The organism is Hymenobacter oligotrophus, assembly GCF_003574965.1.
Classification (GTDB): domain Bacteria; phylum Bacteroidota; class Bacteroidia; order Cytophagales; family Hymenobacteraceae; genus Solirubrum; species Solirubrum oligotrophum.
Genome location: NZ_CP032317.1, coordinates 3714604 through 3826527 on the forward strand (window position 1 = coordinate 3714604; position 111924 = coordinate 3826527).

The following is a 111924-nucleotide window of genomic DNA, read 5'->3' on the forward strand; positions in this document are numbered from 1 at the left end:
GCAGCTACGCCAGTTGGCTCGCCCGGCATGGCATTGCCACGTTGGTGTTTGATCGGCGCGATGCCCGCGCCCCCAAAAACCGGCCGCCGCAATTTGGGCTGAACGACCTGGCTGCCGACGCCGCGGCGGCCCTCCGCACGCTCAAGCAGAACCCGGAAATTGATTCGACGCGCGTAGGATTGTGGGGCATCAGCCAGGGAGCTACGGTGGCCGCCCTGGTAGCTGGGCAGCCAAGCAGGCCCGCTGCCTTTGTGGTGGGCGTGTCGGCGCCGGGTATGTCGTTGGCCGATGTGGTGCAGTACCAAAACGAAGAAGCCTTGGCGAAGCAAGGCGCTACCAAAGCCGAGCAAGCACAAGCCTGGCGCACCTTTGAGGCACTGGAGCGCTACGTGCGCCGGCCCACCAGCAAAACCGAAACTGCCAAGACCACTGAGTTGCTGAGCAGCGCGTTGCAACAGCCGTGGGCGCGTTTCACCACCTTGCCCCAGCAATTGCCCGATACAGCCGCCATCCGTACCAACTCGTACTGGCGCGAGCTGAATTACAACCCACGCGATGCTTGGCAAGCTGTGCGCGTGCCGGTGCTGCTGCAATACGGCACCCACGACGAGCGCCTCGATGCCCGCGCCAGCGCCGAAAGGCTGCGCTTGGCGGCGGGCCGGCGCGGTACCTCCCTGGTACGCGTGTACGCCGGCGCCAACCACGAGCTGATTTTGCCCGCCACCACAGTAGCCGAAGGCGAAGCAAGCCAGCAGTGGCAATGGCCGCGGCCCGTGCCCGGCTACCTCGAAGAGCAACTCGAGTGGTTGCTGGAGCGCGCCAGCAAGTAGCCGCCTAGGGCTTGGCGTTGCCATTGCCGCGGTGGCCTGCGGCTGAAGCAGAGGTATCAGCAAGCCAAGCCGCTATTCGATTAAGTGCTCAATTAAAAGTGCCGTAGTCTCTAGGGCGTCATGCTTATCTGGCGTCCGCAAAGTCGAAACATCTCTACCGCTTCGCCCGGGCATATTCAACGAAGCGGTAGAGATGCTTCGACAGGCTCAGCATGACGTGCTTTTGTGCGCGCCGAAATTTCTCACCGGTCATCCTGATGCAGGAAGGTTGACCAGCAAAACAGGCGGCTTCGGTTTGCTATGCCACGCGCTGGCACCTAGGGCAACGGGCACGCGGCTTAGGCGCTTACACCAGCAGCAAGCCCTTTTCGCGCAGCAGCAGCCATTGCGGCGAAATCAAGAAGGCCTCGAAGCTCATGCCTGCTTCGGCGGCGGGGTAGGTAGCGGCTACTTCCTTCAGCAGTTGCTTGGTATCGTAATCGGTGGCTAGCGCACCTAGGAGCTGGTGCAGCCAACGGCCAATTACGGGGGTAGTCTTCAACTCGAAGTCCTCGGCTTGTTCGTAGAAGGTCAGCACCGCCTGCTCAATCTGGCGGCCTTTCTTCTGGCGCGTTTCCAAGCGCAGCTCCGGGGCATTGCCGAGCCAGAACACGCGCATGTTTTGCTTGGCCGAGTCGGGCTTGCCGGTCTCGGCGAGGGCCGAGTCGATGAGGTTGCGCGGCACCGTGGTGCGCGGCACCCGAAAATCAAACCAAAACTGCAGCGGCTCGTCGAGGGCTACGCCGTGCATGTAGTTGTACAGGGCCTTGGCGAGGCCCGGGCCAAACTGTTCGTGGTCGGCGCCGGTGGGGTCGTCGTGCCACAGGTCGTTCCAGGCAAAGCCTTCGAACTCGGGGCCGATTTGCGCCACCTGGTACTTTGCGGGGTTTTTGCCCACGGGCGAATGGGCCGTCATGGCGAAGCGGTGCCAAAAGCCCGACTGCACCACGCCGGCCGCTAGCAGCTGGCGCACCACCTCCAACGAGTCGATGGTTTCTTGCACGGTTTCCGTTGGGAAGCCGTACATCAGGTAAGCGTGCACCATAATACCGGCTTGCGTGAAGCCGTCGGTTACGCGGGCTACCTGCGCAATGCTTACGCCCTTCTCCATCAGCGCCAGCAGGCGGTCGGAGGCTACCTCCAAGCCACCCGATACCGCAATACAGCCCGAAGCGGCCAGCAGGCGGCACAAGTCGGGCGAAAAGGTTTTCTCGAAGCGGATGTTGCCCCACCACGTAATGCTCACGCGGCGCTTCAGCAACTCAATGGCTAAGTCGCGCAACGCCAGGGGCGGGGCCGCTTCATCCACAAAGTGGAAGCCGGTTTGCCCGGTTTGCCGCACAATCTGTTCGATGCGGTCGACCAGGAGCGTAGCCGGCGCAGTTTCGTAGCGGCTGATGTAGTCGAGGGTAACGTCGCAGAAGGAGCAGCGCTTCCAGTAGCAGCCGTGCGCCACCGTGAGCTTGTTCCAGCGGCCGTCGCTCCAAAGGCGGTGCATCGGGTTCAGCACTTCAATCACCGAGAGGTACTCCGTCAGCGGCAGGCCGTCGTAGTCGGGGGTGCCTACCTCGGTGTGCGGGATGTTGGCATCCTGGCAGCCGTTGAGGTATTCTACCTGACCTAGGGCGTTGCGGTGGAAGGTGCGCTGCAGCTGGCCTAGGTCGCGCTGGCCCCGGAAGTAGTCGAGCAGCTTCAGCCACGGACCTTCGCCGTCGTCGAGGGTGAGGTAATCGATGTAATCGAAGAACCGGGGCTCCCGAATTTGGCGCAGCTCGGTGTTGGGGTAGCCGCCGCCCATCAGGGTTTTCACCTCGGGCCGCAGTTGCTTGAAGTGCTTGGCCAAGCGCAAAGCACCGTAGAGGTTGCCGGGAAAAGGCACCGAAAAGCCAATTACATCGGGCTGCTCGCGCTCGAGCACCGCCGTGCCCAACTCCAGCAGCATTTCATCAACCAAGTTGGGGGCCTGCTGCAAGGCCGTGTGCATGGGCTCGAAGGAGGTAGCCGTAAGCCCCAAGTGCTCGGCGTAGCGGCTGAGGCCAAACTGCGGCCCCACGGTTTCCTTGACGAGGTCGTTGAGGTCTTCGAGGTACAGCGTGGCCAGGTGGCGGGCCTGATCGGTAAGGCCCATGGTGCCGAAGGCCGTTTCGAGGTCGGCCACTTGATCGAAGCGGGCGGCCTCGGGCAGGTAGCGGCCGTGGCAAATGCGCGGGGCCAGCGTCAGGTCTTTGTTCTGCAGAAAGCGAATGACCGGTTCGATGGTCATTTCGTAGCGCCGCCGCAGGCGCAGCATCCGGCGGGCGTTGTCGCTCAGCTCAAAGGCGCCTTGCTCCACGGCATCGAACACGCGCCGCAGCCCCGTAGCTGAAAACAGCTTCAGCACCAGTTCAATCCCTAGGTCGGCCTGCGCCACTTGGAACCCCTGGCCGCGCAAGAAACCGGTGATGTAGGCCGTGGCAGGGTAGGGGGTATTAAGCTGCGTGAGCGGCGGCGTAATGAGCAGGATGCGGGGCGTAGAATTCGTTGGCACGGGGCAACAACCGCCAAACGGCGGCAAAGGTGCCGCAAAGGTATGGTAACCTGAGGCAGTGCTGCGTTACGCTATCTGATCGAGCGAAGTGCGCTCGGGGTTGGCTTTGTATTCGGTTACGGTTTGGCCAGTTACCTGCCTGAACTGCGTGCTGAGGTGTTGCGAACTGCTGTAGCGCAGCTCATCGGCTATTTCGGCAAGGGTTTTCTCGCCGTAGCTCAGCAGCTCCTTCACGCGCTCAATCTTGAGGCGAATAAGGTACTTTTCGAGGGTGATGCCCACCACCCGCGAAAACAGCTTGCTCAGGTGGGCGTACGAACCATCCAAGCGCTCGGCCAAAAAAGCCGACGTGGTTAGGGGCGCGCGGGCCGTGCGCAGGTGCACCAGGTAATCGGCCAGGGCAGTTTTTACTTGCTCCACCAACTGTTCGTCTTTGCTCTTGAGTAGCTCGAAGCCCTCGGCCTGCAGCAACGGCTGCAGCTGTGCAAGGTCGGCGGGGGTGCTGTCGTCGAGCAACGCATGACCTAGGGTTACTTCCAGCGGGCGCAGGCCGGCTTGTTCCAAAACGGATTTCACCGTGCTGATGCAGCGCGGGCAAACCATGTTTTTAATGTGCAGTTCGGTGCTCACGAGGTGGCGTCTTGCTCCGACATCCGCGACGATGCCGGACGGTTAGGCTTGGGCGCAGCCGGGCGGCTGCGGCGCTTGGGCTGCGGCGTGGGGGCCTCGGCCCAAGTGCGGCCAAACCAGTTGTCGGCCGCCCAGTTCACAAACGGTACCACCGCTAAAAAAGTCACGCTCAGCAACGTAAACCACACCAGCGTGGCGCCAACCAACCGGCCGAAGAAGCTACTGTCGAGCCCAAACAGGTAGGCCACCAGGGCAAACGATAGCACTGCGCTGATGCCCAGCAGCAGGCCGGCCCGGCGCAGCAACGGCTGGTACTGAAACGCGGGTTTAGACGAACGACGACGAGGAGCAGCCATGGCGCAAAGATATCAGCTGGCAACTGCGGGGCGGGCAATGCACCTAGGGTACGCGGGTTGGCAAGGTAGCAGTAGCCGCAAACCCTCGCAAAATCAGCTGCATAACCAATCCGCCGAAATGGCGTTTGTGCTAGCGTAGCGCTACCGCCGGGCTTGGCGGCTGCGTATATTGCCCCGACACTATTTACCTACTCCCTCACTGCCATGAACACCTCTCTCAACTTGCTGCGCCCCTTCCGGTACTTGGGTGCGGCCCTGCTGCTGGCCGTTGGCTTGGCCGCCTGCAGCACCGGTACCGAATCGGGCGACACGAACGTGGAACGCAGCGACGAAAAAATCTCCCTCGACCCCGGTGCCCGGCACCCGTCGGGAGGCGTCGACAGCGCCCGCATTCAGCGCGATACCACCACCAGCTTGCGCGAAAGGCAATACCAGCAAGCCCGCCAGTCGAAAGACCGCAACAACGACGGCCGCGCCGACTAACCTCCGCCAATGGTCCTTTACGCAACAAGGCCCCGCTTCCACCTAGGGAGCGGGGCCTTGTTGCGTAGGCCGATGGGCAGTGGCTGCCTAGCGGAACGAAATGTCGCCCGGAATCAGGCCGACGCCGAACGAGTCGATAGCCGTGCCAGCGCTGTTGTACCGAATGGCTTTGCCATCGGCGGTGTACGAACCTAGGGCGCCGTACAGCTCGCCGTCGGTCGGGTCGACGTTGATGACCATGAAGCTGCGGCGCACAAACGGGGCCGTGGGCAGAGCGGTGGCCGAGCTGGGCATGCGGTACACAGCGCCGCCGTAGCGGTAGTATAACTGCGCGCCGTTGGGCGACACGCTTAGGTCGGCCGCTCCGCTCGAGGCAAACGTGAGGGTTTGGCGCGTAGCCGGGGTGGCGGGCGCAAAGCGGTGCAGCGCAGCCGGCGTTTTCGAGAGAACCGGGTAGTTGGGCGCGCCGCCGTAACGGGTAATGCCGCCGCACAACACCCACAGGTTGCCGTCAACGTCCTTTACTAGGTTCTGCGGGCCGTCGGTAAAGGTGAGCGTGGCTTCGGCCGCGTCGGTGGCGGTGTTGATAACGGTTACGGAGTTCTCGTCGGAGTTGGGCACGTACAGCTTGCCGTTGGCCAGCAAGGGTTGCTCGGGGTTTCGGCCCACGTCGATGGTTTTGGTAACCTGGTAGGTGTTCAGATCGATAACCGACACACGCCCGGCAGTGTAGTTGGGGTAGCTGCCCTGCCACTCGGTTACATATGCCTTGTTGGCGGGGCCGGCCACTAGGTAGCGCGGCTGCGAGAGGTTGCCAATTTGGCCCACCGAACGGAAGTCGGCAGCGTTTACAATCTCCACTTTGCCGCTGTTGTTGGCCACGATGTACAGCTTATCGCCGATGGGCGTAACCGACTGCACCACGTCGCCGGCCGCGCGGCCGTTGGCGCGCCGGAAGGGGTCTTTGTCGGCTTGCTTGTTGGGCTTGTCGTAAGCCGTAACCGAGCCGCTGGGCGTGCCATAGTTGCCTTGGTTGGCCACGTACACCGCTTTGGTTACCTGCGGAGCCGGCTGCTCTTTGTTGTCGTCGGAGGGGTTGCAGGCGCCCAGCAGGAGGGCTGTTGCTACCAGCGCGGGTAGCCACGGGCGGCGCATCAAAAGTTGCATGTTTGCGGAAGTGAGTGTAGTGAAAGAGAATGATGTGGTTCAGCCGGAAGCCACTAGTGCCAACCTAGGCGCAGGCTCAGCAAAGCCGAGCGGCCAGGCATGGCACGGCCGGCGTAGTTCTGGTAACTTTTGTTGGTGAGGTTATAGCCCTGCACCAAGCCTGTGAGGGTGTAGCGCCCTAGGTGCATGGTGCGGCCGGCGCTAGCGTGCAGCAAAGCGTAGCCGGGCAGGTAGTCATCGGCCGAGGCGGTAGTGTAGCGGTAGCCCGTAAACACACCATTAAGGGTAAGCTGCCAATTGCGCCATGCGTGTTGCGTACCCACCGAAGCCGAGTGGAGCGGCACGTAGCGCAACTGATTGCCAATGGGGTCGAGGTCGGCGGCGTAGCCGCTTACCTTACGGGCTTGGGTATAGGCGTAAGCCGCCGTGGCGCTAAGCCAGTACCGGCCTAAGTGCAGTTGAGCTTGCGTACTGGCCTCGAGGCCACGGCTGCGCACGCGGCGCACGTTGCGCGGCGCCAGCGTAGGTGCTTCAATCCACTCTACCCAGTTATCAACCAGTAAGCTGTAGGCCGTCAGGTCGGCTTGCAGGGCTACGGGCAATTGCGTGCCCAGCAAAGCTTCGTAGTGCAGCCCGCCTTCGTAGCCGACGCCGGTTTCGGGCAGTAATTCCTGGCGTTCTACACCGCCCCAGTACCGCTCGTTCAGGGTAGGCGCACGGTAGCTCCGGGCCGCGTTGGCTTTCAGCCAGAGCTGCTGTTGCTGCCTGCGCCACAGCTGGTATTCGGCACCTAGGGTTGGCGCTACGGGGGCGCGCCGGCCGGGCAGCACGGCCTGGCGCGCGTTTAGCGTAAGGCGTAGGCGGGCCGTGGGGTCGTAGCGCAGCAGGGCAAAGCCGGCGTAGCGTTGCTCGGTAATGTGCCGCCGGTAGCCATCCACATCGGCCACGAAGTGTTGGGCCTCGGCGCCCAGGCGCAAGCTGGCATTGGGGCGCCACTGCAGGGTGTGCTCGGCTTGGGCCTGCCACACCACCGTAGCCGAGTTGCTGGGCTGTACATTGTCGTTGTAGTAGCGAATATTGTCGGCGAAGCGGGCGGCGCGCACGGTGGTTTCGCTGTGGGTTCCGCGCCGGCGGTAACCCAGTACCACCCGGCCGCTCTCATCCTGCTGGCGGGCGTGTGCATCAACCGAACCAACGGATGGCTGAATTTCGCGGTCGGAGCGGGTAAACCACGCCGCACCCGTTAGCTCGGCTTTAGGGCTGAGCTGCAAGCTGAGCTGCTGCGTAAAGCTGCTTTGCTGCAACGCTGCGCTGGCTTGGCGCCGCCGTACGGGGCCACCGAAGTCGAGAGCGGTGTACGGGAAGTTGTTTTCGGAGGAGCGCACCAGCAGGCTGGTTTGCACAGCCACGTGCTCGTCGCGGTGGATGCCGTCGAAGCTCACGGCGCCGTAGCCGAAACTGCCCGCCTCAAGAGTAGCGCTTACCTGCTGGCCCAGCCTAGGTGTGGCCGAGCCCAGCACCACGGCGCCACCCATGGCGCCGGTACCGTAAAGCGCAGCGGCAGGGCCGTGCTGCACGCTTATTTGTTTCACCGAGGTCACGGGCAGCAGCGCCATGTCGGCCTCGCCGAGGGTAGGAAAGTTAATGCTGAAGCCATTCCAGAGCACGGCCGTATGCCGCCCCGAGGTGCCCCTGATCGAGAGCGTAGCCAACTGCCCCGGGCCGTAAGTGCGCAGGTACAGCGGTGTGCGGGCCGATAATGCATCGGCCACCGAAGCCGATTTAAACGGCGCCAGCGCGGCCGAGTCGAGCACGGTAAAGCGGCTGCCGGCGGCATAGCGCGTGGGGCGCAAGCCCTGCACTTGTACTGATGGCAGCACTTGCCGAGCCGTATCGGGTGGGGTAGGGGAGCGTTGTGCTTGCGCCTGGGTACTAGCCGAGGTGCTGAGCAATAATGCTGCCGTAGCCCAGCCGCTGCCCAGCAGCCGGAAGGGGGGGAAAGTGTACATCCGAACCAAAATTTTCGGGGTCGAAAAATTCGGTTCAGAACCCTGCGCGCAACCCGTAAGGCCACTCGCAAAGCCGAGTCAGAATCAGGGAAAATAGCCCGTTGCGGCAACTTCGGGCCGAAATCGATTCATTCTCCGCCCGTCCTCCGCAGGCGCCGAACACTAGAGTTGCACGGGCAGGTCTCCTGACTTGCTTCGGCGCCGGGCGGCCTTCCCATTCCTCCAGCCTAGGTGGCTTTCGCAGGAACAGTGGCGAAGAGAGGCTCGGCGCAGGGTACGGTGAAGCTCACAGTTGCGGGGACAGTCGCCGAATCTCACGGCATTCCCTTTTCAGCCTCGCCCCACAATCGGGGTTTGGCCACCCATGCACCAGCAAAGATACGCAGCGTTTCGGATTTGCTTGATTACACGGATTTTTTGCACACGCGTGTTATCCTTGCGGCAAACATAACCGCACGCGGACCACAGCTACGTATAGCCGAGCATGAAGCTTACGCACGACTACTACCGCCAGCCCGATGTGGTGGCGCTGGCCCGCGACATGCTCGGCAAATACCTGTTTAGTTGCATCGATGGGGTGCTGACCGGTGGCCGCATTGTTGAGACGGAAGCCTATGCCCACATAGGCGACCAAGCCTGTCACTCGCACCTAGGGCGTTTCACCAAGCGCACCAGCGTGATGTACGAAGCCGGTGGGGTGGCCTATGTGTACCTCATCTACGGCCGCTACGCCCTGTTCAATATCATCACCAACGAAGCCGGCAAGGCCGACGCGGTGCTGATTCGGGGGATCGAGCCTACCGAGGGCGTAGCCGAAATGCAACTGCGCAGGGGCATCACCAGCGCCACGCCCAAGCTTACCGCCGGCCCGGGTTTACTCACGCAGGCCCTAGGTATCAGCACCAAGCACTACGGCACCGACCTCACCGGCAACCTCATCTGGCTCGAAGACCTAGGCGAGCAAGTGCCCGATGAGCAAGTAGTAGTCAGCCCCCGCGTAGGCATCGACTACGCCGGCGACGATGCCGCGCTGCCGTGGCGTTTCCGCATACGGGGCAGTAAATGGACGAGCCCAGCCAAGTAAGCAAGGCAATAAGCGAAAGCGCCCGAACCACCTGGTTCGGGCGCTTTCGCTTATTGCTGTTCGGAGCTTGTGCTTGGGTGATGGTTGAGCCGGTCGCAAACCAATACAATTAGGCGGCCGCGCAAATCGGTGGTGGCTAGCAAGTAGGTGGTACCGCCTTCCCGTATGCCCGTGCGGTACCGGAAATCGGCTACCGAGTCGGGGAAGTTGCGCACTGTTACGTGGGCTCTTTGGTCAGCATCGAGGTGGGCAAGTAGCTCCTTCTTGTCGTATTTGCACACCGCCCGGCACTGGAATATGCGGCCCGGGAAATCCTCGCGCAGCGTGTGCGAGGTGTACAGGTGGCTGTGCTGGTGCAGCTTCAAGAGGTTGTAACTAGCCCCAACGCTCTTAAACCCGCCGGCCTTTAGCACGGCCACGTTGGGCTCGTAGATGTAGGTCTGCGGTTCGGCGTAGCGCGGTGTAGCCTTGGCTTCGCGGGTGCGGTTGGTACGGAAGGATTGCTCGCGCCCGTCGCGCATTAAGTTGATGGTCAGGCGTTCCGGGTCTACGGCTGCTTCCTGCCCCAACTCATAAAGCACTTCTTTGCACTCGTTATCCACGGCTACTACCCACAACCGGCGTACGCGGCCAAGCTCCTGCAGCGCCTGCTCCACATCGAGCATGGGCGAGGTTTTCAGCAAAATGCGCTCGGCTTTGCGCAGCAGCAACGGCAGCAGGCGCAGCACGTCGGGCTCGCAGTCGGCCAACCGAAAGATCTTCTTATCGGCGGTGTCGCGGCGGGCCGGGTCGAGGTACAGCCAGTTAAAGTAGCCGTCGGGCTGCTCGCGCAACCACGCGGCTGCGTCGCCCACGTGCACCTGCACGTTGCCAATGCCCAATATACCGAGGTTGTGGCGCACCACCTCGGCCAGCTGCGCGTTACGCTCCACGTAGTGCACCTCGCCTACTTGCTGGGCAAAGTGGCTGGTATCTACCCCAAAGCCACCGGTAAGGTCGGCAACGCGGGCGCCTGCTACCAACTCGGCCTTAAACGCAGCCGTGCGAGCCGACGAAGCTTGCTCAACAGATAAGGAAGCCGGAAATACCAGATCGGGGTTGGCAGCCCAAGCAGGCAGCTTGGCTTTGGCCTTTTGGCGCGCCTGAATCTGCTGCACCAATTCGCGTACGGGCAGATCGGGGTAGCGCCGGGCTTGCAGCGCCAGCGTAGCAGGGTCATCGTGCAGATGCTCGGCTACGTACTGCCGAGCCGCTGCCGACAGCGAAACATCCATCACAGTCGAAATGCGCTTTTTAACAGCGCTAAGGTAAGCAGCCTAGGTTAGCGCAGCGTCCAGCCCACGAGCAGCTGCGGACGACCGGTGGGTGCCGTCACGCCCAGCACATCGGGCTTAACCTGCATAAATCCCATACGGCGCGCCGACGGCAAGGTGGCGTTGTGCGCCTCTACCGCCCGAATAAAATGCTCGTTGGTGCGGTGGGTAATCAGCGCGTTGCTGAGCAAGCTGCCAATGGCTACCCCAATAGCTACCTTTTGGGTATTGTTGAAGTATTGTTGCTCATCGCCGCTCAGTACCTGCTGAGCGTACACGCCCGCCGCACCCATAAATACGGCCCGCTCGCCCAGCAGCATCCACTTTTGGCGGCGGTAGCGGTTAAGGCTAGCCAACGCTTCGGCGTCGTGAGCTACACAGGGGCGCAGGCGCTGGCCAAAGAATCCGGCGTTCTGGTAATCTTCGGTGTTGCCCGTAGCAAACCAGAAATTTTTCTGGCGGCCGTTCAGCCCGCGGTCTTGGTCTTCGGGGCTTAGTTTAATGTACTGAACCGGCTTTTTGGGCGCTTGGGCATGCGCGACACCCGCCAGGCCCAGTGCCAGCGGCAACGACAAAGCAAAACGGCGGCTTCTAGGTGCAAAAGCCAGCGAGAAGGATAGGAGCATGATGCAAAGGTAGGTGGCAATCACCCAGAAATAATTATATCTCTGGATATAATCCGCTCAACACTAGGCTGCCCCGATACGTTCGGAAATTCTTGAGTTTACCACAGCCCGTTGCTGCCGTTGGGTTTGGCCATAAACCCAACCTAGGCCCGGGCGGCCAGCAAGCCAACGAGCTAATAACTTGTTTTATACCTCTTTTATTGTTGCCTGCGAACCACTTGCCTCTCCTAGGTGCCTGCCTGCCGTTTGCTGGCAAAGGCCAACAAATTGGCTACCTTTGTGGTTGGATTGCGAAAATTCCAATATTATGGTTGAGACGACCTACGTACCTTACAAGGTAAAAGACATTTCGCTGGCCGAGTGGGGCCGCAAGGAAATCCGCTTGGCCGAGGCTGAAATGCCGGGCCTGATGGCCTTGCGCGCGCAGTACGGCGCCAGCAAGCCCCTGCAAGGTGCCCGCATTGCCGGCTGCTTGCACATGACCATCCAAACGGCTGTACTCATCGAAACACTGAAGGAGCTGGGCGCCGACGTAACCTGGTCGTCGTGCAACATCTTCTCGACGCAAGACCACGCCGCCGCAGCTATTGCCGCCGCCGGCACGCCAGTGTACGCTTGGAAGGGCATGAACGAAGAAGAATTCAACTGGTGCATTGAGCAGACGTTGTTCTTCGGCGAGGAGCGCCAGCCCCTGAATATGATCCTTGACGACGGCGGCGACCTCACCAACATGGTGCTCGACCGCTACCCCGAACTGGTGTCTGGCATCCGCGGTATCTCGGAGGAAACGACTACCGGCGTGCTGCGCCTCGTGGAGCGCATGAAGGCTGGCAAACTGCCGCTGCCCGCTATCAACATCAACGACTCGGTTACCAAGTCGAAGTTTGATAACAAGTACGGCTGCAAAGAGTCGGCTGTGGACGCTATCCGCCGCGCTACCGACGTAATGATGGCCGGCAAAGTAGCCGTTGTAGCCGGCTACGGCGACGTAGGAAAAGGTACCGCCGCCTCGTTGCGTGGTGCTGGCGCCCGCGTTATCGTAACGGAAATCGATCCGATTTGCGCCCTGCAGGCTGCTATGGACGGCTACCCCGTGAAGAAGATGGCCAACGCCGTGAAAGAGGCTGACATTGTCATCACCGCCACCGGCAACTGCGACATCGTAACCGAGGAGCACTTCCGGGCCCTGAAGGACAAGGCTATCGTCTGCAACATCGGTCACTTCGACGATGAAATCGATATGGCTTGGCTGAACCAGAACTACGGCCACACCAAGGACACCGTGAAGCCGCAGGTTGACATTTACACTATCGAGGGCAAAGAGGTAATCATTCTGGCTGAAGGCCGCCTCGTGAACCTGGGCTGTGCTACCGGCCACCCCTCGTTCGTAATGTCGAACTCATTCACGAACCAAACGCTGGCGCAACTGGAGCTGTGGCAGAACCACGGCCAGTACGAGAACAAGGTGTACACCCTGCCCAAGCACCTCGACGAAATGGTTGCTCGCCTGCACCTTGAGAAAATCGGTGTAGAGCTCGAGGAGCTCAACGACAAGCAAGCCGGCTACATCGGCGTAGCTGTGGAAGGCCCGTTCAAATCGGACCTGTACCGCTACTAAGCGCTGCTTAGCCTAAGCAAAAAGCCCCGCCTGATGCGTCAGGCGGGGCTTTTTGCTTGTTTGTAGTATGAAGTTTTAGATGTCAGATCAACAATTAGGTTGTCGAAGCTACTTAATATGTATAGTATATATATGATCAAATTCAATGGGTTGAATGATAAAATTTTGAATAAGAGCGTTTTATTACAATGTCTTTTGCTTGGTACACAGATTCATTCCGATTGGCTGCACTTGAAAGGGCTATGAATCCCACCGAGAAGGGGTATGTAATTCGGCAAGGCGGCTGAATATAGTAACTGCTAAACCTTGCGAGTGGACGAGAAACAAGGAGGATTGGCACAGCACCAAGTGTTATTCAGCACATTAAATAGTGATTTACGTTGGTAGTAGGACAAAGGTTTTAAAGTAGTTATTACCTTTGCGGCGTAGTGTGTTCCTGCCCTCGCGAAGCGATTCAATATACTTTTCATACCTTTTGATGAAAGCACAATTACTGGCAACAGCTGTCTGCTTGGCTATGGTGCCGACAGCAGTATTTGCGCAAAGAGACCTGCCCAGGGAAACGGTAGTCGGACCGCAGCCCGCTGTTACGGCAACTCCACAAGCCGTGGCTCAACGCACGGCAGCCACCTGTACGGCTACCACTACGCTCGATTTTTCGCAACGCACTGTCAACGAGAGTTGGAAAAATTTAGCACCCTTTGTGGTAGGTGGCTCCCCTAATAATACCACTATTAGTACAGCTGGAACTTATGTTGAGCCTGGGACCGGTAATCAAACTTTTCTATTTATAGATGACCCCGCGGATACTTATTTTGGGGTCAAAAACCTGGTTTGGTACACTGACTATATATCACAGACTAATGCTACTACGCAAATAGTTTTTTCGTTCAACCGTCCGGTGAATGGGTATTCGTTTCGTATCCAAGACATCGACGATAATAACAGCAACTACACCGATGAGGTGACGCTGGATGCATATCAAAGCAACGGTACGCTACTCAGCTTCAACAACGCTGCCGATGCTACCGCTGCTATAAATAATTCAGCTTACGTCAGGCGCATAAACAATACCTTGGAAGGTCTTCAGCAAAACCCCGACTTGCAGCAAAACGGCTCGGCGACGGTTACCTTCAATAAGCCTATTACTCGGCTGGTTATTACCTACCGCAACATTATCAATGCTACACCTGGGGTGCAGTACATTGGCATTGATAACATGACGTGGTGCACCCAAGCTAACGTAGCCACCACCATTAACGGCCCGGCTCGCGCTATTGCAGGTTCGCAAGTGACGTACACAGTTGCTACTACGGCTTCGGGCGACTACGCGGCGCCTAACGTACAGCCACAGGTGCAACTTGTACCTGGTTTGAACTCCCAAAGCCCTGTGTTTCCGGCGGGTAGCAGCTACAACAACACTACCGGTTTGCTAACGCTGGCCACCATCCCCACGCTAGCTGTGGGTACCACCAATACCTCGGAAATTCGGTTTAACATGCCGAACTCGACAGTGACTGGGCAAGCTAGCAGCACTATTGGAAACGACGACGCCGATCCTGCTGACAATAACGGCTCGTTGGCCGCTGCTAACGTAACCACCACAACCAACACAGCGCCCACAGCGCAAACCCGTACGGCCACGGTTTCGCGCAATACGACTGTCTTCACGGCTATGCCGGCTTTGTCAGGCACCGATCCCGAAAACGATCCGCTGACCTATACAATTGTTGGCTCGTCGATAGCCAACATCAACTTCGGTACGGTTTACTTCACTCGCAACGGCGCTCGTACTGCAGTTAGCGGTAGCACCAACATAACCCTAACGGCAGCTGAAGCCGCTACACTTGAGTTCCAGGCCAACAACACGGCCACAGCTACCTCTTCGCGTTCGTTCAGCTACTTTACTGCCGATCCTTTCGGGGGTGTCAGCCCGTCGGTAAACTACACCATCTCAGTGGGCGACCGACCGGCAGTTTATTCCTCGCCGAATGTGCACTACTTCAGTAGCTTAGCAGATAACACTGTGTTGGCAACAGTGACGGACCCAGATGCTAGCATTGTTAGCACTTCGGCTGTGCAGACGTCGGGAACAACTACCAGAGGTATCCAATTCAATAGCAACGGTACAGCTGTATCAAGGCTAGTTACTAATGGACCTCAATCGGGACGGATCGATCTACCTCCTGCAGGAGTTTATGGTTATAGTGTAACAACTACCGATGCAAATGGTGGTGTAACTGTATCGAACGTTACCATCACGATTTTGGCCGGCGACAACGAAGCTGCTTACTCAACTAACAACCGTTTCAATCGCGATGCTCTTACCAGTGGCTCCCAATTGGCAACGGTGACTGACGTTGATGGTGGTGTTCAGTCTGCTACAATCGGCACCGGCACGCTAGCTACTGGCATGAGCTTTAACAATACAACCGGCGTTTTCAACGTCGGGGCCAGTGTGCCCTTTGCTGGTACTTACACCTACACCGTAAATACCACCGATGCAGTGGGGGGACTTCTGCTCCTGCAACCACCATTACCATCTTCAACGACACAGAAGCTGCTTACACAGCAGTACGTGCATCCGTCAATCGCGACGCACTCACTAATAACGCTCAATTGGCAACGGCAACCGATACCGATGGTAGCATTGTTTCGGCAACGGTATCGTCGGGCTCGTTGCCCTCGGGTACTGCTTTGAGTAGCGCAGGTTCGTTCCAAGTGAGCAACGTAAATCAACTCGTCAACGGCAACTACTCCTTTGCCGTAACAACGGTCGATGCGACCGGCGGACGTAGCATTTCGAGCATAGGCATTAATCTGTTCGAAACGGAGGCAGTTTACGCTGTAGCTCCCACGCCGAGCTTTAGCACAGCTTATGCCAATGGGCAGTCGTTGGCTACTGTGTCGGATACCGACGGTACCATTGCAAACGCTGCAGCCAACTCCCCACTTCCTTCGGGTGTAGCTTTGAATGCGACAACTGGTCAATTCACGGTTTCGGACCGCAACCTGCTGGTTGCTGGCTCTTACCCAGTAACCGTTACCACCAACGACAACACGGGCGGTATTACCCAACAAGTAGTAACCATCGTTATTCGTAACAACCCGGTTTTGCCGGTTACGCTCGTGAGCTTCACGGCCCAAGCTGTTGGCCAAGATGTGAAGCTGGCCTGGGTTACGGCGCAAGAGTCGAAGAATAGCCACTTCGTGGTGGAGCGCAGCTTCGACGGGAAAACCTACCAGGCCGTTGGGCAAGTAAAGGGCCAGGGCACCAAAACCACTGCAACTACCTACGCTTTTGTAGACGCCAAAGCCGCAGCGAAAGCAGCAAGCAGTGTGGCCTACTACCGCTTGCGCCAAGTTGACACCGACGGGACCGAAGCCTTTAGCGGCGTACAAATTGTAACCCTGCCGTTTGCGACTGCAACCATTGCGGTGTACCCCAATCCTGCTACCAGCAGCCAAGACGCGCAGCTTGATCTGACAGCTGCCGCCGCTGGCTCCTATCAGGTAATGATTACCGACCTAGCCGGCCACGTTGTACGTGCTTACCAATTACAGAGCGGCAATAAGCATGCGCTTGGCCTCACTTCGTTGCCCAGCGGCACTTACTTGGTGCAAGTGAAGGGTAACAGCAGTGCTCTTACCACGCGTGTGGTAAAGCAATAAGCAACATCGACCTTTCTATAAAAAAGCCCCCGCCGAAACCGGCGGGGGCTTTTTTTTATGGGGGCAGCTGATTTTGTTTCCGGCTATTGCGATTGGCAAAGCATAGCATCTTGGACAGCTAAGCCGAAAATAGCAGTTCGCTAAACGTCTCATACTCGGCTCACCGGCAATTCCGGATATTTGCCACCGCTATGCCTGCCGTTCCACTTTCCGTCGTCATCATCACGTTCAATGAAGAAGCAAACATCGGCCGCTGCTTGGCGGCCCTAGGTGATGTGGCCGACGACGTGGTGGTGGTCGATTCGGGTTCTGCGGACCGCACCGTGGCCATTTGCCAGGAGCACAGCGCCCGCGTGGTGCACCACCCGTTCGAGGGCTACGTGCAGCAAAAGAACTTTGCCACGGCCCAAGCCCGCCACGACTACGTGCTGCAGCTCGATGCCGACGAGGTACTGACGGATGAGCTACGCGCCGAAATCCGGCAAATTAAAGCCGATTGGCGGGCGGCGGGCTACACGTTGCCGCGCCTCACCAACTATTGTGGCCATTGGGTGCGCCACGGCGGCTGGTACCCCGACCGCAAGCTGCGCCTGTACGACCGCCGCCTAGGTAGCTGGCAAGGCCACTTGCTGCACGAGCGGTACGAGCTAACGCCCGGCCAGTTAGTGCAACCGATGCGGCACGATTTGCTGCATTATTCCTACCATTCCATCGAGCAGCACGTGGCGCAGTTCAACCGCTTCAGCAGCATTGGGGCCGAGGAACTGGCTGCCCGCGGTAAGCGCGCGGCTACGTGGCAACTGTGGCTGAAACCAGTCTGGAAATTTGTGCATATGTACTTTCTGCGCCTAGGTATGCTCGATGGTTTTGCGGGCCTGAGCATTGCGTACCTCTCGGCTTGCAGCGTGTTCGTGAAGTACGCCAAGCTGCGCGTTATCAACCAGCAAGACGCGGCCCGCTCATGAAAACGTTTATCATTAGCCGCACCGATGCCATTGGTGATGTGGTGCTTACACTGCCTTTGTGCGGCTGGCTGAAACAGCAATATCCGGGTTGCCGCGTGGTACTGCTCGGCCGCAGCTACACGCAGGCAGTGGCGGCGGCCTGCCCCGCAGTGGATGATTTTTTGAACGACGACGAGTTGCGCCAGCTGCCCGAAACCGAGCAAGTGGCTGCCTTGCGCCGCGTGCAGGCCGATGCCATAGTGCATATTTTCCCGAGCCGACGCTTGGCCACTTTGGCCCGTAAGGCCGGCATCAGCCAGCGCATCGGCACGCGTAGCCGGTGGTTTCATTGGCTTACGTGCAACCGATTAGTGGCGCTTAGCCGCCGGCATTCGCCCCTGCACGAGGCGCAGCTCAATTGCCAATTGCTGCGGCCGCTTGGGTTGAAACACCTGCCCACGCTGGCCGATCTGCAGCCCCTAGGTCGGATAGCCCCCACCGAGCCCGTGCCCGCCGAAGTAGTTGTGCTGCTCGAGCGCGGCAGCGCCCGGCAACTGAACATAGTGCTGCACCCCGGCTCACGCGGCAGCGGCCGCGACTGGCCTCTTGAGCACTACGGCCAGCTTGCCCGCCTGCTGCACGCACAAGGCCACCGAGTGTTGGTTACGGGCACCGCTACCGAAGGCGAACAGCTGAAGCCCTGGCTGCAAGAGCACGCCGCGGTGTGTCACAACCTCACTGGTCGGCTTTCCCTAGGCCAGTTTATCGGCTTTATTGCCCTGGTCGACGGACTGGTAGCGGCTAGCACAGGCCCCGTGCACTTGGCAGCTGCGCTGGGCCGGCATGCCCTAGGTTTGTTTGTGCCAATGCACCCCATGCACCCCGGCCGCTGGGCACCGCTGGGACCCAAGGCCGAGTACCTAGTGCTGAATAAACCCGACTGCAACGATTGCCGGCAGGATGCATCGCAGTGCCGTTGCATTAGGGGTATAGTGCCCGCGGAGGTGGCTGCACGCATCGGTGCTTGGCAGCCGCTCGCTGCGCAGTAGCTTTGAGCTGATGTTGTTTTCGGAGCTGCGTTCATTGCCCACTACCGCTTTGGCTGCCCGCTGGTACCGCAACGGCCAACTTTCGCAGTGGCTGCTGCTGCTGGCTTGTTTAGGCGGCGTGGTGGGGCTGCTGTTTACAGCGCGGGCTATGGTGGCGCTGGCTCCGGTGGCGGCTGTAGTAGCCGCGGGCCTCAACCCCAACATCCACCGCGAGGTGCCCCAGTGGCTGCGCAACCGCGGGGCACAGCGTTTGGCCGCCTTGTATGTGCTCATGCCGCTCTCGTGGTGGTACACGCAAGATTGGCCAGTGTGGCGCCACGAGGTGTACCGCCAACTGCCGCTTATTGGGGTGCCGCTGGCTTTTTGCTTGGCCGTGCCACTTAGCCGGCGGCAGCGTTTGGGCATCGGGGTGTTTTTTGTGGGCACCACAGCGCTGTTGGGCGCAGCTACTGTGGGGCGTTACCTACTCGATCCGCAAGCTGCACAGGGCCTGATCAGGGTGGGGCAGAACGTGCCTTCCGTGTCGGGTATATTTCACATTCACTTCGGCATATTGCTGGCGCTGGCTGCTTTTTTCGCGGTTCCTCTGAGCCGCTTGCCCCAACTCAGCAAAGGCCCTAGGTGGTTGTTGCTGATTGCCGGAGCAGTAGCCGTGGTCAGTTTGCACATACTGGCTTACCGCACCGGCTTGCTGGCTTTTTACAGTGCTTTGGTGTCCGTTGTGCTGTTGCTGTTGCGGCGCAGGCCGCTGCTGGCGCTTGGCGTGGTGGCCCTAGGTGTGATGCTGGCATTCGGCGCCTACCACAGCTTGGCATCGGTGCAGGAGCGCGTGTCTAGCACCTTCTACGATCTGGAGCAGTACCAGCTGGGCCACGACATCAACCATTTTTCGCTCTCGCGGCGCTTGGCAGCTTGGCACAACGCTCTCGAAATTGTGGGGCGCCACCCGTGGATGGGCGTGGCCCCGGCCGACGTTCGGCAGGAGCTAATGGCGCAATTTGCGGTGCGTACCTACGGCCTCGCCCCCGAAAACCGCGTGATGGTGCACAACCAGTATTTGCACTACTTGGTGGGCGGCGGCGTGGTTGGCTTGGCCGTGTGGCTGTGGGTGCTTATTCAGCCGTTGGTGCAACCCTCTTTGCGGCGCAATCCGTACGTGAGGTATTTCCTGCTGACTTTCGGCGCGGCGGCCCTGGCCGACTCGCTGCTGGAGCTGCAAATTGGGTTCAACTTATTCGTCTTCCTCTACGGCTTTTTGGTAGTGGCTGCCGAGCGACGGGCCCAACAACCCGGCGCAACCCTCTGAGCCCTTCCTTTCGTTACATTTACCCGCGGCACTACCGCCGCGCGCCTGCCCGAATACTCCCTTTTATGAGCGACACTCCCGAACGGGTACCCAAACTGAGCAAGGAGGAAAAAGACCGCCGATTTCAGGCCGAGCTGCTGCCCGTGCTGGATTCGCTGTACAACTTTGCCTACCGCCTCACCCTTGACGAGGACGATGCCAACGACCTCGTACAGGAGACTTATCTGAAGGCCTACCGTTTCTTCGAGTACTTTGAGCCGGGAACCAACGCCAAAGCGTGGCTGTTTCGCATCCTGAAAAATTCGTTCATCAACGACTTTCGCAAGAAAAGCAAGCAGCCCGCCAAAGTTGACTACAGCGAGATAGAGGGCTACTACAACACCGAAGAAGTTGATGCCGAGGGCGACACAGGCTCCACATCGCCCGACTTACGCCAGCAGGCCACACGGGATCTGATCGGCGACGAAGTGGCCAGCGCGTTGAACTCGCTGCCGGTGGATTTTCGCACCGTTATTATCCTCTGCGACCTGGAAGGGTTTACCTACGAGGAAATGGCCAAGGTGCTCGACATTCCTATCGGTACGGTTCGCTCGCGTTTGCACCGCGCCCGTAATTTCCTCAAAGACAAGCTCGAGCGCTACGCAAAAAAAATGGGCTACGGCAACGATTCCGGCGAAGGCGATGTTGCCGAAGCGTACGACGAAGATGAAGACTAAGTACATTTAACTCTCTCCTCCACCACATTACTCCTCCGTTATGGCCACGAAGTCTACACCCAACCAACAAGGCGCTGCCGCTACCGCCACCGGCGCCGACTGTGAGCGTGTGAATACCATTCTCGATCAAATCATCGTGGGCCAAGAGCCCAACGTGGAAGATGAGGAATACTTCGTTAACCATGCCGAAGACTGCTCGCCCTGCTTCGATAGCATTGATAAGCAGCGCGTTTTCGTCGACTTTCTAAACCAGTATGTAGGCCGTAAAGGTGTACCCTCGGGTCTTTCGGCAAACATTCTAGCGCGAGTGCAGTCCGAAAAGGTCTAATTTTGCCCCATGCAGGGGAAGATTATCGCCTTTTCGGCGCCTTCAGGCGCTGGTAAAACCACCATCGTCCATCGGCTCATGGAGCGTATTCCGGAGCTGAGCTTTTCCATATCGGCGTGCACGCGCGACCGGCGCGGCCGCACCGAGCAGAACGGCAAGGACTACTACTTCATTACGGTTCAGGAATTTCAGGAGAAAATCCGCCACGATGAATTCGTGGAGTGGGAGGAGGTCTACGAAGGCTCTTATTACGGAACCCTTAAGTCCGAAATCGAGCGCATATGGGGCGGCGGCAAGCATGCCATCCTCGATATCGACGTGAAAGGCGGCTTAAGCGTAAAGGAGTTCTACAAAGACCGGGCCTTGTGCATCTTCGTAAAACCGCCGTCGTTGGAGGTGCTGGAGCAGCGCCTGAAAGCCCGCGCCACCGATTCGGCCTCGAGCATTTCGGCCCGCCTGTACAAAGCCAACTTTGAGCTGACGTTTGAAGATCGGTTCGACGCCGTCATCGTGAACGATGACCTGGATCAAGCCACTGCCCAAGCCGAGAAGCTGGTACGCGACTTTATTACGGCCGAGTTGGCCATTGTGTAATGGCCTGCCCGCAGCGCGTGGGCCTGCTCTTTGGCTCGTTCAACCCCATCCACACCGGGCACCTGATTCTGGCCAATTACATGGCCACCCAAACCGACCTCGATGCGGTGTGGTTGGTGGTGTCGCCGCAGAGCCCGTTTAAAGTGGGGGAGGAGCTGCTGCCTGAGCAGGAGCGCTTGGCTTTGGTAAACCTTGCCATTGCCAGCAACCCGCAGCTGCAGGCCTCCGATGTGGAGTTCGGCATGCAGCGCCCAAGCTATACCATCGATACCCTCGACGAACTGCGTGCCCGGCATCCGGACACGCAGTTCGTGCTTTTGATGGGTGGCGATAACTTGCCCGGCCTCCCTAGGTGGAAAGCCGCCGAGCGCCTGTTGGCAGAGGTCGACATTTACGTGTATCCTAGGCCAGGAGCTGATTTGCCCACCGAGTTGCCCGCCAACGTGCGGGTGGTCCAAGCCCCGTTGCTCGATATTTCAGCCACGTTCATTCGCAGCACGGTGCGCGCCGGCAAGTCTATCCGATACCTGGTGCCCGACGCCGTGCTGCAACGCATAGCCGAGGCCGGCTATTGGGCCAATACACAATCCATTTTCTAAGCAAAACGGCCCGGCTGCAATGTGCAGCCGGGCCGTTTTGCTTATGGAGCTACCTAGGGCTTAGATCGTCATGATCTCAGCTTCCTTCTTGCTCATCAGCTCGTCGATTTTCACGATGTAGCTGTCGGTGTATTTCTGCACCTTGGCTTCGGCATCTTTCACGGAGTCCTCGGCAGCACCGTCTTTCAGCAGCTTGCGCAACGATTCGTTTACATCTTTGCGGATTCCGCGGATTCGGATTTTGCCGTTTTCAGCTTCGTTTTTCACCTGCTTTACTAGGTCGCGGCGACGTTCCTCTGTCATGGGAGGCAAGTTCAAGCGCACCGAGTCAGCGTCCATCACCGGGTTAAGGCCAAGGTCGCTGTTCTTGATAGCCTTCGAGATTTCGCCCAGCATGTTTTTTTCCCACGGCCGGATCACCAGCGAGCGAGCATCGGGAGCCGATACGTTGGCCACCTGCGCCACGGGGGTAGGGGTGCCGTAGTAATCCACGCGCAACGAATCGAGCATGGTGGGGGTAGCCTTGCCAGCCCGAATGCGCGACAGCTCCGTGTTGGTGTGCTGAAGGGCTTTGCCCATCGACTCCTCGGCGTCACTCAGGTACAGCTGAATTTCTTCGTCCACTTCTGAAGGGTTAAATGTTAAAAGTTGAAAGCTGCGTGCGGCAGCTGTTTAAGGCCTTGGGATAGGCAGTACCTAGGCTTGCTCGGCTTGCGTTGGGGCCGATTTTAAGGTGGGCGCCAAAGGGCCCGCGTTGGCATCGGCCGCTGAGGCGACGTTGCCGTTCATGGTTACCAACGTGCCAATAGTTTCGCCTTGTGCCAGCTTAAGCAAGTTGCCCGCTTTGTTCATGTCGAACACAATAATGGGCAAATTATTCTCCTTGCAAAGCGTGAAGGCCGTCATGTCCATCACGTTCAGGTTTTTCTCCATCACCTCATCGAAGGTGATTTGCGGGTAACGCGTTGCCGACGGGTCCTTCTCGGGGTCGGCCGTGTAAATGCCGTCAACGCGGGTGCCTTTCAGCACTACGTCGGCTTCCACTTCAATGGCCCGCAACGAAGCGGCCGAGTCGGTAGTGAAGTAAGGCGAGCCGATGCCGGCGCCAAAAATTACTACGCGGCCTTTTTCGAGGTGACGCAGTGCCCGCCGCCGAATGTACGGCTCGCACACGCGCTGGATGGTAACGCCCGAAAGCAGGCGCGTTGGAATGCCCAGTTTTTCGAGGGCGCTTTGCAAAGCCATAGAGTTGATAACCGTAGCCAGCATGCCCATGTAATCGCCTTGCACGCGGTCGAGCCCAAAGGCTTCGGCTTGCACGCCCCGGAAGATGTTGCCGCCGCCAATCACCACAGCCACTTGCACGCCCAATTGCGCCACGGCCCTGATTTCCTCGGCGTACTGCATCAAGCGCTCGGCATCGATGCCGTATTGTTGGCGCCCCATGAGGGCCTCGCCGCTCAGCTTCAGCAGAATTCGGTTGTACTTCAACGTTTTCAGATTAGGTTGTTTGACTTTGGCTAAGCGACACGGACCTAGGCAGTAATTGGCGCTGGCCCGTTAGGCAAACTGCACCAGTACCTGCCCTTTGGTTACGTTGTCGCGCAAGTTCACTTTTACGGCGCTTACCACTCCGTCGCCGGGGGATTTGAGGATGTTCTCCATCTTCATCGCCTCGAGTACCAGCAGTGCGTCGCCTTTTTGCACGGTTTGGCCCGGTGCCACCCGAATGTCTACAATTAGGCCAGGCATCGGCGCCTTCACCTCGTTGATTTTGTTGTTGGCTGCCTCGCTCATGCCGAGTTTCTCCAGCAGCAAATCGAAACGGTCTTTGGCGTGCAGTTCGAAAAGGTGCCCGTTCAGCTTCAGGCGCACCTGCTTGGTGGCCGCATCCAGCTCCAAAAGTTCGGCCGAGTAGGAGCGCCCCTCCCACAGCAAGTGGTAGCGCCCCTCACCTAGGCTTACTAGGTCCCAGCCCAGTGGCTCCCCATCAACGCTAATTTCGTTTGGCTTGAAATCGATATTCCAAGACTGTTGGGAGCCGGTACGGACCTGTAGCATGCGAATGAAAATGTGGGGTGGAAAGCAGCGGAAAAGGGCTTAAAGATAGGCGTAATCTGAAATTATTTCGGAACTTCAACCCCCAGATTACCCCAAATTCCGCGCAATGAAATACCCGGCACTCGGTGCTCTTGTTTTGGCTATTGCGTTGCCCTTCAGTACGCTGGGGCAAACCAACAAGTCCGGAACGGCCAAGAAGAACGCCGCGAACAAGCCCGCGACTACCGACACACCCGGTCAGCCGCAAATCTCGTCGCAGTCCATCCTGATCGTGCCCAACTGGCTGCCGCCGGTTAACCCCATTCAGCCGGCTGCCACCCTCTTGCACGACCTCGTCGATACCAAACTTGATGTTCGTTTCGATTGGGCCAAGCAATGGCTGCTCGGCGTGGCTACGGTAACCGTGCGTCCGCACTTTTACCCCCAAACCCAGCTCGTGCTCGACGCTAAAGGCTTCGAAGTCAAGAGCGTCAAACTAGTGTCGGGCGGGAAGGAGAAGAACCTCAACTACCAGTACGACAAAAAACGGCTGGCCATTACGCTCGACAAAGCCTATGCTCGTACGGAGCCTTATCAGGTTCGCATTCAGTACACGGCCAAGCCCAACGACCTAGCCGCCGGGGGCAGCGCGGCTATTTCTTCCGACAAAGGATTGTACTTCATCAACCCCCTAGGTGCGGAGAAAAATAAGCCGAAACAAATTTGGACGCAGGGCGAGACGGAGGCCAGTTCTTGCTGGTTTCCGACCATCGACCGCCCCAACCAGCGCATGACGCAGGAAATCAGCCTCACGGTTGAGCAGCAATTCAAAACGCTCTCCAACGGCTTGCTGGTTGCCTCCAAGAAAAACAACGACGGTACCCGCACCGATACCTGGAAGCAGACCATTCCGCACGCGCCCTACCTGGCCATGATGGCCGTAGGCGATTACGCCGTAGTAAGCGACACGTGGCGCGGCAAAGCCGTTGATTACTATGTGGAGCCACAATACGCTGCGCACGCCAAAGCCATTTTTGGGCGCACTCCCGAAATGCTCGAGTTCTTCTCTAAGAAACTGGGCGTCGATTTCCCTTGGGAGAAGTACGCTCAGGTAGTTGTGCGCGACTATGTATCGGGCGCCATGGAAAACACCACGGCTACGGTGCACGGCGACTTTGTGCAGAAAACCCGCCGCCAGCTTATCGACGGAAACGACGAGGAGGTGATAGCGCACGAGCTGTTTCACCAGTGGTTCGGCGACTATGTGACCACCGAATCCTGGTCGAACTTGCCCCTTAACGAGTCGTTTGCCGACTACTCCGAGTACCTCTGGACGGAGCACAAGTACGGCAAAGAGGCTGCCGACATGCTAGGGCATCGGCAAATGAACCTGTACCTAGAGGAATCCCAGTCGAAGCGGGAGCCGCTAATCCGTTACCGCTACGCCGATAAAGAGGACATGTTCGACCGGCACTCCTACGAAAAAGGGGGGCGGGTGCTGCACATGCTGCGCAATTACATCGGCGACGACGCCTTCTTTGCAGCGCTGAACAAGTACCTGACCAGCAACAAGCTCTCCGCCGTTGAAGTGGCTGAGCTACGGATGGCTTTCGAAGACGTGACGGGCGAAGACCTGATGTGGTTTTTCGATCAATGGTTTATGCAGCGCGGGCATCCCACCCTCAACGTGTCGCATTCCTACGCCGATGGCAAGGTAACGCTCCACGTGGTGCAGAAGCAGGATACTACCTACCAGCCTGTTTACCGCTTGCCCGTAACGGTTACCACCTGGGTTAATAATCAGCCGACAGATCATAAGCTCACCGTGACAAAAGCGCGTCAGAGCTTTCAGTTGCCGGTGAATCAGCGCCCCAGTCTGGTGCATTTCGATTCGGACAAGATTTTGCTGGCGGAGCTAACCGAAGAGAAAAGCCAGGAGGAATTGCTGTACCAGTATTACCATGCCCGCAACTTCCTTTCTAAAAAGCAGGCCATCGAAGAGCTTCGGCCCAAAGTTGGCGACTTGGCTGTAAGTGGTATGATGCGCCATGCTTTGGCTGATCCTTTCTGGGGTGTTAGGGCTACGGCCGCGGAGGCATTGCGGCGCTACCGCGGCCCCGAGGGGGGCGCTATTCGGAAAGAGCTCGAACGCATTGCCACCAACGACAAAGACAGTCGGGTGCGCGCTACGGGCATAGGAGCACTGGCTTCCTTCCAAAATGAGGATTTCGGTGCCCTGTACACTCGCTCCTTGAAGGATAGTTCATACGCAGTGCTCGGAGCGGCCATCAGTGCTTTAGCCAAATCACCGACGGTAAGCGCTCAGTCGTCCATTGAAGCATTACGTAACGACAAAAATCCGGTAGTAGTGTCCGCCCTGTCAAACTACTTCTCCCTCAACGGCACCCTCGATCATTACCAGTGGTACCTGGCCCAGATGGAAGACGCCGATGCTGCCACGCTGTACCAAATGTTGCAAGACCTAGGGAGCTTCATGCTACGCATCCCAGCTGTAGAGCGCGACAAAGCCGTACGGAAGATGGAAATAATGGCCCGCACAAATCCTAGGTACGAGGTGCGCTTGGGAGCCTACAAGGGCCTCAGTACGCTTGCCAGTAACATGCCCGCGCTGCGAACTACCCTTGCCGACATTCGCAGCAAAGAAAAAGATGAGCGATTGATAGGGATATATAACCTGCTGCAATAGCGGGGTTTACCTCGGTCGAAAGTCAAGTACCAAAAAAAATGATCGGCTTTTTTTGGGTCACTGCTTGACTTGCATCCGAAAGCATCTAATTTTGCGTCTCCATTCAGCAATCGAGCTGCACAAGCGAATTAAACGAATGGGAGATAGCGCGGGCAAACGGCCAGCGCTTAAGCAAACGGGGGGATTCCAGAGCGGCCAAATGGGACGGACTGTAAATCCGTTGTCTTACGACTTCGAAGGTTCGAATCCTTCTCCCCCCACACCCTTTTATGTCATTGCCCATAACGCGGGAGTAGCTCAGTTGGTAGAGCGGCAGCCTTCCAAGCTGCAGGTCGCGGGTTCGAACCTCGTCTCCCGCTCATCTGCTCACAGCGTGGCAATGTCATAAAACAAGCCGTTGTAGCTCAGGGGTAGAGCACTTCCTTGGTAAGGAAGAGGTCCGGGGTTCAAATCCCCGCAACGGCTCAAGAGTGATACCAACGGGGCAGCGCGCCTGCCGCCGTATGGCCTGCAGCAAGCGACGTGCAGTTTTTTCCTAGGGAGAAGTCTGCGTTTCGCTTTCTTGCAGTATACACGCAGCGCGTTTCGCATCCTCTTTTTCCTCAAAATTTCTTCCCAATCTCCTTACAATGGCTAAAGAAAGTTTTGACCGGTCCAAGCCGCACGTAAACATCGGCACGATCGGTCACGTGGACCACGGCAAAACGACCCTGACCGCCGCCATCACCACCGTGCTGGCAAACAAAGGTCTGGCTGCTAAGCGTGACTTCTCCTCGATCGACAACGCTCCTGAGGAAAAAGAGCGCGGTATTACCATCAACACCGCTCACGTAGAGTACGCTACCGCCAACCGTCACTACGCTCACGTTGACTGCCCCGGTCACGCTGACTACGTGAAGAACATGGTAACCGGTGCTGCTCAGATGGACGGCGCTATCCTCGTGGTAGCTGCTACCGACGGCCCGATGCCCCAGACCCGCGAACACATCCTGCTGGCTCGCCAGGTAGGTGTACCGCAGCTGGTTGTGTTCATGAACAAAGTGGACATGGTTGACGACCCCGAGCTGCTCGAACTCGTTGAGATGGAAATCCGCGAGCTGCTCTCGTTCTACGACTTCGACGGTGACAACATCCCGGTTATTCAAGGTTCGGCCCTAGGTGGTCTGAACGGCGATGCCAAGTGGGTAGGCACCATCGAGGCTCTGATGGATGCTGTTGACAACTTCATTCCGATTCCTCCGCGTCTGACCGACCAGCCCTTCCTGATGCCGGTAGAAGACGTATTCTCGATCACGGGTCGTGGCACCGTTGCTACCGGTCGTATCGAGCGCGGCGTAATCAACTCGGGTGAGGCAGTTGAAATCCTCGGCATGGGTGCTGAGAACCTCAAGTCGGTAGTAACCGGTGTTGAGATGTTCCGCAAGATCCTTGACCGTGGCGAAGCTGGCGACAACGTAGGTCTGCTGCTCCGTGGTATTGAAAAAGAAGCCATCCGTCGTGGTATGGTTATCTGCAAACCCGGCTCGGTAACTCCCCACAAAAAGTTCAAGGCTGAAGTTTACGTACTGTCGAAGGAAGAAGGTGGCCGTCACACGCCGTTCTTCAACAACTACCGTCCGCAGTTCTACTTCCGTACCACCGACGTTACCGGTATCATCTCGCTGGCTGAAGGCGTTGAGATGGTAATGCCCGGCGACAACGTAACTATCACGGTTGAGCTGATCAACTCGGTAGCTATGGAAAAAGGTCTCCGTTTCGCTATCCGCGAAGGTGGCCGTACGGTAGGTGCCGGTCAGGTAACCGAAATCCTCGACTAATCGTCGAAAGATCAATGCAATCCGCCCGCGAAAATTTCGCGGGCGGATTTGTTTTGTCTGGAACCTTCACTACATTTGCACTCCCATTCAGAGCATCCGGCCCTGATCGGGTAAATACACGGGCGTAGTTCAAGGGTAGAATAGAGGTCTCCAAAACCTTTGATGGGAGTTCGAATCTCTCCGCCCGTGCTGATTAAAACCAGAAGCCGGCCGCTGCTGAAGCGGCCGGCTTTGCCTTACCGCCAACCGGCCACCCAACATGGATAAGTTGTCGAAATACTTCCGCGATACCGTCGAGGAGATGCGTTACAAAGTAACGTGGCCTTCTTTTGACGAGCTGCAGAAGAGCGCCGGTTTGGTGCTCATCGGCTCCATTGTGTTTGCCATCGTGGTTGGTCTGATGGATGTGACCTTCGAGTCGTTGCTGAAGGCGTTCTACAACTCGTTCCGCTAAGTCTCACTATTTTTCAACAGTTAAAATGGGAGAGTTGAAGTGGTACGTGGTTCGCTCGGTAAGCGGCCAAGAAAAGAAAGCCAAGCAATACCTCGAAACGGAAATTCACCGCCACGGCCTGGATGAGCTGGTGCCTCAGGTACTGATTCCGGCTGAAAAAGTTTACGAGATGCGCAATGGCAAGAAGCGGGTGCGTGAGCGTAGCTTCTTTCCGGGGTACATCCTGATTCATGCAGATCTTTCGCATGGTGAGGTAGACCATATTATCACCACGACTCCAGGTGTACTGGGTTTCCTGAGTGATAAGGAGGGTAAAACTGCCAATGCCAAGCCAGTACCGCTGCGCATGAGTGAGGTAAACCGCATCCTAGGTATCGTTGACGAAACGGAAGAGCAGCCCGCCGCGCTGGAAGTGCCTTTCGTTGTAAACGAAACAGTGAAGGTGATTGATGGTCCGTTCAACGGCTTTTCGGGTACTGTGAATGAAGTATTCGAGGAACGCAAGAAGCTGAACGTCATCGTGAAGATTTTCGGCCGTGCTCAGCCAGTAGAACTGAGCTACACCCAGGTCGAGAAGGAACAATAAGAACTGTTACAGTTGGGCCATTGGTCGTTCGCTCCGGACCGCTGGCCGCTTCCATATAGGAGCATTTTTCACAACGGCAGTGGGCGCCACCCGCTGTCGAAGTTCAACAAACCAAATGGCCAAGGAAATCAAAGGTTACCTGAAGCTTCAGGTAAAGGGAGGCGCGGCTAACCCCGCCCCGCCGATTGGACCTGCACTTGGTTCGAAGGGCTTGAACATCATGGAGTTTTGCAAGCAGTTTAATGCTCGCACCCAGGATAAAGCCGGTCAAGTGTTACCTGTTCTCATCACCATGTACACCGACAAGTCGTTTGACTTTGTGGTGAAGACGCCGCCTGCGCCGATCCTGCTCATGGAAGCAGCGAAGATTCAGAGCGGGTCGAAAGAGCCGAACCGTAACAAGGTTGGCTCGGTGACCTGGGATCAAGTCCGCCAAATCGCCGAAACGAAAATGCCCGACTTGAACGCCTTCAAGATCGAGTCGGCCATGAAGCTCGTAGCTGGCACCGCTCGCAGCATGGGCCTCACCATCACGGGTGAAAACCCCCTCACCAAGTAATTAGGAGAGACCATGGCAAAAGTGAGCAAAAAGCGCAAGGAAGCCCTTGCCAAATTCGACCTGACGGAAGTACGGTCGCTGCAGGACGCTGCCAAAGTGGTGAAGGAAATTACCTACACCAAGTTTGACGCTTCCGTAGACATCGACGTACGTCTAGGTGTTGATCCGCGCAAAGCTGACCAGATGGTTCGCGGCGTGGCTACGCTGCCCCACGGCACGGGTAAAACCGTTCGTGTGTTGGCTCTCGTTACGCCCGATAAAGAAGCGGAAGCTACGGCTGCTGGCGCTGACTTCGTAGGTCTGGACGATTATATCTCCAAGATCGAAAAAGGCTGGACCGACATCGACGTAATCATCACCATGCCGGCTGTTATGGCTAAGGTAGGCCGTCTGGGCCGTGTGTTGGGTCCGCGTGGCCTGATGCCGAACCCTAAGTCAGGCACCGTAACCACGGACGTAGCCAAGGCTGTGCAGGAAGTGAAAGCTGGTAAGATCGACTTCAAAGTTGACAAAACCGGTATCATTCACACTTCTGTTGGTAAGGTGTCGTTCGACGAGCAACAGCTTGCCGAAAACGCTTTCGAACTGATCCAGACCTTGCAACGTCTGAAGCCTTCGTCGGCAAAAGGGACTTACATCAAGAGCATCACGCTCTCGAGCACGATGAGCCCCGGCGTACCGGTAGACACCGCTGTTACTTCCGCCAAATAAGCAATACGCCTGATCATGACGAAGGAAGAAAAATACGCCCTCGTAGATGAGTTGGCCGCTAAGTTCGGCGAGTACAGCTTCTTCTACATCACGGATGCTTCGGGCATGACCGTGGCCAAGATCAACGAATTCCGTCGCCTGTGCTTCAACCGCGGCATGGAGTTCAAGGTCTACAAAAACACGCTGATCCGCAAGGCGCTGGACCGTCTGTCGGCCGATACTTCGGCAATGGACGCCGCGCTGAAAGGTCAGTCGGGCATCCTGTTCTCGAGAGAGTCGGGCTCGGCTCCTGGTAAGCTACTGAAAGACTTTTACAAGTCGCAGAACTACGGCCGTGGCGTTGAGCCCAAGCCTGTTCTGAAAGGTGCTTACATCGACAGCGACGTGTTCGTAGGTGCTAACCAGCTTGAGACGCTGAGCACCATCAAAGGCAAGCAGGAACTCATCGGTGAAATCATCGGCCTGCTGCAGTCGCCTGCCAAAAACGTTATCGGTGCTCTGCAGAGTGGCGGCAACAAACTGGCTGGCATTCTCAAAACCCTTTCGGAAAAAGAAGAGGCCGCAGGCTAACCGCTGCTCTCTTTCTCACTTTCATTCATCGTTTTCAACAACACCCCTCTAATTTTTTGCAAAATGGCAGATCTGAAAGCATTTGCAGAGCAGCTTGTTAGCCTGACCGTTAAAGAAGTTAACGAACTGGCCACGATTCTGAAGGACGAGTACGGCATTGAGCCGGCTGCTGCTGCTCCCGTAATGGTAGCTGGCGGTGGCGCTGGTGCAGCTGCTGACGCTCCCGAGGAGAAGACTTCGTTCGACGTAATCCTGAAGTCGGGTGGTGCTCAGAAGCTGGCTGTAGTTAAGCTGGTAAAAGACCTGACCGGCCTGGGCCTGAAAGAAGCCAAAGAACTGGTTGACGGCGCTCCTAAGCCCCTGAAAGAAGGTGTTGCCAAGGACGAGGCTGAAGGCCTGAAGAAGCAACTGGAAGAAGCTGGTGCTGAAGTAGAGGTTAAGTAATTAACCCCTCCCAATCACCTGCTTTAACCGGACTGACTAGATAGAAACAGGATACGGTCTATTCCAATTGCCGCACCTGTTTCTCAGTCCGACAAGCATGGATTAGACCTGGCAACTAAGTCAGGTCTTTTCCTGTTTGTAGCCTGCAAACTTTGCTAATGGCCGTTTCTACGCTCTGGGAGCGTTTTTCGGCGAAACAGTAGCGCGAACCCACCACAGCTAAATGTTATCGAAGAACGTTTTTCTTGCCCCTGGGGTTGTTCTTCGATGCGTGAGTGGTTGGCTCGCGCTACTGGCATGGTTTGAAGATTCCATCCTCCCAGTGTCATTTTAATTCTTAACACGTTGGCTACACCCAAAGCAAAGGCTACGGCCGAGGAGCGGATCAATTTCGCCAAGATTAAGAAGGTAATCGAATACCCGGATTTCCTGGACGTGCAATTGCAGTCGTTCCGGGATTTCTTCCAGCTGGAGACAGCTGCGGAGAACCGTTCGAACGAGGGCCTGTTCAAAGTGTTTGCTGAGAACTTTCCCATTTCGGACTCGCGGGAAAACTTCGTCCTGGAGTTCATCGATTACCACGTTGATCCGCCGAAGTACTCCGTAGACGAATGCATTGACCGCGGCCTGACCTACTCGGTTCCGCTGAAGGCCAAGCTGCGTTTGCTCTGCAACGACGAAGACAACGAGGATTTCGAGACCATCGAGCAGGAAGTGTTCCTCGGGAACATTCCCTACATGACGGAGAAGGGCTCTTTCGTTATCAACGGTGCTGAGCGCGTAATCGTGTCGCAGCTGCACCGCTCGCCGGGCGTATTCTTCGCCCAGAGCAAGCACACCAACGGTACGAAGCTGTACTCGGCCCGTATTATTCCGTTCAAGGGTTCGTGGATTGAATTTGCCACGGACGTAAACAACGTGATGTATGCGTACATCGACCGGAAGAAGAAATTCCCGGTTACAACGCTGCTTCGCGCTATCGGCTACGGCACCGACAAAGACATTCTCGATTTGTTCGGCTTGTCGGAGGAGGTAAAGGCTGACAAAAAGACCCTGAAGAAAGTTGTTGGCCGCAAGCTGGCCGCCCGCGTGCTGCGCACCTGGACGGAAGACTTCGTGGACGAAGATACCGGTGAGGTAGTTTCGATTGACCGCAACGAGGTGCTGCTGGAGCGTGACTCGACCGTAGAGGACGAGGACATCGACACCATCGTGGACTCGGGCGTAAAGTCCATTATTCTGCACCGCGAAAACGTCAACATCGCCGACTTCGCTATTATCTACAACACTCTCCAGAAGGACAACTCCAACTCGGAGAAGGAAGCTGTAGAACAGATTTACCGCCAGCTCCGCAATACGGAAGCGCCTGACGAAGAAACTGCCCGTGACATTATTCAGAAGCTGTTCTTCTCGGATAAGCGCTACGACCTAGGTGATGTAGGCCGTTACCGCATCAACAAGAAGCTGGGCATCGACACGAACTGGGAAGCTCGCGTACTCACGAACGAGGACATCGTCCTCATCGTGAAGTATCTGATCGGCCTGATCAACTCGAAGGCTATCGTCGACGACATCGACCACTTGTCGAACCGTCGCGTGCGCACCGTAGGGGAACAGTTGTACGCCCAATTTGGCGTAGGTCTGGCCCGTATGGCCCGCACCATCAAGGAGCGCATGAACGTGCGCGACAACGAGGACTTCAAGCCCGTTGACCTGATCAACGCCCGTACGCTGTCGTCGGTTATCAATTCGTTCTTCGGCACGAACCAGCTTTCGCAGTTCATGGACCAGACGAACCCGCTGGCCGAGGTGACGCACAAGCGTCGCGTATCGGCCCTAGGTCCGGGAGGTCTGTCGCGCGAGCGGGCAGGTTTCGAAGTACGTGACGTTCACTACACCCACTACGGCCGTCTGTGCACCATCGAAACGCCGGAAGGACCGAACATCGGTCTGATTTCGTCGCTTTGCGTGCACGCTCGTGTAAACTCGATGGGCTTCATCGAGACGCCCTACCGCACCGTTGAGAACGGCAAGGTAGACGTAAGCGAGACGGTGAAATACCTAACCGCCGAGGAAGAAGACACCCACCACATCGCACAGGCCAACGCCCGCATCGACGACGAAGGCAACTTCTTGTCGGAGCGCGTGAAAGGCCGCTTTGAGGGCGACTTCCCGGTAGTTGAGCCGGCTGAGTACACGTACATGGACGTTGCGCCGAACCAAATCGTGTCGGTGGCTGCTTCGATGATTCCGTTCTTGGAGCACGATGACGCCAACCGCGCACTGATGGGCTCGAACATGCAACGCCAGGCTGTGCCGCTGCTAAAGCCGCAGGCGCCGATCGTTGGTACCGGCCTCGAAGGCCGCGTAGCAATCGACTCGCGTGCGCTGGTGGTAGCCGAAGGCGATGGTGTTATCGACTACGTTGACGCTAACAAGATCATCGTTAAGTACGATCTTACCCAAGAGGACATTCTGGTGAGCTTCGATGCTGAGCGTGTGACCTACGAGCTGATCAAGTTCCGTCGTACGAACCAGGACACTTGCTTGAACCTGACCCCGATCGTGAAGAAAGGGGAGCGGGTAGTGAAAGGCCAGCCGCTGTGCGAAGGCTACGCTACCGAAGCCGGTGAACTGGCCCTAGGTCGTAACATGCAAGTGGCGTTCATGCCGTGGCAGGGTTACAACTTCGAGGACGCCATCGTTATTTCGGAGAAGGTAGTTCGCGACGACATCTTCACCTCGATTCACATCGAAGAGTTTGAGCTGGAAGTACGCGAGACCAAGCGCGGCGAAGAAGAGCTAACGTCGGAAATTCCGAACGTGAGCGAAGAAGCCGTGCGCAACCTCGACGAAAACGGTATCATTCGCATTGGCGCCGAAGTGCGCGAAGGCGACATCCTGATCGGTAAGATTACGCCGAAGGGCGAAACCGACCCGACCCCGGAAGAGAAGCTGCTGCGTGCCATCTTCGGTGACAAAGCCGGCGACGTGAAGGATGCCTCGCTTAAGGCGCCGCCCTCACTGAACGGTGTGGTTATCGAGACGAAGCTGTTCTCGCGTCCGAAGAAGGACAAGAACCTACGTGCCAAGTCGAAGCGCGAAGTAGAGGAGCTGAAGGACCGCTACGCTGCTGAGTTGCGCGGTGTAAAGGCAGTTATGGTTGACAAACTGGTGCAGCTGCTCGAGGGCAAAACCTCGCAAGGCATTAAGCACAAGTTTGGCGATGAGCTGCTGGCCAAAGGGGCCAAATTCGGCAAGAAGAACATCACAGATGCTCTCTTCCCCGAGAAGAACCCCTACAAGGACGAAAGCAACTACGCTGTGCCGGAAGAGGTGAACCTGTTCAAGGACCTTATTCTGGAGAACTGGACTGCCGACGAGAAGACCAACGCGATGGTAGCTGAGCTGGTGAAGAATTACACCAAGCGCCGCAACATCGTAACGGCCCGCTTCAAGCGCGACCGGTTTACCCTGGAGGTAGGCGACGAGCTTCCGGCTGGTATCGTGCAGCTGGCTAAAGTGTACATCGCCAAGAAGCGCAAGCTGAAGGTGGGTGACAAGATGGCCGGTCGTCACGGTAACAAAGGTGTAGTAGCCCGCATCGTGCGCGATGAGGACATGCCTTTCTTGCCCGACGGCACCCCGATGGACATCGTGCTCAACCCCCTAGGTGTACCGAGCCGTATGAACATTGGTCAGATCTACGAGACGGTACTGGGCTGGGCCGGCCTGAAGCTGGGCCGCAAGTACTCGACGCCGATCTTCGACGGTGCTACGGAAGACGAGGTAGCACATGAGCTGACGGAAGCCGGCTTGCCGGACTGGGGCCGTGCTTACCTGCACGATGGTCTGACGGGTGACCGTTTCGACCAGCCCGTAACGGTAGGCGTAATTTACATGCTGAAGCTCGGTCACCTTGTCGACGACAAGATGCACGCCCGTTCGATCGGTCCGTACTCGCTCATTACGCAGCAGCCGCTGGGTGGCAAGGCGCAGTTCGGTGGTCAGCGCTTCGGTGAGATGGAAGTGTGGGCTCTGGAGGCCTTCGGCGCTTCGAACATCCTGCAGGAAATCCTGACGGTGAAGTCGGACGACGTGATTGGCCGTGCCAAAGCCTACGAAGCCATTGTAAAAGGCGACGTACTGCCCAAGCCGAATATTCCGGAATCATTCAACGTACTCATTCACGAGCTGCGTGGTCTGGCCCTGGAAATCACGCTGGACTAATTTAAAAAGCTGCTAACAAAATGGTTGTCGGTGCCTCGGTGCCGGCAACCATTTTGCGCATCCTGCCCTAGGTCGACTCGGCAGTTGATAAAGGCAGGAGCCTAGCCAGCGAAGACGGAGTACGAGCGGTTTCGCGATATGCTTTTCGGCGGTTGTTCCGAGATATGGTCAGGACAACATCAACAGGCCGAAAAGTCATCAACAAGCTGGTCGAGTGGAGCCGACGAGGCTCCGACCCAAACCCGATAAAATCTACTGCGCGGCGTACCTATCCGACCCGCAGAGCACTTTTACGTGAGTCGAGCTGTTGTGAGATTCTGTGGTGAAGTCGTTGGACTAAGCCCGGAGCCTCAGGGCAGTAAACAGCAACAAGCTAAAGCTTAAACACAAGCAACATGGCGTTTGCAAAAACGAAAAAGCTGGTTCAAGACTTCTCGAAAGTTACCATCTCGCTCGCCTCTCCCGAAGCTATTCTGGAGCGCTCGAACGGGGAAGTGGTGAAACCCGAGACGATCAACTACCGCACGTACAAGCCCGAAATGGGCGGCTTGTTCTGCGAGCGGATCTTCGGACCGGTAAAAGACTGGGAGTGCCACTGCGGCAAATACAAGCGCATTCGCTACAAGGGCATTATCTGCGACCGTTGCGGCGTGGAGGTGACCGAGAAGAAAGTGCGCCGCGAGCGGATGGGCCACATCGAACTGGTGGTACCCGTTGCGCACATCTGGTACTTCAAGTCGCTGCCCAACAAAATTGGTTATCTGCTGGGCCTGCCCACCAAGAAGCTCGACCAGATCATCTACTACGAGCGTTACGTGGTAGTGCAGCCGGGCTTGCTGGAAACGGAAGGCGTACAGCAACTCGACTTCCTGACGGAGGACGAATACCTGGACATCATCGACAAGCTCCCGCGCGAGAACCAGATGCTGCCCAACGAGGATCCGCAGAAGTTCATCGCCAAGATGGGCGCCGACGCGCTGTACATGCTGCTCGAGCGTCTGAACCTGGACGAGCTGAGCTACTCACTGCGTGACTCCGCCGCTCACGAGACTTCACAGCAGCGTAAGGCTGAGGCCTTGAAGCGTCTGCGTGTAGTAGAAGCGTTCCGCGAAGCCAACGGCCGCATCGAAAACCGCCCCGAGTGGATGGTAATTCGTATGGTGCCGGTGATTCCGCCGGAGCTGCGCCCGCTCGTGCCCCTGGACGGTGGCCGTTTTGCTACCTCCGACTTGAACGACCTGTACCGTCGCGTTATCATCCGCAACAACCGCCTTAAGCGCCTGATCGAGATCAAGGCTCCGGAGGTGATTCTGCGTAACGAGAAGCGCATGCTGCAAGAGGCTGTCGACTCGCTGTTCGACAACTCGCGTAAGGTAAATGCCGTGCGCGCCGAAGGCAACCGCGCCCTGAAGTCGCTGTCCGATATGCTGAAAGGCAAGCAGGGCCGCTTCCGTCAGAACCTGCTCGGTAAGCGCGTCGACTACTCGGGCCGTTCTGTTATCGTGGTAGGCCCCGAGCTGAAGCTGCACGAGTGCGGTCTGCCGAAGAACATGGCAGCCGAGCTGTTCAAGCCGTTCATCATTCGCAAGCTCATCGAGCGCGGCATCGTGAAGACGGTGAAGTCGGCTAAGAAGATCGTAGACCGCAAGGACGCTGTGGTATGGGACATCCTCGAGAACGTTCTCAAGGGCCACCCGGTGCTGCTGAACCGTGCTCCTACGCTTCACCGCCTAGGTATCCAGGCGTTCCAGCCGCGTCTCATCGAGGGCAAGGCTATTCAGCTGCACCCGCTGGTGTGTACCGCCTTCAACGCCGACTTTGACGGTGACCAGATGGCTGTGCACGTACCCCTAGGTCCGGCCGCTGTACTGGAAGCCTCGATGCTGATGCTGGCGTCGCATAACATCCTGAACCCGGCCAACGGCGCGCCCATCGCGGTACCGTCGCAGGACATGGTTCTGGGTTTGTACTACGTTACCAAAGGCAAGCGCACCACCGAAGAGGAAGTAGTTGTGGGCGAAGGCCGCACGTTCTACTCGGCTGAGGAGGTGGTAATTGCCATCAACGAAGGCCAGCTTTCGAAGCACGCCTACATTAAGGTGCGTACGAAGGTGCGCGACGAAGAAGACAATCTCGTGACGAAAGTTATCGAGACGGTTGCTGGTCGTGTGCTGTTCAACCTGCACGTACCCGAGGAAGTAGGCTTCGTAGATGAGCTGCTGACCAAGAAGAAGCTGCAGCAGATCATCTCGATGGTGTTCAAGCGTACGGGCATGGCCCGCACGGCGCAGTTCCTCGACGACATCAAGACGCTGGGCTTCCAGTCGGCTTACAAAGGTGGTCTGTCGATGGGCCTAGGTGATATCCAGATTCCGGTAGAGAAGGACCAACTGATTGCCCAGGCGCAGGCCGACGTGCAGGCAGTTACCCAGAACTACCAGATGGGTCTGATCACCGACAACGAGCGTTACAACCAGGTTATCGACATCTGGACGCGCATCAACAACCAGATCACCGAGACGCTGATGTCGCGCCTCGAGAAGGAGAAGCAAGGCTTCAACTCGATCTACATGATGATGCACTCGGGTGCTCGTGGTTCGCGCGAACAGATCCGTCAGCTCGGCGGTATGCGTGGTCTGATGGCCAAGCCCCAGAAGTCGCTGCAAGGTTCGGTTGGCGAGATTATCGAAAACCCGATTCTGTCTAACTTCAAAGAAGGCCTGGACGTAATCGAGTACTTTATCTCGACGCACGGTGCCCGTAAGGGTCTGGCTGACACCGCTCTGAAGACGGCTGACGCCGGCTACCTGACTCGTCGTCTGGTTGACGTATCGCAAGACGTTATCGTGAACGACGTTGACTGCGGCACGCTGCGTGGTATCGAAACCTTTGCTCTGAAGGACAACGAGGATATCGTGGAGCCGCTGGCCGAGCGTATCCTAGGTCGCGTAGCCGTTCACGACATCGTGGACCCGCTGACCGACGAGGTTATCCTGACTGCTGGCGACGAAATCACCGAAGAGGTTACCCGTCGTATCGACCAGACCAGCATCGAATCGGTGGAAATCCGTTCCGTACTGACCTGCGAAGCCAAGCGTGGTATTTGCGCCCGTTGCTACGGCCGTAACCTCTCGACTGGCCGCATGGTGCAGAAGGGCGAGGCCGTAGGTGTAATTGCTGCTCAGTCGATCGGTGAGCCTGGCACCCAGCTGACGCTGCGTACCTTCCACGTGGGTGGTACCGCCTCGAACATTGCGGTAGAAGCCAGCATCCGGGCCAAATTTGCCGGTGTAATTGAGTTCGAAGACGTGCGCACCGTTGATTCGGTGAATGCAGAAGGCGAACCGGTGAAAGTGGTGATGGGTCGCTCGGGCGAAGTACGTATCGTGGAGAAAGGCACCGGCAAGGTGTTTATCTCGAACCACGTACCGTACGGCTCGTTCCTGCTTGTCGAAGAAGGTCAGGAGGTTGAAAAGGGCCAAGAACTCAACAACTGGGACCCCTACAACGCTGTAATTCTGGCCGAATTCGATGGTGCCGTCAACTACGAGGGTATCAAAGAAGGCGTAACCTACCGTGAGGAGTCGGACGAACAGACCGGCTACCGTGAGAAAGTGGTTATCGAGTCGAAAGACAAGACCCTAGCTCCGGCGCTGGTTATCAAGGCCGGTAAGAAAGGCGGCGACGAGTCGCAGAAGGCTTACAACATCCCCGTAGGCTCGCACATCAACGTGGAGAACGGCGAGAAGATCAAGGCTGGTCACATTCTGGCTAAGATCCCGCGCGCCGTTGGCAAGACCCGCGACATTACCGGTGGTCTGCCCCGCGTTACCGAACTCTTCGAAGCCCGTAACCCGTCGAACCCGGCGGTGGTATCGGAAATCGACGGTGTGGTAACCTACGGTACGGTGAAGCGTGGTAACCGCGAAATCTTCGTCGAGTCGAAAGACGGCGTACGCAAGAAGTACATGGTGCCGCTGTCGAAGCACATTCTGGTGCAAGACAACGACTTCATCCGTGCCGGTGCGCCGCTGTCGGATGGTGCCATCACGCCGACGGATATCTTGAACATTCAGGGTCCCGGCGCCGTGCAAGAGTACCTCGTGAACGAGATTCAGGAAGTATACCGCTTGCAGGGTGTGAAAATCAACGACAAGCACATCGAGGTGGTAGTACGCCAGATGATGCAGAAGGTGGTTATCATGGATCCGGGCGACACGTCGTTCCTCGAGCACCAGACCGTGGACAAGATCACGTTCATGGAAGAAAACGATGCCATCATCGACATGAAGGTGGTAACGGACGAGGGTGACTCGACGATTCTGAAGCGCGGTCAGATCGTGACGGCTCGTAAGCTGCGCGACGAGAACTCCTCGCTGCGCCGCCGCGACCTGAAGCTGGTAGAAGTGCGCGACGCTTCGCCGGCCGTATCGCGCCCCACGCTGCAAGGCATCACGCAGGCCTCGCTGGGCACACAGTCGTTTATTTCGGCTGCTTCGTTCCAGGAAACGACCAAGGTGCTGTCGGAAGCTGCCATCCGTGGCAAGGCAGACGAACTTCTAGGTCTGAAGGAGAACGTAATCGTTGGTCACCTCATTCCGGCCGGTACCGGTTTGCGCGAGTACACGCGCATTCAGGTTGGCTCGACGGAGGATCCGGAGCCGGTTGCTGCCGCTCCGGCCGCCAGCGAAGCAAAGCCTCGCGCAAGCCGTAGCAAGCGCGAAGTATCGGCCGAGTAATTGGCTGAGTGAATAAGGAAGCCCGCCGGAAGCAATTTCGGCGGGCTTTTCTTTTGTAGCTTGCTTTTGCTAAACACGGCCTGTTGGCCGGCATAACGAAGCCGAAGCACAAATCGCAGCGGCAGTACGAGCACCTCATCCGTAAAAGCCTGGCCGTAATGCACGCGTATTTTTGCAGTTGCGGGCGCCGTTGCTCATATGCCCTAGGTGCTTAGGCCGATGCTAAGCATTAGCACCCATTAAAACTTCCTCATCCTGACCTTAACATGGCCCAACAACCACCCTCTGCGCCCGCATCTGAAGAACAACAAATCAACATTGAGCTGTCGGAGGAAATAGCCGAAGGCGAGTACGCCAATTTGGCCATGATAGCGCACTCGAGCAGCGAGTTCGTTATCGATTTCATCCGGCTGATGCCTGGCTTGCCTAAAGCCAAGGTGAAAGCCCGCATCGTTATTACGCCGGAGCACGCCAAACGCCTGCTATCGGCTTTGTCCGACAACATCGAACGGTACGAGCGAAGCTTTGGTACCATCAAAACCCAGGACGAAGCACCAGGCTTTCCGATGAACTTCGGCGGCACGATGGGCGAGGCGTAGCCCCTTGCTACTTTGCAAGCATTGCGCACCTAGGAGCCGCGGCATTGCCCGCGGCTCTTTCTATTTTCAGCCCATGGCTCCGCTCGACCGTTTCTCCGACCATGCTGCGCAGTATGCGCAGTTTCGCATTACTTATCCCGCCGAGCTTTATAGTTACCTGCTAGATAAAACCCTAGGTAGGAGCGCGGCTTGGGACTGCGGCACCGGCAATGGGCAAGTAGCAGCCGATTTAGCTGCCCATTTTGACCAGGTAGATGCGACCGATATCAGCCCGAAGCAGTTACAACAGGCCGCGCCGCGCGCCAACGTACACTACCGCATTAGTCCCGCCGAGCAAACACCGTTCGCCGACAACACCTTCGACCTAATTACCACGGCGCAAGCGCTGCACTGGTTTGATGCGGCTGCTTTTCACCGCGAAGCCCAACGGGTAGCCAAGCCGGGCGCCACCATTGCCGAGTGGGGATATGGCCTGGTGAAAACTGACGAACCGCTAGATGCGCTGATAAACCGTTTCTACACTGATATTGTAGGACCTTATTGGGACAAAAACCGGCGCCATATTGACGATGGTTTTGCACGTATCCCTTTCCCGTTTGCTGCAGTAGAGCACCGGCACTTCGAAGCGCGCCAGCTATGGTCCGCCGAACGCTTTCTGCAGTACCTACAAACCTGGAGCAGTGTGCACCTGTACCAAAAGCAGACAGGGGAGAACCCCGTTTATCAGATTGCACATTCCTTACGCCAATTATGGGGTGAAGACAAGAGAGAAGTATGCTTTCCAATTTTCTTGCGGGCAGGTGGAATCACCAAGTAGTAAACATGGTTACAAACCTTGAAACTCAATAAACCTGTTTACTAACCAAGCGGATGTGTCTAGTAGAAATGGGTTTTGAGTATCGAATCCTTTGCAAGTTGACCACCAAGCAGGCCAACAGCATCCTCTCCAAAGCCCCCAACCTCGACCATTGCGACGAGTTAGGTCTGCACGAATACCGAGGCACCGGCAGCCTGGCCAGCATACCCGACGCTGTGCTGCAGCGCGTCGAATACGGCCTTTACTTCTGCGACTACAGCCGCAGCCGCACTAGTCTTGAGGTGCTGGGCTACGTGCTCAGCCGTTGCGCTGATTTAGGGCCAGTGACACTGCAGGCTGCCGACTAGCTAAGCATTAGACCCGAACAATCACGGAAAAGCCCGCATGACCTCGTGCGGGCTTTCGTCATTCTTAAGCATAGGCAATTTTACCTGCAGCAAAGCCACTGATTATGAGCCGATGAATCATACCGTGTTAAGTTATAATCCTCGTTTGCTATTGTAAATCAGACTTTCTACCTTTGCCAGCCTAATTTTTTGGGAGAAGACCCTCCCGGACATAACGCTCAATAGATGCCAACCATCAACCAACTAGTGCGCAAAGGCCGCGAGAAGTTGACGACGAAATCCAAGTCGCCGGCTCTCGATTCCTGCCCGCAGCGCCGTGGTGTGTGCACGCGCGTGTACACCACCACGCCCAAGAAGCCGAACTCGGCCATGCGTAAAGTAGCTCGCGTGCGCCTGACCAACGGCAAAGAAGTTAACGCCTACATCCCGGGCGAAGGCCACAACCTGCAAGAGCACAGCATCGTGCTGATTCGCGGCGGTCGTGTGAAGGACCTTCCCGGTGTGCGTTACCACATCATTCGCGGTGCACTGGATACTGCCGGTGTAAACGGCCGTCTGCAGCGCCGCTCGAAGTACGGTGCCAAGCGTCCGAAGCCCGGTCAACCGGCTGCAGCAGCTGGCAAAGGCGGTAAGAAAAAGTAATCAGGTAGTAAAGGGCTGAAGCGCGGCCACGGGTCTGAGTAATACGTCAGCAGGCGTGTGAAGCTAGGCCGTAGACATGTCAGCCCCCGAAACTCCTCATATACCATGAGAAAAGCAAAACCGAAAAAGCGTATCCTCCTGCCGGACCCCAAGTTCGGTGAGACGCTGGTAACCCGTTTCGTAAATTACCTGATGTACGATGGCAAAAAGAGCCTGGCGTACAACATCTTTTACGATGCCCTGGAGCAAGTAGAAGCTCGCACCAAGGAGAACGGCCTCGAGCAGTGGCGCAAAGCCCTGAACAACGTGATGCCGACCGTGGAAGTTAAGAGCCGCCGCGTAGGTGGTGCTACTTTCCAGGTTCCTACGGAGGTTCGCCCCGACCGTCGCATCGCCGTTGGCTCGAAGTGGCTGATTCAATTCTCGCGTCGTCGAGGCGAGAAAACGATGAAAGACAAGCTGGCTGGCGAAATCATCGCTGCTGCTAAAGGTGAAGGTGCTGCCGTTAAGAAAAAAGACGACACCCACCGGATGGCTGAAGCCAACAAGGCCTTCTCGCACTTCCGATTCTAATTAGGAATTTAGGTGCTTGGGGACTTTCGGGCTGGAGTTGTTGTTGAGTAGCAATTCTAAGTCCTAGAGTCCCCAAGTTCCTAAGACCCCATACTGACATGGCCGTCAACGAAAACCTGAAGTATCTCCGTAACATCGGGATTATGGCGCACATCGACGCCGGTAAGACCACGACGTCGGAGCGCATTCTCTACTACACGGGTAAAACCCACAAAATCGGGGAAGTGCACGAAGGTGCCGCCACGATGGACTGGATGGAGCAGGAGCAGGAGCGTGGTATCACCATCACCTCGGCTGCCACTACTACCTTCTGGAATTACCCGACGGTGCAAGGCGAATCGACGCCTGAAACCAAGCAGTACAAAATCAACCTGATTGACACACCCGGCCACGTTGACTTCACCGTAGAGGTTGAACGTTCGCTGCGCGTGCTCGACGGTGCCGTTGCTCTGTTCTGCGCCGTATCGGGCGTAGAGCCGCAGTCGGAAACCGTATGGCGTCAGGCTGACAAATACAAGGTCCCGCGCATCTGCTTCGTCAACAAGATGGACCGCGCCGGTGCTGACTTTTTCAAGGCTGTATCGGAAATCAAGGAAAAGCTAGGCGCCAACCCCGTGCCGCTGCAGATTCCGATCGGTGCTGAAGACACCTTCAAGGGCGTAGTTGACCTGCTAACTGGCAAAGCCATCGTGTGGGACGACGCTACCCAAGGCAAAACTTACAAGGAAGTTCCGGTTCCAGAGGACCTCGTTGATACCGTACAGGAGTGGCGTGAGAAACTCGTAGAAAGCGTTGCTGAATACGACGACACCCTGATGGAGAAGTTCTTCGAGGATCCGGACAGCATCACCCGCGAGGAAATGATGGAGGTAATCCGCAAGGCGGTTATCGACATGAAGTTCTCGCCGGTAATGTGCGGCTCGGCCTTTAAAAACAAAGGTGTTCAAGCTATGCTTGACGCCGTTATGGCTTACTTGCCCTCGCCGCTCGACATGCCTGCTATCATCGGCACCAACCCCGATACGGGCGAGGAAGTTGAGCGTCACCCCGACAACGACGAGCCCTTTACGGCTCTGGCGTTCAAAATTGCTACCGACCCCTTCGTTGGTCGTCTGTGCTTCTTCCGCTGCTACTCTGGCCAGTTGGAGTCGGGTTCGTACGTGTTCAACAACCGTACGGGCAAGAAAGAGCGCATCTCGCGTCTGATGCAGATGCACTCCAACAAGCAGAACCCGATCGACAAAATTCAAGCTGGTGACATTGCCGCCGGTGTTGGTTTTAAAGACATCAAGACCGGTGATACGCTGACGGAAGAGAAAGACCGCCTCGTTCTAGAGTCGATGTCGTTCCCGGAGCCTGTAATCGGCTACGCTATCGAGCCTAAGACCCAGGCCGACGTAGACAAGATGGGTATGGCTATTGCCAAGCTCGTTGAAGAAGACCCCACGCTGACGGTATTCACCGACCCCGAAACGGGCCAGACGGTACTGCGCGGTATGGGTGAGCTTCACTTGGAAATCATCATCGACCGTATGCGTCGCGAGTTCAAGGTTGAAATCAACCAAGGTGCTCCGCAGGTAGCTTACAAAGAGATGATTACCAAGAAAATCGAGCACCGCGAAGTCTACAAGAAGCAGACGGGTGGTCGTGGTAAATTCGCTCACATCGAGTTTGAACTCGGTCCGAAAGAAACCGAGCCGGAGAAACCCGGTCTGGAATTCGTCAACGGTATCACCGGTGGTGTTATTCCGAAAGAATTCATCGCTCCGATCCAGAAGGGCTTCGAAGAAGCAATGAAGAGCGGCGTACTTGCCGGTTTCCCCCTGGATTCGATGCGTGTGAAGATCTACCATGGTTCGTACCACGATGTGGACTCGGACGCTTTGTCGTTCGAAATGGCTGCTCGCCTTGGCTACAAGGAAGCTGCTCCGCGTTGCGCTCCGAAACTGCTCGAGCCAATTATGGCTGTTGAGGTGGTATCGCCTGACGAGTACACGGGCCCGGTAACGGGTGACCTGAACCGTCGTCGCGGCATCATGAAAGGCATGGACACCAAAGCTGGTGCTCAGGTTATCAAGGCTGATGTTCCGCTGTCGGAACTGTTCGGCTACGTAACCGACTTGCGCACCATCTCGTCGGGCCGTGCTTCGGCTTCGCTGACCTTCTCGCACTACGAGCAGGTACCGCAGAACCTCGCCGAGGGCATCATCGCCAAAGTAAAAGGCGGTAAGTAATACTTGCTTTCACAAGCTGACATCATGAACCAGAAAATTCGCATCAAACTGAAGTCTTACGATCATAACCTCGTCGACAAGTCGTCGGAGAAGATCGTAAAGGCGGTGAAAGCAACGGGTGCCATCGTAAGCGGCCCGATTCCTTTGCCGACGGAAAAAGAGAAGTTCACCGTTCTCCGTTCGCCCCACGTGAACAAGAAGTCGCGTGAGCAATTTCAGCTCTGCACCTACAAGCGCCTCGTGGATATCTACTCGACTTCGTCGAAGACGGTAGATGCCCTAATGAAGCTCGAACTGCCGAGCGGCGTTGACGTAGAAATCAAAGTCTGAGTTATCCAGCTTAGCCAAAAAGCCCCACTAGCAGATGCTAGTGGGGCTTTTTGTTTTGGTCGCACTGAGCCTTAGCATTGGCTAACGGATCAAGGTGCGTCGCCTTGGGGTGAAGTGAAATAGGTATCTTGCGTATGTTCTGGCGTGCAGCCAGAGGCTTGCTTTCAACGTCTGTGAATATTTCTGCCGCTTCGCATACATCCGTCTGGGTATCTAAAGACCGTATTCAACTGGCCGCTGCTTTGAGCTGTGGCATGGTTATAACGGGTCTGTACACGATTCCCTTCTTTCGTGTACTAGCTAGCATTGGGCAGGCTTGTTTGGCCGTGTCAGCTATCCTGTATTTGCTTTCGCACAAGCAGGTTGGCCAACGCCAAAAGTGGAAACTGTACCTAGGCTTTGTGGTCATTTTCCTGATGCACTTTGGTGCTGGCCTCGTCACCAACCCGAACAACAGCAAGGAATACTGGCGAGATATTGTGCTGCAACTGCCTTTTCTTGTTCTGCCGCTAGCATTCTGGGTTCTCCCTCCACTGCCTGTGAGATACCTGAGTCGGCTGTACAAATTACTGCTAGGCTTGACTACATTCTCAGCGTTGGGGAGCACGGCGTACTACCTAGTGCATAGTGAGGTGATAAACGAGTTATACACCCGCTCCAAAGTAATGCCCACGGTGCCTGACCATATCCGGTTCAGCCTGCTCGTTGCTTTGTCAATTGCAGTAGGGGTTGTGCTACTCAATCGCGAAGCATTAAGGGGTTGGCGTAGGGGAGTGGTACTAGTAATAACTGTATTCTTAGCTGGCTACCTGCATTTGCTGGCGGTGCGGAGTGGCTTGTTGGCCCTCTACGTGCTAGGTGTAATTGCGATAGGGTATCAGTTGCGCCGAGGAGCGTGGAGCAAGGCGTTGGTGTTGGCAACGGCACTTGTAATACTACCCTTTGCAAGCTATTTCGCGTTGCCTACCTTTTACAACAAGTATCACAACACACGGGATGATGCAAGCAGAGTAGAGCAAACTCAATCCGCTAATAGTTATTCGTTAGTGGGTAGAGTGTACTCCTACCAAACAGCCTTACGTGTGTGGCGCGACAACCCAGTGATAGGCGTCGGAAAAGCAGATCTGCAAGATGAGATGTCGACTTATTACCGGCGGCACTTTCCTCAAATTGACGATGAGCACCATATTCAGCCGCACAACCAGTTTCTATTTTATCTGGTCTCGTTCGGCGGATTGGGGATGTTGTTATTCCTACTAGCTTTCTATTATCCCCTCTGGTGGTCGCGTAGCAGGCACGCTCCTTTGCTTATTTCACAGTACATTATCGTTACCCTGTCTTTTCTAGTCGAGCCTACCCTCGAAACTCAGACTGGTCTCACGTTTGCACTCTTTTTCTTGTTACTCCCACTTAGCAGTGCAGTTATCTGTGACCAAGAAGAAATCATAAAAAAAGGCCTCGAATGGAGGCCTGCCTAGGTGCAGGGTAGCTCTTGGGGCTTAGGCAGCGCCTCCTAGCAAATTACTGACCACTTTATAGGTCAGGTAGATGGAAGGACGATAACAGCAACAGCAAGGACAAGCAAAGTGGCTGACTTATAGTGCTAAGCAAATAGGCACTGGGTTTAAATTATTTCAAACCCAGTTGCAAATTTGTCTGCGCAATATTGTAGCTTTGCACTCCCTTTCCGAAAACGCTATTCGGGCGTTTTCACTGTGTCTTTTCATAAACCCCATTCGAATGCCTGGCATTATCGGTAAGAAAATCGGTATGACAAGCCTCTTCACTCCGGACGGTCGGAACGTGCCTTGCACGCTAATCCAAGCTGGCCCGTGCGTAGTGACGCAGGTGAAAACGCTCGAGGTTGACGGCTACACTGCTGTTCAGCTCGGCTACGGCGAGAAGAAGGCCAAGAACACCAACAAACCGTTGGCTGGCCATTTCGCTAAGGCGGGAGTTACCCCCCGCAAAAAACTCGTGGAGTTCCGTACTGACGACGTGGCTTCGTTCACGCTCGGCTCGGAGGTTAAAGCTGACTACTTCGCCGAAGGTGACTTCGTGGACGTAGTTGGCACCTCTAAAGGTAAGGGCTTCCAAGGTGTTGTAAAGCGCCACAACTTCGCCGGTGTTGGCGGCCAAACTCACGGCCAGCACAACCGCGGCCGTCACCCTGGTTCAATTGGTGCTTGCTCCTGGCCTTCGCGCGTGTTCAAAGGCATGCGTATGGCTGGCCGCATGGGCGGTGATCGGGTAAAAGTGCAAAACCTGAAGGTATTGCGCGTGATGAACGAGCAAAACCTCATTTTGGTGAGCGGCTCGGTACCCGGTGCTAAAAACGGTTACGTGATTCTGGAGAAATAGGCGCGATGGAACTCTCTGTATTGACGATCAAAGGCGAAGACACCGGCCGCAAGGTGACGCTGTCTGACGCTATTTTCGGCGTGGAGCCCAACGAGCACGCCATGTACCTCGACGTTAAGCTATACCTAGCCAATCAGCGCCAGGGCACGCACAAGTCGAAGGAGCGCGCTGAAATTGCCCGCACCACCAAAAAACTGAAGAAGCAGAAGGGTACCGGTGGTGCTCGTGCTGGTTCGATGAAGTCGCCGGTGTTCATTGGTGGTGGCCGCGTATTCGGTCCCAAGCCCCGTGACTACGGTTTCAAAGTGAACAAGAAAACCAAGCAGCTCGCTCGTTTGTCGGCGCTGTCGGTATTGGCTCGCGAAAACCGTTTGGCTCTGGTGGAGAATTTCTCCTTGGAAGGTCCCAAGACGAAAGACTTCGTGAACATCCTGACTGGTCTGAACTTGAACACGGGTAAGAAGACCCTACTTGTAACCGGTTCGGTTGATAAGAATGTGGTATTGTCAGCCCGTAACCTGCAGAAGGTAAAGGTTGCTGTTCCCACAGCCCTCAACACCCACGACTTGCTGAACACGGACACGCTGTTGCTGTCGGAAGCAGGTTTGGAGACGCTCACCCAACTTTATACGGCCGCTGAGTAATGAGCATCCTTAAGAAGCCCATCGTGACCGAGAAGGCAACGTCGCTAAATGAAAAAGGCCAATATGCCTTTGAAGTTGAGCGCACGGCCAACAAGGTTGAAATCAAAAAAGAAATCGAGAAGCTCTACGGTGTTACGGTAATAGGCATCAGCACTATCCGGACCCAGGGCAAACTCAAGTCGCGCTTCACCAAGACAGGTGCTGTTACCGGCCGTCGACCCAATGGCAAGAAGGCCATCGTAACGGTTAAGGAAGGCGACGTAATCGACTTCTACAGCGGCATCTAAGCCGGCTGGATTCCAGAAAGAGGCCCCTCGCTAGAGCATTTTCGCTATAAAATGGCACTCAAAAAACTAAGACCAACATCACCGGGTCAGCGCTTCCGCATCGCACCGGCTTTCGACGAGATTACGACGTCGACGCCGGAGAAGTCGCTGTTGGCACCCAAGAAAAAATCCGGTGGCCGGAATGATTCCGGAAAAATGACCAACCGTTACATCGGTGGTGGTCACAAACAGCAGTATCGTATCATCGATTTCAAGCGGAGCAAGCACAATGTGCCAGCTACCGTAAAAGAAATCGAATACGATCCGAACCGTACTGCTCGCATCGCTTTGATCAGCTACGCTGATGGCGAAAAGGCATACATCATCGCTCCGGCTGGCTTGCAGGTGGGCGCTACTGTAGTAGCTGGCCCTGGTGTATTGCCCGAACTGGGCAATGCTCTTCCGCTGCGCGACATGCCCCTAGGTACGATCGTTCACAACATCGAACTGATGCCCGGTGGCGGTGCTGTTCTGGCTCGTTCCGCTGGCACTTACGCTCAGCTTGTAGCCCGCGAAGACAAGTACGCCACCCTGAAGCTGCCCTCGGGTGAGATGCGCATGGTTCTCGTAACCTGCATGGCTACCGTAGGCACTGTGTCGAACGCCGACCACATGAATGTACGTCTCGGCAAAGCTGGCCGTCACCGTTGGTTGGGTTACCGTCCGCGTGTACGTGGTGTTGCAATGAACCCCGTTGACCACCCCATGGGTGGTGGCGAAGGTCGCTCGAGCGGTGGTCATCCGCGCAGCCGCAAAGGTCTGCTGGCTAAGGGTGCCAAGACTCGCAACAAGAACAAGTACTCTGAGAACCTCATCGTTTCGCGTAAAGGCAAGAAGTAATGGCACGTTCGCTTAAAAAAGGCCCGTACATCGACTTCCGCCTTGAGCGGAAGGTGCAGGTGATGGAGGAAAGCGGAAAGAAATCGGTGGTCAAGACCTGGTCGCGCCGCTCGATGATTTCGCCTGACTTCGTGGGGCACACCTTCGCCGTACACAACGGCAATAAGTTCATCCCGGTGTACGTGACCGAAAACATGGTAGGTCATAAGCTCGGTGAGTTTGCGCCCACGCGCAACTTCCGTGGCCACATCGCCAAGAAAGATAAAGGCAAGCGCTAAGACATGGAAGCAGTAGCCAAACTCCGTAACGTACCGACCTCGCCGCGCAAAATGCGCCTCGTGGCCGGGCTAGTACGCGGCAAAAGCGTTACCCGTGCCTTGGGCTTGTTGAAGTTCGAGGCAAACTCGGGCGCCGAGAAAATCGAGAAACTGCTTCTGTCGGCTCTGGCCAACTGGCAGCAGAAGAACGAAGACGAGCGCATCGAAGACGCAAACCTCTACATCAAAGAGATTTTTGTTGACGAAGGTCGCCAGCTGAAGCGCCTGCGCCCCGCTCCTCAGGGTCGTGGTCACCGCATTCGTAAGCGCAGCAACCACGTCACGATCATCATCGACTCGAAGGTGGAAGCCATTGGCAGCCGCCAGGGTCTGAAGGATGCTGCTTCTAAGCTGGAAACCACTCCAGACACCGCTGCACCGGCTGCCGAAGAAGCACCGAAGAAGACGCGTCGTTCGACCAAGAAAGCTGACACCCAAAACGCGGCTGACGCCACCGAATAATTACCATGGGACAGAAAGTTAATCCGGTTGGCCTCCGCCTGGGTATCGTTAAAGGCTGGGACTCGAACTGGTACGGCGGCAAAGATTTCGCCGACAAGCTGGTAGAGGACGAAAAGATCCGCAAATACATCTTGGCGCGCATCCCTAAGGGCGGCATCTCGAAGATTATCATCGAGCGCACCCTTAAGCGTATCACCATCACTATCAACACTGCTCGTCCGGGCGTCGTTATTGGTAAGGGTGGCCAAGAGGTCGATAAAATTAAGGATGAGCTGAAGCGTCTGACTAGCAAAGACGTTCAGATTAACATCTTCGAAATCAAGCGTCCGGAACTCGACGCCAAGCTGGTAGGCGAAAGCATCGCTCAGCAGCTGCAGGCTCGTATCTCGTTCCGCCGTGCGATGAAGCAAGCCATTCAGGGTGCACTACGTGTAGGCGCTGAAGGTATCAAGGTGCAGTGCGGTGGCCGCCTCGGCGGTGCTGAAATTGCCCGTTCAGAACAGTATAAGGAAGGCCGCACTCCGCTGCACACGCTCCGCGCTGATATCGACTATGCTCTGTCTGAAGCTCAGACTGTGTATGGCAAGATCGGCATCAAGGTGTGGATCATGCGCGGTGAGGTATTTGGTAAGCCCGATTTGTCGCCGAACCAGTTGCTAAGCCAGCAGCAGGGTGCTGCTGGCAACGACCGCAACGACCGTGGCCCGCGTGGTGAACGCGGCGAGCGTGGTGATCGTGGCGGCCGTGGTGGCGACCGTGGTGGCCGTGGAGGTGACCGTGGTCCGCGCAGCGGTGGTGATAACCGTGGTGGTTTTGGTGCCGGTAACAACCGTGGTGGCCAAGGCGGCGGTAATCGTGGCGGTCAAGGTGGCGGTGCAAACCGTGGCCCGCGTCGTTAGTCCTTCTTCCTTCCACTTCTTTTTCGAGAACTAAGACATGTTACAACCGAAAAGAACCAAGTATCGGAAGATGCAGAAGGGCCGCGTAAACGGCCTGGCATATCGAGGCAGCTCGCTAGACTTCGGTTCATTTGGCATTAAGTCGCTCGAGGCGGCTTGGATCACCGCACGCCAAATCGAGGCTGCTCGTATCGCTATGACCCGCGCTATGAAGCGTGAAGGTCAAGTGTGGATCCGCATCTTCCCGGACAAGCCAATTACTAAGAAGCCCGCTGAAGTACGTATGGGTAAGGGCAAAGGCTCTCCCGAGTACTGGGTAGCAATTGTGAAGCCCGGCACCATCCTGTTCGAATCGGATGGGGTTTCGCTGGAACTTGCGCAAGAATCACTGCGTTTGGCGGCTCAGAAGTTGCCGGTTCGAACCAAGTTTGTTGTTCGTCGCGACTACGTTGAGGCATAAGCAAAATGAAAAACGCTGAAATCCGTGCCCTTTCGATCGAGGATCTGAAAGAGCAAATCAACAAAGAGCAGTCGAACGCACAAACTCTGCGTTTCGCTCACGCTATCTCTCCGCTCGAAAACCCGACCCGTATCAAACAGGGTCGCCGGAACATCGCCCGCTTGCTCACCGAGCTGAAGCGTCGCGAAAATGAGCAAAACTCGTAGTCCCCGCTGATAAACAATGGCAAACAACGCAGAACAGCAGGGCGCCGCTACGGTAGAGCGTAACCTGCGCAAAGAGCGTATCGGCCGCGTGGTAAGCAACAAGATGGATAAAACCATCACCGTTGTGGTCGAAAGCAAAATGAAGCACCCGATTTACGGCAAGTTTGTGTCGAAGTCGACCAAGTTCGTAGCCCACGACGAAAACAACGAATGCGGCGAGGGCGATACGGTGCGCATCATGGAAACCCGTCCGCTGAGCAAGCGCAAGCGGTGGCGTCTGGTAGAAATCGTAGAGCGAGCCAAGTAAGATGATCCAGCAAGAATCCCGTCTGACGGTAGCCGATAATAGCGGCGCCAAAGAAGTACTCTGCATTCGTGTCCTAGGTGGTACGGGCAAGAAGTACGCTACGGTAGGTGACAAGATCGTCGTGGCCATCAAATCGGCTATTCCTTCTGGCAATGCCAAGAAGGGGGCCGTTTCGAAAGCTGTGGTGGTTCGTACGAAGAAAGAAGTACGCCGCAAAGACGGTTCGTACATCCGCTTCGACGACAATGCCGCCGTGTTGCTCAATAACAACGACGAGCCTCGCGGCACGCGTATCTTCGGCCCGGTGGCCCGCGAACTGCGTGAAAAGCAGTTCATGAAGATCGTTTCGCTGGCTCCTGAAGTTCTCTAAGCTAATGGCACTGAAAACCAAAGAAGCAAAGCCCGCGAAGCTGCACGTGAAAACCGGCGATACCGTACAGGTAATCGCCGGTGATGAGCGCGGCAAGACTGGTGTTATCAAGTCGGTAAACCGTCAAACGCAGCGCGTTATCATCGAAGGCTTGAACCTGGTGACAAAGCACAATAAGCCCAGCGCGAAAAATCCGCAGGGTGGCATCACCAAAATCGAGTCGCCGATTCACGTCAGCAATGTCAAGCTTGTTAGCTCGGCTAACGCTTAATCAAGTATCCGACAATGGCTCGACTGAAAGACATTTACAACAAGGAAATTCGCCAGCAGCTGCAGGAGAAGTTCCAGTTCAAGAGCACCATGCAGGTGCCGCGCATTACCAAAATTTGCATCAACCGCGGTATTGGTAAGGCTGTAGCCGATAAGAAGCTTGTTGACAACGGCGTGGACGAATTGACGACCATTACTGGTCAGAAGGCTGTTCCTACTATCGCCAAGCGTTCGGTTTCTAACTTCAAGCTGCGTGAGGGCATGCCCATTGGAGCTCGTGTTACCTTGCGTGGTGAGCAGATGTACGAGTTTCTCGACCGCCTGCTGACTGTTGCCTTACCCCGTGTGCGTGACTTCAAAGGCATTAGCGACAAGGGTTTTGACGGTCGTGGCAACTACACCCTCGGTGTCAAAGAGCAAATTATCTTTCCGGAAATTTCCATCGACAAGATCAAGGAGATTGCCGGTATGGATATCACCTTCGTGACGACGGCCGAGAACGATGAGCAGAGCTATGAATTGCTCCGCGCATTTGGGATGCCATTTGCTAACGCCAAGAAATAAGCTAATCCATGGCAAAGGAATCAATCAAAGCAAGAGAGCGGAAGCGCGAGGCGATGGTAGCACGGTTCGCTGAAAAGCGTAAGGCCCTGAAAGCCGCCGGTGACTACGAAGGTCTGGACAAGCTGCCCCGCAACGCTTCGCCCGTACGTCTGCACAACCGCTGCAAACTGACCGGCCGTCCGCGTGGCTACATGCGCAAGTTTGGCATCAGCCGCGTAACGTTCCGGGAAATGGCTTCGGCCGGCAAAATCCCCGGTGTAACAAAAGCTAGCTGGTAGTACGCTACCGCAACAACGCTAAGCAAAACTGCTCAGCTGGAACTCTCTTAGGAGTTTTGGCTGAGCAGTTTTCTTGTTATATCAACCTACTCAAGGATTACTCATGCATTAGCACTAACCTTAGCACAACACTTGCATATTGCAGCATGCTAAAATTTATTATCACACCCTACACAGCGGTAGGACCTCTGTTGTTTGGTCTGACTTGCTCAGATGTACGAGCGTTGTTTGAATTAGACATGAGCGGTTTTAAGCGGCGGAGAAGAAGACACCAACTTCTATAAGCCACTCGGGGTATTTGTGCTTTATGATACCGATCAGAAGTGCGTTGTAATTAAGTTTACTACTCCAGCTTGTGTTTCTTTGAGTGGAGTACAACTGCTTGGGCTATCCAACAAGGAAGCACCTGGCTTCTTCAAATCTGATTCAGAATTGGATAAAGACGTAAGCGGCTGTACTTATTATCAGGATGGAGTAAGAGCATATTAAGAGAAGCCCAAGAAGCCAGAGATAGTCATTGTATTTGCCAGAGGATATTACGACTAACTCTGCTAGAACTTTTTACCAACTAAGCACTTACGTTTATTGCTTTTGTGTTAAGTATCAGTGTATCTTTGCACCCCAGAATGCTCTAGGGCAGTGGGGGACGCCCCACACACCATTTGGCAGGTTGCCACAAGAAACCATTGGCTGCGGCGGAAACGCTGTGGATGTCAAGTAGTCTTAACCGAGGATTTCGCCGTCATAGGAAAACTATGGCTGCGAAATTTTCCTACCTTTGCGGTTCCCTTAACCACGGGGTGCCCTTCAAATCATCCAAATGAACACAGATCCGATTGCCGACTACCTGACCCGGGTGCGCAACGCCATCAAGGCCAACCACCGGGTAGTAGAAATTCCGGCTAACAAAATCAAAAAGGAAATCACGAAAGTACTCTACGAGAAAGGGTACATTCAGAGCTACCGTTTTGATGACTCGGCAGTACAAGGCACGATCAAAATCGCGCTGAAGTACCATCCCGTGACGAAGAAGCCCGCTATCCAAAAGCTGCAGCGGATCAGCACCCCGGGCCTGCGTACGTACGCCCACGTTGAAAACCTGCCGCGCGTGCTGAGCGGTCTGGGCATTGCCATTCTGTCGACCTCGAAAGGGGTAATGACTGAGAAGGAAGCTCGCACCCAGAACGTAGGCGGCGAGGTGCTGTGCTACGTGTACTAAGCTCAACGCAGCAGTAAACTCCCGACAATATGTCCCGCATTGGTAAACTCCCGATCAGCCTGCCCTCGGGCGTGCAGGTATCGGTTGATAACGACAACACTATCACGGTTAAGGGCCCCAAAGGGGAACTGAAAACCGCTGTCGACCGCGACATCACGGTACGCTCCGAAGACAACACCGTAGTCGTAGAACGTCCTACCGAGCAAAAGCGTCACAAGGCCATGCACGGCCTCTACCGCGCCCTGCTCAACAACATGGTAACCGGTGTAAGCACCGGCTACACGCACCAGCTGGAACTGGTTGGCGTAGGTTTCAAGGCTACCGCTACCGGCTCGACGCTGGAACTGGCCCTGGGCTATTCGCACAACATCTTCCTGGCGCTGCCGAAAGAAGTAACTGCTACGGCCGTTACCGAAAAAGGTAAGAACCCGATCATCACCTTGACTAGCATCGATAAGGAACTCATCGGCCAAGTTGCTGCTAAGATCCGTTCGCTTCGCAAAGTTGAGCCTTACAAAGGCAAAGGTGTGCGCTTCGTTGGTGAGCAGATTCGTCGTAAGGCTGGTAAGACTGCCTCGAAATAACCGAGCATCATGGCTTTTAATAAAACTGAGAGAAGACTCCGGATCAAGCGCCACATCCGCACGAAAGTGTCGGGTACCGCTGAGCGCCCCCGCCTGTCGGTGTTCCGCAGCAACAAGGGCATCTACGCCCAGATCATCGACGACACCGCCGGCCGTACGCTGGTCGCTGCTTCGTCGAAGAACGTAACGGCTGGCGACTCGCCGGTAGCTACGGCTGCTGCCGTAGGCAAAGAGCTGGCCACGCGGGCCACGGCTGCTGGCATCACGTCGGTAGTATTCGACCGCTCAGGTTACCTCTACCACGGTCGTGTTAAATCATTGGCAGAAGGTGCCCGCGAAGGCGGCCTGAATTTCTAAGCTATGCGCGAGCAAAATAAACCCACGGCGAAGACCGCAGAGTCGGACCTGAAGGAAAAAGTAGTTGCCATCAACCGCGTAGCGAAGGTGGTAAAAGGTGGTCGTCGTTTCAGCTTCTCGGCCATCGTAGTAGTAGGTGATGGTGCCGGCACGGTTGGCTACGGCTTGGGCAAAGCCAACGAAGTAACCGACGCTATTGCCAAGGCCATCGATGATGCCAAAAAGAACCTTGTGAAGGTACCGCTGTACAAGCACACGGTTCCTCACGTGATGGAAGGCAAATACTCGGGTGGCTTTGTATTGGTGCAGCCGGCTGCTGCCGGTACTGGCGTAATTGCTGGTGGTGCCATGCGTGCTGTATTCGAAAGCGCCGGCATCAAGGACGTACTGGCCAAGTCGAAAGGCTCGTCTAACCCCCACAACGTGGTTAAGGCTACTTTCGACGCTCTGAACAAGATGCGCGACCCGATGCAAATTGCACAGCAGCGCGGCATCTCTCTCGCCAAAGTATTTAACGGCTAAGCGACGATGGCACGGATCCAAATCAAGCAAGTGCGCAGCATTATTGACCGCCCCGAGCGTCAAAAGCGCACCATGCAGGCCCTTGGCCTGAATAAGATCGGCGCAGTACGCGAGGTTGAAAACACCCCCGCGATTGCCGGTATGGTAGCCAAAGTTGGCCACCTGATTGAAGTAACCGAACTGTAGACTTTACCTACATCATGAATCTCAGCAATCTTAAGCCCGCTGAAGGCTCTGTACGCAACAACAAGCGTCTGGGCCGTGGTGAAGGCTCGACCCGTGGCGGCACCTCGACGCGTGGCCACAAGGGCGCCAAGTCGCGTTCGGGCTACTCGAAGAAAATTGGCTTCGAAGGTGGTCAAATGCCGCTGCAGCGCCGCGTGCCGAAGTTTGGCTTCAAAAACATCAACCGGGTAGAATATAAGGGGATCAACCTTGATGTTCTGCAGGCTCTGAACGAGAAATCGTCGGTGGCTATGATGGATGTTGCTTACTTCGTTCAGCATGGCTTGGCTTCTAAAAATGCCAAGATCAAAGTTCTCGGCCGTGGCGAACTAACCGCCGCTGTGGAAGTACATGCCCATGCTTTCTCTCAATCGGCTATTGAGGCCATCGAGAAAGCTGGTGGCAAAGCAGTGACTTTGTAAGTTCAAGCACGCCGGCGATGAACAAGTTTATCACGACGATTAAGAACATTTTTGCGATTGAGGATCTGCGTACGCGGATTCTCAATACGCTTTTTTTCATCGCCATATACCGGCTGGGTTCTTACGTTGTGCTGCCGGGCGTTGATCCGTCCCGTCTTGACAATAAGTCGGGCGGGATTTTCGGCATACTAGATACCCTGCTCGGTGGTGCGTTTAGCCACGCTTCAATCTTTGCGTTGGGCATCATGCCGTATATCTCGGCTTCGATCGTTTTGCAACTGCTAACCATTGCAGTTCCTTACTTTCAGAAGCTGCAGAAGGAAGGCGAATCGGGGCGTAAAAAGATAAACCAGTACACGCGCCTACTCACAATTCCGATTGTGATGGCTCAGTCGATAGGATTTATCGCCACCATTAACCAAGACGCATTAGTCAATCCGGGAATGTTCTTCACGGTATCGACGATGGTGATCCTGACTGCTGGTACCCTGTTCTGCATGTGGCTTGGGGAAAAAATCACCGATAAAGGAATTGGCAACGGTATCTCAATGATCATTATGATCGGTATCGTTTCTCGTTTTCCTGGTGCTATCCTAGGTGAGGCAGCTGCAAAGGGTATGCGCGGCTCTTTGATCTTCTTGATTGAGCTTGCGGTGCTGTTCTTTGTGGTAATGGGCGTTATTATCCTAACCCAAGCTGTTCGCCGAATCCCGGTGCAATACGCTAAGCAGGTTGGTGGCGTAAGTCAAATTAACGCTCAGCGTCAGTTCATACCGCTGAAGGTTAACGCAGCTGGCGTGATGCCAATCATCTTTGCTCAATCGTTGATGTTTATTCCGGCGATTGTTGCTTCTGCTTGGCAGCAGGACAGCGAAACGGCTACCTACATAGGACAAAAGTTCTCGGATTACACGTCGTGGCAGTACAATTTGGTGTTCGGAATTTTGATTGTTCTGTTCACTTACTTTTACACTGCCATTAGTGTTAACCCCAAACAAATTGCCGATGATCTGAAGCGTAGTGGTGGTTTTGTGCCTGGCGTAAAGCCTGGCGATGCAACTTCGGAATATATTGACGAGGTCCTAACACACATTACCCTTCCTGGAGCTTTGGCACTTGCGTTGATTGCCATTTTTCCTGCAATTGCTCTGCTGTTTGGCGTTACCCGTCCCTTCTCTGCCTTCTATGGTGGTACTTCACTTATCATTATGGTAGGGGTAGTGCTGGATACCATGAACCAGATAGAAAGCTATCTGCTCATGCGCCATTATGATGGAATGATGAAAACTGGCAAGCTGAAAGGCCGCACGCAAAACATTGCGTTGGCCTCCTAAGCATGATACTTTACAAGACAGAAGAAGAAATTGAAATGATTCGAGCCAGTGCTGATGTACTGGCTCGAACTCATGGAGAAGTTGCGGGCATGATCCGCGAGGGAATTACAACGCGCGAGCTAGACCGCCGCGCTGAGGAGTTCATTCGCGACCATGGCGCGCAACCTTCTTTTAAAGGGTATAATGGTTTTCCGTTTAGCCTGTGCATTTCACCAAACTCGGTGGTAGTGCACGGCTTTCCGGGTGAGCATGTACTTAAAAGTGGCGATGTCATTTCAGTAGACTGCGGCGTTAAGCTCAACGGCTACCACAGTGACAGCGCCTACACTTACCCGGTAGGGGAAGTGAAACCGGAAGTAACGGCCCTGCTCGAGGCTACCAAGCAATCCTTATACAAAGGAATTGAGCAGGCAGTAGCTGGCAACCGTATGGGAGACGTCGGCTACGCTATTCAGGACCACGTGGAAAAGCAGGGCTTTTCAGTAGTCAGGGAACTTGTTGGACACGGCATTGGTAAGAGCCTGCACGAGCGTCCGGAAGTACCTAATTACGGCAAGCGTGGTGCTGGCCTTAAGCTGCAAAGCGGGTTGGTTATCGCCATTGAACCAATGGTAAACTTAGGAACCAAGTTCGTAGTGCAGGAAAAGGATGGCTGGACAATCCGAACCAAAGACCGGCAGCCCTCGGCGCACTTCGAGCATACCGTTGTGGTTCGCCAAAACAAAGCGGAGATTTTAACCTCTTTCGCATACATAGAAAAAGCGTTACAGCAGACCTCGCAGCCTTATGGCCAAACAATCATCGATTGAGCAGGACGGTACCATCCTGGAAGCTTTGTCTAACGCCATGTTCCGGGTGGAACTGGAGAACGGGCACCAGGTAATTGCGCACATTTCCGGTAAAATGCGCATGCACTACATTAAGATTCTGCCTGGCGATAAGGTGAAGCTCGAAATGTCGCCCTACGATTTGTCGAAGGGCCGAATAGTTTACCGTTACAAATAACCCCCGGACATGAAAGTAAAAGCATCGGTTAAAAAGCGCAGCGCCGACTGCAAAGTGATCCGCCGTAAAGGGAAGCTTTACGTGATCAACAAGAAGAACCCCCGCTACAAGCAGCGTCAGGGTTAAGCAACACAAGCAGTAGAAGAACATGGCACGTATTGCAGGGGTAGACATCCCGGACAAAAAGCGCGGCGAAATCGCCCTCACTTACATCTTTGGTATCGGCCGTTCGTCGGCTGCTGCTATCCTCACGAAAGCAGGTGTTGACCTGAACAAGAAGGTTAGCGAGTGGACGGAAGCCGAATCGGGTGAAATTCGTAGCATCATCGCTGCGGAGTACAAGACCGAAGGTGTGCTGCGCTCGGAAGTACAGCTCAACATTAAGCGTTTGATGGACATCGGTTGCTACCGTGGCCTCCGTCACCGCAAAGGGCTGCCAGTTCGGGGTCAGCGTACGAAGAACAATTCGCGCACCCGCAAAGGCAAACGGAAGACCGTTGCCGGCAAGAAGAAGGCTACTAAATAAATCTTAGCGGGAATCGGCGGCGGGCCTTCTCATTAATCCACTGCCGCCAACACCTTCCGCTCTTTTTTGCGATAACCAAATGGCACAAAAAAGAAAAGACAAAGCCAAGAAGCGCATCGTCCAGGTTGAAGCAACCGGTCAGGTGCACATCAAGGCTTCGTTCAACAACATCATCATCTCGGTTACGAACAACAACGGCCAGGTGATTTCGTGGGCTTCGGCCGGCAAAATGGGCTTCCGCGGTTCTAAAAAGAACACGCCCTACGCTGCTCAAACTGCTGCTCAAGACTGCGGCAAAGTTGCCTATGACCTAGGCATGCGCAAGTGCGAAGTGTTCGTAAAAGGTCCGGGTGCTGGCCGCGAGTCGGCCATCCGTGCTTTCCAGAACCTGGGCATTGAGGTGACGACCATCCGCGACGTGACTCCGCTGCCGCACAACGGCTGCCGTCCGCCCAAACGTCGCCGCGTCTGAGTAACGGCAGACGCGTGGCTTCTGTCGCCCCGTGAGGGAGCCAATGAAGCCAGGCAGTTTTCTTTTCTCTTCAGAAAAATCACCTCTTTAGAATGGCACGTTATACCGGCCCTAAAACCAAGGTTGCCCGTCGCTTCGGGGAAGCCATTTTTGGCCCGAGCAAGGCACTTACCAAGAAAGCATATCCTCCGGGCCAGCACGGCCGCGGCCGCCGCAAGAAGCAGTCGGAATACGCTGTGCAGCTGATGGAGAAGCAAAAAGTTAAGTACCTCTACGGGGTACTGGAAAAGCAGTTCGCCAACCTGTTCGACAAAGCTGCTGGCAAGCCGGGTATTACCGGTGAAAACCTGCTGGCTTACCTCGAGCAGCGTCTGGACAACGTGGTTTACCGTTTAGGCATTGCCCCGACGCGCCGCGCTGCTCGTCAGCTCGTTTCGCACAAGCACATCACTGTTGATGGCGAAGTTGTGAACATCCCTTCGTTCCACGTTAAGCCGGGTGCGATTGTGGCTGTACGCGAAAAGTCGAAGTCGCTGGAGGCTATCGTGAACAGCCTTGCTGTTCGCAACGCCCGTCAGTTCGGCTGGCTGGAGTGGGATGCAAAAGAGTTTGCCGGTAAGGTAATCTCGACTCCCCAGCGCGACCAGATCCCCGAAAAAATCGAGGAGCAGCTGATCGTCGAGCTGTATTCGAAGTAATCCTGACGGAGAGCCGGCTGCTGCCTGAGAATTCTCTTGGGCAGCAGCCGGCTCCTGTATGGTTTCTTCTTTCCTTCCAAATCCCTTACATCCGCATCTATGTCAATTCTCGCTTTTCAAATGCCGGAGAAAGTCGTGATGGAGAAATCCGACGACTTCTACGGAACGTTTGAGTTTAAACCGCTGGAGAAGGGTTACGGCGTGACGATCGGCAACGCGCTACGTCGCATTCTGCTGTCGTCGCTCGAGGGGTACGCGATTACCTCGGTCCGCACGAGCAACGTGCTGCACGAGTTTCAGACCATTGAGGGTGTCATAGAGGACATGTCAGAAATCATTTTGAACCTGAAGCAAGTTCGGTTCAAAAAGATTAACGATGTTATCGAAGACAAAATCACGGTTCGCATCAGCGGACAAGAATCCTTCACTGCCGGCGATATCAACAAGTTCACCAACGGTTTCCAAGTGCTGAACCCGGATCTGGTGATCTGCAACATTGACCCGAGCACTTCGCTGGAGTTTGAGTTTACGGTTCAGAAGGGCCGTGGCTACGTACCGGCAGAAGAGAACAAGCCGGCTGACCAAGTATTCGGTCAGATTGCGATTGATGCCATCTTCACGCCGATCAAGAACGTGAAGTACAGCATTGAGAACACCCGCGTGGAGCAGAAGACAGACTATGAAAAGCTGCTGCTCGAAATTCACACGGACGGCTCGATTCATCCGGAGGATGCGCTGAAAGGAGCTGCCAACATCCTGATTCAGCACTTCATGTTGTTCTCGGACAACACGATGACCTTCGAAACGGCTAAAGCCGAGGAGGAGACCAGCGTGGACGAAGAGACGCTGCACATGCGCAAGGTCCTCAAGACCCCGCTGCAGGACATGGACCTGTCGGTGCGTGCTTACAACTGCTTGAAGGCGGCCGACATCAAGACGCTTGGCGACCTAGTGCAACTGGACCTCGCCGACATGATGAAGTTCCGTAACTTCGGTAAGAAGTCGCTGACCGAGCTGGAGAACCTCGTTGAGGAAAAAGGCCTCCACTTTGGTATGGACGTGTCGCGGTTCCGCCTCGACGAAGAATAGCCTCCAATTTTTTTTTAGTGTGCCCTAGGGGCGGCGGTTCAAATGTGGTTTAGGCCCGCCGTGGTCGTCGCTCGCAAGCACATCACTTTCATTTCTTATTTGTCCGATGAGACACGGTAAAAAAGACAATCACCTCGGCCGTACCACCGCTCACCGCGGTGCCATGCTGTCGAACATGGCTTCGTCGCTGATCCTGCACAAGCGCATCACCACGACGACGGCCAAGGCTAAAGAACTGCGTAAGTACGTTGAGCCTCTGCTGACCCGCTCGAAAGAAGACACGACGCACTCGCGCCGTATGGTATTCGCCGAGCTGCAGAACAAAGAATCGGTGAAGGAGCTGTTCGGTGAAGTGGCTGGCAAAATTGCCAACCGTCCCGGTGGCTACACCCGCATCATCAAGCTGAGCGCCGGCCGTGCTGGTGACAACGCCGACATGTGCATCATCGAGCTGGTTGACTACAACGAAACCCTGCTGGAAGCCAAGAACGCTGGTGCTGCGAAAACGACTACCCGTCGTTCGCGCCGCGGTGGCAAGAAAGCCGAAGGTGCTGCAGCTCCAGCTGCTACCACCGAAGCTGCTCCTGCTACGGAAGCTCCGGCTGCTGACGCTGCTTCGACCGAAGAAGCTGCTTCGTAAGCAACGCCACTTTATAGGAAAGGGCACCCAATTTGGGTGCCCTTTTTCTTTGCCCTTGAGCAACAAGCCATGGTTGGCTGAGTAAAGGCATCAAGAAGCGAATTGAGTACCTTGCTGCCCCGTAGCCATGCACGCATCCGTTGTGGGTGATTGCGGAGCACTGTTATAATACCTTTTTCACCTTTCACCTTTTCTCGATATGAGCATTATCGCCGCCATCAACGCCCGGCAAATCTTCGACTCGCGCGGTAACCCGACTGTGGAAGTAGACGTGACTACCGACAACGGCGTAGTAGGCCGTGCTGCGGTGCCATCGGGCGCTTCTACGGGCAAGCACGAAGCTGTAGAGCTGCGCGACGACGATAAGTCGAAATACATGGGTAAGGGCGTGCTGAAGGCGGTTGAGAACGTCAACAGCAAAATTGCCGAAGAGCTGGTTGGCTTTTCGGTGTACGAGCAAAGCCTGCTCGACAAGATTATGCTGGAACTCGACGGTACGCCGAACAAGGCTAACCTAGGTGCCAACGCCATCTTGGGCGTATCGCTGGCAATAGCTCGGGCTGCTGCTCAGGAAGCTGGCATGCCGCTGTACCGTTACGTGGGTGGGGTGAATGCCTCGACGCTGCCGGTGCCGATGATGAACATCCTGAACGGTGGTTCGCACGCCGATAACAGCATCGACTTTCAGGAGTTCATGGTTATGCCGGTGGGCGCGGAGTCGTTCACGGAGGCGTTGCGTTGGGGTTCGGAAATTTTCCATAACCTGAAGAGCGTGCTGAAAAAGCAGGGCTTGAGCACCAACGTAGGCGACGAAGGCGGCTTTGCACCGAACATCAAATCGAACGAGGCGGCCATTGAGGTGGTGCTGCAAGCCATTGAGGCTGCAGGCTACAAGCCCGGCGACGACGTAATGATTGCGCTTGACGCAGCAGCTTCGGAGTTCTACTCCGATGGCCACTACCACTTCAAGAAGAGTACCGGCGACAAGCTGACGTCGTCGGAAATGGCTACGTACTGGGCTGACTGGACGCGTCGCTATCCGATCATCAGCATTGAGGACGGCCTTGACGAGGACGACTGGGCTGGTTGGAAGCAGCTGACCGACGAGGTGGGCAACAACGTGCAACTGGTGGGCGACGACTTGTTCGTAACGAACGTGAAGCGCATTCAGGAGGGTATTGAGAAAGGTGTGGCCAACGCCATCCTCATCAAAGTAAACCAAATTGGTTCGCTCACTGAAACCATCGACGCCATCAACCTAGGCCGTCGTCATCAGTACAAGAGCATCATGTCGCACCGTTCGGGCGAAACGGAGGACAACACCATTGCCGACTTGGCAGTGGCGCTGAACACGGGCCAGATCAAAACGGGTTCGATGTCGCGTTCCGACCGTATGGCCAAATACAACCAGCTGTTGCGTATTGAGCAGGAACTGGGTGAAGTAGCCTACTACCCTGGCCGCAACATGTAATAGCACCCTAGCCTACCTGGGCTAGCGCGGGGCCGCAGTTTTTTCGGAAACTGCGGCCCCGTTGTTTCCTGCCTAGGTGATTTTGGGCTTCAGCGGCAGCAAGAGCTAAATAATCGGACTGAGGCGCGAAACCACCTGGCACAGCGTTTATCTTTGAAGTATGGCTCTACCCGAAGTGTTCGATCGTGTGCCGCGCTTTCTGCGCAGCTTCTACTTCCTCACCGGCATGACCTTTTTGGTGTGGATGACGCTTTTTGACGCGAACGACCTGCTGAAGCAATACGAGATGTACGACAAGTGGCGCGAGCTGCAGGTGCAGAAGGAGTACTACACGGGCAAAATTGCGGAGGTGAAGAAAGACCGCGCCGAACTGCTCAGTAGCCCCGAAATGCTGGAGAAATTTGCCCGTGAAAAGTACGTGATGAAGCGCCCTGGCGAAGATGTATTCGTGCTGGTGCCGCAGGAGGAAGATTAGCCCTAGGAAGAGCAGACAGGTATTGAAGCACGGCCGCAAGCCGTGCTTTTTTGTTTCGCCAAGCAGCGCAGCAAGGTGCTAGCTGCCCATTAGGCACAGCTATTGCGTTGAAGCACTGCATGAGGCAGCCCACCAACCCGAAAGCACACTTACGACGCTGGTTAGCAGTAACCCTGATGTTGCTGCTGAGTACAGCGGCCCGGGCTAGGCCTTCGCAATTGCAAATAGCCCGGCAGTTTTTGCTGGCGGTGCTGGGTGGCAAGTACGACGACGCCTACCGAATGCTGGCACCCGAGGTAAAAGTCAGCGTAAGTCCGGTGCGTTTTCGGGCGGCGGCTGAGCCTATCTACCGGCAAGGGCAGCAGCGGGGTGCCGGTATCGATTTATATCGGCTGGGTTTGCGCATTGGCGAGAACGACCAAGTGCGCTGGTTTTACGCGTTTACTTTTAAAAGCGACTCGTTGGTCAAAGCCCCACAGCAGCTCGACGTATCGTTCCGAGACTCGGCTGCTACGGGCGTACTGGAGTTCAGAATGGTGCCACCCGCTGCCGAAAGCTCGCCGGGAAGCCCTAGGTAGTTGTCTCAAACCAACAGCTGTGCAGCTAGCCAGGCAACGAAATTTTGCCCATGTGCACGGCTGGTACGCGCTGGCGGCCCGAACCCATAGCTACGCCGGAGCCAGCCAGCGCCTCGTTGGCCAGCACAGCAAACAGCACGGCTTCCTTGGCATCGGGGGCTACGCCTAGGTGCTGCGTATCGGCGAAGTGGCAGCGGGGCAGGCGCTGCCGGATGGCAGCCATAAGCGTGGGGTTGTGCATGCCGCCGCCGCTGGCGTACACTGCCGCCGCGGGCTCAGGCCCAAAAGCCTGCTTAGCTGCTCGGGCAATGCCCTCGGCGCTGAGCTCGTTAAGCGTAGCCAGCAGATCGGTGGGGGAGAGGGTACTGGTACCGCTGCGCTGTTGCGCCGCCCGCACGTAGGCCGGGTTAAACAACTCTGGGCCGGTGGTTTTGGGCAGTTCAGCAGCGAAAAACGGATGATCGAGCAAAGCTTGAAGCAGCGCAGCGTTGCTGGTGCCGGCGGCAGCGAATTGGCCATCGGGGTCGTAGCTGTGCTCGGGAAACAGCTCGCGCACGAAAGCATCGAGCAAGGTATTGCCCGGGCCCACATCGGTGCTGAACACGGCCGCGGCATCAAGCGAAGCCGGCAGGTAAGTGAAGTTGGCAATGCCCCCTAGGTTCAGCAGCAGCCGATCTTCAGATGAGCTAGAGAAGAGCAAATAATCGCCGTACACGGCCAAGGGTGCGCCCTCGCCACCGGCGGCCACATGCTTCTGCCGAAAATCGCTGAGCGTGATGATGCCCGTGCGCACGGCTACGTGGTCGCCGTCGGCGAGCTGTAGGGTGGCGTTGTGCGGGTACTCCGGGCGCTGGTGTTGATGCTCGGGCGCATGGTATACGGTTTGGCCGTGGCTGGCTACGGCGTCTACTTCGGTAGGGCTAATGCCCCAGCTGTGTAAGCACTCGAGCACCAACTGGCCATGCAGCGTGCCCAGCCAGGCGTTCAGCAAGGTAAGTTCTTCTAGCTGCACCTCGGCCCGGGCAAATACCCGGCGTATGCGTGTGCGCACGTCGTCGGGGTAAGGTACGGTGGCAAACTGCTCCAGCGTGAGGCGCGTGGCCGGGCCGCTGCCCTCGAGCCGGCACAAAGCCACGTCGAGGCCATCGAGCGAAGTACCCGACATGAGGCCGATGATGCGGCGGCTGGGTTGCTGGGCAATTTGGCAGAGGCGAGTGAGGTGCGGGTTCATGCGGCTAATGTACTGCACCTACGAACACGCCACGCCTGGCGGAGTTGTAGCTTAGCAACACACATTGCTGCGTAGTTATGGCCAAAGCAGACCTCGCAACCCTAGGTGAAGTGTATGCCGCCAACCGACAGGAATGGCGGCAGTGGCTAACCCAAAACCACGCCGCGGCCGCCGGGGTGTGGCTGGTATACTACAAGAAAGCGAGCGGACGACCCAGCATTAGCTGGGCCGAAGCAGTGGAGGAAGCGTTGTGTTTTGGTTGGATTGACTCCAAAGCCAATACCATTGACGAGCACCGCTACAAACAAGTGTTTACGCCGCGCAAACCGCGCAGCGTGTGGTCGAAAATCAACAAGCAGTACATCGAGCGGCTAATTGCTGATGGGCTGATGCATCCGGCAGGGCTGCGAGCCATAGAAGTAGCAAAGCAAAACGGCAGCTGGACGGCCATCGACTCGGCCGAGAACCTCGAAGTGCCAACCGATCTGGCCGAGGCGCTGGCAGCCAATCAAGCGGCTCGTCGCAATTTCGACACTTTCAGCCCCAGCAACCGCAAACAACTGCTGCAATGGCTGCTCAGTGCCAAACGCCCCGAAACGCGGGCGCGCCGCGTGGCGGAAGCCGTACAGATGGCTGCTGCCAACCAAACGCTGGTGCAAGCCCAGGCGCAGCGGCGGCTATAGCCTGCTCAAAAACACCGCGGCACCGCAACAGGAGCGTTGCGGTGCCGCGGCTAAAGGAGAAGTTACCGTTGGGCTAGATGATCTTCTTGCCCGACATGGCCTGCTTGATGCTGATTTGCATTACGCGTTCGGCGAAGGGGCGGGTAAGCTCTTCCAGGTCGTCAACGGCGCGGTAAATGGCGTCTTTGTCGCCCGAACCAAGTACGCTGCGCAAAGCATCGGCTTTCTGGCGCGTCTGGCTGATTTCCTCCTCGGTGAGGTGCTGGCCGTTGTTGTGCACAAACCGATCGACCTGATACAGCATTTGCTCGGCGGCGGTGCGGGCTTCGATAACCATGCGCGCGGCTACGTCGTCCTTGGCGTGCATCAGCGAGTCCATAAGCATTTGCTCTACTTGGTCGTCGGTGAGACCGTACTGGGGCTTTACCTCGATGCTTTGCTGGATGCCGGAACGCAGCTCGATGGCCTCCACTTTCAGAATGCCGTCGGCGTTCAGGATAAAATTTACGTCGATTTTGGGCAAGCCGGCGGGCATCGCCGGAATGCCGCGCAGGTCGAACTCGGCCAGCTTGCGGTTTTCGCGCACCAAATCACGCTCGCCCTGAAACACCGAAATCTTCATGTTCACCTGCCCGTCGACGGAGGTGGTGTACTGGCGGCCGGCTTTCGTTGGGATTTTGGAATTGCGCGGAATGATGGGGTCCATCAGCCCGCCCATGGTTTCGATACCTAGGGTGAGCGGAGTTACATCGAGCAGCAGAATATCGCGGCGGTTGCCAGCCAAGATGTCGGCCTGAATGGCGGCACCTAGGGCTACTACCTCGTCGGGGTTGAGCGAGCTGTTGGCTTGCTGCCCGAAGAACTCCGACACGCTGTCGAACACCAGCGGAACGCGCGTAGAGCCGCCCACCAGCAACACGGCATCGAGCTTATCGGCCGTGAGTTTGGCATCGGCCAGGGCCTGGCGGCACGAGTCGATGGTGCGCGCCACCAGCGGCTGAATAAGTTGGTTGAACTCAGCGCGGGTAAGCGTCAGGTTTACCTCGCTGTTGAGGGCGGCGCCGAACACTTCTTCCTGGCTGAGGTGGCGCTTGGCTTGCTCGGCCATTAAGCGCAAGCGCTGTTTCAGCAGCGAATCTTGTTGCACGGCGCTCTGCAGCTCGTGGCGGTGCACCCAATGGTTTACCACCACGCGGTCGAAATCGTCGCCGCCTAGGTACGTGTCGCCGTTGGTGCTCAGCACTTCAAAAATGCCTTGGTGCAGGCTCAGGATGCTGATGTCGAAAGTGCCGCCGCCTAGGTCGTACACGGCCACGGTTTTCTCTTCCTCGGGCGAGAGACCAATGCCGTAGGCCAAGGCCGCCGCCGTGGGCTCGTTTACGATGCGCAGCACCTCCAGCCCGGCCAGGCGGCCTGCATCGCGCGTGGCTTGGCGCTGCGAGTCGTTGAAGTAAGCCGGTACGGTAATTACCGCCTTGTTAACGGGCGTTTTGAGCGAGTGCTCGGCGCGGGCACGCAGCTCTTTCAGGATTTCGGCCGATAGCTCGATGGGGGAGTAGAAGCGGTCTTGCACCCGAATCTTCACTAAGCCTTCGGCATCGTCGTCAATAACCTTATAGCCCAGCTCGCCGGCGTGGTTGCCTAGGTCGCGGTACGATTTGCCGAGCAGGCGCTTTACCGAGTAAATCGTGCGTTCGGGGTCGGTTTCGAGGTATCCTTTGGCGTCGTTGCCGACGATGGGCGCCGAGCCATCGGCCGGAAAATGCACCACCGACGGCACAATGGCACCGCGACCCATATCGTTGATGGCAATGGGTTGCCGCGACTCGGGGTGGATGTACGCAACGAGGCTATTGGTGGTACCTAGGTCGATGCCGACGATAATCTCCTCCTGCTGGAGGGCGCCGGTCGTTAGGTTGATGGAAACTTTGGCCATAGGAGTGCTCAAGAACGCAGCTCAGCTAAAGGAGCTGAAGCGCCGGGGGCGCAAAAGTACAACGGAAAAGCCCGCGGGGCAGGGCCGCACGGCTCCGCGCGTTTGCAAAGGCTAACGGGGCACAACAAGGCAACATGGGCCGTGGTTGCAGCTAGGCCCTAGGTGCCTGGATTGTTACGGCGCCTGGGCACCTAGGGCTATGGCCGGGCTACGGCAGCAAGCAGAAACGGTACTGGCACTACGTGCAACAGGGCAACAAAAAGCCCCAACCGTGCCGGTTGGGGCTTTTTTATTAATGAAGCTGAACGCAGTTACTTCACCACCAGCTTACGCGTCAGGTTCAGCTCGGGCACCGTAATGGTGTACAAGCCGCCGGGCAGCTGCTTGGCGGGCAGCACACGGGTAGTGTTGGAGCCGGGGTACAATTTCTGGGTTTGCTGGTGCACGAGGCGGCCGGTTACGTCGAGCACGCGCAGGTTCACGTCTTGCTCGGTGCCGGTGGTCATCGTCACCTCAATGTGGTCGGCGGCAGCCGGGTTGGGGTAAATCTCCAGGTTGTTGGCCAGGGCCGGAGCGGCTTCGGGGGCGCCTGCCGTGCCGCGGGCCGCCGTAGCCGTGTTAATGGTGGCCGGCGCCGTGTACGTTACCTTGATGAACGCCTTCTGAGCGGGGTTGGTAGTAGCGTTCTGGCGGGCCCGGATGGTTAGCCAACCATCGGCCGTGGGCGTGTAGGTGCCGGTGAGCGTACCGGTGCCCGAGCGGCTGCTTACCAGCGTACCGGCCGAGTTGTAAATGCCCGCTACCAGCGAGTAGGCTCCGTTGGCAGGGTACAGCGTGTACGTCACGGTTTTGTTGGCGCCTACGTAAATGCGGCCGGCTGTGCGCCATGCCGTAGAGCCAGCGGGCAGTTGACCGCCTTGGCCCAGCGAGCGGCTGTCACGGTCGCCTAGGTCGTCGGCCAGTTCCCACTCGTGGGTGGTAGCCAGAGCAGGGCGCGAGTAACCGGTGGTAGCGTTTACCGGGGCCCACACCGAGTAGCCGCGGCGGCCACCTGCCGCCGTGCCGTTGCAAGGCGGCGTATTGATAGCAACGGTTTGCGAAGCACTTACCGTAACGGTGGCCGTGCCGTTGGCGCCCGAGTAATCCTTCAGCACCGTGCCGGGGGCAAAATCGCACGATACTGTGTTGTTCTGCCAGGCCGAGAAGTTGTCGTTGATGCCGATGATGGCTTTGGTGCTGCGCTCAATCACCAAGTGGTCTTGCGCCTGCCAACGCACCTTGTATGCCCCATCCTTGAAGCGCAGGTTCTGGTGGCACCAAATCAGATTTTCGAGGTCGGAGCGGGTGGGCAGGTCGGTGGTGCTGGTGGGGCGGTGCGAGTAGCGCTTGCCCGTGCCGCCCACGTTAAACAGGTCCTCGAAGAAAATTTGGGGCGAACCGTCGAGGGCCAAAGCTGCGGCGTACGTGGCCGACAAGCGCGGGTCGAACGGATCGATGTGCGGGGCCAGCTCCGAGCCGGTGTTCCAACCCGTGTAATTACCCGTCGAGCCTACTTGTGGCCGGAAGGTGTCGTGGTTGTTTACGAAGGGCACGGTGCGGTGCACGTACTTGCCGCCTTGGTACACCACGCGGCGGCCCTGCTGGTAGCCCGGCAGCGAGCCAATGTTAAAGTTGCCGCCGCCGCTCACAATGCTGTAGAGGCCATCGCGCAGCGAGAAATCGAAGGTGCCGGCGCGGTCTTGCACATCGGTGCACCATTGGTCGAGCTGTGCCGAGCCGCCTACCCATTCGCCCACGGCAAACATGGTAGCCCCGCCGTTGGCCCACCCGGCGTTGGCTTGCAGGTTGTACAGGAAGTCTTCGGTAGCGAAAGCCGGGAAATGCTTCACGGCATCCAGGCGCACGCCATCAAAGCCCACCTGCTTCTTGTACCAAATCATCCAGTTGCGCGCCTGGGTGCGCATGTAATCGGCGCTTTGGGCGGGGTTGAAGGTGGCGTTGGAGCTTTGCCCGTACGAACCGTTGTAAAAGCTCACATCGGGCCCAAAGTACACGGCGTTCAGGTCGCCGGAAGTCGAGTTGTTGCCGGGGTTGGGGTTGAAGTTCTGCCAGTTTTTGGGCCAACGGCCCGAGCGCGCCAAGTAGTTGGCCGCGTCCTCGCTCGTGGCCGGCGAGTTGTACGAAACGTAACGGAAGTTTTTGTACTTACTGGTGGTGTAGTCTTCCCAAGCGGCAGGGTCTTGGCCGCCGGCGCCCGTGCTCGAGCCGGCTCCGTCAACGTGGTTCAGCACCACATCCTGCACTACCTCAATGCCGTTGGCGTGCAACACGGCTACCATGCGCAGGAGTTCGTCTTTGGTGCCCATGCGCGTGGCCACAAAACCCTTCTGGTACTTGTCGCCTAGGTCGTAGTGGTCGAAGGGGGAGTAACCGTTGCCCTGGTTGCCGTTCTTGATAGTAGGCGGAATCCAGACGGCGTCCACGCCCATGGCTTTCAGGCGCGGGGCTAGCTCGGCCAGGTAGTTGGCCCAGCCGTTGGGGTAGTTAGAATTCCAGTAGTCCCACCAGAAGCCTTGCAGGACAACTTTTTGAGCTTGTGCTGGTTGGCCCGCCAACAGGGCAAAGCCAACCGTAAGCAGCGCCCCCAAGCGGGAGGCCGCGCGCCACACTTTCAGCATGTGAGTAGAGGTGTTTTGGGAATGGAGAATGATTAAATAGAACTGGACAAAACGAGGTTTTGCGGGGCGAAAGTTGCGTAATACTTTTAGATTAAGCAAACGATTGCGGCCGGTTTAAGAAACCGTTTGCGGAACCTGCGAGCATAGTGCTTTGGAATTATTACCGCCGCCGCCCTGTTTAAAATTCGTCGCAGCCTACTTCAAACCGGCTGCGTATAATCAGTACTAGTAAAGCCCAAGCCAGCTCCGCCGCAGCATCTATTCTTATGGAAAAGCAAAGTGTCGTACACCGTTTGCGTTTGAAGGTAAAGGCCCGCCGCGCTGTGCGCCGTGCCTTGCCCTTTGTGGCTTCGCTGTTTTTGGCCACTCCGCTGGCTGCGCCGGTTACCACCACGGCCGCGCGCACCCAGAGCACGTCGGCTACGGCGCCCGTGAAGCGCGCCTTGGCCAAGGTGATGTTTGCGCAGGGCACGCGCCAGGTGTACAACGAGTTAAAGCTTAGCGAAAAAGGTTTGAGCTTCGACGTGTTCGAGAAAGCCTACACGGGCTACATGAACCTGCGCATCCAAGGCAAGCTGAACGACCAGCGGCAACTGCTCACGGTAGTCGACTTCAACCTGCCTTCCACCGAAAAGCGCTTATGGGTGCTCGACTTGGAGCAGAAAACGGTGCTGTTCAACACGCTGGTGGCCCACGGGCACAACTCCGGCGAAAACATGGCTACCAACTTCTCGAACCAAAACGAGTCGAACATGAGTAGCCTGGGCTTTTACGTTACCGACACCGAGTACTACGGCAAGCACGGTCGTTCGCTTAAGCTCGACGGCGTTGATCAAGGCTACAACGACAACGCCCGCGACCGGGCCGTGGTAATGCACGGAGCCGATTACGTGAGCGAAGATTTTATCCGGCAGTTTGGTCGCCTGGGCCGCAGCCTTGGCTGCCCGGCTTTGCCCATGGACCAATATGCCCAAATTATCGACGCGGTAGGCGGGGGCACGTGCTTGTTCCTGAACGGCAACTCGCCCGATTACCAATCGCAGTACCTCAACACCGACTTGGCCGCCAGCGCATTTGCAGCCGCCGACCTAGGCGAGTCCGTATAAATGGCTAGTTGGGTTGGCACTGGCCTGCCCAATTACGTGGAGGATTGGAGGGGAAAGAAAAGGCGCATGCGGCAACTGCCGCATGCGCCTTTTCGATTTTTGGCCCAGGGGATGCTTATAGCTTCACCCCAAACTTTTCGCCCAAGCCGGTGAGGTCGTCGACCACTTTTTGCAGCAGCGGAATACCCTCGGTTAGGCGTCGCTCCGTCATGCGGCGCTCCGGGTCGCCGGGGATGAGCACTTGCTGATTGGGCACTGCTTTGGCTCCGCGGAACGTTTCGATCCAGTTATCCATGTGCACCTTAAACTCGGCGGCCGGGCGGAAAGCATCTACGCGCATAACCCCGAAGAAATGCCCGATGCCTTGGCCCACCGGGTCGGCGGGCGGCTGCAGAAACGCTACAAAGGGCGGCACCCACGGCCCGTAATTGGCTCCGGATAGCACCGCCGACAGGATATCAACCGTGGCACCTAGGCCGTAGCCTTTGTGCGAGCCGGTTTCGCCGCCCAGCGGAATGAGCGCGCCGCCATTGCGGGTTTCGGTAGGGTTGGTGCTGGCGTTGCCGTCGCGGTCTTGTATCCAACCGGCTGGGGCAGGCAGGCCTTTGCGCTCCAGAATTTCCATTTTGCCCTGCGCGGCCGTGGTGGTGGCCATATCGAGCACAAAAGGCGGCTGCTCGCCGGCTGGTACAGCCACCGAAATAGGGTTGGTGCCTAGCAGGCGCTCGAGCGAGTAGGTGGGCGCTACCAAAGGCGAGGCATTGGTCAGGGCAATGCCAATCATGTCGTGCGGTAGCGCCAGCATGGCGTGGTAACCGGCAATGCCAAAGTGGTTGGAGTTGCGCACGGCTACCCACCCCGTGCCGGCTACCTGGGCCTTTTCAATAGCCAGGCGCATAGCCCTAGGTGCCACCACCAGGCCCAGGCCGGCATCACCATCAATCACGGCGGTGCTTGGGGTTTCGTGCACCACGCCAATGCGCGGCGTAGCGTTGATGCGCTTGGCCTCCCAAAGGCGCACGTAGCCGCTCAGGCGCGCCACGCCGTGCGAGTCGACGCCGCGCAAATCGGCAGACAGCAGGGTTTCGGTAGCTTGGCGGGCATCGTCGGGCGAGCAGCCCATGGCGCGGAACACGCCCTCGGCAAAATTGAACAGGCGGGTGTACTCGAAAGTCACGCGGAAAGCGAAAGAGTGGGGGAAGATGATGTGGCGCTGCCCTAGGTGCAGCGAGCGGTGCTAAGCGCGCGGGGCGTGCAGCATTTCGTACAGCAGGCCTTCTTTCAGTGCGTAAGCCGAAGCCGTGATGTGCGGCAGGCGGCAGGTTTTCAACACAAAGTCGATGAGCACGCAGGCCACCACAATCATGTCGGCGCGCAGGGGCGTCATGCCGGGCAGTTGCAGGCGCTCGGCGTGCGTTAGCGCAAGCAACTGGTTGTAGCTGTGGTAAAAACTATCGAGCGAAATGGCACGGGCCGCGGGCTGGTGCGCGTAGTCCTCGCCGCTGCGGGCCGCCTGCATACCACCTAGGGTATCGAAAGTGCCCGAAGCGCCGATGAGGCTAACCGGCCGGAAGTGCTCGGCCGCGGCCAGCATGGGGGCCAGCGCGGTGTGCAAAAATTGGTGTTCGGCCTGCACATCGGCGGGGTGCATGGGGTCGTGCCGGAAAAACTGATCGAGCAGCCGTTGCGCGCCAATCTCGAAGCTGTGCTTCCAGAAAATGGTATCGGCGTTGGCAATTATGAACTCCACGGAGCCGCCGCCAATGTCCATCATCAGGTGCGGCTCGGCACCTAGGCATACGGCCCGCCGAATGCCTAGGCAAATCAGCTCGGCCTCGCGGGCGCCGGGTATCACCTCCACCCGAATGCCGGTTTGCTCGAAGATATCCTGCACCAGCTCGGGGCCGTTGCGCGCCACCCGAACGGCACTAGTAGCGGTAGCGCGTACATCGGCAACCTGGTGCAGCTCCATTTCCTCCTGAAACGCTTGCAGCGTGTGCAGGGCCCGCTGGTACGCCGCCGGGGCAATCTCGCCCTGGCTGATACCGCCCTCGCCCAACTTTACGCCCACTTTGGTGCGCAGCAGCACGGTTGGCTCGCCCGCGGCCGGGTGCTGCGGCAGCTCCACAATGAGCAAGTGAAACGTGTTAGTGCCCATGTCAATCAGGGCCAAGCGCTGGTGTGGTTTGTGTGACACTGGAAAGGCAATTACGTGACACGCTACTGGGGCGCAGCAGCTATTGGTTACCTCTTAATTGGCAAAGCGGCAGAAAGTACCTAGGGGCAGCTTACGCAAGCCTTGGTCCTGCAGGTATATCTCGCCGATTTCGCGCTGCTTGCCAAAGGGCGCGTAAATGGTCTCCATCAGGTTGTCCAGAATCAGCGCCGAGAAGCCGATGGAGTAGAGGTTGATGACGTAGAAGTGGTCTTCGGGGTCGAGCAGCTCGCGGCACAGCTTCAGCATCTCGTTTAGTTGGTCTTCGAGCTGCCACTTTTCGCCGTTCGGGCCGCGGCCGTAGGCGGGCGGGTCGAGGATCAGGCCTTGGTACTTGTTGCCGCGTTTTACTTCGCGCTGCACGTACTTAAAAGCGTCTTCCACCAGCCACCGCACGCCGTCGAGGTTGGAGGCCTCCATGTTGTCGCGGGCCCAGAAGTTCACTTGTTTTACCGAGTCGAGGTGCGTTACGTCGGCGCCGGCGGCACGGGCGGCCAGGGTAGCGCCGCCGGTATAAGCAAACATGTTCAGCACCCGCGGCTTGGCGGCGCGGCGCTTTTGGGTTTGCTCGTAGATGAACTGCCAGTTCGGGTCTTGCTCCGGAAACAGGCCCACGTGCTTAAACGACGACAGCCCTAGGCGGAAACGCAGCTTCAGGCCATCGGGCCGCTCGTAGCTGATTACCCACTGCTCGGCCATGCCGGGCTTTAGCTTCCACTGGCCGCGCTCGGTAGCGGCGTTGGCGCCTTTTTCGCGGGTGAAGGTGGCGTGGGCGCGCTGCCATTCGCTGGCGGGCAGGTGCGGGTCCCACACGGCCTGGGGCTCGGGGCGGCTCAGCACGTAGCGCCCAAAGCGCTCCAGCTTTTGAAAGTTGCCGCTGTCAATCAGCTCGTAGTCGGGCCAGGGACTGGTGGTCAGGAATGAGTACATGCGCTACCTTTGATATACCCCGCAAGCGGGCCGGCAAAGGTACGCTTCTTGATTACAAGCCGGCACCGAACAGAGTACCAACCTGTACGTGCAATCCATGAGCGAAGTCCAGCGCATCATCGACCAACTACAACGCGCCTTCGACGGCGACGCGTGGTCGGGCCCGTCGCTGCAGGCCACTTTGCTAGGTGTTTCGGCTGCCCAAGCGGCTATGCACCCGTTGCTGCAAGCGCACAGTATTTGGGAGTTGGTGCTGCACCTCACCACCTGGTCCGACACGGTGCGCCAGCGCATCGAGCAGCGCCAAAACGTACCACCCGCAGCCGCCGATTGGCCCGTTGCGCCAGCTGTCCCCAGCGAGGCTGCTTGGCAACAAGCAAACCACGAACTTTGCCTAGCGCACGAGCGGTTAGTGGCCCTGCTTCGCACATTGCCCGATGCCGACCTAGAGCAGGTGCTTGGTACGGCGCGCGACCGGGCCGATGGTTCGGGCGTTTCGATTTACGTATTGTTGCACGGCACCGCGCAGCACTACTTGTACCACGCGGGCCAAATTGCGCTGCTCCGCAAGCTTCTCTGATTTTACCTTTTCGTCATGCGTTTTCACAAATACCAAGGCACCGGCAACGACTTCGTCATGATCGACGACCGGCAGCGTACCTTTCCGGCCGCCGACAACGCCTTGGTACGTCGCCTCTGCGACCGGCGCCGCGGCATCGGGGCCGATGGCCTCATTCTGCTGCGCACCCTGCCCGAATACGACTTCGAAATGGTGTACTACAACGCCGATGGCTATGTGGGCTCGATGTGCGGAAACGGCGGCCGATGCACCGTGGCCTTCGCGCATCGCCTAGGTGTCATTCAAAGCCAGGCCAATTTCCTGGCTGCCGACGGCCCGCACGAAGCCAGCATCGACGACAACGGCACTGTGCGCCTGCGCATGATTGATGTGGCCGGCCAGCAGGACACTCCCGATGGCGTATTTCTGAATACCGGCTCGCCGCACGTCGTTCGTTTTTTGCCCAACAGCACGCTGGCCGAGTACAACGTGTACGCCGAAGGCCGCGCCGTGCGCTTTGGCGATGCATTCCGGGAACGGGGTGGCACCAACGTCAACTTCGTAGAAGCGCCCGTAATCGAGGGCCAGCCTTGGCAAGTGCGCACCTACGAGCGCGGCGTAGAGGACGAAACGTACTCGTGCGGCACCGGCGTAACGGCCGTGGCCTTGGCTGCGGCGCGGCGCGGTGCCGTAAGCCCCGTGCCGCTGCGCACCATCGGCGGCGATTTGTCGGTGTCGTTCGAGCTGCACCCCGATGGCACGTTTACCAACGTGTACCTCAACGGCCCAGCCGAGTTTGTATTCGAAGGCGATATTGCACTATAGCCGATGCTGCGCTCCGATACGGTCTATTTACGGGCCCTCGAAGCCAACGACCTAGGATTTCTTTACGATATCGAGAACGACGCAAGCGTGTGGGGCCAAGCCAGCGACACGCTCACGCCGATTTCGCGCCACAGCTTGCGGCAGTATTTGAACAATGCCGCGGCCGATTTTTACGAAGTGCGCCAGTTGCGCTTGGTGATTTGCACAAACGCCGCCGACGAGGCTGTTGGTACTGTCGATCTGTTCAACTTCGATCCGCACCATAGGCGCGCGGCCGTGGGCATCATGGTGGCGGCTACCCACCGCCGCCGCGGCTATGCCGCCGAGGCCCTGCAATTGCTGCTGAAATACGCCCGCCACACTTTGCACTTGCACCAAGTGTATTGCACGGTGGCGGCCAACAACACGGCCAGTTTGCTCTTGTTTAAGACCGCTGCATTTCGGCGGGTTGGGGTTAGGTACCAGTGGCTTGTGCACGAGAACGGGTGGCAAGACGCCGTAGAAATGCAACGATTGTTAGCGGACCACTAGGTCCGCTTTTTTTTGTCCGTGGAGTTGCCGCATAGTGCAAGCTACTCCGGCTAGCATCCTTTTTCGGGCGGCTTGCGTATGCTCCTATGCCGCGCTTGGTGAGCGGGTTGTATTCTCACCGGGCCACCCGACTTCCCCACCACGCCGTTTCGCCAAAACACTTTTTGACGCCTCTATCCGCATGTCCTTACTCGATGCCACGACCCTCGCGTCGTCTAATGCTACCGAATCCGTTGCCAACCCTAACGCTGCCCAATCGACCGACATAGCCACCACTACCAACCAGAGCGCCGAAACCAATCAACTACCCGACTTGGTGTGTTTTGCCCACTTGCATTGGGATTTTGTTTGGCAACGGCCCCAGCACCTGCTTTCGCGCTTTGCAAAGCAAACGCGCGTGTTTTACGTGGAGGAGCCCTGCACTCACTGGGAAGACCACCAGATGGAGCCTTGGCTTGAGATTAAGGACCGCGAAGAAGGCCGCCTGAAAATTGTGGTGGTGCACCTGCCCGGCAACTGCGTGGATGCCGCCGCCGACGAAGTGCAGGCCCGTATCCTGACGGAGTACTTCGAAAAGGAAAACGTTAAGGATTTTATTGCCTGGTACTACTCGCCCATGTTCCTGGCCAAGTCGCGCCAGCTGAAGCCGGCCCTCACCATCTACGACTGCATGGATGAGCTGGCCAACTTCAAAGGTGCGCACCCCGAGCTACGCAGCCGCGAGCAAGAGCTGTTTCAAAAAGCGCAACTGGTCTTTACCGGCGGCCAAAGCTTGTACGAGGCCAAAACCAAGCAGCACCACAGCGCGCACGCTTTCCCGAGCAGCATCGACAAGGCTCACTTTGGGCAGGCCCGCAACGCCGACCTAGCCGAGCCCGCCGACCAAGCTGGCATTGCACACCCACGCGTTGGTTTCTTCGGCGTGGTTGATGAGCGCCTCGACATTGAGCTGCTGCGCGAGCTGGCGGCTGCCCACCCCGAGTGGCAATTTATCGTCATTGGGCCGGTGGTGAAAATTGAGGCAAGCGTGCTGCCGCAAGGCGCCAACATCCACTACCTAGGTGGCAAAGACTACAAACAGTTGCCCGCCTACCTCAAAGGCTGGGACGTAGCCACCCTGCTCTTCGCCGACAACGAAAGCACCAAATTCATTTCGCCTACCAAAACTCCCGAATACCTCGCTGCGGGCAAACCCGTAGTGAGCACTCCGATCCGCGACGTGGTGCGCCCCTACGGCGAACTAGGCCTGGTGCACATCGCCGCCGATGCCCCCAAATTCGGCAAGGCCATCGAAATGGCCTTGGACGAAGCAGACGACGCTGCTTGGCTGCAGCGCGTAGATGATTACCTGGCCACGATTTCGTGGGACCAGACCTGGCAGCAGATGGTGAACCTGATGCAAGCCGAACTACGGCGCGTAGCCGCCCGCTAACATTTTCCGTACACGGTACACGCGAACGGTTCATTCATCCTACTTCATAACCAATTCACCACCTGCACCTTCTGAGCTATGTTTGATTATCTGATCGTAGGAGCCGGTTTTGCCGGCAGCGTGCTGGCCGAGCGTCTGGCTACCCGGTCCAACAAAAAAATCCTGATCATCGATAAGCGAAACCACATCGGTGGCAACGCCTACGACCACTACAACGAGGAAGGCGTGATGGTGCACAAGTACGGCCCGCACATCTTCCACACCAACTCCAAGGAGGTATTTGAGTACCTCTCCAATTTCACCGACTGGCGCCCCTACGAGCACTGGGTGCTGGCTTCGGTCGACGGCCAACACGTGCCGATTCCGATTAACCTCGACACCATCAACAAGCTGTACGGCACCAACATGACCAGCTTTGAGGTGGATGCGTTTTTCGAGTCGCAGGCCGAAGAGGTGCCCGTGATTCGCACATCGGAAGATGTAGTGGTAAGCAAAGTGGGCCGCGAGTTGTACGAGAAATTCTTCCGCAACTACACCCGCAAGCAATGGGGGCTCGACCCCTCGGAGCTTGATAAATCGGTGACCTCGCGCGTGCCCACCCGCACCAACCGCGACCGGCGCTACTTCACCGATACTTACCAAGCCATGCCTCTGCACGGCTACACCAAGATGTTCGAGAAGATGCTTGATCACCCGAACATCAAGATCATGCTCAACACCGACTACCACGACATCATCAACGTCATTCCGTTCAAGGAAATGATCTTCACGGGTCCGGTAGACGAGTACTTCGACTTCAAGTTTGGCAAGCTGCCGTACCGCTCGCTCGAGTTCAAGCACGAAACCTTGAACAAGGAGTGGCACCTAGAGGCGCCGGTGGTAAACTACCCCAACGAGCACCTGTACACGCGCATCACCGAGTTTAAGGCGCTTACGGGCCAGCAACACCCCAAAACGAGCATCGTGTACGAGTTTCCGCGTGCCGAAGGTGACCCGTACTACCCGATTCCGAAGCCCGAAAACGCCGAGCTGTACAACAAGTACAAGAAGCTCGCCGACGAAACGCCCAACGTGCATTTCGTAGGCCGCCTGGCTACTTACAAGTACTACAACATGGACCAAGTAGTAGCCCAGGCCCTGACGGTTTACAAGAAGCTCACCGAAAAAGAGAAAGAAGAAAAAGGCACGGCAAAACCCGCCAAACCGGCCATTACTGGTTCGGCTACGCTGATGGAGAAGCTTCTGCCCCGCGACCCGGACAAGAAAAAGGCCTAACCCTACCCCTCATTTGCGCCGACGTGTAGCTTCAGTTGCCGTGCTGCTACACGTCGCGCTTTTTACACCTATTGCATGGCAACTGTTGAACTGTGGGGCGGTGTGGAATGCACTGTCAACCGCGTCGGCGACGAGTTCTTCGACCAATTGGAGATGAGCGGGCACCGCGCCCGCCTCTCCGATTTGGAGCTGTTTGCCGAGCTCGGGATACGCAAGCTGCGCTATCCTGTGCTGTGGGAGTCGGTGGCTCCCGACGGCCTCAATACGCCCAATTGGCAATGGGCCGACGAACGCCTGCCGCGCCTGCGCGACCTAGGCATCGACCCGATTGTGGGGCTGGTGCACCACGGCAGCGGCCCTCGCTACACGGCGCTGCACGCCGATAATTTTGTGGCTGGCCTGGCCCGCTACGCCCGCATGGTAGCCGAGCGCTACCCTTGGGTAAACCACTACACCCCCGTAAACGAACCCCTCACAACGGCCCGCTTCAGCGGTTTGTACGGCCTGTGGTACCCCCACAGCACCGACGACCGCCTGTTCGTGCGCATGTTGCTGAACGAGGTATTGGGTACCCGCGCCGCCATGCTGGCCATCCGGGAGGTAAACCCTAAGGCCAAGCTGGTGCAAACCGAAGACCTAGGGAAAGTGCACAGCACGGGCCAGATGGCCTACCAGGCCGAGTTTGAAAACCACCGCCGCTGGCTCACCTTCGATTTGCTGTGCGGCCGCGTGGATGCTCATCATTACATGTGGCGCTTTCTGCGCGACAACGGCGCCCCCGAAGCCGAACTGCTCGACTTGGTGGCCAACCCGTTGCCGCCTGATATACTGGGCATCAACTACTACGTCACGAGCGAGCGGTTTCTCGACGACGAACGGCACCACTACCCCGAGCGCTGTTACAGCCGCAACCACCACGACGAGTACGCCGACATTGAGGCGGTACGCGTGCTGCCTTTGCAAATGGCCGGCATCAAGCAATTGCTGCGCGAGGCCTGGGAGCGGTACCAGCTACCCATTGCCATTACCGAGTCGCACCTGGGCTGCACCCGCGAGGAGCAGCTGCGCTGGCTGCTACAATCTTGGAACGAAGCTAACGCCCTGCGGCAGGAGGGGGCCAACATCCGGGCCGTTACGGTATGGTCGCTCCTAGGTGCTTTCGACTGGGACAGCCTGCTTACCCGCCGCGGCGGCAGCTACGAAAGCGGCGTGTTTGATGTGCGCAGCGGCCAGCCCCGGCCCACTGCTTTGTTTAAAATGGTGCAAAGCCTCGCCCGCTCGGGGCGCTACCAGCATCCGCTGCTGGCCAACGAGGGGTGGTGGCGGCGCCCAGATCGTTTTGTTTACCGCACTTCACCGATCGTTTGAGCTATGAGTCGTCAGCTATTCACTCCGGCTTCGCAGCCGCGTCAGCCCCTGCTTATCACCGGAGCCAACGGTACCTTAGGTAAAGCCTTTGCCCGGGTGTGTCAGATACGTGGCATCGACGCGGTGGCGCTTACCCGGCAGGAGCTGGACATAGCCGACCTAGGAAGCATCGAGCAGGCGCTAACGCGTTACAATCCCTGGGCGGTCATCAACACGGCCGGGTACGTACGCGTCGACGACGCCGAAACCGACGCCGAGCGCTGCTTTCGCGAAAACAGCACCGGCCCCGCCATGCTGGCCACTGTGTGCGCCGCCCACGGCGTGCAGCTGCTGACTTTTTCATCCGACTTGGTGTTCGACGGCTACAAAAACAACCCCTACGTGGAAAGCGACAAAGCCCGGCCGCTGAACGTGTATGGGCAAAGCAAGCAACGCGCCGAGCGGGAGGTGCTCAAGCTCATGAAAAGTGCGTTGGTAGTGCGTACTAGCGCCTTTTTCGGCCCCTGGGACGAGTACAACTTCGTGCACTTTGTGCTGCGTTCGGCCCGCGAAGGCACCGCATTTGAGGCTGCCAACGACGTGCAGATTGCGCCTACTTACGTGCCCTGCCTCGTCAACCACTCGCTCGATTTGCTTATTGACGAGGAGCGCGGCATTTGGCACTTGGCCAACCAAGGCTCGTGCACGTGGGCCGAACTGGCCTGTATGGCGGCCGAGCAAGCCGGTTACAATTCCGATTTTGTAGTAGGCCGGCCCATGGAGTCGTTTAACCTGCGCGCGGCCCGCCCCTTGCAAAGCGTGCTCAGCAGCGAGCAAGGCGTACTGCTGCCCCCCCTGGAGGCCTCGCTGCAGCAATACCTGCTCGATATTGGCCACGAGCCCAGCCACGATTTTGGCTTGCTTTCGGCGGGCTGCGCCGACAAAGGCACCAAAGTATCGGGCTAGGCTGGCCGCTGCCTAACCCACTGCCCAACTCCGGCGCACCCACCTGACAACTTAACGCCTTCGGCAAACCCTGCACTCTTTTTGAGGTTGCGGGGTTTGTCATTTCTAGGGCGCTCCTAGGTGCGGTTAAGGCTTTTCCATCAAACCGCTTATTTTTGAGGTGCGCCCCTGGCGTTTTCAGCAAATTCTTCTACCCAGCATGTTCGATTTTATCGGGAAGGCCGTCACGAAAGTCTTCGGCACCAAGTCGGAGCGAGACTTGAAAGGCATCATCCCTTACGTGGCGACCATCAACGCCGAATACGCCAAACTGGCAGGCATCTCCGATGACGAGCTGCGCGGCCAGACAGATCAGGTACGGGCCAGCATCAGCGAATACTTGAAGAATATCGACGGGCAGATTGCCGCTTTGCACCAGCGCATCGCCGACGAGCCTAACCTGGACATCCAGCAGAAGGAAACCGTATTCGAGCAAATTGATGCGCTGGAAAAGCAGCGTAACGCGCAGCTGGAAGAAGTGCTGCTGGAAGTGCTGCCGCAGGCTTTTGCCATTGTAAAAGAAACCGCGCGCCGCTACAAGGAAAACGGCCAGCTGGTGGTAACGGCCAACGACAAGGACCGCGAATACGCCCGCCGCGCGCCCAACGTAACCATCACCCCCGAGGGCAAAGCTGTGTGGGCCAACCGCTGGATGGCCGCCGGTGCCGAGGTGGTGTGGGACATGGTGCACTACGATGTGCAATTGATTGGTGGCGTGGTGCTGCACCAAGGCAAGATTGCCGAAATGGCCACCGGCGAAGGCAAAACGCTTGTTTCGACCTTGCCGGCGTTCCTCAACGCGCTGTCGAAGCGCGGCGTGCACCTAGTAACCGTAAACGACTACCTCGCCAAGCGCGACTCGGAGTGGAATGCGCCGCTGTTCGAATTCCACGGCATCACCGTGGACTGCATCGACAAGCACCAGCCCAACACCGATGCCCGCCGCCGCGCCTACGCTGCCGACATTACCTACGGCACCAACAACGAATTTGGCTTCGACTACCTGCGCGACAACATGGCGCGCGACCCGGAGGAGCTGGTGCAGCGCAAGCACCACTTCGCCATCGTCGACGAAGTTGACTCCGTACTGATCGACGACGCCCGTACGCCGCTCATCATTTCGGGCCCGGTGCCCAAAGGCGACGTGCACGAGTTTCTGGTGCTGAAGCCACGCATCCAGCGCCTCGTAGATGAGCAGCGCAAGCTGGTACAGCAGTACCTGCTCGATGCCAAACGCCTTGTTAAAGAAGGCAACGATGGCCCCAAAGAAGGGGAGGGCGGCCTGGCGCTGTTCCGCGCCTACCGTGGTCTGCCCAAAAGCAAACCGCTCATCAAGTTCTTGTCGGAAACCGGCAACCGTGCCATTCTGCAGAAGGTAGAAAACCACTACCTGCAGGACAACTCGCGCCAGATGCCGCAGGCCGACAAGCCGCTGTTCTTCACCATCGACGAGAAGAACAACCAGATTGAGCTGACGGAGCGCGGCATTGACCTGATTACCGGTCAGGGCGAAGATCCGCACTTCTTCATCATGCCCGACATCGGCACCGAGCTGGCGCAGATTGAGAACAACAAGGCCATAAGCGCCGACGAGCGCCTGCACCAGAAAGAGCATCTGATGCAGGACTACCAGGAGAAGTCGGAGCGCATCCACACCGTAAACCAGCTGCTGAAAGCCTACACCTTGTTCGAGCGCGATGACCAGTACATCGTGACCGAAGACCACAAGGTGAAGATTGTGGACGAGCAGACTGGCCGCGTAATGGAAGGCCGCCGCTACTCCGATGGCCTGCACCAGGCCATTGAGGCCAAGGAAAACGTGCGCATCGAAGACGCCACGCAGACCTACGCCACCGTAACGCTGCAGAACTACTTCCGCATGTACCACAAGCTGGGTGGCATGACGGGTACGGCCGAAACGGAAGCCGGCGAATTTTGGCAGATCTACAAGCTCGACGTGGTGGTAATCCCCACCAACCGCGGCATTGCTCGCAAAGACCAGCACGACAAGGTTTACAAAACCACGCGCGAGAAGTACAACGCCGTGGCCGAGGAAATTCAGGAGCTGGTGAAAGCCGGCCGCCCGGTGCTGGTGGGTACTACTTCGGTTGAAAACTCCGAAATCATCAGCCGCTTGCTGAAGCTGCGCAAGATTCCGCACCAGGTGCTGAACGCCAAGCAAAACCAGCGCGAAGCCGAGATTGTAGCCAACGCCGGATATCCTGGCACCGTTACCATCGCCACCAACATGGCCGGCCGTGGTACCGACATCAAGCTGAAAGAAACCTCGAAGGAGTCGGGTGGTCTGGCCATTATTGGTACGGAGCGCCACGAGTCTCGCCGCGTCGACCGCCAGCTGCGTGGCCGTGCCGGCCGCCAAGGCGACCCGGGTACGTCGCAGTTCTTCGTTTCGCTTGAAGACAACCTGATGCGCCTGTTTGGCTCCGACCGCATTGCCCGCCTCATGGACCGCATGGGCCTCGAGGAAGGCGAGGTGATTCAGCACTCGATGATTACCTCGTCGATTGAGCGCGCGCAGAAGAAGGTTGAGGAAAACAACTTCGGCATCCGGAAGCGCCTGCTCGAGTACGACGACGTGATGAACGCACAGCGCGAGGTGGTGTACCGCCGCCGCCGCAACGCCTTGTTCGGCGAGCGTTTGGAGCTCGACGTGTGGAACATGATCTACGACGTGTCGGAAGACATCGTGGCGGGCCACAAGATTTCGGGCGATTACGCCGACTTCCAGCTGGCCATCATCCGCGTGTTCGGCTACGACACGCACATTACGGCCGCCGAGTTTGCCGCCCAGCAGCCGGCCCAGCTCACGCAGCGCCTCTACGACGAAGCCCTAGGTTACTACCACTCGAAGAACGAGGTAATTGGCGAGTCGGCGCTGCCGCTCATCAACGACCTGATCGAGCAGAACGCTCCGTTCGAAAACATTGCCGTGCCGTTCTCCGATCAGCGCAAGCAAGTAACGGCCGTGGCCAACCTGCGCAAGGCGCAGGCCAGCAACGGCCAGGAGCTGATGCGCGCCATGGAGAAGGTGGTGGTGCTCTCGCTGATCGACGACGCCTGGACGCAGCACCTGCGCCAAATGGACGACCTGAAGCAGGTGGTACAGAACGCCGTGTACGAGCAAAAAGACCCGCTGCTGGTGTACAAGTTCGAATCGTTCGAGTTGTTCAAGCGCATGATCAGCAAGGTGAACGAGGAAACCGTAACCTTCCTGTTCCACGCCGATATTCCGGCTACGCAGGCCAGCGCTACGGCCGAGCCGGAAATCATGTTCGAGGAAGCAGTGGCCGCGCCCCGCGCCCCGCAGCCTCGCCTGAAAGCCGAGAAGGAAGTGTCGACGTCGTCGTTGGGTGCAGGCCCCGAGGACCTGGACCAAGCCCACGACCTAGGGCTGGAGCCGCTCGAAAAGCAGCAGCCCGTACGCTCGCAGAAGGTTGCCAACCGCAACGACAAAGTGAGCGTGCAGTACATGGACGGCCGCATCCTGCGCGACGTGAAGTTCAAGAGCGTGGAAGAAGACGTGCTGAACAACCGCGCGGTTATCATCGACTAACACGCTGGCTAACACAAGCCAAAACAAAACCGCCCCGGCCCTAGGTCGGGGCGGTTTTGTTTTAGGCCGGCAGCAATGCCAACGAGCCTACTCTACCAGCTTGCTTACCTTTGCGCCATGCTGACCTCCGATCAATTAGCCGCCCGCATCGACCACACCTTGCTCAAGCAGGACTGCACGCACGAGCAGATTCAGACCCTGTGCGCCGAAGCCCGCGAGCATGGCTTTGCCAGCGTGTGCGTGCCGCCGTACTTTGTGCCGGTTGCGGCCGAGGCATTGCTGGGCTCCAGCGTGGCGGTGTGCACGGTCATTGGGTTTCCGCTGGGTTACAGCACCACGGCCATTAAAGTGGCGGAAGCCACTGAGGCGCTTGCGATGGGCGCCATTGAGCTGGACATGGTGATGAACGTGGCGGCGCTGAAATCGGGCGCGGAGGCGGCCGTGCAGCACGACATCCGGGCGCTGGCCGAGCTGTGCCACGGCCACCAGGCCATTCTGAAGGTAATTATTGAAACGGCGGTGTTGTCGGACGAGGAAATTCGGCGGGCTTGCGACTTGTGCGCAACGGCTGGTGCGGATTTTGTAAAAACCTCGACGGGCTTTGCCAGCCGCGGGGCTTCGGTAGAAGATGTGCGCCTGATGCGCGACCAACTGCCGAGCAACATCCGTATTAAAGCTGCCGGTGGTATCCGCACGCATGCACAAGCCGTGGCGCTGGTGCTGGCCGGTGCCGACCGCCTAGGTGCTTCTGCCGGCGTGGCCTTGCTCACCCCTCCTCAGGACGACGACTCCGCCCATGAAACGTCTGCTTACTAACGTGCTGTCGATTACTGCTTTGCTTGCGCTGGTTAGCTGTGTCGCCTCGGGGCCGGCCGCTACCACTTCCGCTCCCGATTCGTCGCGTACTGCCTCGGCCCCGGCAACGGGCACGGCCGCCAAAGGCAAAACCAAAGCTGCGCCGGCCGACGACCTGAGCAAGTACCGCCCCAAGTTTACGCCGCCGCCTGCGCCCAAAGCCCTAGGCGCCAAGGCCTACGTGGCGCCTGCCAACCACGTGAACCCGCAAATCGACCAGCGACTGCGCGACCAGGCCTATACCAACCAGAACGTAAAGTACACCAGCGGCTGGCGCATACTGGCCTACGTAGGGCTGGAGCGCGACCAGGCCATGGCCATCCGGCGCTCGGTTATCAGCCGCTACCCCGACGAGACGGACTACGTCACGTTTAAGCAGCCCATTTACCGGCTGTTCATCGGCGACTACACCACCCGCCTCGATGCCGAGCGGGCCATGCTGCGCATCCGGCCGTTGGCGCCCAAGGCCGAGCTGCAGCCCACGCAAGTGCTCATCAACAAAACGCGCTTCTAGCCATGCCGCTTATCCGTCAGCTGCAGTGGGATGAGCTTGACCTTTTGCAAGGGTTGGAGGTAATACCCACCGAGTACGACGACGGTGCCGGCGTGCAGTACCGCGTGGAGAAGCAGGGTTTGGTGCTGCTCATCTCGCTGTGGCCGGCCACCGGCGTGGTAGATGTAACCCTGACGCACCCGGCCGCCGATGCCATTCTGCTCGATTTGCGCGTGGCTGTGCGCGGCACCGTGCGCTACAACAACGACAAGCGCGGCGAGTACCTCGAGTTTCCGGACTGCGTGCTGGTAAGCCGCCTAGGTTTAGGCGAAGAAGAAGCCGCCTTCAGCCCCAACTTAGCCGGCCGCTCCATGTTGGTAGCGGTGCGGCCGCACGTCAGCATCTTCTTCGAGTAAACCCTAGGTGCCGGGCTGCAGTAGCAGGGCAGGCAGCTGGGTTGTACCTTGCGGGTTATGCAGCAATTGCTTTCTCGCATTCAGGAACTAGCCGCCGCTCAGGCCACCGACGTGGTAGGGCTGCGCCACCATTTGCACGCTCATCCGGAGCTTTCTTTCGAAGAATACCAAACGGCCGCGTTCGTAGCCGACGAGCTGCGCAAGCTCGGCCTCGAGCCGCAACCGATTGCCAATACCGGCCTCGTGGCGCTTATCGAGGGCCGCAACCCCGGCCGCCGCACCGTGGCCCTGCGCGCCGACATGGACGCGCTGCCCATTCAGGAGCAAAACGATGTGCCGTACCGCTCGCAAAACCCCGGCGTGATGCACGCCTGCGGCCACGATGTGCACACCTCCTCGTTGCTGGGGGTGGCCCGCATTTTGGTGCAGCTCCGCGACGAGTTCGAGGGCACCGTAAAGCTCATGTTTCAGCCCGGCGAGGAGGTAGTGCCCGGCGGGGCATCCATCATGATTAAAGAAGGTGTGCTCGATAACCCCGCGCCGCAAACGGTGCTCGGGCAGCACGTGTTTCCGCAGCTACCGGCCGGCAAAGTGGGCATTCACGCGGGGCGCTACATGGCCTCGGCCGACGAGCTGTACCTGACCATCCGCGGCAAGGGCGGCCACGGCGCCATGCCCGACCTGAATATCGATACCGTGCTGGTAGCGGCCAACCTGATTGTGGCGGCTCAGCAGCTGGTAAGCCGCCGTGCCAACCCCAAGATTCCTTCGGTGCTGTCCTTCGGCAAAGTCATTGCCCAAGGCGCCACCAACGTCATCCCGAACGAAGTTTATATCGAAGGCACCTTCCGGACCATGGATGAGCAGTGGCGCGAGCAAGCTCACGTGCACCTGCGCCAGCTCTGCGAAGGTTTGGCCGCTTCGATGGGTGCAAGCTGCGAGTTGGAAATCCGCCGCGGCTATCCTTGCCTCGACAACGACGTGGACGTGACCCAACGGGTGCGCGCTGCCATGGTTGAGTACCTCGGCGAAGAAAATGTCGTTGACATTGATCAGTGGATGGCATCCGAGGACTTTGCTTTCTTCTCGCAGGCCGCGCCGTCGTGCTTTTACCGCTTGGGTACCCGCGCCCTCGACGGTCGGTACGCTGCTTCCGTACACACGCCTGTTTTCGACATCGAAGCCCACGCCCTCGCGGTAGGGCCCGGCCTGATGGCTTGGCTTGCCCTGAACGAGTTGCAGGCCTAGGTGCCGCGAGGCGTTGTTGCTACCAAGAGCAAACCGATGAGCGTAAAAAAAGTACTCTGCATAGTGGGGTTGTTGGTGCTGCCGGGCTTGGCCCTAGGTCAGCGGCGCATCAACAACCCCACGCAGCTGTGGCCCGAGCTGCAAGGCGAGCTGGCCCTGCAAAACAACGCGTATCTGTGGCTAAGCGCGCAAAACCAACGCGCCGCCGAAAGCCGCTACAACAACGGCACCTTCGACTATGTGCTGCTGCGTGCCGGCTACGAACGCTTTTGGAGCGAGCAGTGGAGCTGGGGCCTAACCGGCCGCTACGCCGCCACCTCGGCCGACGATAGTTTCACGCCCGAACTACTGCTGCGCCACCGCAGCCGCTTACTGGGGCTTACCCTAGGTCAGCGGCTAAGCCTGGAGTACGCTTTGCAAGGAGGGGCAGCTCGCAACCTGGGGGCCGCGCGCCTGCGCCTCGATGCCGAACGCATTATACCCGTTGGCAACATTGCATTGCGCCCCCGCGTGGCCTGGGAAGGTGGCCTAAACCTTCGGCTGCAGCCACCCGACGACCAGCCCGACGAACGGACGCTCGACCAAAGCCGGTTTCGGGCCGAAGTGGGTATTCGTGTATCCGACCACCTCGATTTGACGCCCTACTTCGCGCGGCAGACGGACTTCACCATCACGCAGTTTCAGTTCGACGCCGATGGCAATATCACCTCAGGCGGCCGCACCAACATCGTCACGCCTATTGTCGGGCTTGATGTGCGTTTTACCCTATTCCAAGGCAAGCAGTCCTTCGAGCGAATACAGTTGCCAACGCAACATTAATGACTTAATGTCATTAGCTGTTTCAAGCGAAAAAGCCTCTTTGATCTTTCTGGTATGGTTTACCAGCAACTAAGGTTACAAGGTCTAAAAAGATATAGTTAGTATTTAAGACATTTTGTCTGGTAAATGCGAGTGGTACGAAATTTACAATAGAGGAGGTGTCCAGCGCAATGCCGGACACCTTTCCATTTGAAATCAGACCACTTTCTTACTACTATGGCAACCATGTTTAATTCGCTTCCGGCGCTTCGCAATGCTCGCAGCTTCGACTCGATTGTAAACCAGTTGTTGAACGACACGCTGCCGGGCTTCACAACCACCGGCACTGGCTTTATGCCGGCTGCCGATGTGCTAGAAACCGCCAACGGATTTGAGCTGCTGCTTACCCTGCCCGGCGTACCAAAAGATGCCCTGCAGATTGAGGTGCTCGAAGGCACGCTTACGGTAAGCGGCGAGCGTAAGGCTCCGGCTACCGAGGGCGAAAACGCTCCCAAGGTGCGCCGCATCGAGTCGAGCTATGGCACCTTCACCCGCAAGTTCCGCCTGCCCGACACCGTGAATGCCGAAGCTATCGAAGCTGAGCTAACCGACGGTGTACTGCGCCTGGTGCTGCCCTTCGACACGGTTAAAACCACTAAGCGTCAGATTGAGGTGCGCTAACTGCTGGCCCGTCTGCAAAAAAGGCACCCTTTGGCGGTGCCTTTTTTGTTGGCTCAAGTGTTGTTAGTATAGCATCGCAGATGCAACCCTGTACGAAGGCCGCTGTATCTTACGTTAGGCCGCAAACAAGCTTTTGAAGTTCACGAAAGCTTTCGTACTTTAACTTCAGACTCTCAACTTACCCAATATCTATCTTACCCATGCAAGCCAAACAAATGATGCTCGGCCTCATGGCCTCCGCCGTACTAGGTGGGAGCGTGGCCGTGGGAGGGTACAAGCTGCTGGAGCCGGAGCGCTCAACGGAGCCGCAATCGGTAGCCTCTGACCCGAACGTGCGCTACACCAGCGCCCTGCGGAACTCAACTTACAACGTGCCCGAGGGCCTGAACTTTGTGGCGGCTGCATCGGCCGTTACGCCGGCTGTGGTGCACGTAATGACCGAGTACGCCCCGAAGGTGGCCCAGAACGACGCCATTCGCATGGATCCGTTCCTGCGTCAGTTCTTCGGCGACGATTTCAACGGTTACCACTCGCCGCAGCGCGGCCCGCAGGTAGGCTCGGGTTCGGGCGTTATCATTGCGGCCAACGGCTACATTGTTACCAACAACCACGTAATCGACAAAGCCGACAAGATTGAGGTAGTGCTCGACGACAAGCGCAAGTACAGCGCCAAGCTCGTGGGCACCGACCCCACCACCGACCTGGCCCTGCTGAAGGTGGAGGCCGACAACCTGCCCTACGTGCGTTACGGCAACTCCGACCAAGTGAAGGTAGGCGAGTGGGTGCTGGCCGTGGGCAACCCCTTCAACCTCAACTCCACCGTTACGGCGGGCATCATTTCGGCCAAAGGGCGCAACATCAACATCCTGAGCCGCGAAGACCGCATGGGGATTGAGTCGTTCCTGCAAACCGACGCGGTGGTGAACCCCGGTAACTCGGGCGGTGCGCTCGTGAACCTGAACGGCGACCTGATCGGCATCAACTCGGCCATTGCTTCGCGCACGGGTTCGTTCGAGGGCTACTCGTTTGCCGTGCCCAGCTCCATCGTGAGCAAGGTGATTGACGACCTGCTGAAGTACAAAGTGGTACAGCGCGCTTTGCTAGGTGTGAACATCCGCGAAGTTGACGCTACGCTGGCTTCGGAAAAACAGCTGAAGTCGCTCGACGGCGTGTACGTGGTGGGCCTGAGCAAGGGCAGCGCCGCTGCCGATGCCGGCCTGCGCGAAGGCGACATCATCACCGAAATCAACGGCGTGAAGGTGAACACCTCGTCGCAGCTGCAAGAGCAGGTAGCCCGCTTCCGCCCCGGCGACAAGATCAAGGTTACCTACGTACGCGGCGACGACCGCAAGACCACCAACGCTACCCTGCGCAACTCGGCCGGCACCACCGACATCGTGCGCGAGGAAACCGCTGCCACCGTTGAGTACGAAGGCGCCAAGTTCTCGCCGCTAAGCCGGCAGGAGATGAGCCGCCTCGACCTCGAAGGCGGTGCTAAAATCAGCGGCGTGCGTGGCTCCAACTTCCGCGAAACCGGCATCGGCGACGGGTTCATCATCACCCGCATCGACAAGAACAAGGTGAGCAAGCCGCAGGACGTGAAGCGTTTCCTCGAAGCTGCCAAAGAAAACCAAGGCGCGCTGGTGGAGGGGGTATACCCCGACGGCCGCAAAGCCTACTACCCCATTGGCCAAGCCGAATAAGCGGCTGCTGCCTAGCCAAAAGCCCCCGCCACCTAGGCGGGGGCTTTTTTGTTAGCTTTGTTTCGATAGCCAAACCTGCGTGGCGCCGCGTTGGGCAAGGGGCAAGCCACCCGTCGGCCCCTAGGTTGCCCAGCGGCCAGCCCCAAGCAGGAGCCACCATCAACCGGCGCAGCACAACTGCCCAACCAACCCTTACCCACCCCATGAAACTAGCCATCGAAGAAGCCGCCGCAACCGGCACCGACGTGCAAGAACACGACCACCACGGCATTCGCCAGGTGCTCCGCGACCTAGGTATTCAGGACATCAACGCCGCCTACAGCACCGGCCTGCAATGGGGCGGCGAAGCCAACGAGCAGGTAAGCAGCATCAGCTCGCCTACCGATGGCAAGCTGATCGGCAAAGTGCGCATGGCCACCGCGCACGACTACGAGCAGGTGGTGCTGCAGGCACAGGAGGCGTTTAAAAGCTGGCGCCTGGTGCCCGCCCCCAAGCGCGGCGAAATTGTGCGCCAAATCGGCAACAAGCTGCGGCAGTACAAAGAGCCCCTGGGTAAGCTGGTGAGCTACGAGATGGGCAAGATTTTGCAGGAGGGCTTGGGCGAGGTGCAGGAGATGATTGACATCTGCGACTTTGCCGTGGGCCTTTCGCGCCAGCTGCACGGCCTCACCATGCACTCGGAGCGCCCTGCCCACCGCATGTACGAGCAGTACCACCCCCTAGGCGTGGTGGGCATTATTTCGGCCTTCAACTTTCCGGTGGCGGTGTGGAGCTGGAACGCCATGCTCGCGGCCGTGTGCGGCGACGTGTGCATCTGGAAGCCCTCCGAAAAGACGCCGCTGGTAGCCGTGGCCGTGCAGCACATCATCAAAGACGTACTGCAGGAAAACGAGCTGCCCGAGGGTATTTTCAACCTGGTAGTGGGCGATGCCGAAATCGGCGGCCTGATGGCGGCCGACGAGCGCGTGCCGCTGGTATCGGCTACGGGCTCCACCCGTATGGGCAAAAAGGTAGGTGCCGTAGTGGGTGCCCGCCTAGGCAAGGCGCTGCTCGAGCTGGGCGGCAACAACGCCATTGTCCTCACCGCCAACGCCGACCTCGACATTGCCATTCGGGCGGTGTTGTTCGGGGCCGTGGGCACGGCCGGCCAGCGTTGCACCACCACGCGCCGCCTCATCATCCACGACTCGATTTACGACGACGTGAAGCAGCGCTTGTTGGCCGCTTACCCCAAGCTGCCCGTAGGCCACCCGCTGCAAGAGGGCAACCTAGTAGGTCCGCTGATCGACCAGGATGCCGTGCGCGGCTTCACGGATGCCCTAGGTCGGGTGCAGCAGGAGGGCGGCAAGCTGCTCACGGGCGGCGAGGTGCTCAGCGGCACGGGCTACGAAACCGGTACGTACGTACAGCCCGCCTTGGTAGAGGCCGAAAACCATTACCACACGGTGCAGGAAGAAACCTTCGCGCCCATTCTGTACCTCATTCGCTACTCCGGCGACGTGCAAAACGCCATTGAGCTGCAGAACGGCGTACGCCAAGGCTTGTCGTCTTCGATCTTCTCGCTAAACATGCGCGAAACCGAGGCGTTCCTGGCCGCTACCGGCTCCGACTGCGGCATTGCCAACGTAAACATTGGTACCTCGGGTGCCGAAATCGGCGGTGCATTTGGTGGCGAAAAGGAAACCGGCGGCGGCCGCGAATCGGGCTCCGACGCCTGGAAGATTTACATGCGCCGCCAAACCAACACCATCAACTACAGCACGCAATTGCCACTGGCACAGGGTATTAAATTTGATATCTAAGCCGCTCGCGGCTTCGATAAGCACCAAAAACGAAGGGCTGCCCCGTGTGGGGCAGCCCTTCGTTTTTGGGGGCGCCGCACCTAGGGGCCGGGCGGGGCGACTGCTTATTTGGCCAGCTGCACGTCGCCGTGGCCCTTGCACAGGTAGCCCTGTATGCCGGGGTTCAACTCGTTGTACATCACGTAGTACAGGCGGTAGGTGTGGCCTTTTTCAAGCTTGGGGCCATCGAGCACCAGCGCAAAGTCGAACAGCATATTGGCAGCCCCGCGCACGTTGGCTTCGGAGTACAGCGTGCCGGACTGCACCACGCGGTAGCGGCGGTTTACCAACGCGTAGCGAATACGCGGGCGCACCGGCCCTAGGGGCTGAAAATCGACGCCAAAGTTGGCGAACTTGGGCGCGGGGTTGGGATACAGCAAAAAACGGGTGTCGCGCAGCAGCGGGCTAGTGGCCCCATCAATGGCGAAGGGCAAATCCCGGAACAGCTCCCGCTCTTGCTTGTTCCAGGCCAAATCGGTGGTCCACTCGCCGGGGTTGGCGCTGCCCAGCGGGCGGCCCTGTGCATCGGTGCGCGCAATGCTGCTGTCGTCGCCGCCGCCGAAATCTATTTTTTCGCAGGCGGCCAGCGGCAAGCCCAGCAAAAGCAACTTACTGATAACGCGAACGAACATGTGCCTGGGCAGTAAGGGGTAACTAGCTTGCCGACGTTGGCTGCACCCACGGCCCCAATTTAGGCCAAGGTTGGCAACGCGCCAACACTGGTCACGCCCCGCAAGGCCAGGTCAGCGCTTAATCTTAATGTCGCCGTGGCCTTTGAGGTACAGCTGATTGTTGGCGTCGTACACCACGTAGTAGAGACGGTAGAGCTTGCCATCCTCGAACTTATCGGCTGGAAATTGCACAGCAAACTTTTGCTCGGAGCCGGCGTTGGCCGGGCCGGCAAAGCGGTGCACCGGGCGGTACTTCTTGTCGACCACCACAGCGCGCATTTGCAGCGGCTCGGCGGCGGGGGCAGGGGTGTTCCGCACCGGGCGGTTGCCTAGGTAAAAGTGGACGTATTCGGCGCAGGGGTTGGGGTAGAGGCCGATGCTGTTGAACGCGCCCCGCCCGGCTGCGTTCAGGTTCACGCCGCTGTCCTTAAACAAGTCGCGCTCCTGCTTGTCCCAACTACCGTCGGCGGTCCAGTCGGTTTTATCCACCTCGCCCGTGGGGTAATTCTGAACGTCCTTCTCGGTGTAGCCTTCCTTAGGCCCGAAATCGACCCGATTGCAGCTGGCCAGCACGGTCCCGGCGGCCAGGCCGCTGGCCACGGCCCGTAAAAACTTATTCACAAAACAATACTTGCAGACGCGGCGGGTTCCGCTTGCCAAATATAGCTGCCCGCACCTAGGGAACTTTAAAGCAACGTGCAACCTCATGCTAGGTGCGGGGTCTTTGGAGTGCTGATGATCAGGAGAGTGGAAAATATCCCGACGATGCCCGACCTTTATCATCCACCTCCCGCCATTAGCGAACCCCCGCAACCAACTGCTGCGCCTATGGAAGCTGTTGCCTACGTTGATATTAATGCTCCGCTGGTGGAGCGCTGCCGCCTCGGCGACCGGCGCGCCCAAGCTGAGATTTACAAGCGCTACGCCAAAGCCATGTTCAACGCCTCGTTGCGCATTACGGGCGACTATGCCGAGGCCGAAGACGTGCTGCAAGAATCGTTTCTGAGCGCGTTCCGTGAGCTGCACACCTACAAGGGCGATTCGTCGTTCGGCTCGTGGCTCAAGCGCATTGTTATCAACAAGAGCATTAACTGTTTGCGCAACCGCCGCCTGCAGCTGGTGCCCCTGGCCGAGCAGCACGACGGCGCTGGCTCGGAGGAGTTTGTAACTCCGGGCGAGGCCGACGACGTACAGTGGCGGGCCGATGTGCTGCGCCGCTGCATACAGGAGCTGCCCGATGGTTACCGCCTCGTGCTGACCCTGTACCTGCTCGAAGGTTACGACCACGGCGAAATCGCCACCATTCTGGACATTACCGAATCTACTTCCAAGTCGCAATACAGCCGCGCCCGTAAAAAGCTTCTGGAGCTGGCGCGCGAACACGGCTTGTCTTAATTGTTTCACTGAACAGCGGCCAACCGGGCACCCACCCAACCTCAACAGCGCCCCGGCCGCGGGGAGCCACGTGCGAAAGACCATGACTGTCATGAAACCTAACTCCGGACTAGAAGGCTTTGTGGAGCGGCACCGCGCCGACTTCGACAACTTCGAGCCGCGTGCCGACTTGTGGGACGCCATCGAAGCACGCCTGGATGAGCCGGCCGACGAGGACGAAACGCCCACCCACGTTTTGCCCCTCAACCCGACTGTTTCACCCACCCACCTTGATACCCCTGCCGCTACTACGCCCTCGTTTGCGTGGCAGCGCTACGTAGCCGCCGCGGCGGTTGCCATTATGCTGCTGGCCGGTGGCTACGGCCTGCGCCGCGCCGATGAGCTGAACTCGTCGTCGGGAGCTGTTGCCAGCGCCGACTACGCCCTGCCGGCCATGGAACAGCAGCCCAACGCGGTTGCCGAGGTAGTAGGTGCCCCCGAGCCCATGGCGGTATCGGCTGGCCAGCCGGCCGAGCAGCGTTTGGCAGCATCGGTGCGCCGCATGGAAGCTTACTACGCTTCGCAGATTCTGGAAAAGCAGCACGAACTGCGCCAGCTCGATGAAAGCGCTACGCCCGGCACCATGCCCCAGGCCGCCGATTGGAAGCACGAGCTAACGGCTTTGGACTCCACGTACCGGCAGCTGCGCACCGAGCTGTACCGCAACCCCGACCCCGATGCGGTGCTCGAAGCCATGAATCGCAACCTGCAAATCCGGTTGGATATCCTGAACCAGCAGTTGCGCACCCGCGAGCAAATTCGCCAGTACCACGACGAGTCTTACGCCGAGGTAGCCAAATAACCCCGCTTACCCACCCCATGCGTTCTTTGCTCCGACCTTCTTCGCGCTGGGCTTTGCCTTTGCTGGCAGCCCTGGCTACTGTTGCCGCCCCGGCGGTGGCGCAGGTACGGGCCTCGGCACCGGTAGGCGGCTTTGTGCAGCCCTGCCCCGACGACCGGTACTGGGACCAGCCCACGCCCGACGCGTTTTTTCAGCAGGTGCAGCAAAACGGTGCCCAGCCCGATCCGGCCGCGGCTCCGCTGCCCGCCTTCGAGAAAAGCCGCAAAATCAGCCGCACGTTTAAGGCTGCACCCGGCCGCTCCTTTACGCTCGATACCCGTTACGGCCGCGTGCAGGTAAACACCTGGAGCCGCAACGAGATTAAGACCGAGGTCGACATCATTGCCCGGGCCGACGAAGAAGCCAAAGCGCAGCAACTGCTCGATATGATTCAGGTGCTGATGCAGGAGCAGCCCGGCCCCGAGGGCGGTGTGGTGGTGCAAACCCGCTTGGGCGAAATGCCGCGCGAGTGCTACAGCCGCCAGCGCCTCTACGAAATCAACTACACGGTTTGGATGCCGAAGAACACGCCCCTGAAGGTGCGCAACAGCTTCGGGGATGTAAGCCTAACCGGCGACCTAACCGGCCCCGCCGACCTAAGCGTGTGCTACGGCAGCCTGCGCACCGCCCGCCTCGACGGGCCGCGCAACAGCGTCCGCATCAACAACGGCGCCGCCGCGGTGCAGTATGCCCGCCAAGCCACTCTCGAGGCCAACCACTCGCGCCTGCGCCTGGAAGAAGGCCAAGTAGTGGATTTGCGCAACAACGGTTCCGACATCGACATTGGAACCGTGGAAAGCTTGGCAGTGCACAGCAAGTACGGCGACGTGAACCTAGGCACCGTGCGCTCGTTGCAGGGCACCACCGGCTACTCGCGCTTCAGCGTGTACAAGGTGTCGGAGCAGCTCGATATGAAGGTGCAGTACTGCCCCGCGTTTGAGGTGCGCACCACGGGCCCCAACTTCCGCCGCATCAACGTGGATGGCGGTTACAGCACCATTCTGCTGAACTTCCCCGACAACGCCGGCTTCGTGTTCGATGTGAACTCCGAAAACGGCAAGGTGCAGATGGACAAGCGCTTCGTGAAGGTTAAAACCGAGGAAAACAGCTCGTCGCTAACGGAGGTGCAGGGCCAGTACGGCGTGGTGCAAGTCCGCCCCACGCGCCCCGCCAGCAGCGTCAACATCCGCACCCGTTACAGCAACGTCAGCTTCAACCGCTAAGCCAGTGCCCTAGGTGGGCCACGTGGCAACCGAACCAAGAGCCGGCAACTGCCGGCTTTTGGTTTTTAGGGCGTTGTCGTGTGGGCTGTAATAGATAGAAGGGTTGGTGCAGTAGCTTTGCCGCATGCGCATATTTCTGCCGTTGCTCTGCCTGATGCTAGCCTTTGTAGCTGGGCACGCCCAAACCACTGCCGTTATGCAAAGCCCCACCGTTGCCAAATCGAGCATGCACACGCTTACGCTGCGTCTGCGCCCCGGCCAGGATCTTCGGCAGCAACTTATGGCTTTGGTAAAGGCCGAAGGCATCAAGGCCGGAGCGATGATTACGTGCGTCGGAAGCCTCACGCAGGTTACGCTGCGCCTGGCAAACCAAGAGGGGCCCACGGAATACCGCGGCCATTTCGAAATCGTGTCGTTGGTAGGCACGCTGGCCGAAAGTGGTAGCCACTTGCACCTGTCGGTAGCCGACTCCACGGGGCGCACCATCGGCGGCCACCTGCTCGATGGCAACCTCATCTACACCACCGCCGAAGTGGTAGTGGGTGTGCTCGGTGAGGTAGAGTTTCGACGCGAAGAAGACCTCACTTTTGGCTACAAGGAACTGACCGTACGCCCTAAGGTGCCGCGTAAGGCTGGCAAGCGTAGGCCCTAGTTCAGCGTGTAGCGCTCCAGTTCCAACTTACGGTCGAGCATGTTCGAGTCGCGCTGGTAAATATCAGTGCGTACCATGCCCACGCCCTGCGTCACGTACTCCTCGCGCTTAATGATTTGGGGCGTGGGGTTGCCGGGGTATTCGTACTGGTATTTCATGCTGTACTGCCGGGCATCGTAGCTGGTGCCGTTGCAAAGCACGGGTTGCTGCGCCTCAGCGCGGTTGGTAAACACCCACAGCTTGTAGTTGGGGTACTGGTAGCCGATGCCAATGCCGTTGTGCCGGGCGTTGGGGTAGATAATCACGCCGTCGTTGTTGGCGCGGTTGAAGTACACGTAGCCGTTGGCGTGGTTTTGCACGATGGATCGGTCGCTGAGCACAAACCAACGGCTTTTGTTGATGGTGGTGTCCTTCACCACCGAGCGCGCGTAGCGGGCCTCGCGGTACACGTCGCCGTTGCCATCGTAGTACGACACTTTGTACACCCACTCGTTGCCCACGGCCAAGGGCATAATTTCCTCCACGGGCTCGGGGTCCCGGTCTTTGTTGCAGGCCAGGGCGCCTAGGGCAAGCAGCCCCAGCGCCAATAGCCGTACCGAAGTGCGGCCCGCGGTAACGGCAGATAAGCGACGAAAAGATGGCAGCATGAGTGGCAGGGAATAAGTGCGTTAAAACGAATAGTAACCCAATGATACTCGCTGCCGCGCCAAAGTTGCAAAGCCGCTCCTTGTGCTTCGGAAACCAATACCCACCTAGGGTTGGCAAATGCCGCTTACCTTAGGCTATTATCCGCTACGCTCATGAGCTCATCCGTACCTGCCGCCCCCGCGCCGCTCACCGATACCCCGCAGCTAGCTGCTTTTCGGAACAAGCTGCTTAGCCCCGTAAAGCAGCGCCTGTTTATGCTGACGCAGTTGCCGGCCGCGGGCTTTGCGGGCGTGCGCGTCGAGAGCATCAGTTTGGAAGCGGCTGCGGTATCAGTGCCGTTTGCTTACTTCACCAAAAATCCGTTTCGCAGCGTTTACTTTGCCTGCCTGAGCATGGCGGCCGAGATGGCCTCGGGCGTGCTGGCCATGATGCACACCACCAGTGGCACGCCCGTGTCGATGTTGGTGGTAGGTATGGAGGCAGATTTTCATAAGAAAGCCACTACGCGCATCGTGTTCGAGTCCGTCGATGGAGCCGCCATTGCGCAGGCCGTGGCCGAAAGCCGCCAAACGGGCCAAGGCCGCACGGTGGTGGCCACCAGTACTGGCCGCGACGCCGCCGGCGACGTGGTAGCAGTGTTCCGCATAACGTGGTCGTTCCGGGCGAAAAACCGCTGAGAAATAGGGCGGTAGCTAGGAAAGGGAATTTATTTTAGCTGTAAAGCTGAATAAGCACAACCAAGTTTATTTTTGGTATAAAACAGTATTTGCCTTATCTAATGTTGCTGTCGAGTTTGACCAACCCAGAGACATAAAAAAGCCCGCTGCAATGGTTGCAGCGGGCTTTTTTATTAATATTCAATAGATGCTATTAATGGCGCTCGGGTAGGGTATCCTTGGTTAGTATATCCACCAAACCGTCTTCGCTTACCACAATGGCCATGCATGGGTACGGGCTGCTTTCCACGTAGCGCAGGGCCGAGTTGTAGCGGGCACCGCGCGTGCTGGAGCCACGGCCCGAAGCTTTGCCATCGAGAATAACGCCAATGGAATAGCAGTACGCTTCGGGGTCGATGAGCACGGCGCCGTCGATGGCCGTTACCAGGCGCGTGATGAGCGGCGTAAGCGGCACCGGCTCGATTAGGGTGCACTGCAGCTTCAGGCGGTCGGCTTCGGCCAAGGCTTCGGTAGTAATTACCACGAGCGTGCCCGATTGCTGCCGGCTGGCTTCTACCAACACCTCCCACAGGCGCTCTACCTTGGCGGCGTCGGTAAGGTCGAAGGTTTGGCGCAGGCCCTGCCGGAATTCCGAGCGGCTCAGGCGAGTTTGGGGCAGGCTGGGCTGGCCGTACGAGGAGCGCATGAGCACTTGCCCGCCGTGCCGAAACTCCCACACGTAGTGGTGCAAAAAGCCAATCACAAACAAATCCTCGCGGCTGCTGTCGTAGTGGCCCACCTGCCGACCTAGGGCGTACACGTTTTCGCCGTCGGCCAGCAGGCTCACGTCGTTGCTGGTCATCTGCAGCAGCTTGCGCACGGCCCGGTAATCGGAAAGCGGAGTGGGGCAGGTAAGGGCAAAAATTTCCTGCACATTGGGGTGGCCGCGGCGCGCCAGCAGCACCTGGCCCACGCCCGCCGTGCCCTCGTAGCGCAACGACGACACCGTGTTTAGGGTGTTGAACAGCTTGGCGGCGGCGGGGTCCATGCCCAGGGCCTGTGCGGGCGTGTCCATCAGCAGCTTGCCGGCCGAGCGCACCACCTCGTCGGTGTCGCGGGGGCGCTGCAGCAGGCCGGAGCCGGGCTCGGGCTCGGTCAGCGACTTGATGCACTCTTCGTGAAAGCGCCGAACGGCAGCCTCAATCAACGACGAAGCCAACGGGCGGCCATCGGTGTAAAAGCGGTTGGGCTGCAAGGCCGGGTGCGCTTTCAGGAACTTGCGGCGCACGCGCAGAATCGTGACCACGAAGAACTCCCCAATCAGCACGGGCCAGCCGGCAAACGAGCGCAGCGCCGATTTCTTTTCAAGCTCATCGAGCACCTCCTGCACGGCCAGTCGAAGGCCCATGCCCTCGAAGCGCCGCGTCATCATTTCGGTGGTGTAGCCCTCCACCAGCGGCATGGTAGCTTCTTTGGCCCGCCGCAAAAACTGCCCGCGCACCATTACGCCGCCAAACGCCTCGGCGGGCAAGCCGCACTGCTCGGGCTCGAGGCACACGGCGGGGCCGCCGTCGTTCGGGATGCCCAGCAGCATTACCTCGGGGCGCAGGTCCTGGTCGAGGTCGTCGAAAATACCGTCGGCCATTACCTGCGCTGCCTGCTGAAAGCGGTGCTGGTAGGGCCAAATGGTATATTCCAGAGCAGCCGGCACAATAATGGCCGGCGGCGAAACCACGGTAAGCGGGCTAAACATGAGCGCGGGAGAAGGGAAGGGATAGAGCTATAGTACCCGCCAAGCTAGGAATTGTTTGTGTGGCGCGGCGGGTGGGCCAAAGCCTACAGCTGAAACACGATGGGCAGCACCATTTTTTGCCGAATGGGCTGGCCCTTGTACTTGGCCGGCAGCCATTTCGGGGCCGATTTCACGAGCCGGATGGCTTCTTCGTCGCAACCCGAGCCCAGGCGCTTCACGGGTTTGATGTTGCTGAGCGTGCCGTCTTTCTCCACGGTAAACTCCATGGTTACACGGCCCTCCACTTTGCGCTGGCGGGCCTGGGCCGGGTACTTCAGGTTTTGCTGCACCCACTCAAAAAAGGCATCGGTGCCGTTTACGGGGCGGGCCGGCTCGTCGGGCGTAATGGTTTCGAAGCCGCCGCCGTCGGGCGCGTTGGCAGCCGGCGTAGACGGAGACTGCGCCGCGCCGCCGGCTTGGGCCGTAGCGCCTGCGCCCGCCGGAATCTGGAACGTGATGGGCACCGTTACGCGCTGGCGCACCACGCCGCCGCGGTGCTGGGCGGGTTTCCACCTAGGGCCGGCTTTCACCAGGCGCAGGGCTTCGGCGTCGCACTCGGGCGAGAGGCTTTTAGTTACCTGCCAGCCCGAGGTGTAGCCGGTTTTCTCCACCACAAACGTTACCTCCGTGGTGCCCTGCACGCCCGCTTGCAAAGCCGCGGTGGGGTAGGTTAGCTTATCGCCGAGGTAGCGGCCGTAGGCCTCCACGCCGCCCAAGGGCTCGGCGGGCTTTTCCACGGCGTCGTAAATATCAGTGGGCGAGGCTTTGGGGTACTTTAGCTTTTGCTGGGCCAAGGCACTGGTAGCGGGGGCGGCACCTAGGCAGGCAAGCAAAAAGGCAAGGCGGAGCGTTCGAATCATAGCGTAGGGGTGAGGGGGTAGGGGCAAAGCCGTTGGGCTGAACAACGGTGCTCGGGCCCCAACGGGTTCAGCCGAAGCTAGCAAAAAGCCATTATTTTGGGGCCATGAGCCTACTCGCCCCCGATTCATCCGCCCACAACTCGTCGCGCGCCCCCGAGCCGGTGGGCCTGTACCCGCACGCCCGCCGCGTGGGCAACCTGCTGTTTTTATCGGGGGTGGGGCCGCGCCAACGGGGCCAAAAGCACGTGCCCGGCGTGGAGCTCGACGAAGACGGCAACATCCTGCGCTACGATTTCGAGAGCCAGTGCCACGCCGTGTTCCAAAACGTGCGCTACATTGTGGAGGAGGCCGGCGCCCGGTGGGAAGACCTCGTGGACGTAACCGTGTTCCTGACGAACATGCGCGACGACTTTCAGACCTACAACCGCCTCTACGCGCAGTACTTCGCCACCAGCCAGCCCTGCCGCACCACCGTCGAGATAAACCGCCTGCCCACGCCCATAGCCATCGAGCTGAAGTGCGTTGCCTGGGTGGGCGAGCGGTAGCCGCACCTAGGGCTTCCCGAAAAACAAAACAGGGCCGCCGGAGCGCATCCGGGGCCCTGTTGCGCATTTGGGGCCGGGTAGCCCCAAACGCAGTGCGACGGTAAAAACCAGCCCAAGCCAATGCCCAGCCGGCGCATAGCCGCGTACCCGTAGCAAGTAGTAGTTACCCCGTCGCGTGCTGAAAGCTGGGCCGCAAGCTCACCTAATTAAACGAGCGGAACGTGGCGCCGCGTACTGTGATTAATACGGGAAATAAGCTCGATTAAACACGTAATATTTCTATTGAGGCTTGCTGATTGAAGCGCTGCCGGGCTCTGGTATCAGGCCGAAAAACCCCGGGTGTGCTACCTAAAGCCTTGTGCCCTAGGTGGTGCCGGGGTCAGGCACGCGGTGGCAGCATCTGGGTTAAATGAAAGCCGCAGGCCTTGCCAAACCTTTGCCAGGGGCTTGGGCGTACTAGGTACTGCCGCACCAACCCACACGCTATGGACCAAGCAGACTATGCCGAACACCAAGAAAAAGACAGTTAGCCAGAGCACGAACCCGAGTTGCCCGCCGCCCAAGGGCATCCTAATTGCCATTGGCGGGCGCGAGCAAAAGCAGGTAAACGGCACCGAAAGCGAAGCCGCTGAGCAGGACGATTTCGCCTCCGACAGCATTTTGCAGCGCTTTGTGGATGAGCTGCGGGGCGAAGGCCCGGTGGTGGTAGTGCCCACCGCCTCCGAAGAGCCCGTGGAGTCGGGCCGCGACTACGTGAAGGTGTTCACCGAGCTGGGCGTAAAGCAGGTGGAGGTGCTCGATATCCGCTCGCGCGACGAGGTAGATACCGAAGAAAACTTCGATCTGATTGAGCGGGCCGCCGGAATTATGTTCACGGGCGGCGACCAGCTGCGCCTCACGGCCATTTACGGCGGCACCGAGTTGCTCAAGCGCATCAAAGAGCGGTACACCAACACGCACTTCGTAATTGCGGGCACCAGCGCCGGCGCGGCCGCCATGTCGACGCCCATGCTTTACCAGGGCCGCAACGATGCCGGCTACCTCAAGGATGAAATCCACGTAACCACCGGCCTGCAATTTCTGCACGACGTGGCCATCGACACGCACTTTGTGGCCCGCGGCCGCATTGTGCGCATGGCCCAGGTAATTGCCACCAACCCCGGCTGCGTAGGCCTCGGCCTCGAAGAAGACACCGCCGTGGTGGTTACCGACGGCACCGAGTTAGAAGTTATCGGCAACGGCATTATCGTGGTAGTGGATGGCCGCCAGTGCAGCGGCAACACCATTCATTTGGTGAAACCTGGCGAGGTGTTTTCGGTGCGCGACATGCACGTACACCTGCTGGCCCGCGGCGAGCGGTATACCCTGCCCATCGATGCCCACCGGTACCGCTAGGCGCCGCGCCACCTAGGGCCCCCACCCAACAAAGCGGCCCCCGGAGAAACCTCCGGGGGCCGCTTGCATTCATAGCTCAGATAAGGCTAGCGGTAATTACTGCTGCTTGTTGCGGTTGGAGCCGCTCGCCTGCCCGCCCTTGCGGCCAGCCGCTCGGGCTTCTTCCGACGTCCACTCGTGCCCACGCCCGCTGGCGTGCGATGCTTTGCCGCCTTCGGAAGCAATGCGCCGTTGTTGTTCGGGGTCCATGGAAGCAAAACCACGATTGCTGCTGCCCGATTTTTGGGTGCTGCTTTGGGTGCTGCTCTGCGTGCTGCGGGCTTCGCCGCCCATTTTACCAGCTTTCGAGTGCTGCTCCGACGAGCCGCGCATGTTTTGGTTGTTCGTTGCCATAGCTTGGGCAGATTTGAGGGTTGGGAAATAGGTCAGGAAAATCTAGAGTCCTTAAACGGCTGCGGAGCGCTTAAGGCCGAGGCTAGATGGGATTAAAATTTTTTTGGCTGGGATTTTACCGGTTTTTACGCAATTACCATCCGTAAAAACCCTCAGCGGCTGGCCGCAACCAGGCTGCCGGCCCTAGGCCGCTGGCTGCAAGGCAGGTACGCGCAGCAACGGCACGTGCCGCTCGATGTCGAACAGGGGGTGCACGCACAGCAGCTGCAGCAAGCGGTGCAAGGGCTGGCTTACGTTGCGCAGGCGCACGCCCACGCCGGCCCGCCGCAGGTGCAGCAGCCCCGATACCAAATGGGCCAGGCCGTGGGTGCGCAGGCAGCGCAACTCGTGGCAATCGACCTCGATGCACAACGGAATGCTCGGGATGTCGCGGTCGTGGGCCAGCGAGCGGGCCAGCTGTACGGGGTCAACCGTATTTAGGTCTACCGAAAGAACACGGAGGTGGGATAGGCGCTGAGAGGGGAAACCAAGCATACTTTGCTGAGCTAGGGTGATACATGGGCGGCGGAGAAACAAAAGAAACCGGCACGCACCCCGGCGGAGGAAAGGGCGCTATTTCGAGAGTAAGATCAAAATTATCTGGTTTACGTGCAAGCCAACTCCGTGTAAATAACCATTTTACTTCGTGCGTTTGCCGCAGCGCCGTCAGTACTACTGCTGAATCTGGGGTGCAAGGCAGCATTTTGTTGGCAGTTGGCGTTAACGTTGTGTCGCTGCCGCACCCGCCAACCGTTTCCGTTTTTTGCCATGATTCGCCTCATCCTTGCCGACGACCACGCCATTATTCGCGACGGTATCAAAGCCTTGCTAGCCGATGTGCCCGATTTTGACGTGGTGGGTTTGGTTGGCAACGGGCAGGAGCTGCTCGAGCGCCTGGCCGACACGCCCGCCGACGTGGTGCTGATGGACCTGAACATGCCCGTGATGAGCGGCTTCGACGCGCTGCCCGTGCTGCGCGAGCGGTTTCCGGAGGTGCGCGTGCTCGTGCTCTCGATGCTCGACCACGAAAAGTACGTGCACCAGGTGCTGGAGGCCGGGGCCATGGGCTACGTGCTGAAAAATGCCGGCAAAGACGAAATCGTGTACGCCATTCGTACCGTAGCGGCCGGGCGGCCTTTTTTGTGCACCGAGCTGGGCATCGGGGTGCTGCACAAGCTGGTGCAAAACCCCAGCAGCAGCGCCCCGGCCGGCAAAAAAGCCACCGACCTCTCGAACCGCGAAACCGAAGTGCTGCGCCTAATTGCCGAGGGCATGACCAACGCCGAAATTGCCGACAAGCTGTTTACCAGCAAGCGCACCATCGAAACGCACCGGCAAAACATCATCGAGAAAACCAACGCCAAAAACACGGCGGCCCTCATCAAATACGCCATGGAAAACGGCCTGCTTGCCTAACGCGCAGCGGCCCTAGGTGCCAAGCCCCGACAACCCATGCTGGCCTGTGCGGCCAAGCCGGGTTGCCGGGGCTTGCGGCGTTGGTAGGCCCTAGGTCGCCTAGGTTGTTACCTACGACGATACCTGCATGTCGCCGTGCTCGGCGGGGCGGCCGGCAGCGCCGTTCAGCAAAAACTGCCGCAGCCGGTTAATATGCACTTTCAGCTCCTCAATGCGCTCCTCCTGTTGCGGCGAGCCGAAGCCTTCGCCGCGGCGCGACATACTGGCCAGCAAGTTTTTGCGCTCCTCGAGCATGCGTACGGCTACCCACATGCTTTCCTCGAGGCTGTCTTGGGTTACGCGCATCAGGCTATCGGCCGTAAACGCGTGGCCGGTGTGGCAGCGGTAGCGCAGCACCTCGCCGTGCTGCATTTCCCACAGGCTGCCGCCGCAATCGGGGCAGGTAAGTGGTACCTGGCGCCCTAGCTTTTCTACATCATCGGTGCTTCCTACCACGCGTTCGGCAATTTGAGCTTCCAGTAAAATATCGGGCGGTATGGCCACTTGCTGCGGGGCAGGGGCCTGCGTAAGCTGTTGCAACAGCGGCCCCATGCTGCTTAGGGGCACCACATGGTCGATTTGCACATTGCTGAGGGCGCTTTCGGGCATGCTCGAAAACTCGGCCTCTTGGGGGTCTTGCACCACGGTAATGCCGCCGGCGCGCTTAATAAACTCGAGCCCGGCCGTGCCATCGTGCAGCATGCCCGTGAGTACCACCCCAATGGTGCGCGCGCCGTACACCGCCGCCGCCGAGCGAAACAGCGCATCCACGGCGGGCCGGTAGTGGTTTTCGCGCGGCCCTTTGGTGATGAACACGTGCCCATCCTTCACGAGCATGTGCCTATCGGCGGGGGCTAAGTACAGGTGCCCGGCGTGCAGGTGCTGCCCATGTGCCCCTAGGTGGCACACCAGCTCGGTTTGCTTGGCCAGCCGATCGACGAGGATTTGACCTAAGGACTCGGGAGCTAGGTGCTGCACCACCAGCACGGCCGCTTCGAGGCTGGCGGGGAGTTGCGCTACCAAACGGCCGAGGGCTGGCATGCCGCCGGCAGAAGTTCCGATTACAACGAGGCGCGGGGGTTGATGCACAGGCTAATGGGCTAAACCAGCCCGGCACGGTGGCAACTGGGCTAGTAGGTGTCAGGAAAGAAGACGGGGTGCAGCAACGATTTGTATACGCAAGCCTGCGTAAAAGGACAATGGCACGCCACCCAAAAACGGGTACATTTGGCCGCCGCTTCCTCTTCTGTTTTCTCATTGCTGGTGCCCATGCGGCCACTGGCTTAGGCAGCCGCACGCATGCAACCCGATTCTTCTGGCGGTAACACCCCGCAGGCGCCTGCGCAAGGCACCAACCCACCCGAAGCGCCTTCGGCCGAACCCATAACCGAGGAAATGGCCCCGGTGGTATCGGACGACGATGCCGACGACGCCGGGCCCGACTCGGCGGAGGCAGCGCCTGCCGCCGGCGTACGGGCGCCCGCCGAAGCCGCCGAGCGTTTTCCGGTGGTAGCCCTAGGTGGCTCGGCCGGCTCCATGGAGGCGCTGGAAGAGTTTTTCCGGCACTTGCCAGCCACTACCGGCGCCGCCTACGTGGTGGTGGTGCACCTAGCTCCCGATGCCGAAAGCCACCTGCCCGGCATTTTGCAGCAGCAAACCCCCATGCCCGTGCTGGAGGTAAAGGACGGCATGCGCATTCGGCCGAACCACGTGTTCGTGATACCGCCCGCCCACGACATGTGCCTCACGCACGGCGTGTTTGGGCTGCTCGAGCCCACGCAGCCGCGCGGCCACCGCTTGCCCATCGACCATTTTTTGCAGAGCCTGGCCAAAGATGTGCGCGCCCGCGCCGTGTGCATCATCCTCTCGGGCATGGGCTCCGATGGCACCATTGGCCTGAAAATGGTGATGGAGAACTTCGGGACGGTGATGGTGCAGTCGCCCGAAACCACCGCCTACGACGCCATGCCGCGCTCGGCCATTGCCACCGAGTTTGTGGATTACGTGCTGCCGCCCGCGCAGCTGGCCAACCAAGTGGTGGAGTACCTGCAGCAGCCGCTGGTGCGGCGCCCCCGCCGCGATGAGCCCGTGCCTACGGCCGCCCAGCCCAGCCACGCTCTGCAGAAGATCTTCCTGCTGATTCGCTCGCGCACCGGCCACGATTTTTCGCTGTACAAGCGCAATACCATTTTTCGGCGCATCGAGCGGCGCATGAACGCGCACCAAATCAGCGAGTTTACGCAGTACGTGCGCTACCTGCAGGACACCCCCCACGAGGTGGATTTGTTGTTCAAGGAGCTGCTCATTGGCGTTACCAAGTTCTTCCGCGACCACGAAGCCTTTGCCGCCCTGCGCCGGCACCTAGGGCCCCTGCTGCGCAGCAAAGCCCCCGATAGCACCGTGCGGGTGTGGGCCCCGGGCTGCTCTACCGGCGAAGAGGCCTACTCCTTGGCCATGGTGCTGCAGGAGTGCCTCGATGAGCTGCCCGAAAAGTACCTCAAGCTGCAGGTATTCGCCACCGACATCAACCCCGAGGCCGTGGAGTATGCTCGGGTAGGGGTGTACCCCGAAAACATTGTGGCCGATGTGAGCGAGGGGCAACTGCGGCGCTTCTTTCAGAAGCTCGACGGCAGCTACCAAGTACGCAAAGACCTGCGCGACACGGTGATTTTTGCCGTGCACGACATCAACAAGGATGCGCCCTTCATCAAGCTCGACTTGCTCTGCTGCCGCAACCTGCTCATTTACTTATCGGCCGAGCTGCAGAAAAACCTGCTGCCGGTGTTTCACTACGCCCTCAACACCGGGGGGCTGTTGTTTTTAGGTCCTTCGGAAAACCTCGCGGGCTTTCAGGATTTGTTTACGCCCTTGGAGGTGAAGTGGAAGGTTTCGCGCCGCAACGATGTGCCGTATTCCATGGCGCGCATCGTCAACTTTCCTTTCTCGCTTTCGCGCCAAGCGGCGGCCTCTATCAGCACTACCACCATGAATGCTCCTGCCCGGAAGGAAGGTCCGTTTGCCACGCTTGTCCAAAAAGCGCTGCTGCGCACATTTGCGCCGCCCACCGTGGTTATCAATACCAAGGGCGAAATCCTGTTCGTGAACGGGCGCACCGGCAAGTACCTCGAGCCGGCGCCCGGCCTAGGTGCCATGAACGTGTTCGACATGGCCCGCGAAGAGCTGGGCTTTGAGATTAGCAGCGCCGTGCACCGGGCCAGCACCCAGCGCGAAGACGTGGTGGTGGAAAACGTGCGCCTGAAAACCGACAACGGCTACCAGCTGCTGCGCCTCGCCGTGAAGTACCTCGACCAACCCGAGCCGCTGGCCGGGCTGATGCTGGTGGTGTTCGAGGATGTGGCCCCGCCCCGCAAGCTGCGCCGCCGCCCCGCCCACCCCGACGACCTAGGCGCCGATACCATGGTGCAGGCCCTCGAGAAAGAGCTGCAATACACCAAGCAGCGCCTGCAAACCACCATCGAGGAAATGGAGTCGTCGTTGGAGGAGCTGAAGAGCACCAACGAGGAGCTGCAATCGGCCAACGAGGAGCTGCAAAGCACCAACGAAGAGGCCATGACGAACAAGGAAGAAATGCAGAGCCTCAACGAGGAGCTGATGACCCTGAATGTGCAGTACCTCAACAAAACGGAGGAGCTGTCGCAGGCGGCCAACGACATGAAAAACCTGCTCGATGCCACGGAAATTGCCACCATTTTCCTGAACCACGACCTCGTCATCACCCGCTTCACGC

114 protein-coding genes, 4 tRNA genes and 1 riboswitch (2 of these 119 cut by a window edge) are annotated in these 111924 nt (G+C 58.0%); of the genes, 94 read left to right on the forward strand and 24 right to left on the reverse strand.

The window, feature by feature from the left end; all coding sequences use genetic code 11:
* A protein-coding gene (locus D3Y59_RS15930) for an alpha/beta hydrolase (protein ID WP_162910841.1) crosses the window boundary here: on the forward strand, positions 1-830 show its 3' portion. It extends 529 nt beyond the left edge of the window; the window shows 830 of its 1359 coding nt (coding positions 530-1359); the start codon falls outside the window, past its left edge; the stop codon is at positions 828-830.
* Positions 831-1176: 346 nt separating this feature from the next.
* On the opposite strand, the gene D3Y59_RS15935 is transcribed toward D3Y59_RS15930, so the two are convergent.
* The 3 genes from D3Y59_RS15935 to D3Y59_RS15945 all read right to left on the reverse strand — a co-directional run bounded on the left by D3Y59_RS15935 (position 1177) and on the right by D3Y59_RS15945 (position 4382).
* The gene (locus tag D3Y59_RS15935) at positions 1177-3396 is read right to left on the reverse strand and encodes a B12-binding domain-containing radical SAM protein (protein WP_119445953.1); all 2220 of its coding nucleotides are present in this window, start codon (positions 3394-3396) and stop codon (positions 1177-1179) included.
* Positions 3397-3462: 66 nt separating this feature from the next.
* Positions 3463-4026 (reverse strand): helix-turn-helix domain-containing protein, encoded by a 564-nt coding sequence (locus D3Y59_RS15940; protein ID WP_205590843.1) that lies wholly within the window; start codon positions 4024-4026, stop codon positions 3463-3465.
* The gene (locus D3Y59_RS15945; protein WP_162910842.1) at positions 4023-4382 is read right to left on the reverse strand and encodes a hypothetical protein; all 360 of its coding nucleotides are present in this window, start codon (positions 4380-4382) and stop codon (positions 4023-4025) included. The genes D3Y59_RS15940 and D3Y59_RS15945 overlap by 4 nt, the downstream gene beginning before the upstream one ends.
* Before the next feature lie 204 nt (positions 4383-4586).
* Between D3Y59_RS15945 and D3Y59_RS15950 the strand changes: the two genes are divergently transcribed.
* Positions 4587-4865: a hypothetical protein gene (locus D3Y59_RS15950; protein WP_119445955.1), complete on the forward strand. Its 279-nt coding sequence runs from the start codon at positions 4587-4589 to the stop codon at positions 4863-4865.
* An 87-nt stretch (positions 4866-4952) separates the two neighbouring features.
* Here the strand turns inward: D3Y59_RS15950 and D3Y59_RS15955 are convergent, their stop codons facing one another.
* Entirely contained in the window at positions 4953-6032 is a 1080-nt protein-coding gene (locus D3Y59_RS15955) for a YncE family protein (RefSeq protein WP_119445956.1), read from the reverse strand.
* Between the two features lie 53 nt (positions 6033-6085).
* Positions 6086-8041 (reverse strand): TonB-dependent receptor, encoded by a 1956-nt coding sequence (locus D3Y59_RS15960; protein WP_119445957.1) that lies wholly within the window; start codon positions 8039-8041, stop codon positions 6086-6088.
* Between the two features lie 158 nt (positions 8042-8199).
* Positions 8200-8422, reverse strand: a riboswitch (cobalamin riboswitch).
* 103 nt (positions 8423-8525) lie between these two features.
* Here D3Y59_RS15960 and D3Y59_RS15965 point away from each other — a divergent pair.
* Entirely contained in the window at positions 8526-9125 is a 600-nt protein-coding gene (locus D3Y59_RS15965; protein WP_119445958.1) for a DNA-3-methyladenine glycosylase, read from the forward strand.
* A gap of 50 nt (positions 9126-9175) precedes the next feature.
* On the opposite strand, the gene D3Y59_RS15970 is transcribed toward D3Y59_RS15965, so the two are convergent.
* Together D3Y59_RS15970 and D3Y59_RS15975 are read right to left on the reverse strand one after the other, a co-directional pair.
* Positions 9176-10399, reverse strand: coding sequence for a THUMP-like domain-containing protein (locus tag D3Y59_RS15970; protein WP_119445959.1), 1224 nt, complete (start codon positions 10397-10399; stop codon positions 9176-9178).
* A gap of 47 nt (positions 10400-10446) precedes the next feature.
* Positions 10447-11064 carry a hypothetical protein gene (locus D3Y59_RS15975; protein WP_162910843.1) on the reverse strand — a complete coding sequence of 206 codons (618 nt, stop codon included), beginning with the start codon at positions 11062-11064 and terminating at the stop codon, positions 10447-10449.
* 307 nt (positions 11065-11371) lie between these two features.
* Between D3Y59_RS15975 and ahcY the strand changes: the two genes are divergently transcribed.
* The 10 genes from ahcY to nadD all read left to right on the forward strand — a co-directional run bounded on the left by ahcY (position 11372) and on the right by nadD (position 21890).
* Complete coding sequence (gene ahcY, locus D3Y59_RS15980; RefSeq protein ID WP_119446515.1) at positions 11372-12682, forward strand: adenosylhomocysteinase; 1311 nt, start codon at positions 11372-11374, stop codon at positions 12680-12682.
* Positions 12683-13157: 475 nt separating this feature from the next.
* Positions 13158-15383, forward strand: coding sequence for a DUF11 domain-containing protein (locus D3Y59_RS18390; RefSeq protein WP_162910844.1), 2226 nt, complete (start codon positions 13158-13160; stop codon positions 15381-15383).
* Complete coding sequence (locus D3Y59_RS15985) at positions 15380-16354, forward strand: T9SS type A sorting domain-containing protein (protein ID WP_162910845.1); 975 nt, start codon at positions 15380-15382, stop codon at positions 16352-16354. The genes D3Y59_RS18390 and D3Y59_RS15985 overlap by 4 nt, the downstream gene beginning before the upstream one ends.
* A gap of 191 nt (positions 16355-16545) precedes the next feature.
* Entirely contained in the window at positions 16546-17319 is a 774-nt protein-coding gene (locus D3Y59_RS15990; protein ID WP_119445962.1) for a glycosyltransferase family 2 protein, read from the forward strand.
* Positions 17316-18347, forward strand: a complete 1032-nt coding sequence (locus D3Y59_RS15995; RefSeq protein WP_119445963.1) for a glycosyltransferase family 9 protein — start codon at positions 17316-17318, stop codon at positions 18345-18347. Before D3Y59_RS15990 ends, D3Y59_RS15995 begins: the two co-directional genes overlap by 4 nt.
* A 49-nt stretch (positions 18348-18396) precedes the next feature.
* The gene (locus D3Y59_RS16000; protein WP_162910846.1) at positions 18397-19653 is read left to right on the forward strand and encodes an O-antigen ligase family protein; all 1257 of its coding nucleotides are present in this window, start codon (positions 18397-18399) and stop codon (positions 19651-19653) included.
* Positions 19654-19718: 65 nt separating this feature from the next.
* A complete protein-coding gene (locus D3Y59_RS16005) occupies positions 19719-20369 on the forward strand; it encodes a sigma-70 family RNA polymerase sigma factor (protein ID WP_119445965.1) in 651 nt (216 codons plus the stop codon).
* A 40-nt stretch (positions 20370-20409) separates the two neighbouring features.
* Positions 20410-20697, forward strand: a complete 288-nt coding sequence (locus D3Y59_RS16010; RefSeq protein ID WP_119445966.1) for a hypothetical protein — start codon at positions 20410-20412, stop codon at positions 20695-20697.
* Positions 20698-20706: 9 nt separating this feature from the next.
* Positions 20707-21291, forward strand: a complete 585-nt coding sequence (gene gmk, locus D3Y59_RS16015; protein WP_119445967.1) for a guanylate kinase — start codon at positions 20707-20709, stop codon at positions 21289-21291.
* Positions 21291-21890 carry a nicotinate (nicotinamide) nucleotide adenylyltransferase gene (nadD, locus tag D3Y59_RS16020; protein ID WP_119445968.1) on the forward strand — a complete coding sequence of 200 codons (600 nt, stop codon included), beginning with the start codon at positions 21291-21293 and terminating at the stop codon, positions 21888-21890. The genes gmk and nadD overlap by 1 nt, the downstream gene beginning before the upstream one ends.
* Positions 21891-21950: 60 nt before the next feature.
* On the opposite strand, the gene frr is transcribed toward nadD, so the two are convergent.
* The 3 genes from frr to D3Y59_RS16035 all read right to left on the reverse strand — a co-directional run bounded on the left by frr (position 21951) and on the right by D3Y59_RS16035 (position 23951).
* Entirely contained in the window at positions 21951-22514 is a 564-nt protein-coding gene (frr, locus tag D3Y59_RS16025) for a ribosome recycling factor (RefSeq protein WP_119445969.1), read from the reverse strand.
* A 72-nt stretch (positions 22515-22586) separates the two neighbouring features.
* Positions 22587-23381, reverse strand: coding sequence for a UMP kinase (gene pyrH, locus D3Y59_RS16030; RefSeq protein ID WP_119445970.1), 795 nt, complete (start codon positions 23379-23381; stop codon positions 22587-22589).
* A 69-nt stretch (positions 23382-23450) separates the two neighbouring features.
* Entirely contained in the window at positions 23451-23951 is a 501-nt protein-coding gene (locus D3Y59_RS16035; protein ID WP_119445971.1) for an acetyl-CoA carboxylase biotin carboxyl carrier protein subunit, read from the reverse strand.
* 106 nt (positions 23952-24057) lie between these two features.
* Here D3Y59_RS16035 and D3Y59_RS16040 point away from each other — a divergent pair, with 106 nt between their 5' ends.
* The 54 genes from D3Y59_RS16040 (at position 24058) to D3Y59_RS16305 (ending at position 66210) form a co-directional block, all read left to right on the forward strand.
* Positions 24058-26637 (forward strand): M1 family aminopeptidase, encoded by a 2580-nt coding sequence (locus tag D3Y59_RS16040; protein WP_119445972.1) that lies wholly within the window; start codon positions 24058-24060, stop codon positions 26635-26637.
* 177 nt (positions 26638-26814) lie between these two features.
* Positions 26815-26897, forward strand: a tRNA-Tyr gene (locus D3Y59_RS16045).
* Between the two features lie 26 nt (positions 26898-26923).
* Positions 26924-26996 (forward strand) — tRNA-Gly (locus D3Y59_RS16050).
* Positions 26997-27030: 34 nt separating this feature from the next.
* Positions 27031-27102 (forward strand) — tRNA-Thr (locus D3Y59_RS16055).
* 164 nt (positions 27103-27266) lie between these two features.
* Positions 27267-28454, forward strand: a complete 1188-nt coding sequence (gene tuf / locus D3Y59_RS16060) for an elongation factor Tu (RefSeq protein WP_119445973.1) — start codon at positions 27267-27269, stop codon at positions 28452-28454.
* Positions 28455-28572: 118 nt separating this feature from the next.
* Positions 28573-28643: transfer RNA gene (locus tag D3Y59_RS16065), tRNA-Trp, on the forward strand.
* A gap of 70 nt (positions 28644-28713) precedes the next feature.
* Positions 28714-28908, forward strand: a complete 195-nt coding sequence (gene secE, locus D3Y59_RS16070; protein ID WP_059072151.1) for a preprotein translocase subunit SecE — start codon at positions 28714-28716, stop codon at positions 28906-28908.
* 25 nt (positions 28909-28933) lie between these two features.
* Entirely contained in the window at positions 28934-29494 is a 561-nt protein-coding gene (nusG, locus tag D3Y59_RS16075) for a transcription termination/antitermination protein NusG (RefSeq protein WP_119445974.1), read from the forward strand.
* Positions 29495-29609: 115 nt separating this feature from the next.
* Entirely contained in the window at positions 29610-30053 is a 444-nt protein-coding gene (rplK, locus tag D3Y59_RS16080) for a 50S ribosomal protein L11 (RefSeq protein WP_059072153.1), read from the forward strand.
* Positions 30054-30065: 12 nt separating this feature from the next.
* Positions 30066-30764 (forward strand): 50S ribosomal protein L1, encoded by a 699-nt coding sequence (gene rplA / locus D3Y59_RS16085; protein WP_119445975.1) that lies wholly within the window; start codon positions 30066-30068, stop codon positions 30762-30764.
* Between the two features lie 15 nt (positions 30765-30779).
* Positions 30780-31334: a 50S ribosomal protein L10 gene (gene rplJ / locus D3Y59_RS16090; RefSeq protein WP_119445976.1), complete on the forward strand. Its 555-nt coding sequence runs from the start codon at positions 30780-30782 to the stop codon at positions 31332-31334.
* A 63-nt stretch (positions 31335-31397) separates the two neighbouring features.
* Positions 31398-31778 carry a 50S ribosomal protein L7/L12 gene (gene rplL, locus D3Y59_RS16095; RefSeq protein ID WP_119445977.1) on the forward strand — a complete coding sequence of 127 codons (381 nt, stop codon included), beginning with the start codon at positions 31398-31400 and terminating at the stop codon, positions 31776-31778.
* A 345-nt stretch (positions 31779-32123) separates the two neighbouring features.
* A complete protein-coding gene (gene rpoB / locus D3Y59_RS16100; RefSeq protein WP_119445978.1) occupies positions 32124-36008 on the forward strand; it encodes a DNA-directed RNA polymerase subunit beta in 3885 nt (1294 codons plus the stop codon).
* 395 nt (positions 36009-36403) lie between these two features.
* Positions 36404-40747: a DNA-directed RNA polymerase subunit beta' gene (gene rpoC, locus D3Y59_RS16105; protein ID WP_119445979.1), complete on the forward strand. Its 4344-nt coding sequence runs from the start codon at positions 36404-36406 to the stop codon at positions 40745-40747.
* A gap of 266 nt (positions 40748-41013) precedes the next feature.
* Complete coding sequence (locus D3Y59_RS16110) at positions 41014-41346, forward strand: DUF3467 domain-containing protein (RefSeq protein WP_119445980.1); 333 nt, start codon at positions 41014-41016, stop codon at positions 41344-41346.
* 73 nt (positions 41347-41419) lie between these two features.
* Positions 41420-42163 (forward strand): class I SAM-dependent methyltransferase, encoded by a 744-nt coding sequence (locus D3Y59_RS16115; RefSeq protein WP_119445981.1) that lies wholly within the window; start codon positions 41420-41422, stop codon positions 42161-42163.
* Between the two features lie 98 nt (positions 42164-42261).
* Entirely contained in the window at positions 42262-42510 is a 249-nt protein-coding gene (locus tag D3Y59_RS16120; protein WP_119445982.1) for a hypothetical protein, read from the forward strand.
* A gap of 225 nt (positions 42511-42735) precedes the next feature.
* Positions 42736-43152 (forward strand): 30S ribosomal protein S12, encoded by a 417-nt coding sequence (rpsL, locus tag D3Y59_RS16125; RefSeq protein WP_059072162.1) that lies wholly within the window; start codon positions 42736-42738, stop codon positions 43150-43152.
* 105 nt (positions 43153-43257) lie between these two features.
* Complete coding sequence (rpsG, locus tag D3Y59_RS16130; protein WP_059072163.1) at positions 43258-43725, forward strand: 30S ribosomal protein S7; 468 nt, start codon at positions 43258-43260, stop codon at positions 43723-43725.
* 98 nt (positions 43726-43823) lie between these two features.
* Entirely contained in the window at positions 43824-45959 is a 2136-nt protein-coding gene (gene fusA / locus D3Y59_RS16135) for an elongation factor G (RefSeq protein ID WP_119445983.1), read from the forward strand.
* A 24-nt stretch (positions 45960-45983) separates the two neighbouring features.
* Positions 45984-46289: a 30S ribosomal protein S10 gene (rpsJ, locus tag D3Y59_RS16140; RefSeq protein WP_059072165.1), complete on the forward strand. Its 306-nt coding sequence runs from the start codon at positions 45984-45986 to the stop codon at positions 46287-46289.
* A gap of 173 nt (positions 46290-46462) precedes the next feature.
* A complete protein-coding gene (locus tag D3Y59_RS16145; RefSeq protein ID WP_162910847.1) occupies positions 46463-47767 on the forward strand; it encodes an O-antigen ligase family protein in 1305 nt (434 codons plus the stop codon).
* A 262-nt stretch (positions 47768-48029) separates the two neighbouring features.
* Entirely contained in the window at positions 48030-48650 is a 621-nt protein-coding gene (rplC, locus tag D3Y59_RS16150) for a 50S ribosomal protein L3 (protein WP_119445985.1), read from the forward strand.
* 5 nt (positions 48651-48655) lie between these two features.
* Complete coding sequence (rplD, locus tag D3Y59_RS16155) at positions 48656-49294, forward strand: 50S ribosomal protein L4 (RefSeq protein WP_119445986.1); 639 nt, start codon at positions 48656-48658, stop codon at positions 49292-49294.
* Positions 49294-49581 (forward strand): 50S ribosomal protein L23, encoded by a 288-nt coding sequence (rplW, locus tag D3Y59_RS16160; RefSeq protein ID WP_119445987.1) that lies wholly within the window; start codon positions 49294-49296, stop codon positions 49579-49581. The genes rplD and rplW overlap by 1 nt, the downstream gene beginning before the upstream one ends.
* Positions 49582-49632: 51 nt before the next feature.
* On the forward strand, positions 49633-50460 hold the full coding sequence (rplB, locus tag D3Y59_RS16165; RefSeq protein ID WP_119445988.1) for a 50S ribosomal protein L2: 828 nt from the start codon (positions 49633-49635) through the stop codon (positions 50458-50460).
* Entirely contained in the window at positions 50460-50738 is a 279-nt protein-coding gene (rpsS, locus tag D3Y59_RS16170; RefSeq protein WP_059072171.1) for a 30S ribosomal protein S19, read from the forward strand. Before rplB ends, rpsS begins: the two co-directional genes overlap by 1 nt.
* Before the next feature lie 3 nt (positions 50739-50741).
* On the forward strand, positions 50742-51239 hold the full coding sequence (gene rplV, locus D3Y59_RS16175) for a 50S ribosomal protein L22 (RefSeq protein ID WP_119445989.1): 498 nt from the start codon (positions 50742-50744) through the stop codon (positions 51237-51239).
* A gap of 5 nt (positions 51240-51244) precedes the next feature.
* Complete coding sequence (rpsC, locus tag D3Y59_RS16180; RefSeq protein ID WP_119445990.1) at positions 51245-52138, forward strand: 30S ribosomal protein S3; 894 nt, start codon at positions 51245-51247, stop codon at positions 52136-52138.
* A gap of 37 nt (positions 52139-52175) precedes the next feature.
* Entirely contained in the window at positions 52176-52598 is a 423-nt protein-coding gene (gene rplP, locus D3Y59_RS16185) for a 50S ribosomal protein L16 (RefSeq protein WP_059072174.1), read from the forward strand.
* A 5-nt stretch (positions 52599-52603) separates the two neighbouring features.
* A complete protein-coding gene (rpmC, locus tag D3Y59_RS16190) occupies positions 52604-52804 on the forward strand; it encodes a 50S ribosomal protein L29 (protein WP_119445991.1) in 201 nt (66 codons plus the stop codon).
* Between the two features lie 16 nt (positions 52805-52820).
* Positions 52821-53111, forward strand: a complete 291-nt coding sequence (gene rpsQ / locus D3Y59_RS16195) for a 30S ribosomal protein S17 (RefSeq protein ID WP_059072176.1) — start codon at positions 52821-52823, stop codon at positions 53109-53111.
* 1 nt (position 53112) lies between these two features.
* Positions 53113-53481 carry a 50S ribosomal protein L14 gene (gene rplN, locus D3Y59_RS16200; protein WP_059072177.1) on the forward strand — a complete coding sequence of 123 codons (369 nt, stop codon included), beginning with the start codon at positions 53113-53115 and terminating at the stop codon, positions 53479-53481.
* A 4-nt stretch (positions 53482-53485) separates the two neighbouring features.
* Positions 53486-53752: a 50S ribosomal protein L24 gene (rplX, locus tag D3Y59_RS16205; protein WP_119445992.1), complete on the forward strand. Its 267-nt coding sequence runs from the start codon at positions 53486-53488 to the stop codon at positions 53750-53752.
* A gap of 14 nt (positions 53753-53766) precedes the next feature.
* Complete coding sequence (gene rplE / locus D3Y59_RS16210) at positions 53767-54315, forward strand: 50S ribosomal protein L5 (RefSeq protein ID WP_119445993.1); 549 nt, start codon at positions 53767-53769, stop codon at positions 54313-54315.
* 8 nt (positions 54316-54323) lie between these two features.
* Positions 54324-54593, forward strand: a complete 270-nt coding sequence (gene rpsN, locus D3Y59_RS16215) for a 30S ribosomal protein S14 (protein ID WP_119445994.1) — start codon at positions 54324-54326, stop codon at positions 54591-54593.
* 820 nt (positions 54594-55413) lie between these two features.
* A complete protein-coding gene (rpsH, locus tag D3Y59_RS16220; protein WP_059072181.1) occupies positions 55414-55812 on the forward strand; it encodes a 30S ribosomal protein S8 in 399 nt (132 codons plus the stop codon).
* A 29-nt stretch (positions 55813-55841) separates the two neighbouring features.
* Positions 55842-56396, forward strand: coding sequence for a 50S ribosomal protein L6 (gene rplF, locus D3Y59_RS16225; RefSeq protein WP_059072182.1), 555 nt, complete (start codon positions 55842-55844; stop codon positions 56394-56396).
* A gap of 9 nt (positions 56397-56405) precedes the next feature.
* Positions 56406-56753 carry a 50S ribosomal protein L18 gene (rplR, locus tag D3Y59_RS16230; protein WP_119445995.1) on the forward strand — a complete coding sequence of 116 codons (348 nt, stop codon included), beginning with the start codon at positions 56406-56408 and terminating at the stop codon, positions 56751-56753.
* Between the two features lie 3 nt (positions 56754-56756).
* Positions 56757-57275, forward strand: coding sequence for a 30S ribosomal protein S5 (rpsE, locus tag D3Y59_RS16235; RefSeq protein WP_119445996.1), 519 nt, complete (start codon positions 56757-56759; stop codon positions 57273-57275).
* Between the two features lie 6 nt (positions 57276-57281).
* On the forward strand, positions 57282-57461 hold the full coding sequence (rpmD, locus tag D3Y59_RS16240) for a 50S ribosomal protein L30 (RefSeq protein WP_119445997.1): 180 nt from the start codon (positions 57282-57284) through the stop codon (positions 57459-57461).
* A gap of 14 nt (positions 57462-57475) precedes the next feature.
* A complete protein-coding gene (rplO, locus tag D3Y59_RS16245) occupies positions 57476-57922 on the forward strand; it encodes a 50S ribosomal protein L15 (RefSeq protein ID WP_119445998.1) in 447 nt (148 codons plus the stop codon).
* A 17-nt stretch (positions 57923-57939) separates the two neighbouring features.
* Entirely contained in the window at positions 57940-59256 is a 1317-nt protein-coding gene (secY, locus tag D3Y59_RS16250) for a preprotein translocase subunit SecY (RefSeq protein ID WP_119445999.1), read from the forward strand.
* Positions 59257-59258: 2 nt separating this feature from the next.
* Positions 59259-60065 carry a type I methionyl aminopeptidase gene (map, locus tag D3Y59_RS16255; RefSeq protein ID WP_119446000.1) on the forward strand — a complete coding sequence of 269 codons (807 nt, stop codon included), beginning with the start codon at positions 59259-59261 and terminating at the stop codon, positions 60063-60065.
* Complete coding sequence (infA, locus tag D3Y59_RS16260) at positions 60043-60261, forward strand: translation initiation factor IF-1 (RefSeq protein WP_059072189.1); 219 nt, start codon at positions 60043-60045, stop codon at positions 60259-60261. Before map ends, infA begins: the two co-directional genes overlap by 23 nt.
* Before the next feature lie 9 nt (positions 60262-60270).
* On the forward strand, positions 60271-60387 hold the full coding sequence (gene ykgO / locus D3Y59_RS16265) for a type B 50S ribosomal protein L36 (protein ID WP_034256541.1): 117 nt from the start codon (positions 60271-60273) through the stop codon (positions 60385-60387).
* A 22-nt stretch (positions 60388-60409) separates the two neighbouring features.
* Positions 60410-60787: a 30S ribosomal protein S13 gene (rpsM, locus tag D3Y59_RS16270; protein ID WP_119446001.1), complete on the forward strand. Its 378-nt coding sequence runs from the start codon at positions 60410-60412 to the stop codon at positions 60785-60787.
* A gap of 79 nt (positions 60788-60866) precedes the next feature.
* On the forward strand, positions 60867-61259 hold the full coding sequence (gene rpsK / locus D3Y59_RS16275; RefSeq protein ID WP_119446002.1) for a 30S ribosomal protein S11: 393 nt from the start codon (positions 60867-60869) through the stop codon (positions 61257-61259).
* Between the two features lie 92 nt (positions 61260-61351).
* Complete coding sequence (rpsD, locus tag D3Y59_RS16280; protein WP_119446003.1) at positions 61352-61957, forward strand: 30S ribosomal protein S4; 606 nt, start codon at positions 61352-61354, stop codon at positions 61955-61957.
* Positions 61958-62056: 99 nt separating this feature from the next.
* A complete protein-coding gene (locus D3Y59_RS16285) occupies positions 62057-63046 on the forward strand; it encodes a DNA-directed RNA polymerase subunit alpha (protein ID WP_119446004.1) in 990 nt (329 codons plus the stop codon).
* Between the two features lie 106 nt (positions 63047-63152).
* Positions 63153-63686, forward strand: coding sequence for a 50S ribosomal protein L17 (rplQ, locus tag D3Y59_RS16290; RefSeq protein ID WP_119446005.1), 534 nt, complete (start codon positions 63153-63155; stop codon positions 63684-63686).
* 199 nt (positions 63687-63885) lie between these two features.
* Positions 63886-65157 (forward strand): phosphopyruvate hydratase, encoded by a 1272-nt coding sequence (gene eno / locus D3Y59_RS16295; protein WP_119446006.1) that lies wholly within the window; start codon positions 63886-63888, stop codon positions 65155-65157.
* A gap of 160 nt (positions 65158-65317) precedes the next feature.
* Positions 65318-65632 (forward strand): FtsB family cell division protein, encoded by a 315-nt coding sequence (locus D3Y59_RS16300; protein WP_119446007.1) that lies wholly within the window; start codon positions 65318-65320, stop codon positions 65630-65632.
* A gap of 176 nt (positions 65633-65808) precedes the next feature.
* The gene (locus tag D3Y59_RS16305) at positions 65809-66210 is read left to right on the forward strand and encodes a hypothetical protein (RefSeq protein WP_162910848.1); all 402 of its coding nucleotides are present in this window, start codon (positions 65809-65811) and stop codon (positions 66208-66210) included.
* 25 nt (positions 66211-66235) lie between these two features.
* On the opposite strand, the gene D3Y59_RS16310 is transcribed toward D3Y59_RS16305, so the two are convergent.
* On the reverse strand, positions 66236-67441 hold the full coding sequence (locus D3Y59_RS16310) for an anhydro-N-acetylmuramic acid kinase (protein WP_119446009.1): 1206 nt from the start codon (positions 67439-67441) through the stop codon (positions 66236-66238).
* A 77-nt stretch (positions 67442-67518) separates the two neighbouring features.
* On the opposite strand from D3Y59_RS16310, the gene D3Y59_RS16315 reads away from it, so the two are divergent.
* Positions 67519-68124 carry a YdeI/OmpD-associated family protein gene (locus D3Y59_RS16315; protein WP_119446010.1) on the forward strand — a complete coding sequence of 202 codons (606 nt, stop codon included), beginning with the start codon at positions 67519-67521 and terminating at the stop codon, positions 68122-68124.
* Between the two features lie 73 nt (positions 68125-68197).
* Here D3Y59_RS16315 and dnaK read toward each other — a convergent pair whose 3' ends face one another.
* On the reverse strand, positions 68198-70060 hold the full coding sequence (dnaK, locus tag D3Y59_RS16320) for a molecular chaperone DnaK (RefSeq protein ID WP_119446011.1): 1863 nt from the start codon (positions 70058-70060) through the stop codon (positions 68198-68200).
* A 311-nt stretch (positions 70061-70371) separates the two neighbouring features.
* Complete coding sequence (locus D3Y59_RS16325) at positions 70372-72738, reverse strand: alpha-amylase family glycosyl hydrolase (protein ID WP_119446012.1); 2367 nt, start codon at positions 72736-72738, stop codon at positions 70372-70374.
* Between the two features lie 266 nt (positions 72739-73004).
* Between D3Y59_RS16325 and D3Y59_RS16330 the strand changes: the two genes are divergently transcribed.
* A complete protein-coding gene (locus D3Y59_RS16330; protein ID WP_119446013.1) occupies positions 73005-73844 on the forward strand; it encodes a murein L,D-transpeptidase catalytic domain family protein in 840 nt (279 codons plus the stop codon).
* 115 nt (positions 73845-73959) lie between these two features.
* Here D3Y59_RS16330 and D3Y59_RS16335 read toward each other — a convergent pair whose 3' ends face one another.
* Genes D3Y59_RS16335 through D3Y59_RS16345 form a run of 3 tightly spaced genes read right to left on the reverse strand, consistent with a single transcriptional unit; the run spans position 73960 to position 76989 of the window.
* Positions 73960-75021, reverse strand: coding sequence for an Ldh family oxidoreductase (locus D3Y59_RS16335; RefSeq protein ID WP_119446014.1), 1062 nt, complete (start codon positions 75019-75021; stop codon positions 73960-73962).
* Between the two features lie 60 nt (positions 75022-75081).
* The gene (locus D3Y59_RS16340) at positions 75082-76041 is read right to left on the reverse strand and encodes a Ppx/GppA phosphatase family protein (RefSeq protein WP_240410404.1); all 960 of its coding nucleotides are present in this window, start codon (positions 76039-76041) and stop codon (positions 75082-75084) included.
* Between the two features lie 54 nt (positions 76042-76095).
* Complete coding sequence (locus D3Y59_RS16345; RefSeq protein ID WP_119446015.1) at positions 76096-76989, reverse strand: class I SAM-dependent methyltransferase; 894 nt, start codon at positions 76987-76989, stop codon at positions 76096-76098.
* 97 nt (positions 76990-77086) lie between these two features.
* On the opposite strand from D3Y59_RS16345, the gene D3Y59_RS16350 reads away from it, so the two are divergent.
* The 16 genes from D3Y59_RS16350 (at position 77087) to amaB (ending at position 95533) form a co-directional block, all read left to right on the forward strand.
* Positions 77087-77569, forward strand: coding sequence for a DinB family protein (locus D3Y59_RS16350; protein ID WP_162910849.1), 483 nt, complete (start codon positions 77087-77089; stop codon positions 77567-77569).
* Positions 77570-77584: 15 nt separating this feature from the next.
* On the forward strand, positions 77585-78373 hold the full coding sequence (dapF, locus tag D3Y59_RS16355; protein WP_119446017.1) for a diaminopimelate epimerase: 789 nt from the start codon (positions 77585-77587) through the stop codon (positions 78371-78373).
* Positions 78374-78376: 3 nt separating this feature from the next.
* Positions 78377-78904, forward strand: a complete 528-nt coding sequence (locus D3Y59_RS16360) for a GNAT family N-acetyltransferase (RefSeq protein WP_119446018.1) — start codon at positions 78377-78379, stop codon at positions 78902-78904.
* Positions 78905-79085: 181 nt separating this feature from the next.
* Positions 79086-80336, forward strand: coding sequence for a glycosyltransferase family 1 protein (locus tag D3Y59_RS16365; protein WP_119446019.1), 1251 nt, complete (start codon positions 79086-79088; stop codon positions 80334-80336).
* A gap of 78 nt (positions 80337-80414) precedes the next feature.
* Positions 80415-81611 carry a UDP-galactopyranose mutase gene (gene glf, locus D3Y59_RS16370; protein ID WP_119446020.1) on the forward strand — a complete coding sequence of 399 codons (1197 nt, stop codon included), beginning with the start codon at positions 80415-80417 and terminating at the stop codon, positions 81609-81611.
* A 75-nt stretch (positions 81612-81686) separates the two neighbouring features.
* Positions 81687-82979 (forward strand): family 1 glycosylhydrolase, encoded by a 1293-nt coding sequence (locus tag D3Y59_RS18470; protein WP_205590844.1) that lies wholly within the window; start codon positions 81687-81689, stop codon positions 82977-82979.
* A 3-nt stretch (positions 82980-82982) separates the two neighbouring features.
* A complete protein-coding gene (locus D3Y59_RS18475) occupies positions 82983-83924 on the forward strand; it encodes an SDR family oxidoreductase (protein WP_205590845.1) in 942 nt (313 codons plus the stop codon).
* Between the two features lie 199 nt (positions 83925-84123).
* Entirely contained in the window at positions 84124-87537 is a 3414-nt protein-coding gene (gene secA / locus D3Y59_RS16380) for a preprotein translocase subunit SecA (protein ID WP_119446517.1), read from the forward strand.
* Positions 87538-87654: 117 nt separating this feature from the next.
* A complete protein-coding gene (deoC, locus tag D3Y59_RS16385; protein WP_205590846.1) occupies positions 87655-88353 on the forward strand; it encodes a deoxyribose-phosphate aldolase in 699 nt (232 codons plus the stop codon).
* On the forward strand, positions 88334-88906 hold the full coding sequence (locus D3Y59_RS16390) for a sporulation protein (RefSeq protein ID WP_162910850.1): 573 nt from the start codon (positions 88334-88336) through the stop codon (positions 88904-88906). The genes deoC and D3Y59_RS16390 overlap by 20 nt, the downstream gene beginning before the upstream one ends.
* Positions 88907-88908: 2 nt before the next feature.
* Positions 88909-89301 carry a hypothetical protein gene (locus D3Y59_RS16395; protein WP_119446022.1) on the forward strand — a complete coding sequence of 131 codons (393 nt, stop codon included), beginning with the start codon at positions 88909-88911 and terminating at the stop codon, positions 89299-89301.
* Positions 89302-89358: 57 nt separating this feature from the next.
* Positions 89359-90549, forward strand: coding sequence for a M20 metallopeptidase family protein (locus D3Y59_RS16400; protein ID WP_119446023.1), 1191 nt, complete (start codon positions 89359-89361; stop codon positions 90547-90549).
* A gap of 36 nt (positions 90550-90585) precedes the next feature.
* Positions 90586-91368 carry a DUF2490 domain-containing protein gene (locus D3Y59_RS16405; RefSeq protein ID WP_119446024.1) on the forward strand — a complete coding sequence of 261 codons (783 nt, stop codon included), beginning with the start codon at positions 90586-90588 and terminating at the stop codon, positions 91366-91368.
* Positions 91369-91584: 216 nt separating this feature from the next.
* Positions 91585-92028 carry an Hsp20/alpha crystallin family protein gene (locus D3Y59_RS16410; protein ID WP_119446025.1) on the forward strand — a complete coding sequence of 148 codons (444 nt, stop codon included), beginning with the start codon at positions 91585-91587 and terminating at the stop codon, positions 92026-92028.
* 200 nt (positions 92029-92228) lie between these two features.
* Positions 92229-93731, forward strand: coding sequence for a Do family serine endopeptidase (locus tag D3Y59_RS16415; protein WP_240410405.1), 1503 nt, complete (start codon positions 92229-92231; stop codon positions 93729-93731).
* A gap of 203 nt (positions 93732-93934) precedes the next feature.
* Positions 93935-95533, forward strand: a complete 1599-nt coding sequence (gene amaB / locus D3Y59_RS16420) for an L-piperidine-6-carboxylate dehydrogenase (protein ID WP_119446026.1) — start codon at positions 93935-93937, stop codon at positions 95531-95533.
* A gap of 104 nt (positions 95534-95637) precedes the next feature.
* On the opposite strand, the gene D3Y59_RS16425 is transcribed toward amaB, so the two are convergent.
* Together D3Y59_RS16425 and D3Y59_RS16430 are read right to left on the reverse strand one after the other, a co-directional pair.
* Complete coding sequence (locus tag D3Y59_RS16425; RefSeq protein ID WP_119446027.1) at positions 95638-96204, reverse strand: hypothetical protein; 567 nt, start codon at positions 96202-96204, stop codon at positions 95638-95640.
* A gap of 111 nt (positions 96205-96315) precedes the next feature.
* Complete coding sequence (locus D3Y59_RS16430) at positions 96316-96864, reverse strand: hypothetical protein (RefSeq protein WP_162910851.1); 549 nt, start codon at positions 96862-96864, stop codon at positions 96316-96318.
* 207 nt (positions 96865-97071) lie between these two features.
* Here D3Y59_RS16430 and D3Y59_RS16435 point away from each other — a divergent pair, with 207 nt between their 5' ends.
* The 4 genes from D3Y59_RS16435 (at position 97072) to D3Y59_RS16450 (ending at position 100393) form a co-directional block, all read left to right on the forward strand.
* Entirely contained in the window at positions 97072-97638 is a 567-nt protein-coding gene (locus D3Y59_RS16435; RefSeq protein WP_119446029.1) for an RNA polymerase sigma factor, read from the forward strand.
* 91 nt (positions 97639-97729) lie between these two features.
* Entirely contained in the window at positions 97730-98479 is a 750-nt protein-coding gene (locus tag D3Y59_RS16440; RefSeq protein ID WP_119446030.1) for an anti-sigma factor, read from the forward strand.
* A gap of 17 nt (positions 98480-98496) precedes the next feature.
* A complete protein-coding gene (locus tag D3Y59_RS16445) occupies positions 98497-99741 on the forward strand; it encodes a hypothetical protein (protein ID WP_162910852.1) in 1245 nt (414 codons plus the stop codon).
* 124 nt (positions 99742-99865) lie between these two features.
* A complete protein-coding gene (locus tag D3Y59_RS16450) occupies positions 99866-100393 on the forward strand; it encodes a PPC domain-containing DNA-binding protein (protein ID WP_240410406.1) in 528 nt (175 codons plus the stop codon).
* Here the strand turns inward: D3Y59_RS16450 and D3Y59_RS16455 are convergent.
* Positions 100390-101040: a hypothetical protein gene (locus D3Y59_RS16455; RefSeq protein WP_162910853.1), complete on the reverse strand. Its 651-nt coding sequence runs from the start codon at positions 101038-101040 to the stop codon at positions 100390-100392. The genes D3Y59_RS16450 and D3Y59_RS16455 overlap by 4 nt on opposite strands.
* Positions 101041-101193: 153 nt before the next feature.
* Here D3Y59_RS16455 and D3Y59_RS16460 point away from each other — a divergent pair, with 153 nt between their 5' ends.
* Positions 101194-101718, forward strand: coding sequence for a DUF4442 domain-containing protein (locus tag D3Y59_RS16460; RefSeq protein WP_119446033.1), 525 nt, complete (start codon positions 101194-101196; stop codon positions 101716-101718).
* 193 nt (positions 101719-101911) lie between these two features.
* On the opposite strand, the gene D3Y59_RS16465 is transcribed toward D3Y59_RS16460, so the two are convergent.
* Complete coding sequence (locus tag D3Y59_RS16465) at positions 101912-103450, reverse strand: diadenylate cyclase (RefSeq protein WP_119446034.1); 1539 nt, start codon at positions 103448-103450, stop codon at positions 101912-101914.
* Between the two features lie 83 nt (positions 103451-103533).
* Entirely contained in the window at positions 103534-104349 is an 816-nt protein-coding gene (locus tag D3Y59_RS16470; RefSeq protein ID WP_162910854.1) for an energy transducer TonB, read from the reverse strand.
* Positions 104350-104453: 104 nt separating this feature from the next.
* Between D3Y59_RS16470 and D3Y59_RS16475 the strand changes: the two genes are divergently transcribed.
* Both D3Y59_RS16475 and D3Y59_RS16480 read left to right on the forward strand, forming a co-directional pair.
* A complete protein-coding gene (locus tag D3Y59_RS16475) occupies positions 104454-104894 on the forward strand; it encodes a RidA family protein (protein ID WP_119446036.1) in 441 nt (146 codons plus the stop codon).
* Between the two features lie 501 nt (positions 104895-105395).
* Positions 105396-106289 carry a cyanophycinase gene (locus tag D3Y59_RS16480; RefSeq protein ID WP_119446037.1) on the forward strand — a complete coding sequence of 298 codons (894 nt, stop codon included), beginning with the start codon at positions 105396-105398 and terminating at the stop codon, positions 106287-106289.
* 96 nt (positions 106290-106385) lie between these two features.
* Here D3Y59_RS16480 and D3Y59_RS16485 read toward each other — a convergent pair whose 3' ends face one another.
* Together D3Y59_RS16485 and D3Y59_RS16490 are read right to left on the reverse strand one after the other, a co-directional pair.
* Positions 106386-106682: a KGG domain-containing protein gene (locus D3Y59_RS16485; RefSeq protein WP_119446038.1), complete on the reverse strand. Its 297-nt coding sequence runs from the start codon at positions 106680-106682 to the stop codon at positions 106386-106388.
* A gap of 183 nt (positions 106683-106865) precedes the next feature.
* A complete protein-coding gene (locus tag D3Y59_RS16490) occupies positions 106866-107216 on the reverse strand; it encodes an STAS domain-containing protein (RefSeq protein ID WP_119446039.1) in 351 nt (116 codons plus the stop codon).
* A 273-nt stretch (positions 107217-107489) separates the two neighbouring features.
* On the opposite strand from D3Y59_RS16490, the gene D3Y59_RS16495 reads away from it, so the two are divergent.
* Positions 107490-108137, forward strand: coding sequence for a response regulator (locus tag D3Y59_RS16495; RefSeq protein WP_119446040.1), 648 nt, complete (start codon positions 107490-107492; stop codon positions 108135-108137).
* A gap of 111 nt (positions 108138-108248) precedes the next feature.
* Here D3Y59_RS16495 and D3Y59_RS16500 read toward each other — a convergent pair whose 3' ends face one another.
* Positions 108249-109265, reverse strand: coding sequence for a chemotaxis protein CheB (locus D3Y59_RS16500; protein WP_162910855.1), 1017 nt, complete (start codon positions 109263-109265; stop codon positions 108249-108251).
* Positions 109266-109475: 210 nt separating this feature from the next.
* Here D3Y59_RS16500 and D3Y59_RS16505 point away from each other — a divergent pair, with 210 nt between their 5' ends.
* Positions 109476-111924, forward strand: the 5' portion of a protein-coding gene (locus D3Y59_RS16505; protein ID WP_119446042.1) for a chemotaxis protein CheB. The gene runs 656 nt beyond the window's last position; the window shows 2449 of its 3105 coding nt (coding positions 1-2449); the start codon lies at positions 109476-109478; the stop codon falls past the right edge of the window.

What these genes read in the sequence shown, in the direction of transcription:
- D3Y59_RS15945 (WP_162910842.1), bottom strand. Translation starts at nt 4,382, where the DNA reads ATGGCTGCTCCTCGTCGTCGTTCGTCTAAACCCGCGTTTCAGTACCAG.
- D3Y59_RS15950 (WP_119445955.1), top strand. Translation starts at nt 4,587, where the DNA reads ATGAACACCTCTCTCAACTTGCTGCGCCCCTTCCGGTACTTGGGTGCG.
- D3Y59_RS15955 (WP_119445956.1), bottom strand. Translation starts at nt 6,032, where the DNA reads ATGCAACTTTTGATGCGCCGCCCGTGGCTACCCGCGCTGGTAGCAACA.
- D3Y59_RS15960 (WP_119445957.1), bottom strand. Translation starts at nt 8,041, where the DNA reads ATGTACACTTTCCCCCCCTTCCGGCTGCTGGGCAGCGGCTGGGCTACG.
- D3Y59_RS15965 (WP_119445958.1), top strand. Translation starts at nt 8,526, where the DNA reads ATGAAGCTTACGCACGACTACTACCGCCAGCCCGATGTGGTGGCGCTG.
- D3Y59_RS15970 (WP_119445959.1), bottom strand. Translation starts at nt 10,399, where the DNA reads ATGGATGTTTCGCTGTCGGCAGCGGCTCGGCAGTACGTAGCCGAGCAT.
- D3Y59_RS15975 (WP_162910843.1), bottom strand. Translation starts at nt 11,064, where the DNA reads ATGCTCCTATCCTTCTCGCTGGCTTTTGCACCTAGAAGCCGCCGTTTT.
- ahcY (WP_119446515.1), top strand. Translation starts at nt 11,372, where the DNA reads ATGGTTGAGACGACCTACGTACCTTACAAGGTAAAAGACATTTCGCTG.
- D3Y59_RS15990 (WP_119445962.1), top strand. Translation starts at nt 16,546, where the DNA reads ATGCCTGCCGTTCCACTTTCCGTCGTCATCATCACGTTCAATGAAGAA.
- D3Y59_RS15995 (WP_119445963.1), top strand. Translation starts at nt 17,316, where the DNA reads ATGAAAACGTTTATCATTAGCCGCACCGATGCCATTGGTGATGTGGTG.
- D3Y59_RS16005 (WP_119445965.1), top strand. Translation starts at nt 19,719, where the DNA reads ATGAGCGACACTCCCGAACGGGTACCCAAACTGAGCAAGGAGGAAAAA.
- D3Y59_RS16010 (WP_119445966.1), top strand. Translation starts at nt 20,410, where the DNA reads ATGGCCACGAAGTCTACACCCAACCAACAAGGCGCTGCCGCTACCGCC.
- gmk (WP_119445967.1), top strand. Translation starts at nt 20,707, where the DNA reads ATGCAGGGGAAGATTATCGCCTTTTCGGCGCCTTCAGGCGCTGGTAAA.
- nadD (WP_119445968.1), top strand. Translation starts at nt 21,291, where the DNA reads ATGGCCTGCCCGCAGCGCGTGGGCCTGCTCTTTGGCTCGTTCAACCCC.
- D3Y59_RS16035 (WP_119445971.1), bottom strand. Translation starts at nt 23,951, where the DNA reads ATGCTACAGGTCCGTACCGGCTCCCAACAGTCTTGGAATATCGATTTC.
- D3Y59_RS16040 (WP_119445972.1), top strand. Translation starts at nt 24,058, where the DNA reads ATGAAATACCCGGCACTCGGTGCTCTTGTTTTGGCTATTGCGTTGCCC.
- tuf (WP_119445973.1), top strand. Translation starts at nt 27,267, where the DNA reads ATGGCTAAAGAAAGTTTTGACCGGTCCAAGCCGCACGTAAACATCGGC.
- secE (WP_059072151.1), top strand. Translation starts at nt 28,714, where the DNA reads ATGGATAAGTTGTCGAAATACTTCCGCGATACCGTCGAGGAGATGCGT.
- nusG (WP_119445974.1), top strand. Translation starts at nt 28,934, where the DNA reads ATGGGAGAGTTGAAGTGGTACGTGGTTCGCTCGGTAAGCGGCCAAGAA.
- rplK (WP_059072153.1), top strand. Translation starts at nt 29,610, where the DNA reads ATGGCCAAGGAAATCAAAGGTTACCTGAAGCTTCAGGTAAAGGGAGGC.
- rplA (WP_119445975.1), top strand. Translation starts at nt 30,066, where the DNA reads ATGGCAAAAGTGAGCAAAAAGCGCAAGGAAGCCCTTGCCAAATTCGAC.
- rplJ (WP_119445976.1), top strand. Translation starts at nt 30,780, where the DNA reads ATGACGAAGGAAGAAAAATACGCCCTCGTAGATGAGTTGGCCGCTAAG.
- rplL (WP_119445977.1), top strand. Translation starts at nt 31,398, where the DNA reads ATGGCAGATCTGAAAGCATTTGCAGAGCAGCTTGTTAGCCTGACCGTT.
- rpoC (WP_119445979.1), top strand. Translation starts at nt 36,404, where the DNA reads ATGGCGTTTGCAAAAACGAAAAAGCTGGTTCAAGACTTCTCGAAAGTT.
- D3Y59_RS16110 (WP_119445980.1), top strand. Translation starts at nt 41,014, where the DNA reads ATGGCCCAACAACCACCCTCTGCGCCCGCATCTGAAGAACAACAAATC.
- D3Y59_RS16115 (WP_119445981.1), top strand. Translation starts at nt 41,420, where the DNA reads ATGGCTCCGCTCGACCGTTTCTCCGACCATGCTGCGCAGTATGCGCAG.
- rpsL (WP_059072162.1), top strand. Translation starts at nt 42,736, where the DNA reads ATGCCAACCATCAACCAACTAGTGCGCAAAGGCCGCGAGAAGTTGACG.
- rpsG (WP_059072163.1), top strand. Translation starts at nt 43,258, where the DNA reads ATGAGAAAAGCAAAACCGAAAAAGCGTATCCTCCTGCCGGACCCCAAG.
- fusA (WP_119445983.1), top strand. Translation starts at nt 43,824, where the DNA reads ATGGCCGTCAACGAAAACCTGAAGTATCTCCGTAACATCGGGATTATG.
- rpsJ (WP_059072165.1), top strand. Translation starts at nt 45,984, where the DNA reads ATGAACCAGAAAATTCGCATCAAACTGAAGTCTTACGATCATAACCTC.
- rplC (WP_119445985.1), top strand. Translation starts at nt 48,030, where the DNA reads ATGCCTGGCATTATCGGTAAGAAAATCGGTATGACAAGCCTCTTCACT.
- rplD (WP_119445986.1), top strand. Translation starts at nt 48,656, where the DNA reads ATGGAACTCTCTGTATTGACGATCAAAGGCGAAGACACCGGCCGCAAG.
- rplW (WP_119445987.1), top strand. Translation starts at nt 49,294, where the DNA reads ATGAGCATCCTTAAGAAGCCCATCGTGACCGAGAAGGCAACGTCGCTA.
- rplB (WP_119445988.1), top strand. Translation starts at nt 49,633, where the DNA reads ATGGCACTCAAAAAACTAAGACCAACATCACCGGGTCAGCGCTTCCGC.
- rpsS (WP_059072171.1), top strand. Translation starts at nt 50,460, where the DNA reads ATGGCACGTTCGCTTAAAAAAGGCCCGTACATCGACTTCCGCCTTGAG.
- rplV (WP_119445989.1), top strand. Translation starts at nt 50,742, where the DNA reads ATGGAAGCAGTAGCCAAACTCCGTAACGTACCGACCTCGCCGCGCAAA.
- rpsC (WP_119445990.1), top strand. Translation starts at nt 51,245, where the DNA reads ATGGGACAGAAAGTTAATCCGGTTGGCCTCCGCCTGGGTATCGTTAAA.
- rplP (WP_059072174.1), top strand. Translation starts at nt 52,176, where the DNA reads ATGTTACAACCGAAAAGAACCAAGTATCGGAAGATGCAGAAGGGCCGC.
- rpmC (WP_119445991.1), top strand. Translation starts at nt 52,604, where the DNA reads ATGAAAAACGCTGAAATCCGTGCCCTTTCGATCGAGGATCTGAAAGAG.
- rpsQ (WP_059072176.1), top strand. Translation starts at nt 52,821, where the DNA reads ATGGCAAACAACGCAGAACAGCAGGGCGCCGCTACGGTAGAGCGTAAC.
- rplN (WP_059072177.1), top strand. Translation starts at nt 53,113, where the DNA reads ATGATCCAGCAAGAATCCCGTCTGACGGTAGCCGATAATAGCGGCGCC.
- rplX (WP_119445992.1), top strand. Translation starts at nt 53,486, where the DNA reads ATGGCACTGAAAACCAAAGAAGCAAAGCCCGCGAAGCTGCACGTGAAA.
- rplE (WP_119445993.1), top strand. Translation starts at nt 53,767, where the DNA reads ATGGCTCGACTGAAAGACATTTACAACAAGGAAATTCGCCAGCAGCTG.
- rpsN (WP_119445994.1), top strand. Translation starts at nt 54,324, where the DNA reads ATGGCAAAGGAATCAATCAAAGCAAGAGAGCGGAAGCGCGAGGCGATG.
- rpsH (WP_059072181.1), top strand. Translation starts at nt 55,414, where the DNA reads ATGAACACAGATCCGATTGCCGACTACCTGACCCGGGTGCGCAACGCC.
- rplF (WP_059072182.1), top strand. Translation starts at nt 55,842, where the DNA reads ATGTCCCGCATTGGTAAACTCCCGATCAGCCTGCCCTCGGGCGTGCAG.
- rplR (WP_119445995.1), top strand. Translation starts at nt 56,406, where the DNA reads ATGGCTTTTAATAAAACTGAGAGAAGACTCCGGATCAAGCGCCACATC.
- rpsE (WP_119445996.1), top strand. Translation starts at nt 56,757, where the DNA reads ATGCGCGAGCAAAATAAACCCACGGCGAAGACCGCAGAGTCGGACCTG.
- rpmD (WP_119445997.1), top strand. Translation starts at nt 57,282, where the DNA reads ATGGCACGGATCCAAATCAAGCAAGTGCGCAGCATTATTGACCGCCCC.
- rplO (WP_119445998.1), top strand. Translation starts at nt 57,476, where the DNA reads ATGAATCTCAGCAATCTTAAGCCCGCTGAAGGCTCTGTACGCAACAAC.
- secY (WP_119445999.1), top strand. Translation starts at nt 57,940, where the DNA reads ATGAACAAGTTTATCACGACGATTAAGAACATTTTTGCGATTGAGGAT.
- map (WP_119446000.1), top strand. Translation starts at nt 59,259, where the DNA reads ATGATACTTTACAAGACAGAAGAAGAAATTGAAATGATTCGAGCCAGT.
- infA (WP_059072189.1), top strand. Translation starts at nt 60,043, where the DNA reads ATGGCCAAACAATCATCGATTGAGCAGGACGGTACCATCCTGGAAGCT.
- ykgO (WP_034256541.1), top strand. Translation starts at nt 60,271, where the DNA reads ATGAAAGTAAAAGCATCGGTTAAAAAGCGCAGCGCCGACTGCAAAGTG.
- rpsM (WP_119446001.1), top strand. Translation starts at nt 60,410, where the DNA reads ATGGCACGTATTGCAGGGGTAGACATCCCGGACAAAAAGCGCGGCGAA.
- rpsK (WP_119446002.1), top strand. Translation starts at nt 60,867, where the DNA reads ATGGCACAAAAAAGAAAAGACAAAGCCAAGAAGCGCATCGTCCAGGTT.
- rpsD (WP_119446003.1), top strand. Translation starts at nt 61,352, where the DNA reads ATGGCACGTTATACCGGCCCTAAAACCAAGGTTGCCCGTCGCTTCGGG.
- D3Y59_RS16285 (WP_119446004.1), top strand. Translation starts at nt 62,057, where the DNA reads ATGTCAATTCTCGCTTTTCAAATGCCGGAGAAAGTCGTGATGGAGAAA.
- rplQ (WP_119446005.1), top strand. Translation starts at nt 63,153, where the DNA reads ATGAGACACGGTAAAAAAGACAATCACCTCGGCCGTACCACCGCTCAC.
- eno (WP_119446006.1), top strand. Translation starts at nt 63,886, where the DNA reads ATGAGCATTATCGCCGCCATCAACGCCCGGCAAATCTTCGACTCGCGC.
- D3Y59_RS16300 (WP_119446007.1), top strand. Translation starts at nt 65,318, where the DNA reads ATGGCTCTACCCGAAGTGTTCGATCGTGTGCCGCGCTTTCTGCGCAGC.
- D3Y59_RS16305 (WP_162910848.1), top strand. Translation starts at nt 65,809, where the DNA reads ATGTTGCTGCTGAGTACAGCGGCCCGGGCTAGGCCTTCGCAATTGCAA.
- D3Y59_RS16310 (WP_119446009.1), bottom strand. Translation starts at nt 67,441, where the DNA reads ATGAACCCGCACCTCACTCGCCTCTGCCAAATTGCCCAGCAACCCAGC.
- D3Y59_RS16315 (WP_119446010.1), top strand. Translation starts at nt 67,519, where the DNA reads ATGGCCAAAGCAGACCTCGCAACCCTAGGTGAAGTGTATGCCGCCAAC.
- dnaK (WP_119446011.1), bottom strand. Translation starts at nt 70,060, where the DNA reads ATGGCCAAAGTTTCCATCAACCTAACGACCGGCGCCCTCCAGCAGGAG.
- D3Y59_RS16325 (WP_119446012.1), bottom strand. Translation starts at nt 72,738, where the DNA reads ATGCTGAAAGTGTGGCGCGCGGCCTCCCGCTTGGGGGCGCTGCTTACG.
- D3Y59_RS16330 (WP_119446013.1), top strand. Translation starts at nt 73,005, where the DNA reads ATGGAAAAGCAAAGTGTCGTACACCGTTTGCGTTTGAAGGTAAAGGCC.
- D3Y59_RS16345 (WP_119446015.1), bottom strand. Translation starts at nt 76,989, where the DNA reads ATGTACTCATTCCTGACCACCAGTCCCTGGCCCGACTACGAGCTGATT.
- D3Y59_RS16350 (WP_162910849.1), top strand. Translation starts at nt 77,087, where the DNA reads ATGAGCGAAGTCCAGCGCATCATCGACCAACTACAACGCGCCTTCGAC.
- dapF (WP_119446017.1), top strand. Translation starts at nt 77,585, where the DNA reads ATGCGTTTTCACAAATACCAAGGCACCGGCAACGACTTCGTCATGATC.
- D3Y59_RS16360 (WP_119446018.1), top strand. Translation starts at nt 78,377, where the DNA reads ATGCTGCGCTCCGATACGGTCTATTTACGGGCCCTCGAAGCCAACGAC.
- D3Y59_RS16365 (WP_119446019.1), top strand. Translation starts at nt 79,086, where the DNA reads ATGTCCTTACTCGATGCCACGACCCTCGCGTCGTCTAATGCTACCGAA.
- glf (WP_119446020.1), top strand. Translation starts at nt 80,415, where the DNA reads ATGTTTGATTATCTGATCGTAGGAGCCGGTTTTGCCGGCAGCGTGCTG.
- D3Y59_RS18470 (WP_205590844.1), top strand. Translation starts at nt 81,687, where the DNA reads ATGGCAACTGTTGAACTGTGGGGCGGTGTGGAATGCACTGTCAACCGC.
- D3Y59_RS18475 (WP_205590845.1), top strand. Translation starts at nt 82,983, where the DNA reads ATGAGTCGTCAGCTATTCACTCCGGCTTCGCAGCCGCGTCAGCCCCTG.
- secA (WP_119446517.1), top strand. Translation starts at nt 84,124, where the DNA reads ATGTTCGATTTTATCGGGAAGGCCGTCACGAAAGTCTTCGGCACCAAG.
- deoC (WP_205590846.1), top strand. Translation starts at nt 87,655, where the DNA reads ATGCTGACCTCCGATCAATTAGCCGCCCGCATCGACCACACCTTGCTC.
- D3Y59_RS16390 (WP_162910850.1), top strand. Translation starts at nt 88,334, where the DNA reads ATGAAACGTCTGCTTACTAACGTGCTGTCGATTACTGCTTTGCTTGCG.
- D3Y59_RS16395 (WP_119446022.1), top strand. Translation starts at nt 88,909, where the DNA reads ATGCCGCTTATCCGTCAGCTGCAGTGGGATGAGCTTGACCTTTTGCAA.
- D3Y59_RS16400 (WP_119446023.1), top strand. Translation starts at nt 89,359, where the DNA reads ATGCAGCAATTGCTTTCTCGCATTCAGGAACTAGCCGCCGCTCAGGCC.
- D3Y59_RS16405 (WP_119446024.1), top strand. Translation starts at nt 90,586, where the DNA reads ATGAGCGTAAAAAAAGTACTCTGCATAGTGGGGTTGTTGGTGCTGCCG.
- D3Y59_RS16410 (WP_119446025.1), top strand. Translation starts at nt 91,585, where the DNA reads ATGGCAACCATGTTTAATTCGCTTCCGGCGCTTCGCAATGCTCGCAGC.
- D3Y59_RS16415 (WP_240410405.1), top strand. Translation starts at nt 92,229, where the DNA reads ATGCAAGCCAAACAAATGATGCTCGGCCTCATGGCCTCCGCCGTACTA.
- amaB (WP_119446026.1), top strand. Translation starts at nt 93,935, where the DNA reads ATGAAACTAGCCATCGAAGAAGCCGCCGCAACCGGCACCGACGTGCAA.
- D3Y59_RS16425 (WP_119446027.1), bottom strand. Translation starts at nt 96,204, where the DNA reads ATGTTCGTTCGCGTTATCAGTAAGTTGCTTTTGCTGGGCTTGCCGCTG.
- D3Y59_RS16435 (WP_119446029.1), top strand. Translation starts at nt 97,072, where the DNA reads ATGGAAGCTGTTGCCTACGTTGATATTAATGCTCCGCTGGTGGAGCGC.
- D3Y59_RS16440 (WP_119446030.1), top strand. Translation starts at nt 97,730, where the DNA reads ATGAAACCTAACTCCGGACTAGAAGGCTTTGTGGAGCGGCACCGCGCC.
- D3Y59_RS16445 (WP_162910852.1), top strand. Translation starts at nt 98,497, where the DNA reads ATGCGTTCTTTGCTCCGACCTTCTTCGCGCTGGGCTTTGCCTTTGCTG.
- D3Y59_RS16450 (WP_240410406.1), top strand. Translation starts at nt 99,866, where the DNA reads ATGCGCATATTTCTGCCGTTGCTCTGCCTGATGCTAGCCTTTGTAGCT.
- D3Y59_RS16455 (WP_162910853.1), bottom strand. Translation starts at nt 101,040, where the DNA reads ATGCTGCCATCTTTTCGTCGCTTATCTGCCGTTACCGCGGGCCGCACT.
- D3Y59_RS16460 (WP_119446033.1), top strand. Translation starts at nt 101,194, where the DNA reads ATGAGCTCATCCGTACCTGCCGCCCCCGCGCCGCTCACCGATACCCCG.
- D3Y59_RS16465 (WP_119446034.1), bottom strand. Translation starts at nt 103,450, where the DNA reads ATGTTTAGCCCGCTTACCGTGGTTTCGCCGCCGGCCATTATTGTGCCG.
- D3Y59_RS16470 (WP_162910854.1), bottom strand. Translation starts at nt 104,349, where the DNA reads ATGATTCGAACGCTCCGCCTTGCCTTTTTGCTTGCCTGCCTAGGTGCC.
- D3Y59_RS16475 (WP_119446036.1), top strand. Translation starts at nt 104,454, where the DNA reads ATGAGCCTACTCGCCCCCGATTCATCCGCCCACAACTCGTCGCGCGCC.
- D3Y59_RS16480 (WP_119446037.1), top strand. Translation starts at nt 105,396, where the DNA reads ATGCCGAACACCAAGAAAAAGACAGTTAGCCAGAGCACGAACCCGAGT.
- D3Y59_RS16485 (WP_119446038.1), bottom strand. Translation starts at nt 106,682, where the DNA reads ATGGCAACGAACAACCAAAACATGCGCGGCTCGTCGGAGCAGCACTCG.
- D3Y59_RS16490 (WP_119446039.1), bottom strand. Translation starts at nt 107,216, where the DNA reads ATGCTTGGTTTCCCCTCTCAGCGCCTATCCCACCTCCGTGTTCTTTCG.
- D3Y59_RS16495 (WP_119446040.1), top strand. Translation starts at nt 107,490, where the DNA reads ATGATTCGCCTCATCCTTGCCGACGACCACGCCATTATTCGCGACGGT.